Annotated in this window: 104 protein-coding genes and 1 tRNA gene (2 of these 105 only partly in view); 37 read left to right on the top strand and 68 right to left on the bottom strand. The window is 62.9% G+C overall.

What is annotated here, in order from left to right; genetic code table 11:
• Positions 1-1,287: the 3' portion of an ABC transporter ATP-binding protein gene (locus DWF74_RS23705; protein ID WP_115581829.1), read on the top strand. The gene continues 546 nt to the left of window position 1, outside the view; the window shows 1,287 of its 1,833 coding nt (coding positions 547-1,833); the start codon falls outside the window, past its left edge; the stop codon is at positions 1,285-1,287.
• Positions 1,288-1,633: 346 nt separating this feature from the next.
• Entirely contained in the window at positions 1,634-2,332 is a 699-nt protein-coding gene (gene aqpZ / locus DWF74_RS23700) for an aquaporin Z (RefSeq protein WP_115581828.1), read from the top strand.
• A 16-nt stretch (positions 2,333-2,348) separates the two neighbouring features.
• On the opposite strand, the gene DWF74_RS23695 is transcribed toward aqpZ, so the two are convergent.
• Together DWF74_RS23695 and DWF74_RS23690 are read right to left on the bottom strand one after the other, a co-directional pair.
• Entirely contained in the window at positions 2,349-3,473 is a 1,125-nt protein-coding gene (locus DWF74_RS23695; RefSeq protein WP_115581827.1) for a GNAT family N-acetyltransferase, read from the bottom strand.
• Positions 3,474-3,558: 85 nt separating this feature from the next.
• Positions 3,559-4,464: a LysR family transcriptional regulator gene (locus tag DWF74_RS23690; RefSeq protein ID WP_115581826.1), complete on the bottom strand. Its 906-nt coding sequence runs from the start codon at positions 4,462-4,464 to the stop codon at positions 3,559-3,561.
• A gap of 226 nt (positions 4,465-4,690) precedes the next feature.
• On the opposite strand from DWF74_RS23690, the gene DWF74_RS23685 reads away from it, so the two are divergent.
• Positions 4,691-6,058, top strand: a complete 1,368-nt coding sequence (locus DWF74_RS23685; protein WP_115581825.1) for an MFS transporter — start codon at positions 4,691-4,693, stop codon at positions 6,056-6,058.
• Positions 6,039-6,440 carry a hypothetical protein gene (locus DWF74_RS23680; RefSeq protein WP_115581824.1) on the top strand — a complete coding sequence of 134 codons (402 nt, stop codon included), beginning with the start codon at positions 6,039-6,041 and terminating at the stop codon, positions 6,438-6,440. The genes DWF74_RS23685 and DWF74_RS23680 overlap by 20 nt, the downstream gene beginning before the upstream one ends.
• 51 nt (positions 6,441-6,491) lie before the next feature.
• Here DWF74_RS23680 and argS read toward each other — a convergent pair whose 3' ends face one another.
• The 17 genes from argS to aceK all read right to left on the bottom strand — a co-directional run bounded on the left by argS (position 6,492) and on the right by aceK (position 29,830).
• Positions 6,492-8,204 carry an arginine--tRNA ligase gene (gene argS, locus DWF74_RS23675; RefSeq protein WP_115581823.1) on the bottom strand — a complete coding sequence of 571 codons (1,713 nt, stop codon included), beginning with the start codon at positions 8,202-8,204 and terminating at the stop codon, positions 6,492-6,494.
• Positions 8,205-8,258: 54 nt separating this feature from the next.
• On the bottom strand, positions 8,259-9,461 hold the full coding sequence (locus DWF74_RS23670) for an MDR family MFS transporter (protein WP_102861674.1): 1,203 nt from the start codon (positions 9,459-9,461) through the stop codon (positions 8,259-8,261).
• 51 nt (positions 9,462-9,512) lie between these two features.
• Positions 9,513-10,826, bottom strand: a complete 1,314-nt coding sequence (locus DWF74_RS23665; protein WP_115581822.1) for a hypothetical protein — start codon at positions 10,824-10,826, stop codon at positions 9,513-9,515.
• A 49-nt stretch (positions 10,827-10,875) separates the two neighbouring features.
• Positions 10,876-11,643: an SDR family NAD(P)-dependent oxidoreductase gene (locus tag DWF74_RS23660; RefSeq protein WP_115581821.1), complete on the bottom strand. Its 768-nt coding sequence runs from the start codon at positions 11,641-11,643 to the stop codon at positions 10,876-10,878.
• A 41-nt stretch (positions 11,644-11,684) separates the two neighbouring features.
• Positions 11,685-12,674 (bottom strand): ornithine cyclodeaminase family protein, encoded by a 990-nt coding sequence (locus DWF74_RS23655; RefSeq protein ID WP_102861671.1) that lies wholly within the window; start codon positions 12,672-12,674, stop codon positions 11,685-11,687.
• Positions 12,671-13,198, bottom strand: a complete 528-nt coding sequence (locus DWF74_RS23650) for a MaoC family dehydratase (protein WP_115581820.1) — start codon at positions 13,196-13,198, stop codon at positions 12,671-12,673. Before DWF74_RS23650 ends, DWF74_RS23655 begins: the two co-directional genes overlap by 4 nt.
• Positions 13,195-14,058: an HpcH/HpaI aldolase/citrate lyase family protein gene (locus DWF74_RS23645; protein WP_115581819.1), complete on the bottom strand. Its 864-nt coding sequence runs from the start codon at positions 14,056-14,058 to the stop codon at positions 13,195-13,197. The genes DWF74_RS23650 and DWF74_RS23645 overlap by 4 nt, the downstream gene beginning before the upstream one ends.
• A 28-nt stretch (positions 14,059-14,086) precedes the next feature.
• Complete coding sequence (locus tag DWF74_RS23640; RefSeq protein WP_102861668.1) at positions 14,087-15,310, bottom strand: aminotransferase class I/II-fold pyridoxal phosphate-dependent enzyme; 1,224 nt, start codon at positions 15,308-15,310, stop codon at positions 14,087-14,089.
• 34 nt (positions 15,311-15,344) lie between these two features.
• The gene (locus DWF74_RS23635; protein WP_115581818.1) at positions 15,345-17,501 is read right to left on the bottom strand and encodes a carbamoyltransferase C-terminal domain-containing protein; all 2,157 of its coding nucleotides are present in this window, start codon (positions 17,499-17,501) and stop codon (positions 15,345-15,347) included.
• 41 nt (positions 17,502-17,542) lie between these two features.
• Entirely contained in the window at positions 17,543-18,337 is a 795-nt protein-coding gene (locus DWF74_RS23630; protein WP_240321959.1) for an acetaldehyde dehydrogenase (acetylating), read from the bottom strand.
• A 99-nt stretch (positions 18,338-18,436) separates the two neighbouring features.
• Positions 18,437-19,438: a 4-hydroxy-2-oxovalerate aldolase gene (dmpG, locus tag DWF74_RS23625; protein ID WP_115581817.1), complete on the bottom strand. Its 1,002-nt coding sequence runs from the start codon at positions 19,436-19,438 to the stop codon at positions 18,437-18,439.
• Between the two features lie 659 nt (positions 19,439-20,097).
• A complete protein-coding gene (locus DWF74_RS23620) occupies positions 20,098-21,432 on the bottom strand; it encodes an OprO/OprP family phosphate-selective porin (protein WP_110595114.1) in 1,335 nt (444 codons plus the stop codon).
• A gap of 295 nt (positions 21,433-21,727) precedes the next feature.
• A complete protein-coding gene (locus tag DWF74_RS23615; protein WP_102861663.1) occupies positions 21,728-21,961 on the bottom strand; it encodes an anti-sigma factor family protein in 234 nt (77 codons plus the stop codon).
• A complete protein-coding gene (locus DWF74_RS23610; protein ID WP_102861662.1) occupies positions 21,955-22,569 on the bottom strand; it encodes an RNA polymerase sigma factor in 615 nt (204 codons plus the stop codon). Before DWF74_RS23610 ends, DWF74_RS23615 begins: the two co-directional genes overlap by 7 nt.
• A gap of 80 nt (positions 22,570-22,649) precedes the next feature.
• Positions 22,650-23,771, bottom strand: coding sequence for a beta-ketoacyl-ACP synthase III (locus DWF74_RS23605; protein ID WP_102861661.1), 1,122 nt, complete (start codon positions 23,769-23,771; stop codon positions 22,650-22,652).
• A 293-nt stretch (positions 23,772-24,064) separates the two neighbouring features.
• Complete coding sequence (gene hrpA / locus DWF74_RS23600) at positions 24,065-27,976, bottom strand: ATP-dependent RNA helicase HrpA (protein WP_115581816.1); 3,912 nt, start codon at positions 27,974-27,976, stop codon at positions 24,065-24,067.
• 132 nt (positions 27,977-28,108) lie between these two features.
• Complete coding sequence (gene aceK, locus DWF74_RS23595) at positions 28,109-29,830, bottom strand: bifunctional isocitrate dehydrogenase kinase/phosphatase (RefSeq protein ID WP_115581815.1); 1,722 nt, start codon at positions 29,828-29,830, stop codon at positions 28,109-28,111.
• 249 nt (positions 29,831-30,079) lie between these two features.
• Between aceK and DWF74_RS23590 the strand changes: the two genes are divergently transcribed.
• A complete protein-coding gene (locus DWF74_RS23590) occupies positions 30,080-30,973 on the top strand; it encodes a DMT family transporter (RefSeq protein ID WP_115581814.1) in 894 nt (297 codons plus the stop codon).
• A 71-nt stretch (positions 30,974-31,044) separates the two neighbouring features.
• Here DWF74_RS23590 and DWF74_RS23585 read toward each other — a convergent pair whose 3' ends face one another.
• The 4 genes from DWF74_RS23585 to cysK form a co-directional block, all read right to left on the bottom strand.
• Positions 31,045-31,422: a hypothetical protein gene (locus DWF74_RS23585; RefSeq protein WP_102861657.1), complete on the bottom strand. Its 378-nt coding sequence runs from the start codon at positions 31,420-31,422 to the stop codon at positions 31,045-31,047.
• Between the two features lie 342 nt (positions 31,423-31,764).
• On the bottom strand, positions 31,765-32,628 hold the full coding sequence (locus DWF74_RS23580) for a DMT family transporter (RefSeq protein ID WP_115581813.1): 864 nt from the start codon (positions 32,626-32,628) through the stop codon (positions 31,765-31,767).
• 352 nt (positions 32,629-32,980) lie between these two features.
• The gene (locus DWF74_RS23575; RefSeq protein WP_115581812.1) at positions 32,981-33,919 is read right to left on the bottom strand and encodes an aspartyl/asparaginyl beta-hydroxylase domain-containing protein; all 939 of its coding nucleotides are present in this window, start codon (positions 33,917-33,919) and stop codon (positions 32,981-32,983) included.
• Between the two features lie 368 nt (positions 33,920-34,287).
• Positions 34,288-35,262, bottom strand: coding sequence for a cysteine synthase A (gene cysK / locus DWF74_RS23570; RefSeq protein WP_102861654.1), 975 nt, complete (start codon positions 35,260-35,262; stop codon positions 34,288-34,290).
• Between the two features lie 127 nt (positions 35,263-35,389).
• Between cysK and DWF74_RS23565 the strand changes: the two genes are divergently transcribed.
• The 3 genes from DWF74_RS23565 to DWF74_RS23555 all read left to right on the top strand — a co-directional run bounded on the left by DWF74_RS23565 (position 35,390) and on the right by DWF74_RS23555 (position 38,798).
• Positions 35,390-36,466 (top strand): DUF748 domain-containing protein, encoded by a 1,077-nt coding sequence (locus tag DWF74_RS23565; RefSeq protein ID WP_102861653.1) that lies wholly within the window; start codon positions 35,390-35,392, stop codon positions 36,464-36,466.
• A 143-nt stretch (positions 36,467-36,609) separates the two neighbouring features.
• Entirely contained in the window at positions 36,610-37,455 is an 846-nt protein-coding gene (locus DWF74_RS23560; RefSeq protein WP_011059855.1) for an AAA family ATPase, read from the top strand.
• A gap of 164 nt (positions 37,456-37,619) precedes the next feature.
• A complete protein-coding gene (locus DWF74_RS23555) occupies positions 37,620-38,798 on the top strand; it encodes a vWA domain-containing protein (RefSeq protein WP_102861652.1) in 1,179 nt (392 codons plus the stop codon).
• Positions 38,799-38,929: 131 nt separating this feature from the next.
• Here DWF74_RS23555 and DWF74_RS23550 read toward each other — a convergent pair whose 3' ends face one another.
• From DWF74_RS23550 to DWF74_RS23535, 4 genes are all read right to left on the bottom strand, one after another.
• Positions 38,930-39,847, bottom strand: coding sequence for a biotin-dependent carboxyltransferase family protein (locus DWF74_RS23550; RefSeq protein WP_115581811.1), 918 nt, complete (start codon positions 39,845-39,847; stop codon positions 38,930-38,932).
• Positions 39,844-40,548 (bottom strand): 5-oxoprolinase subunit PxpB, encoded by a 705-nt coding sequence (pxpB, locus tag DWF74_RS23545; RefSeq protein WP_115581810.1) that lies wholly within the window; start codon positions 40,546-40,548, stop codon positions 39,844-39,846. The genes DWF74_RS23550 and pxpB overlap by 4 nt, the downstream gene beginning before the upstream one ends.
• Positions 40,545-41,297, bottom strand: a complete 753-nt coding sequence (locus tag DWF74_RS23540) for a 5-oxoprolinase subunit PxpA (protein WP_102861649.1) — start codon at positions 41,295-41,297, stop codon at positions 40,545-40,547. The genes pxpB and DWF74_RS23540 overlap by 4 nt, the downstream gene beginning before the upstream one ends.
• Before the next feature lie 72 nt (positions 41,298-41,369).
• On the bottom strand, positions 41,370-42,653 hold the full coding sequence (locus DWF74_RS23535; protein WP_102861648.1) for an MFS transporter: 1,284 nt from the start codon (positions 42,651-42,653) through the stop codon (positions 41,370-41,372).
• A gap of 138 nt (positions 42,654-42,791) precedes the next feature.
• Between DWF74_RS23535 and DWF74_RS23530 the strand changes: the two genes are divergently transcribed.
• The gene (locus DWF74_RS23530; protein WP_102861647.1) at positions 42,792-43,712 is read left to right on the top strand and encodes a LysR family transcriptional regulator; all 921 of its coding nucleotides are present in this window, start codon (positions 42,792-42,794) and stop codon (positions 43,710-43,712) included.
• Positions 43,713-43,845: 133 nt separating this feature from the next.
• Here the strand turns inward: DWF74_RS23530 and DWF74_RS23525 are convergent, their stop codons facing one another.
• From DWF74_RS23525 to DWF74_RS23515, 3 genes are read right to left on the bottom strand one after another with little or no spacing between them, the layout of a single operon-like run.
• Positions 43,846-44,388, bottom strand: coding sequence for a DUF2937 family protein (locus tag DWF74_RS23525; protein ID WP_102861646.1), 543 nt, complete (start codon positions 44,386-44,388; stop codon positions 43,846-43,848).
• A gap of 10 nt (positions 44,389-44,398) precedes the next feature.
• Entirely contained in the window at positions 44,399-45,175 is a 777-nt protein-coding gene (locus DWF74_RS23520) for a class II glutamine amidotransferase (RefSeq protein ID WP_110595098.1), read from the bottom strand.
• Between the two features lie 32 nt (positions 45,176-45,207).
• Positions 45,208-45,705 carry an MFS transporter gene (locus tag DWF74_RS23515; protein ID WP_102861644.1) on the bottom strand — a complete coding sequence of 166 codons (498 nt, stop codon included), beginning with the start codon at positions 45,703-45,705 and terminating at the stop codon, positions 45,208-45,210.
• Between the two features lie 100 nt (positions 45,706-45,805).
• Here DWF74_RS23515 and DWF74_RS23510 point away from each other — a divergent pair, with 100 nt between their 5' ends.
• On the top strand, positions 45,806-47,860 hold the full coding sequence (locus DWF74_RS23510; RefSeq protein ID WP_115581809.1) for a S9 family peptidase: 2,055 nt from the start codon (positions 45,806-45,808) through the stop codon (positions 47,858-47,860).
• 103 nt (positions 47,861-47,963) lie between these two features.
• On the top strand, positions 47,964-48,437 hold the full coding sequence (locus DWF74_RS23505; RefSeq protein WP_102861642.1) for a cyclic nucleotide-binding domain-containing protein: 474 nt from the start codon (positions 47,964-47,966) through the stop codon (positions 48,435-48,437).
• Here the strand turns inward: DWF74_RS23505 and DWF74_RS23500 are convergent.
• Positions 48,434-48,748 carry a hypothetical protein gene (locus DWF74_RS23500; protein ID WP_102861641.1) on the bottom strand — a complete coding sequence of 105 codons (315 nt, stop codon included), beginning with the start codon at positions 48,746-48,748 and terminating at the stop codon, positions 48,434-48,436. The genes DWF74_RS23505 and DWF74_RS23500 overlap by 4 nt on opposite strands.
• Before the next feature lie 75 nt (positions 48,749-48,823).
• Between DWF74_RS23500 and DWF74_RS23495 the strand changes: the two genes are divergently transcribed.
• The 4 genes from DWF74_RS23495 (at position 48,824) to DWF74_RS23480 (ending at position 50,967) form a co-directional block, all read left to right on the top strand.
• A complete protein-coding gene (locus DWF74_RS23495; RefSeq protein WP_102878749.1) occupies positions 48,824-49,510 on the top strand; it encodes a spermidine synthase in 687 nt (228 codons plus the stop codon).
• A gap of 49 nt (positions 49,511-49,559) precedes the next feature.
• Positions 49,560-49,937 carry a YajD family HNH nuclease gene (locus DWF74_RS23490; protein WP_102861639.1) on the top strand — a complete coding sequence of 126 codons (378 nt, stop codon included), beginning with the start codon at positions 49,560-49,562 and terminating at the stop codon, positions 49,935-49,937.
• A gap of 108 nt (positions 49,938-50,045) precedes the next feature.
• On the top strand, positions 50,046-50,513 hold the full coding sequence (locus tag DWF74_RS23485) for an RNA methyltransferase (RefSeq protein ID WP_102861638.1): 468 nt from the start codon (positions 50,046-50,048) through the stop codon (positions 50,511-50,513).
• A gap of 82 nt (positions 50,514-50,595) precedes the next feature.
• The gene (locus DWF74_RS23480) at positions 50,596-50,967 is read left to right on the top strand and encodes a YgaP family membrane protein (protein ID WP_115581808.1); all 372 of its coding nucleotides are present in this window, start codon (positions 50,596-50,598) and stop codon (positions 50,965-50,967) included.
• A 39-nt stretch (positions 50,968-51,006) separates the two neighbouring features.
• Here DWF74_RS23480 and DWF74_RS23475 read toward each other — a convergent pair whose 3' ends face one another.
• Both DWF74_RS23475 and DWF74_RS23470 read right to left on the bottom strand, forming a co-directional pair.
• Complete coding sequence (locus tag DWF74_RS23475) at positions 51,007-52,242, bottom strand: hypothetical protein (RefSeq protein ID WP_115581807.1); 1,236 nt, start codon at positions 52,240-52,242, stop codon at positions 51,007-51,009.
• A gap of 50 nt (positions 52,243-52,292) precedes the next feature.
• Entirely contained in the window at positions 52,293-52,742 is a 450-nt protein-coding gene (locus DWF74_RS23470) for a YcgN family cysteine cluster protein (protein ID WP_102861635.1), read from the bottom strand.
• A gap of 274 nt (positions 52,743-53,016) precedes the next feature.
• On the opposite strand from DWF74_RS23470, the gene DWF74_RS23465 reads away from it, so the two are divergent.
• A complete protein-coding gene (locus tag DWF74_RS23465; RefSeq protein ID WP_102861634.1) occupies positions 53,017-53,610 on the top strand; it encodes a nitroreductase family protein in 594 nt (197 codons plus the stop codon).
• A 112-nt stretch (positions 53,611-53,722) separates the two neighbouring features.
• Here DWF74_RS23465 and DWF74_RS23460 read toward each other — a convergent pair whose 3' ends face one another.
• From DWF74_RS23460 to DWF74_RS23445, 4 genes are all read right to left on the bottom strand, one after another.
• Positions 53,723-54,655: a D-2-hydroxyacid dehydrogenase gene (locus DWF74_RS23460; RefSeq protein ID WP_102861633.1), complete on the bottom strand. Its 933-nt coding sequence runs from the start codon at positions 54,653-54,655 to the stop codon at positions 53,723-53,725.
• Between the two features lie 119 nt (positions 54,656-54,774).
• Positions 54,775-55,068: a YcgL domain-containing protein gene (locus tag DWF74_RS23455; RefSeq protein ID WP_016964446.1), complete on the bottom strand. Its 294-nt coding sequence runs from the start codon at positions 55,066-55,068 to the stop codon at positions 54,775-54,777.
• Positions 55,065-56,198, bottom strand: a complete 1,134-nt coding sequence (gene rnd / locus DWF74_RS23450) for a ribonuclease D (protein WP_102861632.1) — start codon at positions 56,196-56,198, stop codon at positions 55,065-55,067. Before rnd ends, DWF74_RS23455 begins: the two co-directional genes overlap by 4 nt.
• 286 nt (positions 56,199-56,484) lie before the next feature.
• The gene (locus DWF74_RS23445) at positions 56,485-57,147 is read right to left on the bottom strand and encodes a class I SAM-dependent methyltransferase (protein ID WP_102861631.1); all 663 of its coding nucleotides are present in this window, start codon (positions 57,145-57,147) and stop codon (positions 56,485-56,487) included.
• 181 nt (positions 57,148-57,328) lie between these two features.
• Here DWF74_RS23445 and DWF74_RS23440 point away from each other — a divergent pair, with 181 nt between their 5' ends.
• Entirely contained in the window at positions 57,329-58,111 is a 783-nt protein-coding gene (locus DWF74_RS23440; RefSeq protein WP_102861630.1) for a transporter substrate-binding domain-containing protein, read from the top strand.
• Here DWF74_RS23440 and cynR read toward each other — a convergent pair.
• Positions 58,090-58,980: a transcriptional regulator CynR gene (cynR, locus tag DWF74_RS23435; protein ID WP_102861629.1), complete on the bottom strand. Its 891-nt coding sequence runs from the start codon at positions 58,978-58,980 to the stop codon at positions 58,090-58,092. The two genes, DWF74_RS23440 and cynR, sit on opposite strands and share 22 nt — an antisense overlap.
• A gap of 108 nt (positions 58,981-59,088) precedes the next feature.
• Here cynR and DWF74_RS23430 point away from each other — a divergent pair, with 108 nt between their 5' ends.
• From DWF74_RS23430 to DWF74_RS23410, 5 genes are all read left to right on the top strand, one after another.
• Positions 59,089-59,748 (top strand): carbonic anhydrase, encoded by a 660-nt coding sequence (locus DWF74_RS23430; protein ID WP_102861628.1) that lies wholly within the window; start codon positions 59,089-59,091, stop codon positions 59,746-59,748.
• Between the two features lie 35 nt (positions 59,749-59,783).
• Entirely contained in the window at positions 59,784-60,254 is a 471-nt protein-coding gene (cynS, locus tag DWF74_RS23425; protein WP_102861627.1) for a cyanase, read from the top strand.
• A gap of 236 nt (positions 60,255-60,490) precedes the next feature.
• Positions 60,491-61,675 carry a cyanate transporter gene (locus DWF74_RS23420; protein WP_115581806.1) on the top strand — a complete coding sequence of 395 codons (1,185 nt, stop codon included), beginning with the start codon at positions 60,491-60,493 and terminating at the stop codon, positions 61,673-61,675.
• A gap of 21 nt (positions 61,676-61,696) precedes the next feature.
• Positions 61,697-62,605, top strand: a complete 909-nt coding sequence (locus DWF74_RS23415; protein WP_102861625.1) for a DMT family transporter — start codon at positions 61,697-61,699, stop codon at positions 62,603-62,605.
• A 180-nt stretch (positions 62,606-62,785) separates the two neighbouring features.
• Complete coding sequence (locus tag DWF74_RS23410; protein WP_102861732.1) at positions 62,786-63,724, top strand: LysR family transcriptional regulator; 939 nt, start codon at positions 62,786-62,788, stop codon at positions 63,722-63,724.
• 12 nt (positions 63,725-63,736) lie between these two features.
• Here DWF74_RS23410 and DWF74_RS23405 read toward each other — a convergent pair whose 3' ends face one another.
• The 14 genes from DWF74_RS23405 to DWF74_RS23340 form a co-directional block, all read right to left on the bottom strand.
• Positions 63,737-64,102, bottom strand: a complete 366-nt coding sequence (locus tag DWF74_RS23405) for a 5-carboxymethyl-2-hydroxymuconate Delta-isomerase (RefSeq protein WP_102861624.1) — start codon at positions 64,100-64,102, stop codon at positions 63,737-63,739.
• Between the two features lie 82 nt (positions 64,103-64,184).
• Entirely contained in the window at positions 64,185-65,375 is a 1,191-nt protein-coding gene (locus tag DWF74_RS23400) for a low temperature requirement protein A (protein ID WP_115581805.1), read from the bottom strand.
• A gap of 238 nt (positions 65,376-65,613) precedes the next feature.
• The gene (locus tag DWF74_RS23395; protein ID WP_102861622.1) at positions 65,614-66,534 is read right to left on the bottom strand and encodes a LysR substrate-binding domain-containing protein; all 921 of its coding nucleotides are present in this window, start codon (positions 66,532-66,534) and stop codon (positions 65,614-65,616) included.
• A gap of 88 nt (positions 66,535-66,622) precedes the next feature.
• Entirely contained in the window at positions 66,623-67,729 is a 1,107-nt protein-coding gene (locus tag DWF74_RS23390) for a fimbrial protein (RefSeq protein WP_115581804.1), read from the bottom strand.
• A gap of 198 nt (positions 67,730-67,927) precedes the next feature.
• Positions 67,928-70,921 (bottom strand): GLUG motif-containing protein, encoded by a 2,994-nt coding sequence (locus DWF74_RS23385; RefSeq protein ID WP_115581803.1) that lies wholly within the window; start codon positions 70,919-70,921, stop codon positions 67,928-67,930.
• 76 nt (positions 70,922-70,997) lie between these two features.
• Positions 70,998-72,650, bottom strand: a complete 1,653-nt coding sequence (locus DWF74_RS23380; protein ID WP_115581802.1) for a ShlB/FhaC/HecB family hemolysin secretion/activation protein — start codon at positions 72,648-72,650, stop codon at positions 70,998-71,000.
• Between the two features lie 85 nt (positions 72,651-72,735).
• Complete coding sequence (locus tag DWF74_RS23375) at positions 72,736-73,485, bottom strand: fimbrial biogenesis chaperone (RefSeq protein ID WP_240321958.1); 750 nt, start codon at positions 73,483-73,485, stop codon at positions 72,736-72,738.
• Positions 73,482-76,106, bottom strand: coding sequence for a fimbria/pilus outer membrane usher protein (locus DWF74_RS23370; protein WP_346330273.1), 2,625 nt, complete (start codon positions 76,104-76,106; stop codon positions 73,482-73,484). The genes DWF74_RS23375 and DWF74_RS23370 overlap by 4 nt, the downstream gene beginning before the upstream one ends.
• Before the next feature lie 144 nt (positions 76,107-76,250).
• The gene (locus tag DWF74_RS23365; protein ID WP_102861618.1) at positions 76,251-77,006 is read right to left on the bottom strand and encodes a fimbrial biogenesis chaperone; all 756 of its coding nucleotides are present in this window, start codon (positions 77,004-77,006) and stop codon (positions 76,251-76,253) included.
• Between the two features lie 28 nt (positions 77,007-77,034).
• Entirely contained in the window at positions 77,035-77,616 is a 582-nt protein-coding gene (locus tag DWF74_RS23360) for a fimbrial protein (RefSeq protein WP_102861617.1), read from the bottom strand.
• A 543-nt stretch (positions 77,617-78,159) separates the two neighbouring features.
• A complete protein-coding gene (locus DWF74_RS23355) occupies positions 78,160-79,509 on the bottom strand; it encodes an MFS transporter (RefSeq protein WP_240321957.1) in 1,350 nt (449 codons plus the stop codon).
• A 79-nt stretch (positions 79,510-79,588) separates the two neighbouring features.
• The gene (locus DWF74_RS23350) at positions 79,589-80,521 is read right to left on the bottom strand and encodes a 3-keto-5-aminohexanoate cleavage protein (protein ID WP_115581801.1); all 933 of its coding nucleotides are present in this window, start codon (positions 80,519-80,521) and stop codon (positions 79,589-79,591) included.
• Positions 80,522-80,620: 99 nt separating this feature from the next.
• Positions 80,621-81,409 carry an SDR family oxidoreductase gene (locus DWF74_RS23345; protein ID WP_102861615.1) on the bottom strand — a complete coding sequence of 263 codons (789 nt, stop codon included), beginning with the start codon at positions 81,407-81,409 and terminating at the stop codon, positions 80,621-80,623.
• Entirely contained in the window at positions 81,406-82,122 is a 717-nt protein-coding gene (locus DWF74_RS23340) for a GntR family transcriptional regulator (RefSeq protein ID WP_102861729.1), read from the bottom strand. The genes DWF74_RS23345 and DWF74_RS23340 overlap by 4 nt, the downstream gene beginning before the upstream one ends.
• Before the next feature lie 323 nt (positions 82,123-82,445).
• Here DWF74_RS23340 and DWF74_RS23335 point away from each other — a divergent pair, with 323 nt between their 5' ends.
• From DWF74_RS23335 to DWF74_RS23315, 5 genes are all read left to right on the top strand, one after another.
• Positions 82,446-84,566, top strand: a complete 2,121-nt coding sequence (locus tag DWF74_RS23335; protein WP_115581800.1) for a 3-hydroxyacyl-CoA dehydrogenase NAD-binding domain-containing protein — start codon at positions 82,446-82,448, stop codon at positions 84,564-84,566.
• A gap of 16 nt (positions 84,567-84,582) precedes the next feature.
• Positions 84,583-85,767 carry an acetyl-CoA C-acyltransferase gene (locus DWF74_RS23330; protein ID WP_115581799.1) on the top strand — a complete coding sequence of 395 codons (1,185 nt, stop codon included), beginning with the start codon at positions 84,583-84,585 and terminating at the stop codon, positions 85,765-85,767.
• Positions 85,768-85,777: 10 nt separating this feature from the next.
• Entirely contained in the window at positions 85,778-86,965 is a 1,188-nt protein-coding gene (locus DWF74_RS23325) for an acyl-CoA dehydrogenase family protein (RefSeq protein ID WP_115581798.1), read from the top strand.
• A 10-nt stretch (positions 86,966-86,975) separates the two neighbouring features.
• Positions 86,976-88,118 carry an acyl-CoA dehydrogenase family protein gene (locus DWF74_RS23320; protein WP_115581797.1) on the top strand — a complete coding sequence of 381 codons (1,143 nt, stop codon included), beginning with the start codon at positions 86,976-86,978 and terminating at the stop codon, positions 88,116-88,118.
• A gap of 462 nt (positions 88,119-88,580) precedes the next feature.
• Complete coding sequence (locus DWF74_RS23315; RefSeq protein WP_102861610.1) at positions 88,581-89,369, top strand: IclR family transcriptional regulator; 789 nt, start codon at positions 88,581-88,583, stop codon at positions 89,367-89,369.
• A gap of 117 nt (positions 89,370-89,486) precedes the next feature.
• On the opposite strand, the gene DWF74_RS23310 is transcribed toward DWF74_RS23315, so the two are convergent.
• The 6 genes from DWF74_RS23310 to dapA all read right to left on the bottom strand — a co-directional run bounded on the left by DWF74_RS23310 (position 89,487) and on the right by dapA (position 93,546).
• Positions 89,487-89,669 carry a hypothetical protein gene (locus DWF74_RS23310; RefSeq protein WP_115581796.1) on the bottom strand — a complete coding sequence of 61 codons (183 nt, stop codon included), beginning with the start codon at positions 89,667-89,669 and terminating at the stop codon, positions 89,487-89,489.
• Positions 89,670-89,856: 187 nt separating this feature from the next.
• Positions 89,857-89,946: transfer RNA gene (locus DWF74_RS23305), tRNA-Ser, on the bottom strand.
• Between the two features lie 83 nt (positions 89,947-90,029).
• Positions 90,030-90,743 (bottom strand): phosphoribosylaminoimidazolesuccinocarboxamide synthase, encoded by a 714-nt coding sequence (gene purC / locus DWF74_RS23300; protein WP_011059799.1) that lies wholly within the window; start codon positions 90,741-90,743, stop codon positions 90,030-90,032.
• A 28-nt stretch (positions 90,744-90,771) separates the two neighbouring features.
• Positions 90,772-91,530: an MBL fold metallo-hydrolase gene (locus DWF74_RS23295; RefSeq protein WP_102861608.1), complete on the bottom strand. Its 759-nt coding sequence runs from the start codon at positions 91,528-91,530 to the stop codon at positions 90,772-90,774.
• A gap of 4 nt (positions 91,531-91,534) precedes the next feature.
• Entirely contained in the window at positions 91,535-92,650 is a 1,116-nt protein-coding gene (gene bamC / locus DWF74_RS23290) for an outer membrane protein assembly factor BamC (protein ID WP_115581795.1), read from the bottom strand.
• Positions 92,651-92,667: 17 nt separating this feature from the next.
• Positions 92,668-93,546: a 4-hydroxy-tetrahydrodipicolinate synthase gene (dapA, locus tag DWF74_RS23285; protein ID WP_102878721.1), complete on the bottom strand. Its 879-nt coding sequence runs from the start codon at positions 93,544-93,546 to the stop codon at positions 92,668-92,670.
• A gap of 326 nt (positions 93,547-93,872) precedes the next feature.
• Between dapA and DWF74_RS23280 the strand changes: the two genes are divergently transcribed.
• Positions 93,873-94,433: a glycine cleavage system protein R gene (locus DWF74_RS23280; RefSeq protein ID WP_102861605.1), complete on the top strand. Its 561-nt coding sequence runs from the start codon at positions 93,873-93,875 to the stop codon at positions 94,431-94,433.
• Between the two features lie 10 nt (positions 94,434-94,443).
• Positions 94,444-94,917, top strand: a complete 474-nt coding sequence (locus DWF74_RS23275) for a peroxiredoxin (protein ID WP_102861604.1) — start codon at positions 94,444-94,446, stop codon at positions 94,915-94,917.
• Between the two features lie 37 nt (positions 94,918-94,954).
• Here DWF74_RS23275 and DWF74_RS23270 read toward each other — a convergent pair whose 3' ends face one another.
• Positions 94,955-96,025, bottom strand: coding sequence for an AI-2E family transporter (locus DWF74_RS23270; RefSeq protein WP_102861603.1), 1,071 nt, complete (start codon positions 96,023-96,025; stop codon positions 94,955-94,957).
• Between the two features lie 33 nt (positions 96,026-96,058).
• Positions 96,059-96,298, bottom strand: a complete 240-nt coding sequence (locus tag DWF74_RS23265) for a sulfurtransferase TusA family protein (protein ID WP_011059792.1) — start codon at positions 96,296-96,298, stop codon at positions 96,059-96,061.
• A 233-nt stretch (positions 96,299-96,531) separates the two neighbouring features.
• Here DWF74_RS23265 and DWF74_RS23255 point away from each other — a divergent pair, with 233 nt between their 5' ends.
• Positions 96,532-97,965: a M48 family metalloprotease gene (locus tag DWF74_RS23255; protein ID WP_102861602.1), complete on the top strand. Its 1,434-nt coding sequence runs from the start codon at positions 96,532-96,534 to the stop codon at positions 97,963-97,965.
• A gap of 75 nt (positions 97,966-98,040) precedes the next feature.
• Here the strand turns inward: DWF74_RS23255 and DWF74_RS23250 are convergent, their stop codons facing one another.
• From DWF74_RS23250 to rpoE, 4 genes are all read right to left on the bottom strand, one after another.
• Positions 98,041-99,471: a DegQ family serine endoprotease gene (locus DWF74_RS23250; RefSeq protein ID WP_102861601.1), complete on the bottom strand. Its 1,431-nt coding sequence runs from the start codon at positions 99,469-99,471 to the stop codon at positions 98,041-98,043.
• Between the two features lie 223 nt (positions 99,472-99,694).
• On the bottom strand, positions 99,695-100,651 hold the full coding sequence (locus DWF74_RS23245) for a MucB/RseB C-terminal domain-containing protein (protein ID WP_102861600.1): 957 nt from the start codon (positions 100,649-100,651) through the stop codon (positions 99,695-99,697).
• Between the two features lie 8 nt (positions 100,652-100,659).
• The gene (locus DWF74_RS23240; protein WP_115581793.1) at positions 100,660-101,247 is read right to left on the bottom strand and encodes a sigma-E factor negative regulatory protein; all 588 of its coding nucleotides are present in this window, start codon (positions 101,245-101,247) and stop codon (positions 100,660-100,662) included.
• A gap of 31 nt (positions 101,248-101,278) precedes the next feature.
• Positions 101,279-101,860 carry an RNA polymerase sigma factor RpoE gene (gene rpoE / locus DWF74_RS23235; protein ID WP_007930230.1) on the bottom strand — a complete coding sequence of 194 codons (582 nt, stop codon included), beginning with the start codon at positions 101,858-101,860 and terminating at the stop codon, positions 101,279-101,281.
• Between the two features lie 558 nt (positions 101,861-102,418).
• Here rpoE and nadB point away from each other — a divergent pair.
• The gene (nadB, locus tag DWF74_RS23230; protein WP_102861598.1) at positions 102,419-104,041 is read left to right on the top strand and encodes an L-aspartate oxidase; all 1,623 of its coding nucleotides are present in this window, start codon (positions 102,419-102,421) and stop codon (positions 104,039-104,041) included.
• Here the strand turns inward: nadB and DWF74_RS23225 are convergent.
• Positions 104,004-104,456, bottom strand: a complete 453-nt coding sequence (locus DWF74_RS23225; protein WP_102861597.1) for a protein YgfX — start codon at positions 104,454-104,456, stop codon at positions 104,004-104,006. The two genes, nadB and DWF74_RS23225, sit on opposite strands and share 38 nt — an antisense overlap.
• The gene (locus DWF74_RS23220) at positions 104,440-104,694 is read right to left on the bottom strand and encodes a succinate dehydrogenase assembly factor 2 (protein ID WP_011059785.1); all 255 of its coding nucleotides are present in this window, start codon (positions 104,692-104,694) and stop codon (positions 104,440-104,442) included. Before DWF74_RS23220 ends, DWF74_RS23225 begins: the two co-directional genes overlap by 17 nt.
• Before the next feature lie 149 nt (positions 104,695-104,843).
• Between DWF74_RS23220 and DWF74_RS23215 the strand changes: the two genes are divergently transcribed.
• Positions 104,844-105,785, top strand: coding sequence for a YgfZ/GcvT domain-containing protein (locus tag DWF74_RS23215; RefSeq protein WP_102861596.1), 942 nt, complete (start codon positions 104,844-104,846; stop codon positions 105,783-105,785).
• Between the two features lie 38 nt (positions 105,786-105,823).
• Positions 105,824-106,645, top strand: a complete 822-nt coding sequence (locus tag DWF74_RS23210) for an HDOD domain-containing protein (RefSeq protein ID WP_115581792.1) — start codon at positions 105,824-105,826, stop codon at positions 106,643-106,645.
• Here DWF74_RS23210 and DWF74_RS23205 read toward each other — a convergent pair.
• Positions 106,631-108,034 carry a sensor histidine kinase gene (locus DWF74_RS23205; protein ID WP_115581791.1) on the bottom strand — a complete coding sequence of 468 codons (1,404 nt, stop codon included), beginning with the start codon at positions 108,032-108,034 and terminating at the stop codon, positions 106,631-106,633. The two genes, DWF74_RS23210 and DWF74_RS23205, sit on opposite strands and share 15 nt — an antisense overlap.
• On the bottom strand, positions 108,027-108,698 hold the full coding sequence (locus DWF74_RS23200; protein ID WP_102861593.1) for a response regulator: 672 nt from the start codon (positions 108,696-108,698) through the stop codon (positions 108,027-108,029). Before DWF74_RS23200 ends, DWF74_RS23205 begins: the two co-directional genes overlap by 8 nt.
• A gap of 235 nt (positions 108,699-108,933) precedes the next feature.
• On the opposite strand from DWF74_RS23200, the gene DWF74_RS23195 reads away from it, so the two are divergent.
• The 4 genes from DWF74_RS23195 to DWF74_RS23180 form a co-directional block, all read left to right on the top strand.
• The gene (locus DWF74_RS23195) at positions 108,934-110,226 is read left to right on the top strand and encodes an OprD family porin (RefSeq protein ID WP_115581790.1); all 1,293 of its coding nucleotides are present in this window, start codon (positions 108,934-108,936) and stop codon (positions 110,224-110,226) included.
• A gap of 108 nt (positions 110,227-110,334) precedes the next feature.
• The gene (locus DWF74_RS23190) at positions 110,335-111,321 is read left to right on the top strand and encodes a Bug family tripartite tricarboxylate transporter substrate binding protein (RefSeq protein WP_115581789.1); all 987 of its coding nucleotides are present in this window, start codon (positions 110,335-110,337) and stop codon (positions 111,319-111,321) included.
• 58 nt (positions 111,322-111,379) lie between these two features.
• A complete protein-coding gene (locus DWF74_RS23185) occupies positions 111,380-111,838 on the top strand; it encodes a tripartite tricarboxylate transporter TctB family protein (RefSeq protein ID WP_102861590.1) in 459 nt (152 codons plus the stop codon).
• A gap of 1 nt (position 111,839) precedes the next feature.
• On the top strand, positions 111,840-112,256 hold the 5' end (the start) of the coding sequence (locus DWF74_RS23180; protein WP_102861589.1) for a tripartite tricarboxylate transporter permease. It continues 1,098 nt past the right edge of the window; 417 of the gene's 1,515 nt are visible here — the first part of the coding sequence; the start codon lies at positions 111,840-111,842; its stop codon lies off the right edge, out of view.

The following is a 112,256-nucleotide window of genomic DNA, read 5'->3' as shown; positions in this document are numbered from 1 at the left end:
TGGCGCCTGATGATCCCCCTGCTGCTGTGGATCGCCGGTTTCATCGGTGCCATGCGCTACTTCGTGCCACGCATCCAGAAGCGCTCGGTGGACGCCTCCGACGCCCGCTCCAAACTCATGGGGCGGATCGTCGACGGCTACACCAACATCACCACCCTCAAGCTCTTTGCCCACACCCATTTCGAACAGAGCTACGCCCGCGAAGCCATCGCCGAGCAGACCGAGAAAAGCCAATTGGCCGGCCGCGTGGTCACCGCCATGGACGTGACCATCACCAGCCTCAACGGCCTGCTGATCGTCAGCACCACGGGCCTGGCCCTGTGGCTGTGGAGCCAGTCGCTGATCAGCGCCGGGGCCATCGCCCTGGCCACCGGTCTGGTGATCCGCATCGTCAACATGTCCGGCTGGATCATGTGGGTGATCAACGGCATCTTCGAGAACATCGGCATGGTCGAGGACGGCCTCAAGACCATCGCCCAGCCGCTGCAACTCACCGACCGCGAACAGGCGCCCAAGCTGGCCGTGGCCAAGGGCGGCGTGCGCTTCGAGCATGTGGAGTTCCATTACGGCAAGGCCAACAAGGTCATCAGCGACCTCAACCTGGACATCCGTCCCGGGGAGAAGATCGGCCTGATCGGCCCGTCCGGGGCCGGTAAATCGACCCTGGTCAACCTGCTGCTGCGCCTCTACGACCTGCAGGGCGGACAGATCCTCATCGACGGCCAGAACATCGCCGAGGTGACCCAGGAAAGCCTGCGCGAGCGCATCGGCATGATCACCCAGGACACCTCGCTGCTGCACCGCTCGATCCGTGACAACCTGCTTTACGGCCGCCCCGATGCCACCGATGAGGAGCTCTGGGAAGCGGTGCGCAAGGCCCGGGCCGACGAGTTCATCCCGCAACTGTCCGATGCCCAGGGCCGCACCGGCTTCGATGCCCATGTTGGCGAACGCGGGGTCAAGCTGTCCGGCGGCCAGCGCCAGCGCATCGCTATTGCCCGGGTGCTGCTCAAGGACGCGCCGATCCTGATCATGGACGAAGCCACCTCGGCCCTGGACTCGGAAGTGGAAGCGGCGATCCAGGAAAGCCTGGAGACCCTGATGCAGGGCAAGACCGTGATCGCCATCGCCCACCGCCTCTCCACCATCGCCCGCATGGACCGCCTGATCGTCCTGGAACAGGGGCGCATTGCCGAAGCCGGCACCCACGCCGAACTGCTGGCCCATGGTGGTTTGTACGCGCGCCTGTGGCAGCACCAGACTGGAGGATTCGTCGGCATCGACTGACCCGCGGCGGCGACTGATCTGTAGCCGCTGCCGCAGGCTGCGATCGGCACCGCAGGGGCCGCAGAACCTGCATCCGCGGTTTGCCTGGTCAATCGTGGTAATCGCCTTGCGAGTCCTGCGGACTCGGTCGCAGCCTGCGGCAGCGGCTACAGCAATCAGGTGCAGAAGGTTGTGCCTCGCGACGCCAGGGCCCTGTTTCCAGGGGCCCTGGCGTTTTTTTGCGGGCTGGAATTGCGCCAAAAGCCTGCTGTACTGAGCCTAGGTTCCGGGACAGAACCTGCAGTTAACCCGCGGGATGCATAACAGTTGTATCGCGTTGATAGGTTGACCTATCAAGGAATCACTCATGTCTTTGTTCAAACGTTCCATGACTGAATTGCTCGGGACCTTCTGGCTGGTTCTCGGCGGGTGCGGCAGCGCCGTGCTGGCGGCGGCGTTTCCCAATGTCGGCATCGGTCTGCTGGGCGTCGCCCTGGCCTTTGGCCTGACGGTGCTGACCATGGCCTTCGCCATCGGCCATATTTCCGGCTGCCACCTCAATCCCGCCGTGTCCGTGGGCCTGGTGGTGGGCGGACGCTTTCCGGCCAGGGAGCTGCCGGCCTATATCGTGGCGCAGGTCATCGGCGGGGCCATCGCCGCAGCGCTGCTGTATTTCATTGCCAGCGGCAAGCCCGGCTTCGAGCTGGCCGCGGGGCTGGCCTCCAACGGCTATGGCGAGCACTCCCCCGGCGGCTATTCAATGGCTGCGGGGTTTGTCTGTGAACTGGTGATGACCGGGATGTTCGTAGTGATCATTCTGGGCGCCACAGACAAACGCGCCCCGGCGGGGCTGGCGCCCATCGCCATCGGCCTGGCCCTGACCCTGATCCACCTGATCTCGATCCCGGTCACCAACACCTCGGTCAACCCGGCCCGCAGCACCGGCCCGGCGCTGATCGTCGGCGGCTGGGCCCTGCAGCAACTGTGGCTGTTCTGGCTGGCACCGATCCTCGGCGCAGTGATCGGCGCCGTGCTCTACCGCTGGCTGGGCAAGGAAGACGGCTGAGCAACGGCGGCGAGGATCACGCCTGCCGATAGGGCAAGGCGTCCCTCGCCTCCTCGGCATAAGCGCGAATCCCGACCCGCTCCCGATGCAGAAAATCCTGCACCGCGGCATTCAGCCCGGGGTGACGCAGGTAGTGCCAGGAGCGGGTGATCACCGGCTCGAAGCCCCGAATCAGTTTGTGCTCGCCCTGGGCCCCGGCGTCGAAGCGCTGCAGCCCCTGGGCGATGGCGTAGTCCATGCCCTGATAGAAACAGGTCTCGAAATGCAGGCGGTCAAACTCCGCCAGGCAGCCCCAATAGCGGCCGTAGAAACTGTCGCCCCCCACCAGGCTGAAGGCCATGGCCACCGGGCGCCCGCCCTGCTTGGCCAGGACCACGCGAATCGCCTCGGGCATGCGCTCGGCCAGCAGGCTGAAGAAGGTCCGGGTCAGGTAGGGCGACTGGCGCCGCACCGCATAGGTGTTGGCGTAGCAGGCATAGACGAAATCCCACAGTGCCTCGTCCAGTTCATGGCCTTCGAACCACTGGAAATCAAAGCCCTGCCCCGCCACCTGTTCGCGCTCCTTGCGCATCTGCTTGCGCTTGCGCGAGCTCAGGGCGTCGAGAAAATCCTGAAAGTCCCGGTAGCCGCGATTCTGCCAGTGGAACTGACAGCCCAGGCGCTGCAACCAGCCCGGTTGCTGTTCCAGGGCCTGATCGCTGAAGTCGTCGGTGAAGTTGATGTGAGCGCTGGAAAGCCCTTCGATCTCCAGGTAACCGGGCAGGCTTTTCAGCAGCTCGAAGGCGTCCGCCTGGGTCGCCGCCAACACCCGGGCGCCGCTCACCGGGCTGAACGGCACCGCGGTCAGCAGCTTGGGGTAGTAGTCGATCCCGGCCCGCGCGCAGGCATCGGCCCAGCCATGATCGAACACGTATTCACCGTAGGAGTGCCATTTGCGATAGCTGGGCAGGGCCGCCAGCAGCCGGCCGTCTTCTACATGCAGCAGGTGCTCGGCCTGCCAACCGGAGCGCGGGCCCAGGCTGCCGCTGTCTTCCAGGGCACTGAGAAAGGCGTGACGGACAAAGGGTTGCCCGTCCTTGAGCAGGCCATCCCATTGCACAGGATCGACGGCAGACAGACTGTTCAAGGATTGCAGCGGCATGGGGGTCCCCGGAATTCAGATCGAACGACCCGGCGAGTATCCTCCATCCCCGGACTCACCGAAACCGCCAGCACCCTGCCCCCCCTCAATGCCCCAGGTGTTCGGCGAGAAAATCGATGAACACCCGGGATTTGCGCGGCAAGTGGGCGCTGTTGGGAAACAGCACATGCACCGGCTGCGGCGCCAGGCTGTACGGCGGCAGCACCCGCACCAGGCGCCCGTTGGCCAGGTCGTCGAGCACCAGCCATTCGGGCAGCACCGCCAGCCCCAGGCCGGCCAGGGCCAGGGCGCGAATCGCCGTCGCCGAATTGGACTCATGCCCGGGGTTGACCCGCACCTCCACCTCGCCCCGACGCGGATGATTGAAAGTCCAGCAAGGCGGCCCCGCCAGATTGCTGTTGCCGATCCACGGCAAGCGGCAGAGATCCTCGGCCTGCGCCAGTTCCACGCCCTGGAGCAGATCCGGGCTGGCCACCAGGGCGATGCCGTAGTCCGCCAGCTTGCGCCCCTTGAACCCCGAGTCCGCCAGGTGGCCGAGGCGAATCACCAGATCGAGCTTTTCCGCCACCAGGTCATTCAACGACGAATTGAAGTGATAACTCAGGCGTACCTCGGGGTAGCGCGCGGTGAACAACGGCAGGATCGGCAGCACGAAGGTCTCTGCATACTCCGCCGTGGAGCTGATGCGCAACTTGCCGCTGACCCGGTTGCGTCCGTGCAGCACGTTGTCAAAGGCGGTATCGATATTGGCGACAATCCCCTTGAATTCGTCATACAGGTCCTGCCCGCTTTCCGTCAGGGCGATATGCCGCGTGGTGCGGATCAGCAAGGTACTGGCCAGGGCCTGCTCCAGCGCCTTGATATGCAGGCTGGCCATGGCCTTGCTGATGCCCAGGTACTGCGCGGCGCGGGTGTAGGAGCCAAAGTCCACCACCGCGAGAAAGGTCTGCACCCGGTGCAGTTGGCCGTGAAAGGTCTCGCTCACTGTCAAATCCTGTTAAACAATGCGTCAAGTATAGGTACCTCGACAGTCTCCGCCCAGCCTCCCTAAGCTCTGTACGAAAAGCCTTGATACTCGGTGATGCTGCGTTGAAAACGGTCTCGGAATGCTCATTTACAACCCGTAAACTCCGCTTCCTCGACCGTTTTCGCCTTGCCTGACCTTCGTCTCAACACTTTTCGTACAGAGCTTAAGCTGCGGGCAAAACGGAGGCGGCATGACCTACAGATACAAAGTGGCGGTGGTATTTCTTCTCGGGTTCTTTATCGACTGCGTGAACATCTTCATGTCGGCGGTGGCCCTGCCGAGCATCGCCGCGCACTGGCAGGTCTCCAGCGCCAGCGTGGCCTGGGTGGCCAACGCCTACATTCTCGGCCTGACCCTGGTGATTCCCATCAGCACCTGGCTGGCAGGACGCTTCGGCAGCCGGGAGATCCTCAGCGCCTCGATGCTGCTGTTCAGTGGCGCGGCCCTGCTCTGCGGGCTGGCCGACGACTTCAGGTGGCTGGTGTTCTGGCGACTGGTGCAGGGCATGGCCGGCGGCCTGCTGATTCCCCTGGGGCAAGCCCTGACCTTCAACCTGTTCCAGGGCCCGCAACGCGCGCGCATCTCGACCCTGATCATGGCCGTGGCACTGCTGGCCCCGGCACTCTCGCCGACCCTGGGTGGTGCAATCGTCGACCACAGTTCCTGGCGCTGGGTGTTCTTCGCCAGCCTGCCGCTGTCCTTGCTGGCGGCGCTGCTGTCCTGGCGCTGGGTCCGCAGCGAACGCACAGCGCATCCGGCCCGACCGGACCTGCGCGGCCTGCTGCTGGTGAGCGCCAGCCTGGGCAGCCTGCTGCTGGGCATGTCGCTGTACGGCAGCGGCTACCCGGCCCATCAGGCCCTGCTGTGCCTGGCCGCCGGCCTGCTGTTGGCCGCGCTGTACCGCAGGCACTGCCAGGCTTGCCCACAGCCCATCGTCGATCTGCACCTGCTGAAAAATCCCCGCCTCGGCCTGTCGGTGGGCATCTACCACGCGATTCCCGGGGTCTTCACCGGCGTCAACCTGCTGAGCCTGTTCTTTCTGCAGGACAGCCTGCACCTGAGCGCGCAACACAGCGGCATGTTCATGCTGCTGTATGCCGCCGGCGCCCTGCTGGCGATGCTGGCCTGCGGGCGTTACTACCACCGCATCGGCGCCCCGCGGCTGTTCGCCATCGCCCTGGTGCTGCACAGCGCCGGTATCGCCACCTTGTGTTGGGTCAACGCGACATCCGACCTGCCGCTGATCATGCTGGCCTACCTGCTGATGGGCCTTGGTGGCGGCGCCGGTGCCAACACCGCCCAGACCACCGCCCTGCTGGACTTCAGCGGCAGCGACACGCACAAGGCCAGCGTGATCTGGAACATCAACCGGCAGCTGGCCTTCAGCCTTGGCGCGGCCTTGTTGCTGATGCTCTACAACCTCCTGCTCAGGTACCTGGACGCTGTCGCGGCCTATCACCTGACCCTGCTGCTGGCCGCCCTGGCCGGCCTGCTTCCCTTGCCGGCCCTCGGCAGACTCACTCCACAAAAGGCCTCCCATGCCCAACTCGATCGTTAAACAGGCACAGCACAGCGTGCACTGGATTCATCAACTGATTCACCGCGTCTTCACCGATCAACGGGGGGATGGCGCGGCCTGCATCGAGCAACTGCTGCCGTTGTTCGCCGAGGATTTCCAGATGGTGACCACCAGCGGCGCCCTGGTTGGCCGGGCACAGGTGGAGCAGCTGTTTCGCGGTGCCCTGGGCACCCGCGCCGGGCTGGAGATCATCGTCAGCGATCTGCACTGCCTGTGGCAGGAAGGCCACAGCGCGGCGATCCGCTACAAGGAAACCCATTGCCTGAACCAGAGCCAGACCTCGCGCCTGTCACTGGCGATCATCCGGGTCCAGGACGATGCGGTGCAGTGGCTGTACCTGCACGAAACCGCCTGCCCCTGAGCCCTTTGCCCGAGGCGCGGCACGCGCCCCGCCTCGGCCATGCTCTGGGCATCACATGGTGTCGACCACCTCGATCCCCAGCAGCCCCAGGCCCTCCTTCAGGGTGCGGGCAGTCAGTTCACAGAGTTTCAGCCGCGAACCATCGACACGCTCGTCAGCAATCACCGGGCAAGACTCGTAGAAACGCGAAAATGCCGTGGCCAGCCCGTACAGATAGGCACACAGCACGTGGGGCAGGCTTTCGCGCAGCACTTGCAACATCACATCCTCGAAACGCAGCAGCTCGATGGCCAGGCTGTGTTCATGGGGCTCGATGATATGCAGGCCTTGCTCCTTGACGCTCCCGGCCCGGGTCAGCACGCGGTTGGCCCGGGTGTAGGCGTATTGCAGGTAAGGCGCGGTATTGCCCTCGAAGGACAGCATCGCGTCCCAGTCGAACACATAGTCGGTGTTGCGATGACGGGACAGGTCGGCGTACTTCAGCGCGCCGATGCCCACCACCCGGGCCACGTGTCGACGGGCCTCGGGGTCCAGCCCGTTGTTCTTCGCGGCGATCAGCACCTCGGCCCGCTCCACCGCCTCGGTCAGCAACGCATCGAGCTTGACCGACTCGCCGGACTTGGTCTTCAACGGCTTGCCATCGGCGCCCTTGATCGTGCCATGGCTGACATGCTCGAAATCCGCCTGGGGCGGCAGGAAGCCGGCCTTGCGCGCCACCAGGAACAACTGCTGGAAATGCAGGGACTGACGCACATCCACCACATACAGGCAGCGGTCGAGCTTGAGCTGGCGAATGCGAAAACGGATCGCCGCCAGGTCCGTGGTGGCATAGAGAAAGCCACCGCCCTGCTTCTGCACGATAAAGGCCGCCTCCTGGCCCTCCTTGTTGGCGTACTCCGCCAGCATCACCACCCTGGCCCCCTGGCTTTCGGTCAGCAGGCCCTTGTCCTGCAGGGCCTGGACCAGGGGCTGCAGGTCATCGTTGTAGAAACTCTCGCCACGGATGTCCGACTGTTTGAGCAACAGGCCCAGGCGCTGGAAGATATCCAGGGAGTGGGACAGCGACACCTCGACAAAGGTGTGCCACATGCGCAGCACCTCGGCGTCTCCCTGTTGCAGCCGGACCACATAATCCCGGGCACGGCGGGCAAAATCCTCCGATTCATCGAAGCGCCGCTTGGCCTGTTGGTAGAAGCGGTTCAGGTCCCGCAGTTCGTAGTCCTGCCGGCGGGTATCGGTGGCCTCTTTCATATAGGCCAGGAGCATGCCGAACTGAGTGCCCCAGTCGCCGACATGACTCTGCAGGATCACGTCCTGGCCCATGAACAGATTGATCCGCGCCAGGGCGTCGCCAATGATGCTGCCGCGCAGGTGCCCGACGTGCATTTCCTTGGCCAGGTTGACCGAAGCGTACTCCACCATCACCCGCTTGGCCGGCTGCGGCTCGACCCCCAGGTTGCGGGTCAGCAGCGCATGCTCCAGGCGTTCACGCAGGAAGTCCTTGCTGAGGGAAATATTGATAAAGCCCGGCCCGGCGATCTGCAGGTGCTCGGCGATGCCCCGCAGATCCACCCGCTCCACCAGTTGCAGGGCCAGCTCGCGCGGCGCCAGGCCCAGTTTCTTGGCCGCGGCCATCACTCCACTCATCTGGAAGTCGCCAAACTCGGGACGGCTGGCCAGTTGAATCACCGGCGGACTGTCAGTGGCGCCCAGGCCGTCGAGGGCGGCCGCGAAACGTTGGTCCAGAATGCGCATTACAGACATGTCGGATACACCTCATCCTTGAAGATTTCGAACCTCAGGCGGCAACCCTGCCCTTTACCTGACGGCGTAGTTTTGTACCACCATGACCAGCCCGCACAGCGCGGCCAGTCCTATGAACATCCATTGCCCCCCCACCAGGTCGAGCATGGCGCCGCCGTAGATCGGCGACAGCGCAATGCCCACTCGATAAAGGCTGGAGACCCCGAAATAGGTGCCGCGCAGACTCTCCTGAGCCAGCCGGTCAACCTCGATGCTGAAGATCGGGAACACGATCAACTCGCCCACGCTCAACAGCAGCGTGGCCAGCGCCAGCCCCCAGAACAGCGTCACCGGCGAGCCGGCGAACACCAGCTGCGAGGCTAGCATCAGGGCCATGCCCCAGAACAGCCGGCAGCGAGTGGAATAAACCTCCAGCAAGCGCAACAGAGGAAACTGAGTAAAGACCACAATCAGCGAGTTGAGGGTGATCAGGATCACCAGCAGGGTCACCGGGTCCTGCACTTCGCTACGCGCCAGGTACTGCGGCAGGGTCGAGTCGAACGAGGCATAGACAAAGGCCGCCACGGTGTTGCACAGCATCAGCAGGGTAAATCGCCGATGCTTGAGCACCGCACCGAAGGCCACCAGGAAGTTGGGGGTCGGAGCGCTGGCATGTCGCTGCACTCGGGCCTCCTTGTCCCGCAGCAGACGCCACAGCAGCAGGCCGAACACCGTGTACACCAGGGCGCAGGCGGCGAACACCAGGGAGCGCACGCTGGACAGCAGCAACATGCCGATCAACGGCCCGATGGAGCCGCCGACGTTCACCAGAAAATAGTTGGCATACAGTGCCAGCTCCCGGGACTGCAGGTCCTCCACGTAATCGCCGATCAGCACTTTGCAGGTCGACTCCAGCAGCGAGCAGCCGATGCTCACCCCCGCCACTGCCACGCCGAACCAGAACACCGAGCCGGCCTCGATGAACAGCAAGAACGACAGCGCGCTCAACAAGGCGCCCGCCAGAATCAGGCGCCGGCGTCCGAAGCGGTCCGAGAGCCAGCCGGTGTAGATACTGCTCAGTGCGCCGCCGACCATGGCCACCGCCAGCAGGGTGCCGATCAAGGTCGCTCCCAGGTGATAGTCCTGGTACAGGAAGATCGCCAGGAACGGCCAGATCATGAAGAACGCGCTACGGGTCAACAGGGTGCCGAACAGCACCACATGGATCTCCCTGGGCAGGGTGGCGTAGCGCGCCCAGCTGAAGGTTCTTTCAATCATGGGCCGGCCCACTTCTCCCGCCAGGGGGAGCCTGTCCTCCCCGGCCCTGGTTCATTGCGCTAGCGGGCACGGTTCAGGCTCCTGGGTCTTGAGTTGCGCCAGCAGCAGTCGGTGCTCCTGGTCGGTGATCGGCAGCGCCCAGCCCGGCATGCCGCCGGACAGCACATTGACCGCCCTGGAGCGACCGTTGCAGCGCAAATACAGGCCCGACATCTGCTGATTGATGTAGTACAGGCCAAACACCACGAACTGCTCCACCGGCTGGTTCCAGAAGGCCTGGGGCAAAGCATAGGAACTCTGGCGGATGGTGGCCTGGGCAATCCATTCACCGGGTCTTGGACCGACGCAGGCGCGGATCAGTTCGTCAGTGGCTTCCTCACCGAGGATCACCCCCTTGCCACCGGTGGAGTTGCAGGGTTTGAACACCAGTTCTTGGCGCCGCTGCAGCAAACCCTCAAGGTTTTGCGCACTGACCCGCACCGTCATGGGTATCCGGCGATCGATGGCGGCGCGCTGTTCAGCGTCCAGCACCGCCCGCAGCGCCGGCTCATGAAACAGCGAGAACCATGACTTGCAGCCGCTCACGTAGTTTTCAAAGGTGTTGAGCAGCAAGGCGCCCGAACCGCAGATACGCCGCACCAGATCGCCGCCATCGACGATCTCCTCCTCCAGGAACAGGCGATAGACCAGGGTTCGCGCGCCCTCTTCGGCGCTCAACCACTGCGCCTGGTACTGATGCTCCTTGATCAGCACCACTTCCAGATCCGCACAGGCCTGACGCACATGGCGCAACAACGGCTGGTAGGCCGAAGCGCCTGCCCAGTGGTCATAGGCTTGAAGATCCAGGAGCACCACCCGACTGCGCCGCTGCTCCTTGCACAGGCGCTGGATCAGCCGCGCCAGATCGACATAGGGCGATTGCCCGTGTTCGAAGCCACTGAGCTGCACCCCTCGCGACTCCAGAAAACGCGAGCAGAATTCGTGCAACTGCGGGCCTTCGATGGCCGGGCCGATATTCAGTTCGCACAGTTGGTACTGGCCATCCTCGCTCAGCAGAACGTCCGCACGGCCAATCAGCCGCCCGCCCTTTTCCAGCAGCGACCAATCCACCAGGTCGCGGACCTGAACCGGCACATTGAACAATTCGAGGATGTGCTCGCGGCTGTGCAGGGTCAGCAAATGGGCCAGCATCCGCGACTGCGCCGCCAGGATCAGGCGCAGGTCGGCGGCCACCGCCTGAAAGGCAGCGGCGGGAAACAGGGCCAGGGGAAAGGGGGTCGCCTTGTATCCCTGGGGCTTGATCAACTGCGGATTGCGCTGGCCAAACACATCGAACAACGGGCGATTGAGCTCTTCAAAATTCATGGATCGCGCTTCCTGATGCAAATGAGGGGCAAGCCCTCGGTGGGAATGATCAGAGGGTCGCTTCGCCGCCATCGATCACGATGTCGGCACCGGTCACCCAGGCGGCTTCGTCACTGGCCAGAAACACCGCCGCGCCGGCGTGATCCTGGGGCGTGCCGGCACGGCCCATGGGAATGTCCTTGCCCCGTTCGCGCCACAACTGCGGATCGTTGTGCCACTGGTTGCGGTTGCCCTGGGTGGCGGTCAGTCCGGGTGACAGGGTATTGACCCGGATGCCCTGGGCAGCGAACTCGTAGGCCAGGCTCTTGGACAGCATCGACAGCCCGGCCTTGGATGACTGGTAGTGGGCCATCTGGCTGATGGCCTTGAAGGCACTGATGGAAGACACGTTGATCACACTGCCGGCGATCCGCCGTTCGAGCATGTGGGCGATCACCGCCTGGGTCAGAAAGAACGGAAACCGCAGGTTGGCATTCATCACCTTGTGGTAGTCCTCGACGCTGGTTTCGAGAAACCCCGTGCGTGTGGTGATGCCGACATTGTTGACCAGCACATGCAGCTCATCGAACCCGGCAAGGACTCGACCGGCCAGTTGCGGCGCGGCACTGGCCTCCCCCGCATCCACCTGGAAGGCCTGGCACTTCACCCCCAATTCTTGCAGTTGACCCAGCACCTGGGCCGCGGCGGCCTCATCGCGCTGATAGGTAAACGCCACATTGGCCCCTTCTCGCGCCATGGCCAGGGCGATGGCCTGGCCAATGCCATGACTGGCGCCGGTGATCAGCGCGTTCTTGCCGGACAATCGTTGTTCTGCCATGTATTCATCCTTGTCATGCCTGGGCCCCAGGCACTGTGGTTTCAGAGGCTGACGCGTGTGCCCAGCCCCTTGGTCCGTGCCGAGCGCAGCAGGGCTGCCGCCACCGCCACATCCTGAATCGCCGTGCCCACTGACTTGAACAGGCTGCTGGCGGTGCCGCGCGGGACGACGGAGCCGCCCAGCAGGCTGGCGATTTCCTGCACATCCCCGGGCATCAGCACCCCCAGGCGCAGGCTTTGAATCAGCTCGCCGGCCTCACGCAGAGCGGCATCGCGCTCCTCGACGTACACCGCCGCCTGTCCCAGCAGCAGCGGATCGATCTCGCAGGCCATTTCATCGACCCCGCCGATGGCATTGATGTGGGTCCCGGGGCGCACATCCGCCGCCCGCACCAGCGGCTCGGCACTGGCAGTGGAAGTGGCCGTGCAGATCACGTCCGCCATGCACACCGCCCGGGCCACGCTGTCGGTCACCATGACCTGGGGGCACAACCCACGATCGCTGACCCAGGCCGCCAGGGCCCGGGCCTTGTCCAGGCTCCTGGAATGCAGCAACAGCTGTTCGATGGGGCGCACTGCACAGACCGCCTCGATCTGGCTGCGGGCCTGGACCCCGGCACCGATCACCGCCAGCACCCGGGATGCGGGCCGCGCCAGCAGATCGGTGGCCAGCCCGGCCATGGCCCCGGTGCGCAGGGCCGTCAGATGGGCGCCTTCCATCAGCGCCAGGATTTCCCCGGTCTGGCTGCTGAGCAGGATCACCAGGGCATGGATCAGCGGCCGACCGTGGCGGGGGTTGTCCGGGGTGATGGTCGAAACCTTGACCGCCACCGCCTGGGCCAAGGGCAGGGCCGCCGGCATTACCAGCACTTGGTTGCTCTCGGCACTGTCGCCCAGGGTCATGATGGTTCGCGGCGGCACTTGCACACCGTCCGCCATGGCCGGTGCCAGGGCCTGGCGCAGGGCCTCGATGGCCTCGCCCATGGACAGTGCCCGAGCCATGGCCTGGCGATCGAGGCTGAGAAAATTCATGGCACCTCCTGTTCGGCCACGGGCAGGGCCAGAGGCTCGCGCCGGGGCACCAGGAATGAACGCTGGTAACTGAGCACCACACTGCCATCGGCCTTGAAGCCTTCGGTCTCGATGGTGGCGATCCCCTGCCCCGGCCGTGAACGGCTGGGGCGGATGGCCAGGACCTTCGACTTGGCGTAGAGGGTGTCGCCGATGAACACCGGGGCCGACAGCCGCACCTGATCCCAGCCCAGGTTGGCCAGGGTGCGAAAGCTCATGGTCTGCACCGACATGCCATTGATGATGGCGAAGGTCACCACGCTGTTGACCAGGACCTTGCCGAACTCCGTGTCCTTGGCGTACTCCTGGTCGAAGTGCAGCGGGTGATGGTTCATCGACAGCAGGGTCAGCCAGGTGTTGTCGGTTTCCAGCACGGTGCGCCCGGGCCAGTGACGAATCACGTCGCCGGGCTTGAAGTCCTCGAAGAACATCCCCGGCGACTCCAGGTACTCACCGTTGTCCAGCCGTTGCAGGGTCGAGATCATGGATGTGGCTCCTGGGTAAAATTGTTCAGCAGCTTGCGGGCCTTCTTGATGAATGGAGGACCGATCATGTCGCCATCCAGGGTGAAGATTTCGCCCTGGCTGTGCTCCGCCCGACGCAGGATCTCCCGGGCCCGTTCCAGCTCGCCGGGGCTGGGGCTGAACACCTCCATGACCGTGGCCAGCTGGCGCGGGTGGACGATGGCCTTGCCATGGAATCCCAGGGCCTTGACCGCCCGGCTTTCCTGCAGCAACAGCTGCGGGTCGTCCAGGTGATAGCAGGCGGTGTCGATGGCGGCGATGTCGTAGCGCGCCGCTGCGTTGGCGATGCGCTGGCGGGCGTAGAGCATGTTTTCCCAACCGATTTCCACCCCCAGCTCGGCCGCAAAGTCCGCCGAGCCGAACACCAGCCCCGAGCACTGGCTGGCAATCGGGTCGATGGCGTCGATGGCCTCCAGGGTCTCCACGGTGACGTACAGCTCCACCGGGTGCGGCAGCTCGCTGAGCTGGGCACGCACGATCTCCAGTTCGCAGGCATCGCGGACCATGGTCAGCATCACGATGTCCGGCGCCAGGCCATGGCGGATGAAGGCCTCAAGGTCCAGCAGGCCTTGGGGCGAGCGCAGTTCGTTGATCCGCACCGCCACCCGGGACGCCGACGCCGGAGCCTTGAGCAATTGCAGACAATGCTCCCGGGCCAGGGCTTTCCTGGCTGGGGGCACCGAGTCTTCCAGATCGATCAGACAGACATCGGCCCCCGCCTCCCGAGCGCCTTGCAGCCGCTCGAGGTTGAAGGCCGGGGTGTAGAGGATCGAACGGGGCAACCGGGGAATGGGGGCAACTGAATAACCACGGGTTTGCATAACCGGACACTCGCAGCAATGGATGGGTTCAGGACTCGATGCAGCCACGCAGCAGTTCGCACATGGACAGCACCTGCTCCTCGCTGATGGTGGAGCGCAACATGACCCGCAGCCCGGCGTTGTCCTTGGCCACGATGGGGAAGAACACCGGCGACACATAGAAGCCGTTTTCGAACAGCAGCCGACCGCTGCGGATCACCTGGTCGTTGGGCAACTGCACCAGGCGGATCGGAAAGGCATTGCCGGCCTGCTCGGTGCGGATGAACTCGTCGAACAGCTGGATGTTGCGCGACAGGGCGTTCTGCCGCAGCGCCAGCTCCGGGCCGCGATGCAGCTCGGCAGACGCCAGGGAGGCGCCGATGGCCGCGGTGTTCATCGGCTGCGACCAGGCCATCGGCCCGCCGAAACGGGTCAGGATGTCCTCCACCTGCTTGCCCTTGGGGCCGAACATGATGGCTGCGCCACTGGTGCCGAACGCCTTGTTCAGGGTGGCGACGATGATGGTGTTTTCATTGACCTGATCGATGTGCGAGCGCACATAGCCCTCGCCGTGGCGACCGACGATGGACAGCGAGTGTGAATCGTCCAGATAGAGGAACAGGCCGTACTTTTCCTGCAGGGTCAGCAAGTCCCCGAGGGCCGCGTGGCCGCCCATGCTGTAGGTGCCGTCGGCGACATAGGCGACCTTGCGGTACTTGCGGCACAGGTCTTCCAGGGCGTTCATGTCGTTGTGGCCGATGGTGAACACCTCGGTCTCATCGCCGCACACCGGCTTGTACAGGCTCATGGAAAAGTGCGCGAACTTGTCGAAGGCCATCACCGGGCGCACGCCCTGGGTCAGGTGCCCGGACGCCAGCAGCGGGAGGATGCCCGCCGTGGCCGCGCCGGCGGAAATAGCGGTAATCACCTTGGCCTCGAACAGCTGCGAGAGCGACGCCTCCAGCTCCAGCAGCGCCGGAATCTGGATGCGAATCCGGGAAATGCAGTGATCCAGCACGCCGTAGCGATGCAAGGCGTCGATGGCGCCCTGGACAATGCTCGGATGGGAATCCAGGTCCAGGTAGGAACAGCAACTGACGTTGATGAAACGATGGCCATCAGCGGTTTCCAGGCTGCCGTCCCCCACCAGGTTGGCGACGATGCCCGCCAGGCCGTTGCGTTCGGATTCGTCCCAGAACTGGTTGCCGTAATCGAAGGCCTTGAGGTTGTTGCGGTACTTGTTGGTGGCCTGAGGCTGAGTGTTGTCGGTCATGATGCTCTCCGGAATTCGAGTGAATAGGTGCCTGTCAGGTAGGCATGACGTCGAGGGCCTGGGCTTCGAACACCGCTAGCCGCCGCTTGAAGTCGCTGTCGGTTTTCCACACCGCGAAGATGTCGCCACTGGCGCCGACCATGATCAGCGCGTCCATGCCCTTGGCCCGCTTGAGGGTCTGCAGGGCATGGGCCGGGGTCTGGGCGATCGGGCTGCCGACGTTCAGCGAAGTGTTCACCGAGGCCTCGACCCCGCAGTGTTTCCCCATCTGCTTGAGGTAGGCGTGGATCAGCGGGTTGAGGGACTGGCGCACGATCTGCAGGCGACTGGTGCCGTCCACATGGACCACCGCCGGAACCCGGCTGCGGGCCTCGGGGCGCGCCCGGGCGGTGAGCACCATGTAGTTGTAGGCCGAGTAGTCGTCGGTCTTGGCCCCTTCATCGAGCTCGAACAGCCGATGGGCTTCTTCCAGGGTGACCATGGGCGCCAGCGGCCGGATCTTCTCCCGGAACTTCACTTTCGAGTTGAGCAGTTCCAGGGTGTTGGGATTGCACGGGTTGGCCAGGATGCTGCGATTGCCCAAGGCCCGCGGACCGGTTTCCGCCGGCCCCTGGAACACCCCGATCACGGCGTTGTTGCACACCAGGCTGGCCATGAAGCGCGCCACATCGGTCAGGGAATCGGCCTGGTTCAGAGAGCCGATCTTGCGGGCTTCGACCCCCTGCTCCTCGATCACTGCGCGCTGGATCTGCGCCGTGGACGGTGCCAGGCCACACAGGTACGGGCTGGCGAAATCGTTGCGCGCGTCGGCGCCATTGCGCATGGCGAACTGTATCGCCGCGCCCAGGGCCACACCGCAGTCGCTGGGGATCGGCGGCACCCAGATCTTCAGGCACTGGTCCTGGCCCAGGTAGCGCTGGAAGTAGTCGCGATTGAAGTGCTGCACCAGATGCATGTTGGCAATGCAATTGAGCGCCGTGCCGCCGGTGAGCACCAGCTTGTGGGCACAGGTCTTGCGGATCAGGTGATCGACGATATGGAACAGCGCGTCCTCGAACACCAGTTGCAGGGCCTGGGCCTTGTCGACCCGATCCTGGGTGATGTCCGAATGCTCGATGTCGTCGACGCTGAGCACGCTGTCCGGGTTCCACATGTCCCCCGGAGCGATGGGCGCGCCGAGGATGTCGATCAGCGGCTGGCCATAGGGCTCGGTGTGGCTCTTGATGTGCCAGTTGACCATGGTCCGGTTGACGTGGATGTTGCCTTCCTCGGCGAAGTACAGGATCTGCCGCAGGCGCTTGTAATAGGGGTTGGTCAGGCGGCTGGCATTGCCCCAGGCTGCGGCGCCCATGTAGCGCCCTTCGGAGCTGAGGAAACTCCAGCCGCCCTGGGTCGAGCTGATGTAGCCGTACAGGTAGCCCAGGGAGTCGATGGTGCTCTGGTTTTGCCGGTGACAGATGACCTGGCCGTCGCGGACTTCGTACAACGAGATGGCACCGTTGTCGCCAGTGCCGTCGAGCACGGTGAGGATCACCGGCTCAGGCTCCCGGGCGAACGGCGACAGGGCATAGGCCAGGTAGGCATGGTTGTTGTGGTGATGCATGCCGATCAGCGGCTGGGTGGTTTCCAGGCCCAGGCTCTGGGAGATTCGCTTGGGCGCCCCCAGGCCCTTGACCAGGTGGCTGAGGTTGAAGTTCGGGTCGTGCCGCGGGTTGAGCAGGGTCAGGCTGCTGGGGGCGTGCTCGAAGATGATCTTCAGGTCAAAGCCCAGGGCGCGGATGTAGTCCCAACTGCCAAGAATGCAGAAGATGTCCTGCGCGCTGATATTGCGGCTGGCCATGATCAGGCGGATCTCTGCCAGGCTGTGCTGGGGAAACTTGTTGGAGTGTTTTTCTGCGCTGAAGCGCTCCTCCTCGTTGTTGGCAATGATGTGGATGCCATCCTTGGCGCTGACCTTGATCAGGGCCACGCCGGTGTTGTGCCCGAAGGGACCGACCCCTAGCAGGTACAGGCTCTCGCCCTGGGCCAGACGCCGGGCGAACTCCGCTCCGCGCTCCTGGGCGAAGGCGCTTTCACCGCTGTAGAAATGCTGCCGCCGGCCCAACTTCTCGTAGACAAAGTCGGTCACGCGCTTGACCCACTCGGGCAGGCGCTTGAGCTTCGGCCCGTAGGTTCCGTATACCCTGGTCATGTCGACACTCTCCTGAGATAAACCTCGAACCCGTCCTGGGTTCAGTTCCGGCAACGATCTTCGGCGGCCCGGACTGCCGCACTGGTGATGATGTCCAGGTTGCCCGCATAGGCCGGCAAGTAGTCCCCTGCCCCCCTGGCCCGGACCATGGTCACCACTTTGCCGTCGATCAGGCTGGGTTCCATGATCAGCGAGTAGCCGGGCATGTACTGGCGCACCTGATCGAGCATCACGCGGACACTGTGCCGCAGCTCGGCCATGTCCGGTTTGTCTATCAGGGCGAAGACCGTGGTCTGCATGTCCACCGGCGGATCGGCCGGATTGATGTTGAGGATCGACTTGACGCTCGGGGCGCCGGAGAAATGCTTGAGGGCCTTCTCCGTGGTGCACAGGTACTCGTTCACATTCAGCCGGGTTGCAGCGCCGGCACTGCGGGCGGAAATCGACGACACCGCCTCCACGTAGTTCAGGTGCTGACCGGTGCGCCGCAGCGCGTGCACGATCGGCAGGGAGGCCTGGCCACCGCAGGTGACCATGTTGAGGTTCTCTACATCCCGCAACGTGCTTGAATTGATCGTGGGCACACACCAGACGCCGGTATCGGCCGGAGTCAGGTTGATCAGCAACTTGCCCTGCCCCTCCAACACCTGGGCATGTTGCACATGGGCCTGGGCACTGCTGGCATCGAACACCACATCAACTTCATCCAGATGTTCAACTAACTTATCAATACCGCGATGATCACAACGCACTCCCAGTTTTGCGGCATAGTCCAGCCCCGCCGACTGTTGATTGCGCCCAATAAAATAATCACAGCGCAAATAAGAACTGCGCATGACCTTCAACAAAAGATCACAGCCAATATTACCGCTGCCTAATATCGCGACTCTAAGTACCATAAAGCGCTCTCCTTGCTTATGGGAAGTCAGTTGAATTCACAGCGCCTTGGCCAGATTCATCGCAACTTCAATAATCAGGTCTTCCTGACCTGCCACTACTTTTCTTTTGCCCAGCACGCGATATATATCCAGCGCCGCGACACCATGTTGGTGTGCGGCCTTCAACACCGGCTTTTCAAACCCCGAGAACACCCCGTACAAACCGCTGACAATGTTCATGGCACTGATATGGGGCTGCGCGCTCTTGATCCGGTCCGTGCTCTGCTCAGAGGCGACGATCATGGCAAAGGCCCGAGCCTCGTCCACCAGACCGAGCTTCATCAGCGCCGCGCACAACACTTCCAGGGGGGTATTGCCGGCGCCGGCGCCGAGGCCATTGATGGTGCCGTCGAGCAACCGGGCTCCGGCCCTGACCGCGCTCAGGCTGTTGGCCACCGCCAGCCCCAGGTTGTTATGCCCGTGAAAACCTATGGGCACCGGCAACTCCTGGGCCAGCAGCGAAACCTTTTCAAAGGCGTCCTGCTCCATGTAGGCCCCGGCGGAATCCATCAGCACAATGGCATCGGCGCCGTAGCTGACCTGCAGTCGGGCCTGCTCCAGCAGGGTCCGGGCACTGGCCATGTGGGTCATCATCAGCACGCCCTGGGCCTCGGCGCCCCGTGACTTGACGAAGTCGATGTAGCGCGCGGTGATATCGGCCTCGGTGCAATGGCAGGCGATGCGCAGCACATCCACACCCTGCTCGATGGCCATGTGCAGATGATCGATCCTGGCGAACCCGGGAATCGCATGAATCCCCAGGCGGGTCTGCTGCAAGGCTTCCCGAGCGGTGCTCAGCATCGCTTCATCACTGTGGGGAGCCAGCCCCAACTGCAGGGACGAAGCCCCCAGGCCGTTGCCATGACCGACCTCCACGCAGTAGAGCCCACAGGCATCCACGGCGCGGCAATAGGCACTGATGTCCTCCAGGCCAAGTCGGTGCCCGAGCGCATGATTACCGTCCCGAAGTGTCGGGTCGTAAAGTTCAACTTTCGTCATGTCAGCAATCCCTTGCGACCCCCGGTACAGGGGTACTTAATTACTCTGCCCCACCCTTCACTTCCTTGAAGGGCTTATCGGGCCGGGGCATGAGCAAACAACTCAGCGCCGGCCACCAGCGTATTAACAATCGGTTAAAGCTCTAACTTCCCTGACAACAATCAGCCTGACCAGCCCTACAAAACTCCGTGTAGAACTGTATCTTCCAGGTAACTTTACAAACGTTTACCTGCAATCTTCTTTGATACTTCCATAGCCATTCCGAGGCTGTCAACCGCACTAATTTCATTCTAAAAAACCGTAATATTTTTTAAGAAAAAAAATCAATCCAGAAAAAAAACCGTATCGACGCCCTCGCCTCATCCACCATTGCCCCGTATCGACTGGCCCATGAGCACTTTCGCCAACGGCTGTAGCGAGAGCGATTGATGGCGGATTTCAACAGCGAAAATAAACTCGACGGGAACCATCCAGAGGCTATTTATTTTTTAAATTTGACGCCTGCCAAGGGGCTAACTAGCGTCCTTCGATCGCTATGACCTTCACTCCAAAAACAGCGTATTGCCGTATTCGGGCAAAAAAAACCCCGCCGCAGCGGGGTCAAAACGAGAGGAGCTATAACGGATGAGAAAGAGCTCTACCTGGATGTTGCAACAGCCTTAGAACACGTACTGCACGCGAGCCACCAGGGCGTCGCCACTGTCATCGCCAACGCTGTTGCTGATCTTGTCGGTGCTGACCTTGATGTAGTTGGCGGACACCTTGATCGCCTCGTTGGCGTACCAGTTGACCCCGATGGTGTTCATGTTGGCCTTGGCATCGCCAACTTCACGGGTAGCGGTGGCGGCGACGATGTTCTTGTCATCAACCTTGATGTTGTCGTAGCGGTAGAACACTTCCCAGGCACCGTACTGCTTGTTTTCCGGCTTGATGGTGTCGAACTTGGCGCCATCGAGTTTGTAGACCCGGGATTCGCCGGTCAGGGTGTAGGCCAGTTGGCCGTAGAAACCGTTGGCCTTGACGTCCTTGTAAGCGTTGCTGTCGGCTTTGAGCTTGCGAGTCAGGTATTCCGCCTGGGCCGAGAACGGGCCACTGGCGAAGGCGAACTCGCCGCCGAACACTCGGTCATTGTCATAAGCGCCTGCTGTCGTCAGGTTCGAGGCGTTCAGGCCGACACCACCGCCGAAGGTAGCGCGGTTGCCGTTGGCGCCGGCATCGTTGCCGCCGTTGGTGGCGATGCCACGCACGCCCAGGCGAGGACGAATCCGCGAGTCGAAGGCGGTATCGCCCAGATCGCGGCTGGCGAAGTCCAGGCCGAAGTGCAGGACGTTGCCGGTTTCATGCAGCGGTGCAAACACGGCACGGGCGTTGAGCTGCTTGACGCTGTCGCCATCGCTGTCGTTGATGTCCTTGGCCGAGACGCTGCCGGACAGGTAAGCCATGTCGGCCACCACCGAGCTGACCTGCAGCCCCATGCCGTTCTCGTGGGAGTTGATCCAGTCGGCCAGCTCATAGGCGGCGTTACGCTCCATGGAGGTAACCCACTTGGAGCTGGTGGCCTTCTCCAGACCAAAGTCGGCGTCGAAACGACCGGCGCGAATGGTCACCGGCTTGAAGCCCACATAAGAGATGGACGCCTCGTCGAAGTAACCGTCATCGGCGGTGCCGGAGTTGTGGGAGAAGTCGTAGCTGATCTGGTATTTCCAATCCTTGTAGGCGGTGCCGCCCAATTCCAGATAGGCGCGGCGGAAGTAGGCGCCGTCGCCGGTATCACCATTCTTGGTGTAGAACCCGTCGAAACGGCCATAGTCGGCTTGCAGACGACCGCCCAGCTTGAAGCTGAACGCGGAGTCGGTGGTAGCAACCTCAAGGCCGCCCTTGGTTTTGACTACGATATCGGCGCCGTCGGTGGTGACGGTGCCAGCGAAAGCCTGGGCGGTTACTGCCAGGGCCAGGGCGCTGGCGGCAAAACCGGCGAAGTGCTTACGGATCATCGAAGAGTTCCCCTAATTGGTGGTCTGTAGCGTTGGAAAACACGCGGGGTTGGCCCGCTGGTGTTGGGTGGGAATCTTGGCGATGGGTTATTTCAGCCGGGTTGCTGATAGATAAAGATTTAATTACAGGGGAACTTTTTTACTTCGAAATGCAATAAGGCAAAAAGCCCGTGCTAGAGCGCTTTCGCCAGGGTTTGCGGGGGAATGGGGGGACATTACAGAGCTGTCACCTTCGATCGGATGACCGATTGATGACAGATGCGGATGCACGGCGGCATCCGCATGGGGGCAAAGGTCAGAGGTCGCGCTTGTGCTCGGCAGCCAGGCGTTCGGCCAGTTCGTCCAGACCTTCCAGAGGCGGTTCGGGAAGCACCCGCAACGTGGCCTGGAGCAGGCGCATCTGACGAATGAAACGCCGGCAATTGGGGCAGAACAGCAGATGATGGCGAACCATCAGGCGCTCGCGAAAACTCAGCTGGCCGTCCAGGTAGTCGCTGGAACGTGCCACTTGTTCCTTACAGGTCAGCATTGGCCGGTTTCCTCAAAATGCTCCACGGTGGCGAAGACTTTCAAACGCGCCCGGTGCAACAGCACCCGTACATTGGAGAGCGTGAGCCCCAAAAGATTACAGATTTCTTCCAGTTCCAAACCCTGACGTTCGCGCAACAGCAGGACGCTGCTTTGCAGTTCCGAGAGGCTGAGCAGGGTGTGCTCCAGACAGTCTCGCAGCTCGGACTCGGTCAGCAGGGCCTCCGGGGTGTCCTCGTGCCAGGCGAAGGGCGCCACCAGCCAGTGGCCATCGCTGGAAGAGAAACGCTCATCGCCCACGGTGCCGTGGGGGGCGGGCAAGTCATCCAGCAGGACTTCCCGGCGATTCTGTTTGTAACGGCCCTTGGCCGCGTTGGACGTGATGGTCAGCAGCCAGGTCTTGAGGCTGGAACGCCCCTGAAACCCTGACAGATTGCGCACCACCGACAACCAGGCGTCCTGTACCACTTCATCGGCATGGCGGTTGCCGACAATGGCGTAAGCCACCGCGCGCATAGCGCTCTGGTAGGTACTGACCAGTTCCTTGTATGCCTTTTGCTCACCCGCCAAAAGGCGCTCTAGCAGTTGCGTGTCATCAGCAGCAGCCATTCGTGCCTCGTTCAATCATGCAGGTTTGAGAGGGTGTGACGCGCCAACCCGGCCCTGCGCCACACCCACATCAGCCTAGATCAACGCTTGCGCAGCAGTACGCTGCCGATGGAGTAGCCGGCGCCGAAGGAACTGAGCACGGCCAGGGAGCCGCTGGCCAGGTCGTCCTGGTACTTGTGGAAGGCAATCACCGAGCCGGCCGAACTGGTGTTGGCGTAAGTGTCGAGAATCACCGGGGCCTCTTCCACCGTGGCTTCACGGCCCAGGAGTTTCTTGACGATCAGGTGGTTCATGCTCAGGTTGGCCTGGTGCAGCCAGAAGCGCTTCACGTCGCCGACATTGAGCTGGTTTTCTTCCAGGTGGGCCGCGATCAGTTCGGCCACCATCGGGCAAACGTCACGGAACACCTTGCGGCCTTCCTGGACGAACAGCTTGTCCCGGGCACCTATGCCCTCTTCCGCCGCGCGGTTGAGGAAACCGAAGTTGTTGCGGATGTTGTTGGAGAACTGGGTCAGCAACTTGGTGCTGACGATCTCGAACTGCTGGGCCGAGGTGGCGAGGTCGGCCCGCTCGATGATCACCGCGGTGGCGGCGTCGCCGAAGATGAAGTGGCTGTCGCGGTCACGGAAGTTCAGGTGTCCGGTGCAGACTTCCGGGTTGACCATCAGGATGGCCCGGGCCTGACCCAGTTGCACGCTGTTGCAGGCAGCCTGGATGCCGAAGGTCGCCGAAGAACAGGCCACGTTCATGTCAAAGCCGAAGCCCTGGATGCCCAGGGCGGCCTGGACTTCGATGGCGATGGCCGGATAGGCACGCTGCAGGTTGGAACAGGCAACGATCACCCCGTCGATGTCGGCGGCGGTCTTGCCGGCCCGTTGCAGGGCCTGTTCGGCGGCGGCGACCGCCATCTGGCAAAGCACCGACCATTCGTCGTTGGAACGTTCCGGCAGGCGCGGGGCCATGCGTTGCGGGTCGAGGATGCCGTCCTTATCCATGACGAAGCGACTTTTGATCCCCGAGGCCTTTTCAATGAAAGCGGCGTTGGATTCGGTCAGGGCCTGCACCTCGCCCCGCTCGATGGCCGCGGCGTTGTCGCTGTTGAACTGGTGGACGTAGGCATTGAAAGATTCCACCAGCTCTTCGTTGGAAATGCTGTTGGCCGGGGTAAACAGGCCGGTGCCGCTGATGACGACGTTATGCACGGTCGTTCCTCTAGTGTGATGAGGCAGAAGGTCTTGGCACCGCCGTGCCAAACCATAAACGGACTGCCCCGCTGGTGGGAGCCTTCCTGGCATCGCTTTATTCCGATCCGCCCGTTTGCCTGGGGTACAGAACAACAGGGCCGGTATTTATGACGGCGGAGTTTGCCATAAACACCGGCATTTCGCCGCAATTGCAGTGTGCCCGGTGGGCGCCGGCTTGCCGGCGAAGGGGCCTTGGCGCCTTGCGCTGCCCACGCAGACACCTTAGCTGGGGAGCCGGCGCCTGCAGGGGCTCAGGCTTCGACCTGGCTCCACTGCTTGTTCAGGCGCTTGTCGGAAATCGGCACCTTGGTCCCCAGTTGCTGGGCAAACAAGGACACCCGGTATTCCTCCAGCCACCAGCGATACAGCTCCAGTTGCGGGTCGCGCTTGCCTTCCTGGGCATGCTTCTGCGCCCGGGTCTGGTACTGGCTCCACAGGCCCGCCAGTTCGGTGCTCCAGACCCGATCCTTCTGCAGCTGGCTGCCGAGCTTCTCGAAACGCAGTTCCACCGCCTTGAGGTAGCGCGGCAGTTCCTTGAGCCACAGGGCCGGGGTTTCCCGGACAAAGCCCGGGTACACCAGATTCGCCAACTGCGACTTGATGTCGTTGAGGGCCACCGCCTGGGCCAGGTCGATCTTGCCCTTGAAGCGTTTTTGCAGGCCGTGCCAGAGCTTGAGAATCTCCAGGGTCAGGCGCGCCAGACGCTCGGCGTGCTCGGTCCAGGCGCCGCGCTTGCGCTCGGCCAGGGACGCCAGGCCCGCGCCATCGCGAGGCAGCGTGGCTTCGCCGTCGAGGATGCAGCTGTCGAGGCTGGCCAGGAGGATGTCCTCCACCAGGGCATCGACCCGGCCCAGTTCACGGTACAGCAGGCCCAGCTCAGTCAGCCCCGGCAGCTTGCCGCGCAGGAACTTGGCCGGTTCGGCCAATTGCTGCAACAGCAGGCGCTGCAGGGCCCGGCGATGCTGGAATTCGGCCTCGGCGGCGGTGGAGAAACGCCCTTCCTTGACCGTCCCCGCCTCTTCCACCAGGGCCGGGTAGACCGTCATCGACAGTCCGGCGATCTTCTGCTGGGTCTTTTCCGCGACCGCGGCAAACACACGGGCCTCCACCGGTTGCTGGCTCTTGGCGGTTTGCGGCACCGCCAGGGCGGCCTGACTGGCTTCGGCAAAACGCGCGGTCAGTTCGGCCAGGTCGCGACCTTCACCGAGGAACTTGCCCTGGGCGTCGACGATTTCCAGGTTCATCCGCAGGTGGCTCTCCACCTGCTGCGCGGCCTCGCTCCAGGCCTCGTCGCTGACCCGGGCACCGGTCATGCGCAACAGTTCGCGGCCCAGGGCCTGGGGCAACGAGCCTTCGGCGAAGACCATGCGCTGCAAGGCCGCCTTGACGAAGTCCGGCACTGGCACGAAGTTTTTGCGCAGGGCCTTGGGCAGGTTGCGCACCAGGGCGATGCACTTGGCCTCGATCAGCCCCGGCACCAACCACTCCAGGCGTTCGGCGGGCAGCGCCGGCAGCAGGGGCGCCGGCACCCGCAAGGTCACGCCGTCGCGGGGATGGTTGGGCTCGAAGTGATAACTCAGGGCCAGTTCCAGATCGCCAATATGCAGGGTGTCCGGGTACTGCTTGGCAGTGACCTCGCTGGCCTCGCGGGCCAGCACGTCTTCCTCGCGCATGATCAACAGCTGCGGGTTCTTCTGGCTGTGAACCCGGTACCAACTGTCGAAGGTCGCGGTCTGGTGGATCTCCGCCGGCAGGCGCTCGTCGTAGAAGGCGAACAGGGTTTCCTCGTCCGCCAGGATGTCCCGGCGCCGGGCCTTGGCTTCCAGGGCGTCGAGCTGTTCCAGCAATTGGGTATTGGCAGTCAGGCACTTGGCCTTGGACTGAATCTCACCGCGCACCAGGGCCTCGCGGATAAACAGCTCGCGAGACACCACCGGGTCCACCGGACCGTAATGCACCGGCCGACGGCCGACCACGATCAGCCCGAACAGGGTGATCTGCTCGTAGGCCACCACCTGGCCACGCTTCTTTTCCCAATGGGGTTCGAAGTGGTTCTTCTTCACCAGGTGGCCAGCCAGGGGCTCGATCCAGTCCGGCTCGATCTTGGCCACCATGCGCGCATAGAGCTTGGTGGTCTCCACCAGCTCGGCGGTCATCAGCCATTGCGGGCGTTTCTTGCCCAGGCCCGAGGACGGATGAATCCAGAAACGTCGCTGACGAGCTCCCAGATAATCGCCGTCTTCGGTCTTCTGGCCGATCTGGCTCAGCAGGCCCACCAGTACCGCCTTGTGCAGTTTCGGGTAGTCCGCCGGTTCCTTGTTCAGGCTCAGTTGCAGGTCGCGGCAGATCAGGCTCAGCTGCCGGTGCGAGTCGCGCCATTCCCGCAGGCGCAGGTAATTCAGGAAGTTCTTGCGGCACCAGTTGCGCAGCGGGCTGGCGGTCAGGGCCTGGCGCTGCTCTTCAAAGCCGCGCCACAGATTGACCAGCCCGGCGAAGTCCGAATCCACGTCCTTCCACTGTGCATGGGCCTGGTCGGCGGCCTGCTGGCGCTCCGGCGGACGTTCGCGAGGGTCCTGGATCGACATGGCACTGGCGACGATCAGCACTTCCTGCAGGCTGCCGAGTTTCGCCGCTTCCAGCAGCATGCGGCCCATGCGCGGGTCCACCGGCAGCCGCGCCAGTTGCCGGCCCAGAGGCGTCAACTGACTGTTGCGGTCCACCGCCGAGAGTTCTTGCAGCAAGTTGAAACCATCGCTGATGGCCTTGCCATCCGGCGGCTCGATAAACGGGAACGCGGTGATTTCCCCCAGGCGCAGATGGAGCATCTGCAGGATCACCGCCGCCAGGTTGGTACGCAGGATTTCCGGATCGGTGAACTCCGGCCGGCCGAGGAAATCCTCCTCGCTGTACAGGCGCACGCAGATCCCCGGCTCGACCCGGCCACAACGGCCTTTACGCTGGTTGGCGCTGGCCTGGGACACCGCCTCGATGGGCAGGCGCTGGACCTTGGCCCGGTAGCTGTAGCGGCTGATGCGTGCAGTGCCGCTGTCGATCACATAGCGAATGCCCGGCACGGTCAGCGAGGTTTCCGCGACGTTGGTCGCCAGCACCACCCGCCGGCCCGGGTGGGACTGGAAGATCCGCTGCTGTTCCGCCGGCGACAGGCGCGCGTACAGCGGCAGGATCTCGGTGTGCTTGAGCTGAGCCTTGCGCAGCATGTCCGCGGCGTCGCGAATTTCCCGCTCCCCCGGCAGGAACACCAGCACGTCTCCGGGGCTGCGCCGCTCGCTGCGCTCGTAGGCGGCGATTTCATCCAGGGTGGCGAGGATCGCCTGGTCCACCGTCAGGTCGTCCTCGACCCGGTTGCCCTCCTCGTCCTGCTCCAGGGTCAGGGGGCGATACCAGGTTTCCACCGGAAAGGTGCGGCCAGAGACTTCGACGATCGGCGCGTTATCGAAGTGCTTGGAGAAGCGCTCCAGGTCGATGGTGGCCGAGGTGATGATGACCTTCAGGTCCGGACGCCGTGGCAACAGGGTCTTGAGGTAACCGAGGAGGAAGTCGATGTTCAGACTGCGCTCGTGGGCCTCGTCGACGATGATCGTGTCGTAGCGCTCCAGGTAACGGTCGTTCTGGGTTTCCGCCAGCAGGATGCCGTCGGTCATCAACTTGATCAGGGTGCTGGAGTCGCTCTGATCCTCGAAACGCACCTGGTAACCCACCAGCGACCCGAGGGGCGTGGCCAGTTCTTCGGCCACTCGGCTGGCGACGCTGCGGGCAGCGATCCGCCGGGGCTGGGTATGGCCGATCAGACCGTGCTGGCCGCGACCGATTTCCAGGCAGATCTTCGGCAACTGGGTGGTTTTGCCCGAGCCGGTCTCACCGGCAATGATCAGCACCTGATGCTTGAGCAGCGCCTCCTTGATCTCGTCGCGCTTGGCGGCAATCGGCAGGCTGTCGTCATAGCGAATCGGCGGCACGCTGTCGCGCCGCGCCGTCACCAGGTTGCACGACGCCTGCATCCGCTCCAGCCACTGGGCGAGCTTGGCCTCGTCGGGCTTCTTGCGCAGTTCAAGCAACTGCCGGCGCAACCGGTGGCGGTCGGCGAGCATGGCTTGATCGAGGTTTTTCAACAGTTGGTCGATTGCAGGCGATTCGGAAGTCATCAGGTACGCAAAATGTCGTCTATGTAGGCAGGGCGCGATTGTCGCAGAAAAGCGCAGGCAATACGTAGGAGCCGGCGTGCCGGCGAAGGCGTCCTCACGAGCACCTTCACTGGCACGCCGGCTCCTGCACTTTTATTCGTCTTCCAGGCCTTTGCGCCGGTAAGGGAAGACATCGATGATCTTGCCGGCGCGGATGGCGTCCTGCAGGCCCTTCCAGTAGTCGGCGTTGTACAGCTCGCCGTGCAACTGGTCGAACAGCTTGCGCTGGCCGGCATCGGCGAACAGGAACGGTGGGAACTCCTCGGGGAACACGTCGTGGGGGCCGATGGAATACCAGGGCTCGGAAGCCATCTCGTCTTCCGGTGTACGGGGCGCCGGAATGTGACGGAAGTTGGCTTCGGTGAGGTAGCAGATCTCGTCGTAGTCGTAGAACACCACCCGGCCGTGACGGGTCACGCCGAAGTTTTTCAGCAGCATGTCACCAGGGAAGATATTGGCTGCCGCCAGTTGCTTGATCGCCAGGCCGTAGTCCTCCAGGGCCTCGCGGACCTGATCCGGGTTGGCGTGCTCCAGGTAGAGGTTGAGCGGGGTCATGCGGCGCTCGGTCCAGCAGTGGCGGATCAGCACGGTCTGGTCTTCCACGGCCACGGTGGACGGCGCCACTTCCAACAGTTCCTCAAGGCAGGCCGGGTCGAACTTGCTCAGGGGGAAGCGGAAATCGGCGAACTCCTGGGTATCAGCCATGCGCCCGACCCGGTCGACGCTTTTCACCAATCGGTACTTCTCGATCACCGTGGCCCGGTCGACGTTCTTCGACGGCGAGAAGCGGTCCTTGATGATCTTGAACACGGTATTGAAGCCCGGCAGGGTGAACACGCTCATGACCATGCCGCGCACACCGGGAGCCATGATGAAACGGTCGTCGGTGCTGGCCAGGTGGTTGATCAGGGCGCGGTAGAACTCCGACTTGCCGTGCTTGTAGAAGCCGATGGAGGTGTACAGCTCGGCGATGTGCTTGCCCGGCAGGATGCGCTTGAGAAAGCCGATGAATTCCGCCGGCACCGGCACATCCACCATGAAATACGAGCGGGTGAAGGAGAAGATGATCGAGACATCGGCTTCGTCGGTGATCAGCGCATCGATCTGGATGCCCCGGCCTTCACGATGCAGCAGCGGGATCACCAGGGGCCACTGTTCTTCGTGGGTGAAGATACGCCCCACCAGGTAAGCGCCCTTGTTGCGGTAGAGCACCGAGGAGAACAGCTCCAGGGTCAACTCAGGGTCCTTGCACACCCAGTCCGGCAGGTTCTCCCGCAGTTGCGCCTCCAGGCGCCGCAGGTCCCCCGGCAGGTCGGCATAGTCCTCGTTGAAGCGGTAGTCGGCGAACACCTGTTCGAGCATCGCCGGCAGGTTGCCCTTGGGGTGGTAGCTGCGGGTCTGCGCGGCCCGGGCCCGGCGCAGGCTGGGCCGGGTGGTGTGGATGAACATGCAGCCGTCACTGATCAGGTCATGGCTGAACAGCCCGCAGAAGATCGAGTTGTACCAGGTCTCGGACAGCTCATCGTCAAAACGCAGGTCGATCAGGCTGATGTAGGCGCTTTTCACCAGGGGCCACTGGCCGACATCCATCAACGCATCGTCGCTGAAGGACTGGTGCAACCGGGCCACGGTTTCCCCGACCTTTTCCTCATACAGGTTGATCCGCGCCGCCGAGGCCCTCTGCGCTTCCTGCCATTGCGCCTGCTCGAAGCGTTGCCGGGCGCCGTCGGTGATCTGGCGGAAATGCTCGCGGTAGTCGTCGAAGCCATCGAGGATCATTCGAGCGATATCGGCGGCGGGCCATGGCTGCGGCATAAGTAGACCTCTGCGGGAATTTACGATGCCAGAGCTTAGCCAGTGAAACGGCTTGAGGAGAAGCGTATTTTTGTGATCAAGCGTACGCCGGAAAATGACCCGGCAGTCGCCCTGCTCCCCAGGCTTGTGTGGCGAATCATGGGACACAACAAACCCAGTGCCGGGTTTCTTCGCCCTGTGCACCAATAAGGTTTGCCATGCCCGCCAGCGCTGGGCAAGATCCCCGCCCTCAAACCGAAGGATCCTTGCGTGAGACTTGTCGATCTCCTGCGTCTGTTGTCGCTGGCCGCCATCTGGGGCGCGAGCTTTTTGTTCATGCGCATCATCGCCCCGGTGCTGGGCAGCGTGCCCACGGCGTTTTTCCGGGTGTCGATTGCCGCGCTCGGGCTGCTGGTCATGCTGGCGCTGATGCGGGTCGACTGGAATTTTCGCGGCAAGCTCAAGACCGTGTTGCTGCTCGGTGTGATCAACTCAGGCATACCGGCAACGATGTATTCGGTGGCAGCCCAGGTGCTGCCTGCCGGCTACTCGGCGATCTTCAATGCCACCACGCCCTTGATGGGGGTGTTGATCGGCGGGCTGTTCTTTCATGAGCGGCTGAGCCTGAGCAAGATCGCCGGCGTCTGCCTGGGCCTGTTCGGCGTCGGCATCCTGACCCGCGCCGGCCCTGTGGCCTTCGACCATGAACTGCTGCTTGGCGCCCTGTCCTGCCTGATGGCCACCACCTGCTACGGCTTCGCCGGCTTCCTCGCGCGGCGCTGGCTGGATCAGGCCGGCGGCCTGGACAGTCGCCTCTCGGCGCTGGGCAGCATGCTCGGTGCCACCCTGCTGCTGTTGCCCCTGTTCGCCTACAACGCCATCAGCCAGCCGCCGGCCAGTTGGGGTGGCTGGAGCGTGTGGCTGTCGCTGCTGGGCTTGGGGCTGGGCTGCACGGCGTTTGCCTATGTGCTGTATTTCCGGCTGCTCAGCGCCATCGGTCCGGTGCGATCAATGACCGTGACCTTCATGATTCCGCCGTTCGGCGTGTTGTGGGGGGCCTTGCTGCTGGATGAGCCGCTGTCCATGGCGCATCTGTATGGCGGCGCGCTGATTGGCGCCGCCCTGTGGCTGGTGCTGCGGCCCGGGGCAAAATCGGCGGCCTGAAGCACTGCCTGGTTCTGATCAGCCTGCGACTCGGGAGGCCGCAGCTCCGAGTCGCAACGCTGGCGGTGGCCCTATGGAACGTTCAGGGTAATCAGGTAGGTGCCGGAGGTTACGGCCTTGCCGGCCTGATCAACAAAGGCATAGTGCTGGTTGTAGTAACGGCCCTGGGAACCACTGTCGGCCAAGAGCTTGACCTTGACGGCGGAATGATCCGAAGCGCTGACGCTGGCCACGGCTCCCACACGGGCTACGTCGATTGCGGTGCCGCGGGAGCCTTGAGGACACTGGCGTAGGCTAAGCCCTGTGCTGGCGGCGCTGGTGGTGCAATGGCTCTCAACGATACTGCCGGTAAAGCGGATGACCCCCTGTGCCACGGGAGCAGCGGCGAAACAACTGCTCGACAGTCCCAAAAGCAAACCGAAAGCGGTTGAAGCGAACGTTGCGTTCATACTGACTCTCCTTTGTTTAAGGACTATGTCGTCAGTCTAGGTACCGGCTTTAGCTTTTAAGGTTTGTCTGATGGACTAATTTGGAATGCCAACAAAAAAGTCTAAGCATCTGGTTATCAAAAGAACCTTGAGGGTTCGCTTCAGTCGCTCATTACGTGCACATACAAGGTTTGAAATCAGACCTTTATTGACCGGCAAAGAACTACACGACGATAGTGGCATCTAGCCACTATTCGTGCTTATAGTCGATCATTAATTGAATCAATGATGCGCAAAAGCGACCGAGCATTGCGCTCGGCCGCAGGTCTGGACAACCACCGCGAGGATCGTCGCCCGTAACTATCAGGCGCTCTTACGGAACACGAAGACCAGGCCGACAATGATCAGGCCCATGCCCATCAGGCTCAGCCAGGCCAGACGATTGCCGAAAAAGATAAAGTCCATCAATGCGGTCACCGCCGGCACCAGATAGAACAGGCTGGTGACATTCACCAGGTTGCCCTGAGCGATCAAGCGGTACAGCAGCAGTGTGGCCAGTACCGACACCACCAACCCCATCCACAGCAGCGCAATCACGAAGCTGGCGCTGTACTCGAAGTGAAACGGCTGGAACGGCACGAACAGCGCACACAGCAACAGGCCCGCCAGGTACTGCACCGGCAGGGTGCCCAAGGGGTTGTCGGTGATGCGCTTCTGCATGATCGAACCGGCCGTCATGCTGACCAGGGCCAGCAGGCCACAGAGCATGCCGGAGACGGATATCCCTGCCAGACCGATGCCCTGGTAGACCACCATGATCAGCCCGATGAGCCCCAGGCTGAGGCCGAACAGGCGGCTCCAGGAACGCTGGCGCTCCATCAGCACCACGGTGAGGATCGGCTGCACCCCCATGATGGTGGCCATGACGCCTGGGGTGACCTTCAGGTCCAGGGCCAGGATGTAGAAGATCTGGTAGGCCCCCAGCAGCACCAGGCCGGTGGCCATGGCAAAGCCCACGGCCCGGCGCCCCTGGGGCAACCTGAGCTTGAGCAGGGGCAGCAGCAGCACCAGGCCCATCAGCGCGATGATGAAACGCAGCAGCAGGAAGGCAAAGGGCGAAGCCTGGGTCAGGCCCCATTTGGAGAAGATCGCGCCACTGCTCCAGAGCAGGACGAACAGGCTCGTGGAAGCCGCCGCAAGTGCGGACTTTTTGGAAATGAGCAACATGAAAACCACCTGTAATCAGGCAAGAAGCCAATTCAGCCAAGGCTGAAGTTCAGTAGTGTTTGGTTCAGGCGGGCACAGGGAACAGCAGCGATTGCTGATCAGCCCGAAAAGCCAACGCCCGGCGGTGATACGACTGCGTACACCGGCGTGCTACTGACAGGTGGGGGGTACTGACCGATCTGCACAGGCTGCTGATTCCCGCACGGCACGACGCCAGCGTTGACCGCTGAAACCACTACCGCGTTGAGAGGGGAAAAGGCCATGAGCTGATCTTTCTTGAAGGGAAAAAACCATGAGTCGGTTGACTCATCGGGCGCCGAATGTAACCGGCGCCCGATATTCATTGCAAGACTTATCCGAACAACCACTTCCACAAGACCATCAGCACCACCACCGCCAGAACCGGGCGCAGGATGCGGTAGAGCTTGGGATTGCGGCGCTTCCACTGCTTGACCACACCGCTGAAGCTGTCGCTGAAACGTTTGCTCCAGGCATAGGCCTGGTTGATCCCGCCAACGCGCTCGTCATCGAGGTTCTGCGGCGCGGTCGCACGCCCCAACTGGGCGCTGACCCAGCGGTTGATGCGCGTCATCAGCGGGCTGCTCAGCGGACGCTCGATGTCGCAGAACAGGATCACCCGGGTGGTTTCGGTTTCGTTCTTCACCCAGTGCACATAGGTCTCGTCGAACATCACGTCTTCACCGTCGCGCCAGGCGTACTCCTGGCCATCGACGAAGATCCGGCAAGCGTCGGAGTTGGGAGTCGACAAACCCAGGTGATAACGCAGCGAGCCGGCAAAGGGATCGCGGTGCGGGTTCAGGTGGCTGCCACCGGGCAGCAGGGCGAACATCGCCCCCTTGACGTTGGGAATGGCGCTCACCAGCTCGACGGTCTTGGGGCACAGCGCGGCCGCCGACGGCAGGGGCTTGTCGTACCACTTGAGGTAGAAACGCTTCCAGCCCTTCTTGAAGAAGGAACCGAAGCCGGCATCGTTGTTCTTCTCCGCCGCGCGGATATATCCCTCGTCGAACAGATGCATGGCCTCTTCGCGGATCACTTCCCAGTTGTCCCGCAGCACGTCCAGCTCGGGGAACTTGCTACGGTCCAGGTAAGGTTTGGAGGGCACTCCGGAAAACAGATACATCAGCGCGTTGTAGGGGGCAAACAACGCCGAATGGTTGACGAACTGGCGCAGTACCGGCAGACGCGCTTTGCCGCGCAGATGCACGTAAAGGATGCTGCCGACGAACAGCGACAACACCGCGAACTTGGCGGCAAAGGAAAAGCTCATGCAACGACTCCTTGGAAATAGGCACCTGTGCAGGCTGTGTGAAAACGTTGCGAGTGAAGGCAAGACAAGGCAAAAACAGGCGAGGAAGCGGAGTTTAGGGGCCTAAATGAGCATTCCGAGCCTGTTTTTAACGCAGTATTGCCAAACGCAGTAGTTTTCACACAGCCTGTGTGGGGGAGTGTTCACCCAACCTGGCAGCCGGCAATGATAAACACTCCTGGACCCTGGAAAAACCCGCACGACTCAACATTCAGTGTTAACGGACGTGCAACAAAGGCGCTTAAGTAGCATAAGCGGCCAGGCTCTTGCCTGATGTAGGTCAGCATTCACCGGCGAGCCGGCGCCTGTCGGCGAATGCCCGGGGTGCGTTACTGCTGGTTTTCCTGCTCGGTGAACAGATCGCTGAATAGCATGCTCGACAGATAGCGCTCGCCGGAGTCCGGCAGGATCACCACGATGGTCTTGCCCTGCATTTCCGGGGTCTGGGCCAGGCGCACCGCCACCGCCATTGCCGCGCCGCAGGAAATCCCGCAGAGAATCCCCTCTTCCTGCATCAACCGCAGGGCCATGGCCTTGGATTCCTCGTCGGTCACCAGCTCGACCCGGTCGACCATTTCCAGATCCAGGTTCTTGGGCACGAAACCGGCGCCGATGCCCTGGATCTTGTGGGGGCTGGGCTTGATTTCTTCACCGGCCAGTTTCTGACTGATGACCGGCGACGTGGCAGGTTCCACCGCCACCGAGAGGATCGGCTTGCCCTGGGTCTTCTTGATATAGCGCGACACACCGCTGATGGTGCCACCCGTGCCGACCCCAGCCACCAGCACGTCCACGGCGCCGTCGGTGTCGTTCCAGATTTCCGGACCGGTGGTTTTCTCGTGGATCGCCGGGTTGGCCGGGTTATCGAACTGCTGCGGCATGAAGTACTTGGACGGATCGCTGGCGAGAATTTCCGCCGCCTTTTCAATCGCGCCCTTCATGCCCTTGGCCGGCTCGGTCAGCACCAGCTCCGCCCCCAGGGCCTTGAGCACCTTGCGCCGCTCGATGCTCATGGACGCGGGCATGGTCAGCATCAACTTGTAACCACGGGCAGCGGCGACGAACGCCAGGCCAATCCCGGTGTTGCCCGAAGTGGGCTCGACGATGGTCATGCCCGGCTTGAGCTTGCCGCGACTTTCCGCGTCCCAGATCATGTTGGCGCCGATCCGGCATTTCACCGAATAGCCCGGGTTACGCCCTTCGATCTTGGCCAGGATGGTCACGCCGCGAGGGGCGATACGGTTGATCTGCACCAAGGGCGTATTGCCGATGGAATGGGCATTGTCAGCAAAAATTCGGCTCATGGCTGGGTCCTTATGCAGCAGTGAAGAAGTCCTCAAGGGTATGCCTGGTGCCTTTGAGCGTCCAGTCGCGCCGAACGACTGCGACCCCAGGCAGTCAATGCCTCTATACGGCTGGAGACTGCTGATCATGAAACGTCGTTACCGTTGGCCCCTATGGACCCTGGCCGGCCTGCTGGTCCTGCTGCTGGCCCTGCACTTCACCCTGCCCTATCTGGTGCGCGACTACTTGAATGACAAACTGGCAGACATGGGCGACTACCGTGGCCAGATCAGCGATATCGACCTGGCCCTGTGGCGCGGCGCCTACCGCATCAACGGGCTGGAGATCGTCAAGGTCAGCGGCAAGGTGCCGGTGCCCTTCGTCAAGGCGCCGCAGATCGACCTGGCAGTGAGCTGGCATTCACTGTGGTACGACCATGCCGTGGTGGCCAAGGTGCAGTTCGTCCAGCCGGAGCTGAACTTCGTCGATGGCGGCGCCGACAAGCAAGCGTCGCAGACCGGCGAAGGCACCGACTGGCGGGCGCAACTGGGCAAGCTGTTGCCCATCACCCTCGACGAGCTGCGGATCAGCGACGGCAAGATCCACTTTCGCAACTTCAGCTCCACGCCCCCGGTGAACATCGGCGCCACCCAGGTCAATGCCAGCGTCTACAACCTGACCAACGTGGTGGATACCCAGGGCAAACGCGATGCACGCTTCGACGGCAAGGCCTTGCTGCAAGGCCAGGCCCCCATGGAAAGCACCGCCACCTTCGACCCCCTGAGCAATTTCGAGGACTTCGAATTCCGTCTGCGGGCCCGGGATATCGAACTCAAGCGTTTCAACGACTTCGCCTCGGCCTACGGCAAGTTCGACTTCAATGCCGGACACGGCGACGTGGTGATCGAAGCCCAGGCCGAGAAGGGCCAACTGCATGGCTATATCAAGCCGCTGCTGCGGGACGTGGAAGTCTTCAACTGGCAGCAGGACGTGGAGAACCGCAACAAAGGAATATTCCGCTCGGTATGGGAAGCCTTGGTGGGGGCCGGGGAAAACCTGCTGAAGAACCAGCACAAGAACCAGTTCGCCACCCGGGTCGAACTCAGCGGCAGTGTGCACCAGCAAGATATCAGCGCATTCCAGGCGTTTTTGCAGATTTTGCGCAATGGATTCATCCAGGCTTTCAATGCCCGTTACGAACAACCCAAGCCCTCGACTGACTGAGTCACCCCGTGACGCTCCATTCAGAGACTGAATGGGGCGTCCACGTTCACAGTCGACCGGGCACCGCGTTATAGTCGCGCCATCACTCTCCATTCAATCGATCTGCCCCGGGCAGCTCGCCGTTACCGTTCGAGGAATTGCAGATGAAGTTCGAAGGCACCAGCGCATACGTCGCCACCGATGACCTGAAGCTGGCAGTCAACGCCGCCATCACCCTGGAGCGTCCGCTGCTGGTCAAGGGCGAACCCGGCACCGGCAAGACCATGCTCGCCGAGCAACTGGCCGAATCCTTTGGCGCCAAGCTGATCACCTGGCACATCAAGTCCACCACCAAGGCCCACCAGGGTCTGTATGAGTACGACGCGGTCAGCCGCCTGCGCGACTCCCAGCTGGGTGTGGACAAGGTCCACGACATCCGCAACTACCTGAAGAAGGGCAAGCTCTGGGAAGCCTTCGAATCCGAGGAGCGGGTGATCCTCTTGATCGACGAGATCGACAAGGCCGACATCGAGTTCCCCAACGACCTGCTGCAAGAGCTCGACAAGATGGAGTTCTACGTCTATGAAATCGACGAGACCATCAAGGCCAAGCAGCGGCCGATCATCATCATTACCTCCAACAACGAGAAGGAACTGCCGGACGCCTTCCTGCGTCGCTGCTTCTTCCACTACATCGCCTTCCCCGACCGCACCACCCTGCAAAAGATCGTCGACGTGCACTACCCGGACATCAAGAAAGACCTGGTCAGCGAAGCCCTGGACGTATTCTTCGATGTGCGCAAGGTGCCGGGCCTGAAGAAGAAGCCCTCGACCTCGGAACTGGTGGACTGGCTCAAGCTGTTGATGGCCGACAACATCGGCGAGGCGGTGCTGCGCGAGCGCGATCCGACCAAGGCCATCCCGCCCCTGGCCGGCGCCCTGGTGAAGAACGAGCAGGACGTGCAGTTGCTGGAACGCCTGGCCTTCATGAGCCGTCGCGGTAGTCGTTAGGCTCTGCCCAGAAGCTGCCTGCGCGTCGATCATGCTGCGTTAGAAATCGGTTCGGAATGCTCATTTAGCTCGCTAAACTCCGCCTCCTCACCTGTTTCTGCCTTGTCTGATCGCCGCTTGGCGAGCTTCTGAACAGACCCCTAGATCATTAGAGAGCGATAGTCATGCTGCTCAACCTGTTCAATGAAATGCGCGCGGCCAAGGTACCGGTGTCGGTACGCGAGCTGCTGGACCTGATCAACGCGCTCAAGCAGCGCGTGACCTTCGCCGACATGGACGAGTTCTACTACCTCGCCCGGGCGATCCTGGTGAAGGACGAACGGCATTTCGACAAGTTCGACCGAGCCTTCGGCGCCTACTTCAACGGCCTGGAAAAGCTCGATGACCACCTGCAGGCGCTGATCCCCGAGGATTGGCTGCGCAAGGAATTCGAGCGTTCCCTGAGCGATGAGGAACGGGCGCAGATCCAGTCCCTGGGCGGCCTGGACAAACTCATCGAAGAGTTCAAGAAGCGCCTGGAAGAACAGAAGGAACGCCACGCCGGCGGCAACAAGTGGATCGGCACCGGCGGCACCAGCCCCTTCGGCTCCGGCGGTTTCAACCCGGAAGGCATCCGCGTCGGCGACGCCGGCAAGCGCCAGGGCAAGGCGGTGAAAGTCTGGGACCAGCGCGAATACAAGAACCTCGACGACTCGGTGGAACTGGGCACCCGCAACATCAAGGTGGCCCTGCGCCGGCTGCGCAAGTTCGCGCGCCAGGGTGCGGCGGAGGAGCTGGACATCGACGGCACCATCGACCACACCGCCCGTGATGCCGGACTGCTGAACATCCAGATGCGCCCGGAGCGACGCAACAGCATCAAGCTGCTGTTGCTGTTCGATATCGGCGGCTCCATGGATGCCCACGTGAAGATCTGCGAGGAACTGTTCTCGGCCTGCAAGACCGAGTTCAAGCACCTGGAGTACTACTACTTCCACAACTTCATCTATGAATCGGTGTGGAAGAACAACCTGCGCCGCGGCTCGGAACGCACCTCGACCCAGGACCTGCTGCACAAGTACGGCGCCGACTACAAAGTGATCTTCGTCGGTGACGCCGCCATGGCGCCCTATGAAATCACCCAGGCCGGCGGCAGCGTCGAGCACTGGAACGAGGAAGCCGGCTATGTGTGGATGCAGCGCTTCATGGAAAAGTACAAGAAGCTCATCTGGATCAATCCCTACCCGAAAGACACCTGGGGCTACACCGCTTCGACCAACATCGTTCGCGAGTTGATCGAAGACCAGATGTACCCGCTGACCTTGCGTGGTCTGGAAGAAGGCATGCGTTTCCTGTCCAAGTAAGCGGCGCGGGACCGTCAAGCAAGGCCTTGCGGGCCTTTTCGCAGCCTCGCCATGGCTCGACAGCGGCTACAGAGCCCCCTGTAGCCGCTGCCGCAGGCTGCGAACGGTGGCGAAGCGGCCGCCTTCAGCCATTACCCAAACCTGCGCAAGAATGCCACCTGCTGCCGATGCGCCGTTTCCTGCACCACCGGCGTCAATCGCACCTCGCTGCCCGGCAAACACTGCGCCAACCGCGCCAGCGACAAGGGGGTCAACGCCCCCAATCGCGGATAGCCGCCAATGGTCTGCCGATCATTGAGCAGGATGATCGGCTGGCCGTCCGGCGGCACCTGGATCGCCCCTAGGGGAATGCCCTCGGAAATCATCGGCCGGCCCTGATACTGCAAGGTCGGCCCCAGCAAGCGCGCGCCCATGCGATCGGCACGGCTGTCCAGGGTCCAGGTGCTGTTGAAGGCGTCGAACAGGCTCAAACCGCTGAACTGGCCGATCTGCGCGCCCAGAATCACCTCCAGGGGGGCTGCGCATTGCCAATCCGGCAACTGCGCGGCCGACAGGCTCCTGAGCGCACCGCCAGTCCCCGAGTAACTCAAGGCCCCGCCCTCGCTCAGGGCCCGGCCATAACCATCCGGACCGCCCAAGGCTTCGCGCAACACACTGGCGCAACTGCCCAGCACCTTGGGCGCGTCAAATCCGCCAGGGGCTGCCAGGTAGGCCCGGGCGCCGAAGAAAGGTTGAGTAAAACGCAGGCGCTGGCCCTTTTGCAGGATGAAACTGCGTCCCGGGCTCAAAGGCCGCTCATCGACATATGCCCCCAGATCGGCCCCGGCCAGGGCCAGCAGGCAATAATCCTCGGCCAACAGGGTGAAACCGCCCAGAGTGATTTCCAGCACCGGCGCATCCAGGGCATTGCCCAGTAGCCAGTTGGCCCAGGACATCGACACCCAATCCAGCGCCCCACCCTGGGTCACGCCCAAATGGCGCACACCAAAACGCCCGGCATCCTGCAGCAGGCACAGCGGGGTGCTGGCCTCGATCATCAAGCGGCTCATGCCGGCACCTCCAGCGGCGTGTCATCGCCCCCCAGGCGCAGGAACTCCGCCCGCTCCACGGCAGCAAAGCGCACGCGGTCCCCCGGCTGCATCAGGCTGTAGCCTTCGCGCTCGCGATCGAACAGGCGGCTCGGGGTACGGCCGATCAGGTTCCAGCCTCCCGGCGATACCACCGGGTAAGCGGCGGTCTGGCGTTCGGCGATCCCCACACTGCCTGCCGCCACCCGCTTGCGCGGGGTGTTCAGCCGCGGCGCCGCCAGCGCCTCTTCCACCAATCCCATGAAGGCAAATCCGGGCGCGAACCCCAGGGCGAACACTTGATATTCACGCTGGCTGTGACGCTCGATCACCTCAGGCACCGACAGCCCGCTGCGCCGGGACAACAGCGCCAGTTCCGGCCCGACACTGAGGTCGTACCACACCGGCAGCACATGCTCGCGCCCGGCCTGAGTGGTACTGGGCGCCAGATCGGTCAAGGCGACCGCGATCCGCTGCCGAGCCTCGGACGGACTCAGGGCCAGCAGGTCGTAATGCACCATCAACGTGGTATAGGACGGCACCAGGTCGATCAGAGACTCGCCAAAAGCCCGCCGCAGCCCTTGGGCGGCGGCCAGCATCCAGGGCATGTTGTCCTCGGCGATCACTTCGAACAGGCGCACCATCAGGCAGTCGATGGCGACGACTTCAACCTGTGGCTTCATAGGCCGGACTGCTGGTTCAAGGCCGCGCGAATGCGCTGCACGGCCGCCACCGAACTGGCGTTGTCGCCATGCACGCACAGAGTGTTGGCGTGCAACTGCAAGGCGCTGCCGTCGCTGGCGGTCAAAGGCTCGCCACGGGCAATGGTCAGGGCCTGTTCGATGATGGTCGCCGAATCATGGTGCACTGCCCCTGGCAGCTGTCGCGAAACAAGGTGCCCGGCATTGTCGTAGGCACGGTCGGCAAAGGCCTCGAACCACAGGGTCACGCCATATTCGTCGCCCAGGGCCTGTGCGGCGCTGTTATCGCGGGTGGCCATGAGCATCAGCGGCAACTGTGGATCGTACGCTGCCACCGCCGCGATCACCGCGCGCAATTGCGCAGGCTTGGCCATCATGTCGTTGTACATCGCGCCGTGGGGTTTGACGTACTCGACCCGCCCGCCCTGGGCTCGGCAGATGCCATCCAGTGCACCGATCTGATAATGCAGCAGATCCTGGATCTCCTCGGGCGAATAGCTCATGGAGCGGCGGCCGAAACCGGCCAGATCCTGATAGGCCGGGTGCGCACCGATGCGCACGCCGTTGGCCAGGGCCAGGGCCACGGTCTTGCGCATGATGCCCGGGTCGCCGGCATGGAAGCCGCAGGCAATGTTGGCGCAGTCGATAAAGGGCATCACCTCGGCATCCAGGCCCAGGGTCCAGTTGCCAAAGCTCTCGCCGATGTCGCAATTCAATAACAGGCGGCTCATGGTCAGTGCTCCTGTGGTTCTTGTTGTGGGTCAGCTGCAGGGCTGTCGCGCAATGCCCGCGCAGATTATCAGTTAGCGCGCCTCAAGTTCCTTGCCGCGGGTTTCCGGCAGGCTCAGGGCCGCGAGCACCACCACGCCGTAGGACACCGCGGCAAAGCTGCCGATGGCCACGCTCAGGGGTACATGCTGGCTCAGCAGGCCGATCAGCAGCGGGAACAGCGCCGCCAGCGCCCGGCCGCTGTTGTAGCAGAACCCCTGGCCGGAACCGCGGATACGGGTGGGGAACAGCTCAGTGAGGAACGCCCCCATGCCGCTGAAAATGCCTGAAGCGAAGAAGCCCAGGGGAAAGCCCAGCCAGAGCATCACGGCATTGCTCACCGGCATTTGCGTATAGAGCAGGACAATGGTGAAAGAGCCGGCGGCGAACAGCACGAAGTTCTTCTTGCGGCCGAGAATATCCGTCAGGTAGGCGCTGATCACATAGCCCACGTAGGAGCCGGCGATCACCATGGCCAGGTAGCCGCCGGTACTGAGCACGCTCAAGCCGCGCTCGGTCTTCAGATAGGTCGGCAGCCAGAAGGTGATGGCGTAGTAACCACCCTGGGCCCCTGCCGCCAGCAAGGAGGCGCGCAGGGTGGTGCTGAGAATCCCCGGGGCGAAGATCTCGTAGAACCGCGCCGGGTTGCTTGGCGCTTCACGCGCCTTGGTTGCCCGGTAGACCTCGGGGTCCTTGACCAGGCGACGAACGAAGATCACGAAAATCGCCGGCAGGATGCCCAGCAGAAACAGCCCGCGCCAGGCGTCCTCCGGCGGCAGCAAGGAGAACAGCAGCGCATACAGCAGCGCCGTCAGCCCCCAGCCCAGGGCCCAGCCGGACTGCACCATGCCCACCGCCTTGCCGCGATTCTTGGCGCGGATCACCTCACCGATCAGCACCGCCCCGGCGGTCCACTCGCCGCCGAATCCAAACCCCATCAAGGTGCGGGCGATCAGCAACTGTTCGTAGTTCTGCGCAAGACCGCAGAGAAAGGTGAAGACGGCAAACCACAGCACCGTGAGTTGCAGGGTGCGTACCCGGCCGATGCGGTCGGAAAGAATCCCGGCGATCCAGCCTCCCAGGGCGGAGGCCAGCAAGGTACTGGTATGGATCAGGCCGGCTTCGGCGGAAGTGATGCCCCACAGCGCGATCAAGGTCGGGATCACGAAGCTGAGCATCTGGGTGTCCATGCCATCCAGGCCGTAACCTATCTTGCAGCTCCAGAATGTCCGGCGTTCCTGCTGGTTGATGTCCCGGTACCAGTCAAACGGGCCGGCGCGGCGCGGAGCCTTGGCGGCCAATGTTTCGGGCGCACTCATGGCGATCTCCAGGGTAGTGTTGTTGGTATTGTTCTGGGCCCCGACGACGCATATCGTGGGTCGGGCCATTCTTCGGTTCAGGCACAACCTGCGTCCAACTAATAAAAACCGCCCCAAGGCATAAGAAAAGTTGATCCCATGAATCTCAAGTTTCTCGAAACCTTCGTCTGGGTGGCGCGGCTCAAGAGCTTCAGCCTGACCGCGGAAAAACTCTTCACCACCCAGGCGGCCATCTCCAGCCGTATCGCGGTGCTGGAAGGCGAACTGGGGGTGAAGCTGTTCCTGCGGGACTCGCGGGGCGTCAGCCTGACCCCGCAAGGGCTCAAGGTGCTGGAGCACGCCGAGCAGATGCTCGACACCCTGCAGGTGCTGAAACAGTCCATCGAGGCGCCGTCGAGCAAGGTCGGGCGGATTCGCATCGGGGTCATGGATACGGTGATCCACACCTGGCTCAGCCCCCTGGTGGCGGAAATGATGGATCACTACCCGCAAGTGGAAATCGAACTGGTGGCCGACACCTCGCTGAATCTCTGCGACCAGCTGCAAAAAGGCTTTCTCGACCTGGTGCTGCAGACCGACTTGCTGCGCCAGGAAAGCATCCGCAGCCGGGAGCTGGCCAGCCACCCGGTGGGCTGGATTGCCGCCAGCAACTCGATCTACAACCGCGACTACGCCAATCTCGCCGAGCTGGCCCGGGAGCGGATCATCACCTATTCGAAGAACTCCCTGCCCCACCAGCAGGTACTGAGCCTGATGCAGGCCAACGGGGTGCCGGCGCCACGGCTCAATTGCGTCAACTCGGTGTCGGCCATCACCCGCCTGCTCAGGGACGGCTTCGGGATTGGCGCCCTGCCGCCGGTGCTGGTCCGCGAAGAGCTGGCCCGTGGCGAACTGACCTTGCTGGCCATCGACCAGCGCCCGCCCAACCTGCAGGTGGTGGTGTCGTGGCGCGTGGGCGTGGAGCTGGTGGAGGATATCGTGGAGCTGTGCCAGCGCGTGGTGCAGCGCTATGGGCAGAAGGTCGGCGAGGATCAGCTGGTACTGATCGCCCCCCAGTAAACATCGCCATCACCCCCCCTCGTAGGAGCTGGCTTGCCAGCGAGAAGGCGATCTGTAGCCAGACGCAGGCTTACAGGCCCCTTCGCTGGCAAGCGGGCTCCTACAGATGTGGAGTGAAGGCACCTACTGGCAGTCAGAGGCCCTTGAGGTCACGTTCTTCGATGGGACGGCTCTGGCGCAAACGCCGCCCGCCCAGGACCACCCAGTCGATCAGGCGGTACAGGCACTCCAGTCCAAAGGACAGCAGCATGGCGCCGCTCATGCCCCAGATCATCGCTTCCGGGGTCAGCAGGATCTGGTAGCTGTAGCCGTCCCAGGTTTCCTTGCGGATATCCGGGTCGGCTGCCAGGGCCACTTGCAACAGGCGGATGTACCACGGGCCCTGCATCGCCTGGTATTGCTTGTCCAGGGCCAGCTGACGATGGAGCAAACCGCTCAAGCTTTCGGCATCGCTGCGAAACACCGGGTCTTCGCTGGCCCGGTAATGGGCCACCAGCGCATTCAGATCGCCCTTGAAGAACTGCTGCGCGGTGCCCTGGAAGCCCCGCAGGCTGTTCTGCGACTCAATCAAGTGGGCTTCCACGCGCTTGGCGTAGTCGCTGATGAAACCCGGCACTTGCACACCGATCAACAGGCCGGCGGCGAACAACACCAGCCGCAGATAACTGAGCAACATAGAGATGTCCTTATTCGGTCTGGCCGTGGCTGACGCATTCACCGCGCCGCCACAGGCTCCATTGGCCCGGCTGATAGCGGGTCCAGGTTTCGTTTTCGGTCAGAGGTTCGGTGGCGATCACCGTCACAACGTCGTTGGGGGTGGTTTCCGCCTGGAAGTCGACAATCACATCGACATCCTTGAGCCGGGCCGGGCCGAACGGCGCGCGCCGGGTGATCTGCGCCAGCTTGGTGGAGCAGAAGCAGAACAGCCAGTCACCGTCGCTGAGCAAGCCGTTGAACACGCCCTTGCTGCGGTATTCGCTACAGGCCTGGATCAGGGTCGGCAGCAGTTGCTCGACCTCCACCGGTTCGGGAAAGGCTTCGCGCACCCGGTTGAGCAAGTCACAGAAGGCCGCCTCGCTGTCGGTATCGCCCACCGGACGATAGAAGCTGGTCTGGGGCTGGAAGTCCGCCAACTGGCCGTTATGGGCGAAGCACCAGTTGCGGCCCCAGAGTTCACGGACAAAGGGATGGGTGTTGGCCAGGCAGACCTTGCCGACGTTGGCCTGGCGGATGTGGCCGATGACCACTTCGCTCTTGATCGGGTAGCGCTGCACCAGGTTGGCCACTTCCGACTCGCTGCTGGCCGCCGGATCCTGGAACAGCCGCAGGCCGCGGCCCTCGTAGAAGGCGATGCCCCAACCGTCGCGATGGGGGCCGGTGCGGCCGCCGCGCTGCATCAGCCCGGTAAAGCTGAAGACGATATCGGTCGGTACATTGGCGCTCATGCCCAATAACTCACACATGCTCGGACTCTCGCTGCAATGCCGGGGCCAGGTTACAGACGCGGCTCGACCCGCGTGTTCAGGGGGGTGCCCGCAGCTGGCGGACGACCATAACGGTCATTGCCGGCGCCACCAAAGGGCTGGTCATCCTCGACTTCGGCAGCCTTGGCCGCGGCTTGCGCCGCTTCATTGCGCTGGCGGCGTTCATTGGCGGCACGCTCGATGGGCCAGCGGATCAGCACGAACAGCAGGTACACGCCAAAGGCGATCATGCCGTACATGAACAGATCGGACACCGCGCGCCAGGCGTTGTTGCCGACCTTGAAGGCCATATCCAGGGCAGTGATAGCCACCGCCGGGGCAAATTTTTCCTTGACCGGGTCGATGATGGTGGGACTGAACAGCAGCACCGCCACCAGTACTCGCAGCGGCTCGCGCAGCCAGCGCCACATCCAGCGGGTCAGGCGCATCCACACCAGCAGGCAGCCCAAGGCGGCAAAGGCGTAAAGGCCCCAGGCGATCAGATAGTCGTTCTCGGTCATGGTGTCCATGGCAAGGCAGGCAAAGAGGCGCTTATGATAACGACTTTTCCCGTGTCAGGCTGCACCGCCGTCTGCCAAGCCCTCATTTGTCTTCGTTCGAGAGCCACCCATGCCCCTACCCGCCAACGACAGCAGCGCCCCGATTGCCCACAAGGCCGAAGGCGCTGACCCGTATGCCTGGCTGCAGGAACGCGACACCGACGCGGTGCTCGACTACCTGAACGCTGAAAACAGCTACCAGGAAGCCCGGCTGGCCCACCAGGCGCCCCTGCGCGAGACACTGTTCCAGGAGATCAAGGGCCGGATCCTCGAGACCGACCTGTCCCTGCCCTCGCCCTGGGGCCCGTACCTGTATTACACCCGCACCACCGCCGGTGACGAATACGCCCGGCACTACCGCTGCCCGCGCCCGGCGGACGACAGCCTGACGGTGGACGAAAGCCGCGAACAGCTGCTGCTGGACCCCAATGCCCTGGCCAACGGAGGCTTCTTCTCCCTCGGTGCCTTCAGCATCAGCCCCGACCACCAGCGCCTGGCCTACAGCCTCGACACCACCGGCGAGGAAATCTACACCCTGTTCATCAAGGAGCTGTCCAACGGCAAGGTCAGCGAGCTGTCCTTCGACAACTGCGACGGCAGCATGACCTGGGCCAACGACAGCCTGACCCTGTTCTTCGGCGAGCTGGACGACACTCACCGCCCGCACAAACTGTTCCGCTACCGCCTGGACGGCACAGCCGCCGAGGAAGTGTTCCACGAGCCGGACGGACGCTTCTTCCTGCACTGCTACCGCTCAAGCTCCGAGCGCCAATTGCTGCTGTCCCTGGGCAGCAAGACCACCGGCGAAACCTGGGCCCTGGATGCCGCGCAGCCGCAGTTGCCGTTCACCTGCCTGGCGCCACGGGTCGAAGGCCATGAATACGATGTCGATCACGGTCAACTCGACGGCCAGTGGACCTGGTTCATCCGCAGCAACCGTGAGGGCATCAACTTCGCCCTCTACCAGGCTGCGGACGAAGGCGTTATCCCCGAGGAAAGCGACTGGCAACTGCTGGTCCCGCACAACCCCGAGGTGATGCTCGACGGCGTGACCCTCAATGCCGGCGCCATGACCCTGAGCCTGCGCGAAGGCGGCCTGCCAATCATCGAAGTGCATCCCCAGGACCTGCCCGTGTATCGCGTGCAACTGCCGGACGCGGCCTACAGCCTGCACGTGCACAACAGCCTGGAGTTTTCCAGCGATCGCATCCGCCTGCGCTACGAGGCGCTGAATCGCCCGGCCCAGGTACGCCAGCTGCAACTGGCCGACGGTCAACAGCAGGTGCTCAAGGAAACCCCGGTGCTGGGCCCCTTCGACGCCGATGCCTACGTCAGCCAGCGCCTCTGGGCCACCGCGGCCGACGGTACCCAGGTGCCCATCAGCCTGGTGGTCAAGCGCGAGTGCCTGGGCCAACCGACACCGCTGTACCTGTATGGCTACGGCGCCTATGGCGAGAGCCTCGATCCCTGGTTCTCCCATGCCCGCCTGAGCCTGCTCGATCGCGGCGTGGCCTTTGCCATCGCCCATGTGCGCGGCGGTGGCGAGCTGGGGGAAGCCTGGTATCGCGCCGGCAAGCAGGAACACAAACAGAACACCTTCAGCGACTTCATCGCCTGCGCCGAGCACCTGATCGCCCAGGGCCTGACCAGCGCCCAGCAACTGGCCATCAGCGGTGGCAGTGCCGGCGGCCTGTTGATCGGCGCCGTGCTCAACCAGCGACCCGAACTGTTCCGGGCGGCCATCGCCGAAGTACCCTTCGTCGACGTGCTCAACACCATGCTCGACCCGGAACTGCCACTGACCGTCACCGAGTATGACGAATGGGGCAATCCCGAGGAGCCTGAGGTCTATGAGCGGATCAAGGCCTACGCCCCCTACGAGAATGTCCGGGCCCAGGCCTACCCGGCGACCCTGGTGATCGCCGGCTACAACGACAGTCGCGTGCAGTACTGGGAAGCCGCCAAATGGGTGGCCAAACTGCGCGCAACCAAGACCGACGACAACCTGCTGCTGCTCAAGACCGAACTGGGCGCCGGTCATGGCGGCATGAGCGGCCGTTACCAGGGATTACGTGACGTAGCCCTCGAATATGCCTTTATCCTGAACATTCTGGGCCTGGACTGAGGAACTCTCGGCGGCGCTCCTGTCTTAACCCTGGACCGCCGCCGGCAACCGCCGGACCGGGCCTGCGCCCGTGCAACAGACACAAGAAAAAGACCCTGATCCCATGTCTGAACCCACCTTACTGAACAACGAGATCCGCGACTGGCTGATGGACTGCGGCCTGTTCGACCAACTGCAGCCCGCCGACTTCAACGCGGCGGCCGGCTATTTCAGCATCAGCAGCATCGCCGAAGGCGAAGCGATCTTTCGTGAAGGCGATGCCGGCAGTTTCATGTGCATCATCCACAGCGGCCAGGTGGCCGTGCAAAAGAGCACCCTGGACGGCCAGCCGCTGACCATCGCCACCCTGCGCAGCGGCCGGGCCTTTGGCGAAATGGCGGTGCTCGATGGCGAGCGACGCTCGGCCACCTGCGTGGCGGCCAGTGATTGCCAGTTGCTCAACCTGGGCAAGGACTCCCTGGAGAAGATGCTCAACGATGCGCCGAAGATCGCCGCCAAGATCATCCGCGCCCTGGCTATTTCCCTGTCCAAGCGCCTGCGCATGGCCGACGGCCAGTTGCTCGCACAGCAGATCTAGGCTCCTTGCACCTTGGCCTTGTTGTCGTTCTGCTCCAGCCCCGGCAGGGTCTGATCCTTGGGCGGCTTGGGCATGTCGATGGGCGGCAGCAAGGGCGCACTGCCACTGCTGCCGGTTTTCGGCGTGCTGGGTGGGGTCACTTGCGGATAAGGCGTGGGGGTGGCCGTGCCCGGGGTGCCGAGGGTCGGCGTCGGGGTCACCACCGGGGCGCTTTGCGGCTCGTCGGCCAGGGCCGGGCCAGCACTGAGCGCCAGGGCGGCGGTCAGGGCGAGCGCCGCTTGGGCAATCACCGTTAGAATAGTGCGCTTCATCAATGGCTCCATTGCTATTGTCTGGCGTCAGGCTACTCCCAACCGGGAGCTTTTGCCTTCCTCAATGAGATCTCCATGAAACGTTTCGTACTGCTGGACACCACTGCGATTCCCGACAACGGCGGTGCCTTGTGCCTGTTCGAATACGGTGAGGATTTCGTCATCAAGATCCAGGGCGGCGACGGCGGCCAACTGATGAACACCCGCATGCACGGCTCCGAGGACGCCCTGGCGCAGATTCCCTGCAGCAAGGTCGCCGGGCGCCCGAACTCGCGGGTGCTGATCGGCGGCCTGGGCATGGGCTTCACCCTGGCCGCGGCCCTCAAGCACCTGGGCCAGAGCGCCGAGGTGGTGGTCGCCGAACTGGTGCCCGGGGTAGTGGAGTGGAACCGCGGCCCGCTCGGGGAAAAGTCCGGCCGGCCGCTGCTGGACCCGCGCACGGTGATCCGCCTGGAAGACGTGGCCAAGGTCCTGCAGGCCGAGCCCCAGGGCTTCGACGCGATCATGCTCGACGTCGACAACGGCCCCGAAGGCCTGACCCAGAAAGCCAACAGTTGGCTCTACTCCAGCGCCGGCCTGGCCGCCTGTGCCCGCGCTCTGCGGCCCAAGGGCATTCTTGCGGTGTGGTCGGCCAGCGCCGACCAGAAGTTCTCCGAGCGCCTGCGCAAGGCCGGCTTCAAGGCCGAGGAAGTGCAGGTGTACGCTCACGGCAATCGCGGCACCCGGCATACCATCTGGATTGCCGAGAAGCTCAAGGCCTGAGCTAAACTTTGTCCATTACCGTCATTAGTCCTTCTACAAAGGTGAACCCATGAGTTCGTCCACTCCCCCGTCCAACACCGCCAAGCTGGACCGTATCCTTGCCGACGCCCAGCGCGACCGGGAAATGGGCTACCGCGACAAGGCGCTGAAGATGTACCCCCACGTCTGCGGCCGCTGCGCCCGGGAGTTTTCCGGCAAGCGCCTGAGCGAGCTGACCGTGCACCACCGCGATCACAACCACGACAACAACCCCCAGGACGGTTCCAACTGGGAACTCTTGTGCCTGTACTGCCATGACAACGAGCACTCGCGCTACACCGACCAGCAGTACTTCGGCGAAGGCTCCCTGAGCACCCCGAAAATTGCCAAGGCGACCCACAACCCGTTTGCCGCCCTGGCCGGGTTGATGAAGAAAGACGACGAGTAAGCTTTTCGCGGGCCAGCCGCCCGGCTTGCCCGCGAACCGCCGAGCACCCCGCCACACCCCGCACAATCCCCGTATAATCGCGCTCTTTTCCCCCAAGGCTCCTCGCTCGTGGCAAACAAAAGGTACAGCTGCATCGGTTTGTATAACCCCAAGTCACCGGAGAATGTCGGTTCGGTGATGCGCGCCGCCGGCTGCTATGGCGTCGCCTCGGTGTTCTACACCGGCAAGCGCTATGAACGTGCCCGCGACTTCGTCACCGACACCAAGAAGGTCCACCAGGACATTCCCCTGATCGGCATCGACGACCTGAAGAAAATCCTCCCCCTGGGCTGCATCCCGGTGGCCGTGGAACTGGTGGAAGGCGCCCGTGCGCTGCCGGAATACACCCACCCGGACCGTGCGCTGTACATCTTCGGTCCGGAAGACGGCTCCCTCGACAAGGAGATCCGCGACTGGTGCGAAGACGTGGTCTACATCCCCACCACCGGCTGCATGAACCTGGCGGCCACGGTCAACGTGGTGCTCTACGATCGCCTGGCCAAAGGCAACAACACCCGCTCCGGTCCGAAGTACTGAAAACCCGTCGATCAATCCCCGGGAACCAGCGACGCCCTGGTGCAGTCAGCTTTGTATCCCACACCGCCCTTGGAGACAGAGCATGAGCGAGCGCAAACAGCTGCAAACGATCGAAGCCACACCCTTGCCGAGCCAACCGACCCAGAACGTCCAGGGCTGGGAGCGCATCGGCTCCCTGGCCGGTGGCGTGGTGATGATGGGCAAGGGCCTGCGCCGCGGCGGCGTGTTCGGCCTGATTCAAGTGGCCATCGGTGGCGTGGCCCTGGCCCGGGGGATTACCGGACATAGCTCGGCGAAAAGCCTGCTGCACAAGAGCCGCCAGGACATGCACAACGTGCGCAGCAAGATCGAGCGCGCCGGGGAAGAACTGCGCACTCTGAAGGCCAATGCCGAAGCGGCCAGCCGCCATGCCAAGGCGGCCAGCAATGATGAAGTGAAGACGCCCAAGGCTTGAGGCGAAGGCGTTCCTGCGGATCCCCTGCGCGGGCAAGGGTCAATGCAGCAGGCTGGTGTCCAGGACCTTGGACGATTCGCCCAGCACGTTTTCACTGAGCTGGATGAACTCGGCGGTGCTGACGCTTTCCAGGCGCATCGCCGCTTGCAGCACATCGTCCAGGGAACGCTTGTTGCGGGTCTTGAGGCGGATTTCCCGATCCAGCTCCTGCAACAGCAGCACGGCCTTGGCCACGGTGGCACTGTCTACCTCCTCGCCCCGCAGGCTGTCGACCTTGTGACTGTCCCGGACCAGGCGCTTGTGCAGCACCTGATAGCGCTCGTCACTGATGCCACCGGCCCGGCGCAACAGTTCGATGCCGTAGTACTGCGCCAGCCCCTCGCTGATCCAGTCGCTGCCCTGGCTGTCGTTGATCCGCGACAGTGACTGCACCAGTTCCCGCAACAACGGGCTGCTGCCGCTCTCGCTGACCAGGGGCAGGCGGCTATGGAGGAACAGCGAGTCACGCCCCGCCAGACTGCCGCGCCACATCGGATCGGCCGCACCAACGATCAACAGCTTGCCGGGCTGACGCGGGAACACCGCCTGTACTTGCGGCCAGACAAAGGTCAACAGGGTCAGCACGTCCATGCGGCGCATGCCCTGGCCCAGGGGCGACACCACGCTGACTTCGGTTGCTCCCAGACGCGTACGGCGGCTGCCCAGGTTGCCGGCCAGCATCCAGCCCGCGGGACGGTCGAACAGTCGCGAGGGATTGTCGATGCGGAAGCGATTCTTGCCGATACGCGGCCAGGCGGTTTCGATGCTTTTCCAACCGGCCGGCAAATCGAAGTCCAGGCGCGCCACCAGTTCGACGCCATCTTGTTGATCAAGCCTGGCCGGGGGCACCAGGGTCTCGCCGCGCAACAGCGCCCAGTTGGCGCTGCTGCGGCTGTCGTAGATGCCCTTCTTGATGCTGTGACTCAGGCGCACCCTGTAGCTGAGGCTGGCCTTGCCGCTGGCCGGACGCCAGACACCGCGCTGGCCACCGGCATCCGCCGCCCCGGCCTGCCATTGGCCGTCGGCCTTGAAGTCGCTGTAGTCGCCGTCACGCCCCAGGTCGAAGTCCAGGCTGCGCAAGGCCGAGCCCTCGGCCAGGGTCAGGCGCACCTCGGCCTGATCGCTCTGGGGCAGGAAACGCACGTGATAATCCAGATCGACTTTCTTCGCCGCAAAGGCCGATACGCTCAATGCAAGCATTGCAGCGGCCAGCGCCAGTTTCGCCCCCACCCTCATACACACTCCTTTCCTGGGTAACCTGGTTCTGCAGCCAACGCGGCGAATCCTCAGCCGGCGCGGAAAATCAGATGATCCTCCCAGTCCTCTTCCGCCACGCTGCCTTCGGCCAGCATGCGCCCGGACTGGGAAATACGTTCGTGGTGCACCGCATCGCGATCGCCGCACACCAGGTGGTGCCAGAGCGGCAGGTCCTTGCCTTCGCTCACCAGGCGGTAGCCGCAGGTGGGTGGCAGCCACTTGAATTCGTCGGCCTTGCCCGGGGTCAGTTGGATGCAGTCGGGCACCGACGCCCGGCGATTGGGGTAGTCGCTGCACTGGCAGGTTTTCAGGTCCAGCAGTTTGCAGGCGATGCGCGTGTAATAGACGCTGTTGTCGTCCTCGTCCTCAAGCTTTTGCAGGCAGCACAGACCGCAGCCATCGCACAACGACTCCCATTCGTCCTGGTCGAGCTGTTCGAGGGTTTTGCGTATCCAGAAAGGTTCGACTTTGGCGGCCATGGCTCAAGCATCAGTATCCGAGGGTGAAAAGGCCGCCAGTCTAGTGCCGAAGGCCCGGCGGGCCAAGCGCTTACGACTGTCGGTAGGCCGGGGCTTGTCAGCAGCAGGCCCGCACAGTAGCTTTGCGCCTCGGACCACCCCGCGCCCGAGTGCCATTAACGCTCGACCGCGTTGCACCCGGCAAACCGCACGGGGTCAGGAATACCCCTTCGCTCAGCTGATCTGCGCTTGCCGGTTTATTCCACCCTTCTCACTTGCTGCCAGGAGTTTTTCCATGAGCGCCAATCCTCGCGTTGCCGATTACGCCATCCACCCGCAGTTCACTCAGCGCTGGTCGCCACGGGCCTTCACTGGCGAAACCATCCCTGAAGAAACCCTGCTGAGCTTCTTCGAAGCCGCGCGCTGGGCGCCTTCGGCCTACAACTCGCAACCCTGGCGCTTTCTCTATGCCCGACGCGATACGCCGAACTGGGAGCGTTTCCTCGGCCTGCTCAACGAATTCAACCGTGGCTGGGCGCAACATGCCTCGGCCCTGGTGATCGTGATTTCCAAGACCACCTTCACCGCCCCCGGCGCCACGGAAGAAAGCCCGGCCCTGTGGCACACCTTCGACACCGGCTCGGCCTGGGGCCACCTGGCACTGCAGGCCAGCCTCAGCGGCTGGCACACCCACGGCATGGCCGGCTTCGACCAGGAACTGACCCGCAAGGAGCTGAAGATTCCCGAAGGCTATGCACTGCACGCAGCGATAGCGGTGGGCAAGCTGGGAGACAAGTCGACCCTGGCCGACTACCTGCAGGCCCGTGAAGAGCCGAGCCCGCGCCGTCCATTGAGCGAGACCGTGGCCGAAGGCGATTTCAGCCTCTAAGCCGCGATCGCCTCTGTAGGAGCGAGCTGGCTCGCGAAGCCCTGAAGGCCGCCGCGCTTGCCTGGCAAGCGCGGCTTTGGCGAGCCAGCTCGCTCCTGCGATCAGGCACGTTTCAGTAGCCGCGAGCGAAATCCACTTCGCCGCGCAAGGCCTGCTTGGCCTGGTAGGCCCGCAGGTTGTCGACGAACAACTGCACCATCAGTTCCGGCGAGGTCGGCGCCGAGCTGTGGCCCGTCAGCAGCAAGCCCCAGGCCGTCCAGAACGGATGCCGTTGCGGCAAGGGTTCCTGGCGGCAGACATCAATCACCGCCCCCGCCAGATGCCCATCCTTGAGGGCCTGCACCAAGTCGCCATCGACCACGGAAACACCCCGGCCCACATTGATGAACAGCCCCGTGGACTTGAATTGCTTGAACAGCGCCGCGTCATACAGGTCGTGGGTACTTGGGGTGTTGGGCAGCAGATTGACCACATAATCCACCTCCCCCACCAAGCGTCCCAGGTCTTCCAGGCCAGCCACTTCGATAAAGGGGGCCTGCTCCCGCGCCTGGCTGGCGATGCCGTACAGCTTCACGCCAAAGGGCAGCAGAAATTGCGCCACGCTCTGGCCGATGTCGCCGGTGCCGACGATCAGCACCTTGCGCCCCACCAGGCTCTGGCCCAGGCGGTTGTCCCACTTGCGCTCCACCTGGCTGACCAGCCGCGCCAGCACTTCGCGCTCATGGCCGAGGATGTAGGTGAGCACGTACTCGGCCATCACCTGGCCGAAGATGCCCACCGCCCGGGTCAGGCGGTAATGCCGGGGCAGACCGTCGGCCAGCAACGGGGTGATACCGGCCCAGGTGGATTGCAGCCACTGGGGCTGATGGCCCTGACGCAGCAGGGTCGCCAGCAGGTCCGGCTGGCCCAGCCAGACCGGGCAATCGGCCGCCAGCCGCGACAGTTCGGCGGAATCGCCGCTGGTCAGCACTTCCAGCTCCGGAGCCGCCTGACGCAACAGGCGGGCATAAACAGCGTGATCGTGTTCGGCAATCAGAACGCGCATGGTTCAAACCTTAAAAAACGGTGCAGGCCGCCGCCGACGGAGCATTGCTCCATCGATCAAGGCGGTGGCCAGGTCAGTCAATTGCATTTCACAGCGGCTCGGGACCGAGCCTCTAGAGGTCAGACCGGATCATTGCGGCGCAGCAACTCTTCGGGCAAGTGCTCGATGTACTCGTCTTCCGCCGGCGGCATCTGCAAGTGATAGCCCTGCTTTTCGAGGTTCTCCAGCACCTGGTGGATGTCCTCCCGGGACAGCTTGCGCTCCGGGGTCAGTACCAGGTCGAAGGCATGTTGCGGCTTGCCGAAAGCCAGCAGCAGGTTTTCCGGCACGCGTTCCAGGGCCTCGCTTTTCAGGACGTAGAGGTACATCTCGTTCTTGCGCGGGCTTTTATAGATGGAGCAGATACGTTTCAAGGCTGTTCTCCGGCGGTGGCCAGGCTGTCCAGCAGCGCCTGGCCCATCAATTCGCGGCGCCAGCCACGCAGCGAATCAGGCAATTGGTAAGGCCCGTTGGGGTAGCCGCTCTTGAGCAGGCTCTCCAGGGTTTTCTTGCGCAGCATGACTTCCGGGGCGATGCCCAGACGCTCGGCCTCGGCCTGCCCCACTGCCTTGAGGCGCTTGAGCAGGGCCGCGGCTTCGATCGGCAACGGCTCGGGTACGGCCGGCGGCCATTGATCCGGGCCAAGGGCCGCGGTGCGCTTGATCAGGTCGAGGAGAAACTCGCCGTCCTGACGCACGGTACGCGGGTGCATGTCTTCGATCTTGGCCAGCGCCGCCAGCGTATCGGGCTGAGTCTTGGCCAGGGGCCAGAGGGCGTGTTCACGCACGATGCGGTTGCGCGGCAAGTCCCGGGCACGGGCTTCACGCTCGCGCCAGGCACAGAGCTCACGCAGCACCGCCAACTGGGCACGGGAGAGTTTCCAGGCCAGCTTGGCCTCGCGATAAACCTCGTTGGGGTCCACTTCGCGGCGCAGGTTGGCCACCAGCTCGGCGCCGTCTTCCAGCACCCAGCGGTACTTGTCCTCGGACAGCTTCGGCCGCAGCTCGGTGAACACCTGGGCCAGATGCACGGCATCTTCGGCGGCGTAACTGACCTGGGTTTCCGAGAGCGGACGCTGCAGCCAGTCGGAGCGGGTCTCGCCCTTGGGCAGTTCGATGCCCAGGACTTCCTGCACCAGGCGTGAATAGCCCATGGAAAAGCCCAGGTTCAGGTAGGCAGCCGCCAGTTGCGTGTCGAACAAAGGCGCCGGCAGACTGCCGGTCAGGCGCAGCAGGACTTCGAGGTCCTCACTGCAGGCATGCACCACCTTGACCACCGCCGGGTTCTCCAGCAGGGCCGCCAGGGGCTTCCAGTTGTCGATGGTCAAAGGATCAATCAGGTAAGCGCGCTGCCCATCGCCGATCTGCAACAGGGCGGCGATGGGATAGAAAGTGTCGACCCGCATGAATTCGGTATCGAGGGCGACGAATGGCAACTGCTGCCACTCGGCGCAAAACTGACCGAGGCTATCGTTGTCGCGAATCCAGTGTATATCGATGGCCACACGGCTCTCCCTTGAAGAATGGCGCGCAGTATATATCGCCTCCGGCGATTTCTGAGCATTCACCCGACAAGAGCAAGTGCGAAACCTTATGCCGGACGGCAAGAATAGTCCGAGAGTCGCAATCGGGTTCTGTACGAAAGCTCGCCGAGTGAAGATCAGGCCAGGCAAAAATAGGCGAGCAAGCGGCGTGTAGGGGCCTACATGAGCATTGCGAGCCTGTTTCTACGTAGCACCGAAGGCGCGCAGTGGCGGCATGGTCGAAACGCAGGCAGTGTTCGTGCAGAACCTAGCTGGGTTTTCTAAGGACATAGACCCGTGCCACCCCGCAGCCGGGCAGAAAATCCTGCTGGCTCACGACCTCGAAACCGGCCTGCTTGAACTCGCCTTCCAACTGTCCCCTGCCGATCGCCAGTGACGCCGCGGACTCTCCCCACGCAGTGGCCAGGTGCTTGAACAACGGCTCGACCCGGGTCGCGAGGATCACCGAATCACGGCTGACCCGATGAAACTCCCGCAGCAACGCCAGGCGATCCTCGCTGCGGGTCACATGGGCAAACAGTTGCATGCAGATGATGCTGTCCACCGCATTGGCCGACAGACCGATGTCGAACGCCGAGCTGTGCAAGGTCTTGACCCGTTGCAGCAGGCTGGCCGGGTGATGGGTCTGGGCATGATTGAGCATGTCCTGAGACGGGTCCGACGCCAGGATCACCCGGTTGCCATGTTCGGCCAGCACCGGCCAGTAGCGCCCGGCACCACAGGCCACATCCAGGATCAGTCCCGGCTCGCCGGCCACTTTCAGGGCATGGCGTACCAGGCGCACCGTGCGCCACAGCGCCAGGCGCGCGGCAAGCCCGGCAGGCCGGGGCTCGCCGCAGACCCGGGCGTGCTCCTGATCATAGCGCCGGGCGAACTCCAGCTCGATGGATGGTGGGGGATGGGACGACATGACTGGCGAACTCTTGTAGGTATCCAGAAGCCACAGGTTAACCAGTCGTTCGTGAAAAAAAGGTCGAAAGCCCTCGAGCGGTTTTGTCCAGGCGGGGCACCAGGCCACCCTTGCCCGACCCAGGGCCGATGCCAATAATGCTTCGGCACCGCGTCCCGCCCTTCACTTCAAGGAACGACCCATGCTGCCCCGCCTCTTGCTCTGCACTCTGCTCGGCCTCAGTGCCCCCGCCCTCAGCTTCGCCCAGGACCCGACCTCCCATCTGGACCGGGTGCTCGAACGTGGCCACCTCACGGTCTGCACCACCGGCGACTACAAGCCCTACAGCTACCTGCGCGACGATGGCCACTACGAAGGCATCGACATCGACATGGCCGAATCCCTGGCGAAAAGCCTCGGGGTCCGGGTGAAGTGGATCAATACCACCTGGAAGACCCTGATGGCGGACTTCCAGAGCCAGCAATGCGATATCGCCGTCGGGGGTATTTCCGTTTCTCTGGAGCGGCAGAAAAAAGCCTTCTTCAGCCAGCCCCTGGGGATTGACGGCAAGATTCCCCTGGTTCGCTGCCAGGACCTCAAGCGCTATGCAACCCTGGAGCAGATCAACCAGCCCTCGGTGCGCCTGATCGAACCACCGGGTGGCACCAACGAAGTCTTCGCCCGGGCCCATGTGCCCAAGGCCGAGCTGATCCTGTTCGCCGACAACGTGAAAATCTTCGATCAGTTGCTGACCAAGCAGGCCGACGTGATGATCACCGACGCCTCGGAGGCGCGCTTCCAGCAGAAGCACAAGCCGGGGCTGTGCGCGGTCAACCCCGAGCGCTACCTGCAATACAGCGAGAAGGCCTTTCTCCTGCCTCGGGATGACATGGCCTGGAAAAGCTATGTCGACCAGTGGCTGCACCTGAGCAAGGCCACCGGCGCCTATGAGCAGGTGGTGAATCAGTGGCTGGCGGCGCCGTAGTCCTGGTCCAGCAGCATCTGCCGAAAGGCCTGGCAAGCGGCGCTGCGATAGGCGCCCCGACGTTCCAGCAGCACCACGCTGCGGGGCGCCGGGGGTGATTGCAAGGCCAATGCCCGCAAGCCCGGCTGCTCGCGGGCGATGGCACTCGGAAGCAGGGTCGCCAACGGCCCGCGCCGCACGATCTCGACAATCCCACTCACCGAATTGGCCTCGATGGAGATACGCGGCGCAATGCCCTGTTGCCGGCAATACAGGTCGATATGCTGGCGCGTGGCAAAGTCGGCGCTGAGCAGCACCAGGGAATGACGAGCCAGGGCCGAGGCACTCAAGGGTTGCTGGCCCTGCTGCGGATAGTGCAGGCCGACCATCAGGCTCAGGGTTTCGGTGAACAGCGGCTGGCTGTGGATGTCCGCCAGGTGCTCGCCGGCAAAGGCGATCCCCAGGTCCAGGCGATCCTCGGCCAGGGCTGCTTCCAGGCGATCCTGGGTCATTTCCTCAAGGCTCAGGTCGATCCCCGGGTACTGCTGGTTGAAGCGGCTGAGCAAGGGGCCGGTGAGGTAGGCAGTGAACGTCGGGGTCAGCGCCAGGCGCAATGAACCGCGACTCAGGTCCTGCACATCATGGATCGCCCGCTTGGCCGCCTGCAGGTCCTGCAGGGCGCGGCGCGCATAGACGACATAGGCCTGACCGGCATCGGTGAGACGCACGCTGCGTCCGGAGCGGTCGAACAACGGCGTGCCCAGGGACTCCTCCAACTGTTTGATCTGTTGCGACAAGGTCGGCTGGGAAACATGCAGCGCCTCGGCGGCACGGGTGAAATTGCAATGCTCGGCCACGGCCAGCAGGTAACGGATATGACGCAAGAGCATGACGGCTCCAACTATAGGCAAGACTTATGGAAAGCATAATAAACCGGTCTTGGACGCTATAGCCGAACACTTCCATCCTTGCCCCATCAGCGACGCAAGGAGACTCCCATGCAGAACATCATCGACGGCTTCCTCAAGTTCCAGCGCGAGGCCTTTGTGCAACGCAGCGAGCTGTTCAGGCAGTTGGCCAACAAGCAGAGCCCCGGCACCCTGTTCGTCACCTGCTCCGACAGTCGGGTCGTTCCCGAGCTGCTGACCCAGCAGGAGCCCGGCGACCTGTTCGTGATTCGCAACGCCGGCAACATCGTCCCCAGCTACGGCCCGGAACCCGGCGGTGTGTCGGCCACCGTGGAATACGCGGTAGCAGTGCTGGGGGTGAGTGACATCGTCATCTGCGGCCATTCCGACTGCGGCGCAATGACCGCCATTTCCACCTGCAAATGCCTCGATCACCTGCCCGCCGTGGCCAACTGGCTGCGCCACGCCGAGTCGGCCAAGGTGATCAACGCCGCCCGCCAGCATGCCTCCCCCGCCGAGCACCTGGACGCCCTGGTGCGTGACAACGTGATCGCCCAGTTGGCGAACCTCAAGACTCATCCTTCGGTGGCCCTGGCCCTGGAACAGGGCCGGCTGAACCTGCATGGCTGGGTGTATGACATCGAGCGCGGCGCCATCGCCGCCCTCGACGGCACCAGCCAGCGCTTTGTCTCCCTGACCGAACACCCGCAGACCTGCGCCCTGGCCAGCCAAGCTTCAACCGCTGCCTGAACAACCCCTTTCATCCCCCCAAGAGGAACAGACCCATGCTGCAATCTCAATTCGCCCAAGCTCCACGCCTGGCCCTGGCCGACACCATCATCGACGCCAAGGCGCGCAAGAACCTGTCGTGGCAGGACCTTGCCGACGGTACCGGGCTGAGCCTGGCCTTCGTCACCGCCGCTCTGCTGGGCCAGCATGCCCTGCCCGCTGCTGCTGCCGATCAGGTATGCGAAAAACTCGGCCTGGACCAGGACGCCAGCCGCCTGCTGCAGAGCATTCCCCTGCGGGGTAGCATCGCCGGCGGCATCCCCACCGACCCGACCGTCTACCGTTTCTATGAAATGCTCCAGGTCTACGGCTCGACCCTCAAGGCCCTGGTGCACGAGCAGTTCGGCGACGGCATCATCAGCGCCATCAACTTCAAGCTGGACATCAAGAAAGTCGAGGACCCGGAAGGTGGTTCCCGTGCGGTAATCACCCTGGACGGCAAGTACCTGCCAACCAAACCGTTCTGATCCACCCTGCCTAGTCGCCGCCGCTGCAGGCGGCGCCGGGTCGCAACGAGGCACCGGGCCTTACCGATAAACCGCGGCGCCCGGTTTGCCCCGTCCTGTGCACCGAATCGCAGCCTATGGCAGCGGTTACAGGTCCGCAGTGATATTTAGTTTTTAAATAACACTGCGGACTTTCTGATTTGCCCCTACTGTCCCCCTCGCCGCCTAATCAGCCCCTGTTCCTTGAAGGTCTGGTTATGGAAAACGTTCGTGCAAGTTCCCGTCCCGCGCTCTGGCTGATGGTCAGCGTGGTCCTGGTGGCCCTCAACCTGCGGCCGTCGATGGCCGCCGTAGGCCCTCTGCTGTCGGGCATCCGTGGCGATGTCCCCCTGAGTTTCAGCCTGGCGTCGCTGCTGACCATGTTGCCGGTCATGGCCATGGGCCTGGCGATGTTCTTCGGCATGGCCATCAGTCAGCGCCTGGGCGAACACCGCACGGTGGTCCTGTCCTTGCTGATCATCGGGCTGGCCACGGTCTCGCGGTTGTTCATGGACTCGGCGGCGGAGCTGATTCTCAGCGCCGTGCTGGCCGGTGTCGGCATCGCCCTGATCCAGGCGCTGATGCCGGCCCTGATCAAGTCGCGTTTTGCCGATAACGTCTCGCTGTTCATGGGCCTGTATGTCACCTCGATCATGGGCGGCGCGGCCATCGCGGCGTCCTTCGCCCCACTGGTGATGAACCACAGCGGCAGCTGGCGCCTGGCCCTGGCGATCTGGGCCGGCCTGGCCCTGCTGGCCCTGGTGTTCTGGTCCGCCCAGCGCCGTTCACTGCCTAGCCTGCCGGCCGCCGGCGGCAGGCGTGAGTCCTTCAGCGGCAATCGCCGGGCCTGGCTGCTGGCGGTGTTCTTCGGTCTTGGCACCGCGTCCTACACCTGCGTGCTGGCGTGGCTGGCGCCCTACTACGTGGAGAACGGCTGGAGCGAACAGAACGCCGGCCTGCTGCTGGGCTTTCTCACCGCCATGGAAGTGATTTCCGGGCTGGTCACCCCGGCCATCGCCAACCGCAGCCAGGATCGGCGCCGAGTGCTGGTGGCCCTGCTGGTGCTGATCATCGCCGGCTTTTGCGGCCTGATCCTCAGCCCGCAACACCTGAGCCTGCTCTGGCCGTGCCTGCTGGGCCTGGGCATTGGCGGACTGTTTCCCATGAGCCTGATCGTGTCCCTGGACCACTTGCCCGACCCGAGCCGGGCCGGCGGCCTGACCGCGTTCGTGCAGGGTATCGGTTACCTGATCGCCGGCCTGTCACCGCTGCTGGCGGGGATGATCCGCGACCAGTTGGGCAGTTTCGAATGGGCCTGGTGGTCACTGACGGCAGTGATGGGGGTGATGATCCTCATGGTGCTGCGCTTCGACCCTCGGCATTACGCCCGGCACATCCGCTGAGCATCGGCCCGGGAGGCCTGCATGAACCCTGTGAGTTTCACCCAAGCCAACCTCGGCATGCTGCTCTGGGCAGCGCTGATCGCCGCCTCGTTCTTCGCGGCCGCCCAGGTCAGCCAGGCCATCGATCCGGTGCTGCTGACCGCCCTGCGCCTGTTGTTCTCGGCACTGATGTTCGTGCCCCTGCTGTGGTTTAAGGGCGCTGCGGCGCCGACCCGGGCCGGATTGGGCGCCCACGCGGTACTGGGCCTGCTGCTGGCGCTGTACTTTGGCTCGCTGTTCGAAGCCCTGCGCTACACCTCGGCGGTCAACACCGGGACTCTGTTCACCCTGGTGCCACTGCTGACCCTGGCGTTCGAAGGCTGGCTGCTGCCCGGCGGCAGCCAGCAACGCCGCCTGCTGCCGATGCTGGTGGCCGGCGCCGGGGCCTTGCTGTTGGTGCTCAAGGGGGGCGCGCCGGGGCAGTTGCCCTCCCTGTATGCCATGGCGGTCTATGCCCTGGGCTGCCTGGCCATGGCGGCCTATTCGCCCCTCAGTCAGCGCTTCAAGGCCCGCAGCCTGCAAGGCCGCAGCCCGGCCGCCATGACGTTCTGGAACATGCTCTTCGGTGCGCTGTTCCTGTTTGCCGCCAGCCTGGTCAGCGGCGGCTGGCGCAGCGCCGCCCTGCTCGGCAGCCACGACCTGCTGTGGCTGCTGTACCTGGCCCTGTTCGCCACCCTGGCGACCTTCTGGTTGTTGCACCGGGCCATTGGCGTCATCGCCCCGTCCACGGTGATTTCCTACATCTACCTGAGCACCCTGTTCCTCACCCTGTTCCACTGGTTGTGGCTGGGCCAGCGTCCGCTCCTGGGAGAAGGGCTCGGTGCTCTGCTGGTGGCCCTGGGCATGTTCGGTCTGGTGCGCGGCAGCCGTCACGGGGCGGCCATGGCCTGAAATGACCCTGAGACAGGGGACATTATTCTGCGAGAAACTGCGCAGGTCGTGTTATCGGAATTTAATGTCCGGATGCTGTCCGCGAATCCCCACACCGGGCATTTGATTAGGACGATCGTTCCGCTAGCATCGACCCGGTTTGTGCGCCACCGGCGCCAGGTGCTCAGCGGGATGGAACAGATGCTCATCAGCAACGTGCTCAGAAAACTCGACATGCAGGACCTGATGGTCTTTATCGCGGTGTACGAGCAAAGCAGTGTCACCGGGGTATCGGAAACCCTGTGCGTCAGTCAGTCGACTGTCAGCTACTGCCTGAAGAAACTGCGCAACGGCTTCGAGGACGAGCTGTTCATCAATACCCGCACCGGCATGCGCCCGACCTACAAGGCCACCAGCATGTACAGCCACGTGCTGAAGATCCTGGAAAGCATCAACCTGTGCCACAGCGGCGTACCGGCCTTCGATCCGACCCGCCAGGCCGTGACCTTCAACCTCTGCGCCCCGGAATACTTCGAGCTGCTGATCCTGCCGCGCCTGCTCAAGGGGTTCGACTACGCCGACCTGCCGGTGACGGTCAATGTGCAGAAGCTTGAGAGCGACATTCCTGCCGAGGAGCTGCGTGACGGCAGCATTGACCTGGTGATCTGCTTTGGTCCGAACTTCCATCGCAGCCATGCCGACTTCAAGTCGCAGATGCTGCTGGAGGACGACCTGGTGTGCGTCTTCGACAAGCGCGCCACGCCGCCCAGGGAGCCGCGTTTCAGCCTGCAATCGTTCATCGAACGGCGCCACGTTTTTCCTACGCCCTGGACGTCGGACAGCAACATGGTGGATGGCTGGCTGGCCCGCCAGGCGCACAAGCGGCAGATCGTCGCCCGCTCCAACAGCTACAGCGCAGCGCTGAAAATGATCACCGGCACCGACTTCATCCTGACCCTGCCACGACGCATCCAGGCCTTGCTGGCCAACGAAGCGGTGTTCAACCATTGCGAGGCCCCCAGCGGCCTGCCGGGGTTCACCCTGGACATGCAATGGAACCAGAACACCGATCAGGACAGCGCGCAGACCTGGTTCCGCGAACAAGTGGTCAAGGTCTGCGCCGAACCGGGCCTGCTTTAGGCCCAGCCCCCATCAGAGACCGACAGCCGCCTTGCTGTAGGACGCGCGGTCAATGTCGATGATCTCCACGCACAACTGCACCGCCAGCTCAGCCGGCCAGGGCGCCAGGTCCTGCAGCAGGGCCAGCAGGCTCTCGGACAATTGCTTCTTGATCTCCGGCGAGCGGCCGCTGAGCAGGGCCAACTTGACGTGGACAAAGGCCCGCTCCCCCAGACCGGTACCAACCCGGAACGACTCGACCTTCACTGCCCGGCTCTTGATATCGAACTCATCGGCAAACTGCCCGGAGGCCACCAGCCCGTGATTGAGCCGCAGCAGCGCCTTGTCGACGTCCAGCTGGGGCAGGTTGGCGGTGTATTCCATATGCAGGTGCGGCATGGCAGAACTCCTGGTCTGTCAGGGGGAAAAGGCGCTCCATACTACACAAGCCCCGCCCCCGCGCCTGCATTATCCGCCGGCCTCATTGCCCCGCTGTCGCTGTCCGCTCGCGCAGGGCCAGGGTTTCCCAGGCGGCCACGAGCACCATCACCAAGGTGGTCAGGCTGCCCAGGGCCAGAGCGGAAAACAGCTGATTCCAGGCGGCCGGCAACAACAGCAACAGCACCGCGAGCCCGGCCAGGTGCGACAGCGGCGGTAACGGCCGATCGTTCATCACCCACTTGAACAGGGCGCAGCCCAAGAGGAACAGCCAGGGACCACCGACTATCACCAGCACCCCGGCCTGGCTGGCGTGTTCCGGATGCATCAGCACCAGCTCATCGGCCACGGCACTGACAATGATCCCGGCCACGATCAGCAGATGCAGATAGGTGTAGGCGATGCGCGCCTGACGCCCCGGGTCGTCGGAATGAGCGATACGGTGGTGGGCACGCTCGGCGCCACTGTCGAAATACACCCACCACATGGCGATACTGCCCAGCACCGCCACCACGAACCCCAGCAGACCCTGGGCGCTGGTGGTCAGCTCGGCGAAGGTGGCACCGGTCACCAGCAGCGATTCTCCCAGGGCGATGATCACGAACAGGCCGCAGCGTTCGGCCATGTGATTGCCTTCCACATCCCAGTCGGCCAGGGTCGAACGCCCCAGCCCCGGCACCCAGAAATACAGCGACGGCGACAGCACTTCGATAGCCAGGGCCAGCCCCCACAAGGCCAGCCGCTGCGGGCCCTCCAGCAGGCCGCCGGTGATCCAGAACCCCCCCGAGAACGTCAGCCACAACAGGATGCGCTGGAAGTTGCGGGTCATGTTCACCGGCTCGCCGCGCACTGCCCAAAGGGCATAGGCGGTGCGGCCCACCTGCATGAACACATAGGCACCGGCGAACAGCAGGCCGCGCTCACCGAAGGCCTGGGGAATCGACGACGACAGCAGCAACCCCGCCACCATCAGCACGAACAACCCGAGGCGAATCGGCAGGGTTTCCGGGTCCAGCCAGTTGGTGATCCACGACGTGAAGATCCACACCCACCACACCGCCACCATCAGCAACGCCACCTGCAGCGCCCCGCCCAGCGACAGATGGGCCAGCAGGGAATGGGACAACTGGGTCACAGCGAACACGAACACCAGGTCGAAGAACAGCTCGACCATGCCAACCTTGCCGCTGTCGTGGCTGCCACGCCCACGCAACAGGGAACGGGAACGACTCATGGGCACACTCCACCGATCAATGTTTCACCCGAAGACCTACACAGCAAAGCAGCCGCCCGCGCCAATGCCAAGCGGGCGGCCTCCGTTCACTGCGCCGCTGTAGCCGCTGCCGCAGGCTGCGACCCAGTCCGCGGGACGGGCAAGGCCGCCCCCCCGATCCGCCAGGCAGACCGCATGGGCCGGTTTCGGCCCCGCTGCGCGGTCCATCGCAGCCTGCGGCAGCGGCTACAAAACACGATTAGCTCGCGAGGGGCGCCCGCTCGCTCATGAAGGCTTCCAGCCGTGAACGCAGCCAGCGCTCGGCGGGGTCGGTGTCGACATGGCTGAGCCAGACCATGGACAGGTCCAGGGTTGGGGTCTTGAACGGAAACGGCTCGCAGTACAGTTGCCCCGAGGCGGCCATGGCGGCGGCGGCATAGTCCGGCAGGCTGGCAATCAGCTTGGTCCCGGCCAGCAGGGCCGGCAGCGAGCTGTACTGGGGCACCGACAGCACGACCTGGCGGGTACGGCCGATCTCCGCCAGCCACTCATCGGCGAAGCCTGCGACATTGGCGGTGTGTGACACCAGCACATGCGGCCGCGCGCAGTACTCATCGAGGGTCAGCGGCGTGTCGCTGGCGTCGGCCCGCAGCAAGCAGGGCTGAATGTGCCGCAACAGCTTGCGCTTGGCATTGGCCGGCAGGCCCCGGGTCTGGCTGATGCCCACGGTGATATCGCCGGACGCCAGCAGGTCGGGAATCCGCCAGTAGTCCACGTGCTGCACCACGACCACCACCTGCGGTGCTTCCTGGCGCAGGGCTCGCAGCAAGGGCGGCAGCAAGCCGAACTCGACGTCGTCGGACAGGCCGATACGGAAGGTCATGGTGCTGCTGGCAGGATCGAAATCGTGGGTCAGGCTCAGGGCCGAGGACAGCGCGTCAAGGGCCGGCGACAGGTGCTGGATAAGCTGCTCGGCCCGCGCCGTGGGTTCCATGCGATGGCCGACGCGGATGAACAGCGGATCGTTGAACATCGCCCGCAAACGGTTGAGGGCGGAACTGATGGTGGGCTGGCCGAGAAACAGCTTCTCCGCTACCCGGGTGACATTGCGTTCCAGCATCAACGCCTCGAACACCACCATCAGGTTGATGTCGGCCTTGCGCAGTTCATTGCGATTCATCGGTGTGCCCCCGTCCCCAGACGGCGGTCAGTGTAGAAAGGCCGGGGGGCTGGCGTCCAGGTAAACACCCGTGGCCAGCGCCGGTGCTTCAGTCGAAGGTGAAGTTGAACTGGGCGCTGCTGTTGGCTGCCCCCTCGGTGATGGGACCGGTGCGAATGTACTGGGCGCGAAAGCTGAAGCTGGCGCTATCGCTGCCCAACAGGCGCTCCATGGCATATGGGGTGCCATTGCAATGAATACGCGGAATCTGCTCGTTGAACATGACGATACCAACGCCCTTGGCGACGGACCGCCCCTGGTCCTGAGCCGATTGAGTCAGCCCCAGGATCCCTGTCGGGTCGCAGCGCGAGGCGGGTTCGGCGCTGAACGAGACCTTCGGCAGGCTGTTGAACGAGCAGTCGTTGACCTCAAGCCTGGCCACGGCCGAGGGCGGCGAGGTCGAGCCCAGCGTGGGAAAGTCATGGGCCGAGGGACTGCCCAGGCGCAGCGTAACGTTGCGGGTGACCACCTGGCACTTGGCGGTGAACTTGACGCCTTCGGAACCAAGCAGGTCGTGCTCGTTGAGCAGCAGTTGTTTCGAACACCGCTCTCTATTGTCGTGTTGCGGCAGCTCCTGCAAATGTTGCCCGACCGTCACCACCCCCTGGTCCAGATCCAGCGCGTATAGCGCCACCTGGGCACCGCTCAAGCTGTTGACCACCAGCGCCCCCTTGGGCAACTCGTCAGCGGGTCGGGTCAGGATCAGCGAATACACGTAGGCCGTGACTACCTTTTTCAACGCGTCGTTTGCGTGCTCCACGCCGTACTTTTCCAGTACCCGGGGATAGAAATTGCCCGTGAGGACATGAGGGCCCGCGCCGGTAGGATAGGCCGTCACCTGGAAGCTGATGCCATCGATATTGGTCGGAATGATGCCGTCGGGAAATCTCACCCCGGGCAAATGCGCGGCGGACACCAACTCATGCTGCTCCTGGGTAGCAGATTCCTCGGTGGTGTATTCGATCACCGGGTTCACGTGACGCTGCTGCAATACCGAACCCACCGGCGTGCTCCGGGTCAATGGCGTGATTTCCAACCAGTCCTGGGCAGTGCTGCCATAACTACTGAACACGCACCCCTTGGCCTTGCCCTCGATAGCCGCGTACACCGGTGCGCCCCCTTGCACGCACAACAGCATCAAGATGATCGCGCGCATCAATAGACCGGGCCGTCGTCCATCGCTGAGGAGCCTGAGCCATGGATCTCTCATCGGTCATTGCCTCCTTTTCCAAGCCGGCCCCGGGTTCACGCTGCGGCGCCCCGGGAGCCGGTCAATCGATAGTGAACAGGTTGCAAGTGCCCGGCGTGCCAGGGACAGTCCCTGGCAGCCGGGCCGAGGTCTTGCCGACGCGCCTTAGTCCATCAGGCCACTGGACACCCGGGCCGACGAGTAGGAGCCGTGGTTGATGCCGATCTGGTCACCATACGTCTGGAAGTAGGCCCAGACGGTATCGACCTTGCCGGTGGATTTCGAGCCTTGGATCTGCCCCTCGTTCACGCCCACCAGCCCACCCAGGGTGGTACGCCAGCCGCCACTGACGCGGCCACGGGACTCGGAGTTGACGATCCGCGACTGGTTATCGCCGACCAGGCCCCCGACCTTGCTGTGCCAGGTTCCATGGACATTGCCAGTCGCCACGGCACGCTCGATGACGTGGTTGGAGTAGTTGGAGTTGAAGCCCACCAGTCCGCCCACCGAGCTGTAGGTATCGCCAAATACCTTGCCATGGGCCTCGACCGAGACCAGGTCGCCATCGTTGTAGCCCACCAGCCCGCCAATATTACTGCTGGCATAGCCCTCCACCGCGCCCAGCGCCTTGGCATCGTAGATCAGGCCACCAATGTTGCTACCGACCAGACCGCCGACGTTGGCCTTCGCCCCTCCCTTGACCTGTCCCTTGGCCTCGATGTAGCCGCTGATGGTGCTGTCGTCACTTTTTCCAACCAGCCCGCCCAGATTCATGCCGGCCAGGTCAATGACATTCCCGGTGGCCTGGACGTTGCTGACCACGCTCTGGTTCTGCTGCGAGCCGATCAGCCCCCCAGCGGCCTCGCTGCCCACCCCGTAGACGTTACCGCTGGCACTGGACCCGCGGATGATGCCTGAGCGGTTGAACCCGACCAGGCCGCCAATATGACTACCCAGCGCGCCGTACACGGTCATCGAGGAACGGGAGCCGGTAATGGTGCCGTCCTGGTTATTACCCACCAGCCCGCCCAGGTTCAGTCCCTTGTAGAGCGGATTGTAAGTACCGATGGTGCCCTTGCTCGACGAGTCGGCAATCACGGCGCCCTTGTTGACCCCAACCAGTCCTCCGGCGCCGCCCATGGCCTGTTTGAACATCTTGGTGGTGATATCGACATGACTGGAACTGCCGCTGATGAGACCGGCCCTGACACTGCCGAAGCGGTTTTCCCCGGCCACGCCGCCGATGGCCGTGGTATGGGCGCCGCCGTACAGCGAACCCGCTATCGAAGAGTCCTTGATCGACCCACCGTAGTTGACCCCCACCAGGCCGCCGACCTTGTTGCGCTGGTCGCTATTGGCGGAGACCTGCATATCGCTGGCACTGACCCGTTCGATGCTGCCGCTGTTGCGCCCCACCAGACCGCCAATTTCACTGAAGCCGTTGCGGCTGTTTTGTCCGTTGACGGTGATCGAGGCCAGCTTCAGATCGCTGATGCTGCCGGAGGACTGGCCGAACAATCCGGCATACAGGCCCGAGCTGTTGATGGTGAAGCCACTGATGGTATTGCCCAGACCGTTCAAGGAACCGGTGAACACCTGGTCGCCGCCAATCGAGTTGATGCTCCCCGAGCCCTTGATCTGATTGCCCAGCACATAGTGGTCATCGAGCTTGTTGCCGATGGCCTGCAACTGCTGGCTGTTCTGGATCACTTTGTGCTGCTTGCCATTGGCGTCAAACCCGGCGTCGCCTCCGGACAAGGTCACCAGTCCCTTGTCGCCCACGATCAGTTGCTCGCCATGATTGACCCCCAGACTGTTGCTGGTGCCGGTGAGGCTCACGTGACTGTCGAGCCGGACCGACTTGGCGGCGTTCAGTTCCAGACGCGAGTTGGCGCCCGTGGCGTTGATCCGTTGATTGACCTTGACGTCCTTGGCGGCGCTCAGGGTCAGTTGGTTGCCGCTTTTCCACTCGACCGCAGCGTCCACCGCCACATCGCCATTGCGGCTGCGCAGATCAACGTTGGTGTTGTTCAGGTTCTGGGAGAGCGTGCTTTCGACCAGGGTCGGGTTGCCGGACACGCCCGTGGAGCCCACCTTGACCTCATTGGACTCGATGACCCAGGTGCCGGTGCGACCGCTCCTGGAGCGGGTATCGACCTCGGCATTGAGCTCGACCCGAGTGACCGCGCCCGAGGTTTGAACCGTACCGCCGTTGCCGTCGGTGGTTAAGGCGCTGGCCGTCAATTTGCCCCCCACATTGACCACGCCACGCTCGCCGCCATCCAGAACGATGCGTCCATCCTTGTTGGACAGGGTATTGGCCTCGATCACGCCCTGGTTGTTGACCACCGCCTGAGTCAGCGCATTGGAGTTCTTGGCCAGCATCAGCACCTGGCCGCCATCGGCCTTGAGCAACGACGTGTTCTGCGCCAACGCATCCGCGGCGGCACCGTTGATCTGCAAGCTGATCAGATTGTCGTTACCCAGGCTCAGTGTGAAGTCGTTGCCGGCCCCCAGGGCCACAGCGCCCTGATTGGCGACGATTTCGCCGTTGTTGCGCACCCGCGCGCCCAGCAGCGCCACGTAGCCGCCATCGGCAGCAGTGATCTTGCCGTCGTTGATCACTTCGACCGCCGACTTTCCGGTGAACTGGTAGCGACCGTTATTGAAGTCATCGTCACTGATGCCACGGGTCGAGGCCACCAGGCCGCCGACGTTGACCTGGGCGCCCTGGCCGATCAACACCCCGTTGGGGTTGATCAGAAACACCTGGCCGTTGGCGTTCAGCGCGCCCTGAATGTTGCTGGCCTTGAAGCCGGTCACCCGGTTCAGGGCGATGGACTCGCGTCCCGGCTGGTTGAAGGTCACCGATTGATTGGCGGCGATGTTGAACTCGTTCCAATTGGTGATCAGCTTGTCGGTCTTTTGATTGATCACCAGGTTGTTGCCATTGACGTCGTAATTGGCACTGCCGGAAACCAGCGTGCCACCTTCGGGCAGCGCCATTGCCGGCGTCAGTCCTCCCAGGGCCAGCAAGCCGGCTGCCATCACCAGCAACCCCTTGCGCCCACCACTGCGACGCCGGCGCCGCGCGCCCTCGCAGGTTACGCTCCAGCGACCTTGGGCCTGGTTCCATACCAACGCATAAATCTTGTTCACAATGACTCCTTATTGACGTTTAAACGCCCTGCTGTTTTTCGCAGAACGGCACTACTTCCAAAGCACACGCAGGCCTTCAGAAAAACTGTGTCGCGTTCACCCAGATCCGCGGGGTGCGCTCGGGACCGTCCCCGGCCTTCTGGTTATCCAGGGGCCAGGCACTGCTCAGGTTGAGTTGCCGCCGCTCGCCGCTCCAGCGCGCCCCCAGGCCCGCCGATTGCAGGCGCTGGGTGTTGATCTCGTTCGTCCAGGGCAGGCGGTTGACCTGCACGTAGCCCTTGTCGGCAAACAGGCTCAATTGCCAGCCGGGTGCCAGGGCGTAGCCCAGCTCCAGGCCGGCCTGCCAGCCCTGGTCGCCAATGCCGGCGCTCAGGGGATAGGCGCGCACCCCATAGGGGCCGCCCAGCCCCATCTTTTCCGAGCTGTCGAGGTTGGCCGAGGTCCACTGGGCATTGACCTGGGCATAGAGCTGGAAGCGGTCGCCCAGTCGCTGCAGGCGCGCAACCTGCAGGTTGGTCTTGGCGAAGCCGCCGCCGGTGGCGGCGGTATAGCGATCCAGGCGCTGCTCAAAGGCGTCATCGAAGGTCAGGCGACCCGAGCCGTAGGACAGGCTGAACTGGTTGTAGCCACCGCCGAGAAACCGGTCCTGGCGGTTGCCGCCCAGGCTCAGGGTCCACAACTCGATGTGCTTGCGCTTGCTCAGCTCGAACAGGTCGATGTCATCGCGCAGCTGCTTGTTCTCGTACTGCAGTTGCGCACTCAGGTCGAAGGTCCGTCCCCGCAGAATCGGCTGGGCGAGGAAGACACTCTGGACACTGGCCTGGCCGTTCATCTCCAGCTTCTTCACGCGTTTTCTGTTGAGCTCGTAGCTCATGTGCGAATAGGCCGCACCGACCCGGGTCGACCAGGGCCCCACGGGCAGTTGATAGGCGCCGCGCCAGTAGCGCTGGTCCCGATCGCTGCCCAGCAGGCGCAAGTTGATCTGGTCCCCCAGGCCCAGGGGGTTGTTGAGGTTGAAGCTGCCCCCCAGGCGGAACTCGCCGGTGTGGTAGCCGCCGAAGTTGTCGGCCTCCAGGCTGCCACTGGCCCAGGGACCGGGCTGTGCCTCCACCAGCAGATCGCTGGTGCCGGGGGCCTGTCCCGCACGCAACGTGCCCTTGACCCGGACCCCGGGCAGATCGTTAAGCAGCAGCAGGCTGCGCTCAAGGTCCGCGCTGTTGACCGCCGCGCCATCGTCCAGTGCGGCCAGCGGCCCACGCAGTACGCCATCCCGGGCACGGGACTGATTGCTCAGCTCGACCCGGCCATAGCGACCTTCCATGACCTCGATGCGCACCACGCCGCCATCGACTTCCTGGGCCGGCAAGAAGGCCCGGGCCAGCAGATAGCCCTGTTGCTGGTAATGGGCGGTGATGCGCTGCGCTGCGTCACGCAAACCGCCCAGGTCCAGTTCTTGACCGCGCAAATCGTCCAGCAGCGGCTGCAGGTCCTGATCGCTGAACACCTGATTGCCCTCGATGACGAAGGCCTTGACCTGCAAGCGCACACCCGAAGTGTCCGGGGCCGGCGTCGAACGCTCGGCCTTGGGCACATCCAGTTGCACCTCATCGGAGGGCCGCGGCAGCGCTGGCTGGGTGGCTTCGATATCCCGTATGGCCTGCCCGGCGCTGGGCACCTGGACCCGCATCTGGGCCTGCGCCAGCACGGGCAGCAACAGCGCCAGCAACATCCCCGGTCGCAGCGCCGACGGCACTCGCAACCGCTCCGCATCTCGCTCTTTGCATCCACCGGCCGGCAGCCCGGCTGCCGTACCACTACAGGTGTATTTGCACACTTCCACTCAGCGTCTCCCCGCTGTCTAAAACCACTTGGTATCGAATTTCCGCCGCGCCGCCGCTCAACACCGGCGCGGCGGACAACGGCAGGCGCGCCGAGCCGAACGGCTCGACGGTGATGCCCTGCACAGTCATGGGTTGACGCGGGTCGCCCACATCCACCCGAGCCAGGGACACGTAGTACGGCGTCGGATTGCTCACGCTGAGCGCCGCAGCCCCTGCCGCCTGCTCTGCCTTCTGCAGGCTCCAACGCAGCTGGCGCGCCGCCTCGTCGGCGCGACCCGGCAGGCCCTTGGGGCGATACAGCAGCTTCATGCGCAGGCGGTAACTCAGGCTCAGCTGGTTGCTGCTCAAAGGCCGCAGGGACGGCACTTCCAGAAAGTTGAGCCAGAACACCGACTCGCGATCGACAGGCAGCGGTTCACCGCTGTAACGCAGCGACAGGACGGAGCTCTGCTGCGGATCAAGCCGCGAAAGCGGGGGCGAAAGCACGAATGGCACCGCCAGCCGGCTCGGATCGACCGAGGCATCGCCCTTGTCCAGCCAGGTCTGCAGCAGCAGCGGCGCCGTCCCGAGATTGCCGACCCGGATGCTCAAGGCCGCCAGCCCCTGGGGATAGATAAAGCGCGTGCCGACAATCGACAGATCGGCGCGCACGCCCTGGCTGAACAGCAGCACCGCCGCCAACAGGCACACGCAACGCACCACACAAGCAAGACTGCTACTCAAGATGCAGGCTCCGTGGTGATGGCGCTCTGCTGCGCCCAGCGGTGACACGGCAAGTCGAGCAGAAGCGAATCGTTGCCCGGCTGCGCCGCGGGCGCCGGCAATACATAGTCGATCAGGCACTGCTCGCCAGGTCCTTCGCCCCACTGCACACGGATGCGGCCCCGGTCCTTCTCACTGCGCAGCACCAGGCGACTGCCCTGCCCCACCGCCCCCAGCTCCTCGCCGCTGTCGGCGTCCAGGGCACTGGCGGCAAAGGGCAGCGGCGCACCATCGGCCTGCCGGCTGTCGATCAGAAACGCCCGGGCCTTGCGAGTCGGGTAGGACAGCCTGACCACGGCCCCCGCCCGGGGCGCGACATTGCGCGAACTGACCTGCAGCTCGACATCCTCATCCATGCCGCTGGGGTCCAGGTCCACGGTATTGAGCTGATAGGGCGCCAGGCTCGGCAGCACCGCATAACCTTGTCCGTCCACCTGCGTACCGGCGTAGCCGACACTGGCGCCCCTGGCATGGGGGGCATGCACCAGGGCTGCGGTTTCACTCAGGGTCTGGGACAGGGTCAGGCCCCCGGAATGCAGGAGCATGCCGCCGGAGGCACCCAGCGACTGGGCCCGATAGTCACGCCCCTGGGACAGGCTCGAACTCAGGGTCACCTGCGGCAGGTAGTAGCTCAGGTTGGCGTTGGTCGAGGTTTCCCGCGGCTGGGCATCATGGGACACCGAGACGCCATAGGACGCCGTGTCGTGCTCGCCCAGTGAACCGGAAATGCCGCTGGAGTAACGGGCACCGGAATTCCGGTCGTGACTGGCAAAGGCATTGGCCAGGGTGGAACGCCCGGCGACGCCCCCCAGGGGCAGCGACAGACTGAGGCTCCACAAGGTGTTCTCACTGCGGGTGCGACGCCCCGAGAACTGGCTCGAACCCTGGGTACGCTGGACGCTCAGGGCATAGCTGAGGCCGCGCCACTGATGGTTGTAGCCCATGGCGTAGTTGCGGGCCTGACCGCGGCTGTTCCAGTAGTTGAGGGAGGAGCCGTTGAGGTAAAAGTCACCGCCGAGGCCATCCACCCGCTGGTTGATCGTCACATCCAGCCGATCGCGGACCCGGGCGAAGTCTTCGAAGCGCGCGCCTCGGTTGACGAAGTCCTCAAGGTCGATGGCGTCCCGCAGGCTCAGGTAGCCCCGGGTGGAATAGCGATAGGCCAGCAACGAGAACTGGGTGCCGCTGTCATGCAGGTTCTTGCTGTAGGAAAGACGCAGGCTGGTGCCCTGCAGGTTGCCATTGCGCGGCACCTGACTGCGGGACTGGGTCAGGTCGAGACCGAAACCTCCGAGCTCGGTGTTCAGCGCCGCGCCGATCAGGCCGGCCATGTAGCTGCCGGTGAGCGAGGCACCGGCATAACCGGTGACCTGGTTGTCCAGCCCGCGTTGCAGGGTGCCCTGGGCCACATACTGGTGCAGGCCACGCCCTCCGGCCCTGATCACTTGACCGCCGGTCAGGCTGTAGCGGGTGACGCCGGGACGCAGGTGGCGGGCCATGGTGGCAAAGGGCACGGTAAAACGCTGGGTACGGCCATCGGCCTCGGTGACCGTCACCTCCAGGTCACCGCCAAAGCTGGCGGCCTGCAGGTCGGCAATCTCGAAGGGGCCTGGGGCAACGGTGGTTTCATACACCAGGTAACCACGCTGCTGCACCGTGACCTTGGCATTGGTATTGGCCGTGCCGCGCACCACCGGGGCGAAATAGCGCTGAGTGGTGGGCAGCATGCGTTCATCGCTGAACAACTTGACCCCGCGAAACGACACCGAATCGAACAGCTCGGAATCGGTCACGCTCTCCCCCACCAGTAATTGCGAACGCCAGTCGGTCAGGTCGGTCTGGCCGTAGATATAGCCCCGCTGATAATCGCTGCCGCTGTCGGGCGACCAGGACAAGGTGCCGCTGTGACGCAGGCGCAGGTTTCCCAGGTTCAGGCCCATGCTCAATCCGGCATAACCGTTGGTACTGCGCTGGCCACGGCTCTGAGTGCTGAACAGGTTGGTGCTGTAGTTCAGCCGGGCAGCGTTGATGCCCGAGTCCCAACTGGCCGGATCGACATAGCTGGAGGCGACTTCAGGCAGCACGAACAGCTGTGGAACCGAGAGTTCAAGCTGCTGTTCGGCCATGTTGACCCTGGTGGTGACGTGGGGGATGTAACTGGCAAGGTCCCCGCAGAACAGGCCATCGCCTTGCAGCGGATGGCTGGCAGGCGCCAACGCGGCGTCGGCTTTGTGCAGGTCGATGCCCAATTGCGTGAGCAACTCGCGGTCGTAGCAGGGCTGGCTGCCCTGGGGGTCAGCGCTTTCGCGCAATTCGATCTCGATCAGCCCGCGCCAGGCGCCACTGACCCGCACATCCAGCAGGTACTTGCCGGGCGCCACGTAACCCGCGCGCTCGAAGCGCTGCGTGTCGATGAGGGTTCCCGGCCCCTTGAACAGCATCTGGGTATCGAAGAACACCGGACTGTTCTGCGACGTGTCGCCGGACACCTCCGATAGCACGGCTTGATCAGCGGTCGTCGGCTGGGCAGCCACAGGAGCCGCCAGCCCCAGCAGCCCGGCCAGCACCGACAGTGCTCGCAAGAGCCGGGCCGGAGCATCGCCAGGACAGACTCGCGCAAGCACAGGAAAACCCAGCCAAAAGGGCTGCACACTGAACATAATCGATACCAATGCACTCAGCGTTCAATAACCAGGGCCAAGAGCGGAGTTGAATTAACAGGGCAACTAGAGAAGGTTCTTTTCAAGCGGCACCCGGCCACCGAAGTCATTGACCACTTCAAAGCGCACAGCCGCATTGCGTGGCGCTCTTTCAGCGCTTGCCGGCCAGGCGAAGGACTCCCGACCAAAAGGCGCGACCATCCCGGTCCCCAGGTCGACGGTGCGTCCTTGCACTTGCACCTCGACCTTGCTGAAAGACAGGTAGTAAGGCGTTGGATTGGATACCTGGATGACCGGACCTGCGGCCTGGTCTTTGGCCACTCCCGCGGGCTCAAACTTCCAACTGAGTTTTTCCACCGCCGAGTTGACATCGACCTTCAAGTCCGCAGGACGAAAGAACAACTTGATCCGATGACGGAAGGTAAAGGCCAATCGGTTTTCATCCTGTTTCTGTTGGGGCGGAACTTCCAGAATGTTCAGCCAGTACAGTGACTCACGATCAGCGGGCAACGGTTCTTTCGAATAACCAATACGCAGTACCGCCGCGGCATTGGGCTCCAGGCGACTGAGTGCCGGTGTAAGTTGAAAGGGCACTTTCATTTCTTCCGGCGCCTTACTGGCATCACCATCATCAATCCAGGCCTGAACCAATATCGGCATGCTGCCTGGGTTATTCATTCTCAGTGTCACATCACGCGCACTCGCCGGATAAACCACACGAGTGCCATGAATAACTATTTCCGCATTGACTACCGAAGAGAACAAACTCAGGAAGAGGGCGCCGATAACGAACGTTTTAAACACATGCGCTTTCGGCGCCATGAGCAACTCCTTATGTAACTGACAGCTGTCAGTTGTACGTCACATCGAAGTTGATATTGGAGTCGGCACGACCTTCAACGATTGTGTCGCTGACCGCCACATAAGAGGCCTTGAACTTCAGCACGGCCTTGTTACCGATAACTTCGGCAACCTGCTGATTGTTGTTTTCCGACAGGTCGATTTTCCCCGGCGTGGCGCCGTTGTTGTGAATCTGGATCTGCACGCCCGAGGCCGAACCGGAACCGCTGTCGATCAGACGCAGGTTGCCGGTGGCGTTATCAATGAAACCATCCTTGTGGAAGCTGACGGCGGCTTTGGAGCCGTCGGTGCAGCCGCCGCCACTGAGGTTGATGTTGAATTCCTTGAACTCGGAAGCCGTGCCGATGCCACCGGCGAAAACCGAAGGCAGGACGTTGCCGAACTTGACCGTGCCGGTGTTCGCTCCGGATTCGTTGGCATCGACCTGAACCTTGCAACTGACACTGGAGATCAGGCCTTCGAACTTCACGTTGCCGGAGTTGACACCGGTTTCTGCGTAGCTCAATGCCGGAGTCAGTGCCGCAAGCAGCAACCCGGAGGTCGCCATGGATGCAAAAGATTTAAGTTTCATCTGATTCCCTATTATTAAAAACCGTCTAAGAGCACAGTATTCAAAACAACTTCGCCCTCCCGAGACGTACAGCCTTGCTGAACTTCGAGCCAACGAGACATGAGTTGAACACCACAACAACCTCGATCAACCGCTCTCGCCCATAATAAAATGCATACTGACAACAAGCTTCTGCATTCCATCCGGAGCGGACATTACGATACCGACTGCCCTCTTCTTTTAGAATAACGACCAATCTTCATGTAACAAGGAGCACTCTCTAAATGAACAAGATTTTTCTCGGAAACTTGTACTACTTAAAAACACTAAACACACTAAAAACAGCCAATAAATAAGACACTTCTTATATAGAGCCCCATAGACTGCAAACACGCGATATACGACAGAGATTCAGCGCTGTAACCAACTGATCAAGTGACGGTCGGCCGCTTCCGGACCTAAGTGCTGGGCAAGCCCCGAACGTCCGCCCAACGAAAAACGCCCGGTGCATAGCACCGGGCGTTTGGCCAGAGTTCTCGACAACGCAGCCTGTGCTGCAAGCGCTCACAACGCGTTTGAGCGCCCCGAAACAGGGTGCGCAACTGCGGTCATGGGGCGCACCGGACGCGGGTCTTCCTGGCCCTGACGCAAGCGCAAGGCCGCCAGCGCCGCCACCAACAGCACCAGGGCAATGGCCTTGAGGCCATTCATGGCATCGCCGGTGCTCATTTCGATCGCCCCCATCACCGAGGGGCCGACAAAACCGCCCAACAGTCCGCAGGAGTTCACAAAGCCCAGGCCTCCCGCCAGGGCCGCACCTTTGAGCCGTGACGCCGGGTACAGGAAGATGATCGACTGCACCACAAAGAACATCAGCGCCGCCACACAGAACCCCAGCAGGCTGAACACCGGCCCCGAAAAGGCCGCAATCAGCAGCCCGGCCGCCATCGTCAGCAAGCCGCAGACCAGCAGTCGCCGTGCCCGCTGCGCGCTGGTGGCCAGCCGTGGCAGGCTGATCGCCCCCAGCGCCGCGACGATCCACGGCAAGGAGGTCAGCAGGCCGACGCTCATCAGGCTCAGACTGCCGTACTTGCCGATGATGCTGGGGAGGAAAAAGATCACGGTGTAGATGGTGATCTGGTGGCAGAAGTAGACAAAGATCGCCAGCAGGATCTGCGGCGTAAAGCACTGCCGGAACGAATGCCCGCCCTGCCCTGCCCCCTCATCGGCTTCGTCGGCCAGGCGCTGCTCGATGCCCCGGGCCTCCTCGGCGCTCAACCAGGGCGCGCGGCTTGGACGGTCCGGCAGGCGCCGCCAGACCACCCAGGCGAAGAACACCGCCGGCAGCCCTTCGAGCAGGAACATCCACTGCCAGCCATGCCAGCCCAGCAAGCCGTCCATCTTCATCAGCGCGGCGCCCAGCGGACCGCCGATGATATTGGCCAGGCACACCCCCAGCAGGAAATAGCCGGTAGCCCGGGCCCGTTGCCGGCGGTCGAACCAGTAGGTCAGGTACAGCATGACCCCGGGAAACAGGCCGGCTTCGGCGATGCCCAGCAGCAGGCGCAGTACATAGAAGGAGGTCTCGCCCTGGACGAAGGCCATGGCGGCGGAGATCAGCCCCCACGTGACCATGATCCGGGCAATCCAGAAGCGTGCGCCGACCTTGTGCATGATCAGGTTGCTGGGCACCTCGGACAGCGCATAGGTGAGGAAGAACAACCCGGCACCCAGGCCATAGGCGGCAGCGGAAATACCCAGGTCCACATCCAGTTGGTGCTTGGCCAGGGCGATGTTGGTGCGGTCGAGAAAGCTCAGGACATAGGCCGCGATCAACAGCGGCATGAGTTTGAGAAACATCAGGCGGGTCAGCTGTTGCGGGTCCCGGGGCGCTGCTGTGGTTGCAGTGTTCATGGGGCATATCCCTTTGTAGTTGTTATGCGGGATCGTCAGCGGGCCTGGAGCCAGGGCCGCTGACACGGACCTTCAAGGGTCAGAACGCGACGTGCTCACGCCCCTTGAGCCCGAGCAGGGCCCGGGCTTCATCCGGGGTCGCCACACGACCGCCCAGGGCTTCGATGACCGTGCGAATGCGCCGCACCTGATCGGCGTTGCTGGCCGCCAGTTTGCCGGGGCCATCCCACAGCGAGTCCTCCAGGCCGACCCGGGCATGGCTGCCCATGGCCAGGCCCATGGTGGCCAGGGGAATCTGATTGCGCCCGGCGCCGAGGATCGACCAGTGATAGGCATCGCCAAACAGCCGGTCGGCAGTACGGCGCATGTGCGCCAGATCCTCGGGATGACCACCGATGCCGCCCCGCAGGCCGAACACCGACTGGATGAACAGCGGCGCCTTGAGCAGGCCGCGCTCAAGGAAATGCGCCGCGGTATACAGGTGGCCGATGTCGTAGCACTCAATCTCGAAGCGGGTGCGATTCTCGGCACAGGCGCTGAGGATATGGGCGATATCGCGGAAGGTATTGCGGAAGATCCGGTCGTCGCTCTCCTCCAGGTACGGCCGCTCCCAGTCGTGCTTGAACTCGGTGAAGCGGTTGAGCATTTCGTACAGACCGAAGTTCATCGAGCCCATGTTCAGCGAGGCCAGCTCCGGCTTGAACTCCAGCACCGGCTGCAGGCGCTCCTCGACGCCCATGGTGGGGGCGCCACCGGTGGTGAGGTTGATCACCACGTCGCAGGACTCCTTGATCTGCGGCAGGAAGCGCCGGAACAGCTCGGGGTCCTGGCTCGGCCGCCCGTCCTCCGGGTCTCGGGCATGCAGGTGCACGATGGCCGCACCGGCTTGGGCCGCAGCGATGGCCTCGGCGGCGATTTCTGCGGCGGTGATCGGCAGGTGCGGCGACATGGACGGGGTATGAATCGCCCCGGTGACAGCGCAAGTGATGATGACAGGCGTTTTTCCAGACATGACGGTACTCCGACTTTTATTCTTGATGAAAAAAATCCCTGGGTGTCGCTGATGGAATTCACCGCTGACGACCTTCAGCGGTGCGGATCGCGGGCGCGGCTAGAGGTACTCGACGTTACCGTCGACGCTGATCGCCTGGCCGGTGATATTGCGAGCCGCCGGCGAGCAGAGAAACAGCGCCATGGCGGCCACGTCCTCGGCGCTGACCATGCGCTTGAGGGAGATCTTGTTCAGGTACTCCTGGCGCATTTCGGCCACAGGCACCCCGGTCTGTTCGGCCCGGGCCTGAATCACCGCGTCCATGCGCGGGCCCTGGACTATCCCCGGCAACAGCGCATTGACCCGGATATCGCTGGCCCCAAGCTCGGCCGCCAGAGACTTCATCAACCCGACAATGGCCCACTTGGTGGCCGCATACGGCGTACGCCAGGCATATCCCAGGCGCCCGGCCACCGAGGCGATGTGCAGCAGATGGGCGTTGTCCGAAACCTTGAGCAACGGCACTGCGTGGTGGGCAAAACGGTACTGCGCGGTCAGGTTGATATCGATGGTGCGCTGCCAGTCGGCGTCGCTGACGGCATCGATGCCGGCCGTGGGCCCGGCAATACCAGCGTTGTTGACCAGCACATCAAGCCCGCCGAAGCGCTCCACCTGAAGCTCGAACAGCGCTTGGATCTGTGCCGGATCAGCGACATCGGTGCGGGTCGCCAGCGCCTCGGGGTAGCGATCCCGGAACGCCGCCAGGGCCGCCTCACTGACATCGCAGACGTGCACCTGGGCGCCAGCTTCGAGATAGGCCCTGGCCAGCACTTCACCGATGCCCGCCGCGCCGCCGGAAATCATCACCCGCAAGCCTGGGTAAGGCTGTAAACGCTGCAAGATGCTCATGCCCGACCTCCTTTGAGCGCCGCCGCACCAGGCTTCTTGGCCAACAGCCGGCCCAGGGAGTCTGCCGCTTGCATGATGTCGTCGGTGACGGCCGCTCGCACTCCCGGACCATCGCCGGTGGCCAGGGCTTCGACGATGCGATTGTGGGCTTCCATGGAACGTTGCAGGTGGGCCTGGTCCGGCGCCACCAGGGCAAAACACGGCCCCATGTGCAGCCAGAAGTTCTCCACCGCGGCCATGGTCAGCTCGGCTCGGGCCACGGCATAGATACGTCGGTGAAAGGCGAAGTTGGTCCATAGGTAACGGGACACATCCACCTCATCGGCAGCCTTCTGCATCTGCCGGCACAGATCGGTGATCTCCTGCAGATCGCCCTCTTGCAGATGCTGCAGGGCCTTTTCCGCCAGCAGCCCTTCCAGGGCCACCCGTGCATCACGGATCTCCCGCAGACGCTCCAGCGTCATCATTCGCACTCGCAGGCGGGAAGTTTCCGTGACCTCAAAGGCATTTTCCGCGCTCAGGCGCTGCAGCGCTTCGCGCACCGGCATGGGGCTGGAACCCAGGGCTTCGGCCAGGCCACGAATGGTCAACTTCTGGCCGGGCTGAAAACGCCCACTCATCAAGGCTTCGCGAATCTGCCGGTACACCTGCTCCTGCAAGGTATCGCGAGAAACCTGACGCAACGTGGGAAGGGGGATTGGGCCTTGGGATATAGGACCTTCAGACATGGCATCTACCTGTGTTGTGGTTCTTGTGCTCGACAATATGTGATCACAAATCAAATATGTCAAATATCAGGATTTGATCCACAGCCCGTCATGAAGGGCAAATTCATCACTAAAATATTTCATGAATTCCGCACTGCGGAACAATATTCCGTATTGACCACACTATTCATTGATGACAGGATTATTTTCGCCAAGTGATTCAAATAGCGGAATAAAGCTATCCGTGACTGGGATGTTCTGCTGGTCACCCTCAACGCCATACCGCGCCCACCGACCTCTCGCTGCCCTTCACCCCGGAGACTGCTGCAATGAGTTGCGAAACAGCCCTGCCCATCGTCGAAAGCGCATTACACGGAAACATCCTGGTGCTGACCCTCAACAACCCGCCGGTCAACGCCCTGGGGGTGGAGATCCGCCGCGGACTGCTGGCGGCCATCGACAGCGCCAACGACAACCCGGCGGTCGAAGCCATACTGCTGGTCGGTGCAGGACGACACTTCTGTGGCGGCGCCGACATTCGCGAATTCGGCAAGACGCCCCAGGCGCCGGCGCTGCCGGAGGTGGTCAAGCGGATCGAGGACAGCAGCAAACCGGTGCTGGCGGCAATCCAGGGAGTGGCCCTGGGAGGAGGCCTGGAAGTCGCCCTCGCCGCCCATTACCGCCTGGCCACCGGCAGCGCCCGGCTCGGCCTGCCAGAGGTGTTGCTGGGCTTGCTTCCCGGGGCCGGCGGCACCCAGCGGCTGCCACGCCTGATCGGTGTCAAAGCGGCTCTGGAACTGATGCTCAGCGGGCGCCATCTGAGCGCCAAGGAGGCCCTGGATCTGGGTTTGGTGGACCGTCTGGGGGACAGCGATGACGCCCTGGCCGAAGGCCTGGCCTACATGCGCCAGTTGCTGGCACAGGGCGCCACTGTCCGACGCACCCGGGATGCTCAGGCCCTGAGCGAGCCAGCCGCCCAGCGCCAAGCGATAGATGCCGCCCGCCAGCAGGCCACGCAGAAATCCCGAGGCCTGCTGTCGCCGCTGCACATCATCCAGGCCGTGGAGGCGGCCCTCGATCAATCCTTCGAAGACGGCCTGCGCGAAGAACGCCGACTGTTTCTGGAGTGCCTCGACAGCCCGCAGCGTGCCGGGCTGGTGCATGCTTTTTTTGCGGAACGGGAAGTGCTCAAGGCCCCCGAGACCCGCGCGGCAGCCCCCCGGGCCATTGCCCGAGTGGGGGTGGTGGGCGGTGGCACCATGGGCGCCGGCATCGCCGTGACGGTCCTCGACGCGGGGCTGGAAGTGACCATGATCGAACGCGACCAGGACGCCCTGAATCGCGGCCGCAGCAATGTCGAGAAGGTCTACGACACCCTGATCGACAAAGGTCGCCTGACCCAGGCCGACAAAGCCGCGACCCTGGCCCGTTTCCGCGCCAGCACCGACTACCGGGATCTGGCCCAGGCCGATCTGGTGATCGAAGCCGTGTTCGAGGACATGGCGGCCAAGCTTGCGGTATTCGCCGAACTGGATCGCGTGTGCAAGGCCGGCGCCGTACTCGCCAGCAACACCTCCTACCTGGACATCAACGCCATCGCCCAGAGCGTCTCGCGACCTGCCGACGTGATCGGCCTGCACTTCTTCTCCCCGGCCAACATCATGAAGTTGCTGGAGATCGTGGTGCCAGCCAAGGTCGCGACGGAGGTCGTCGCCACGGCCTTCGAGCTGGCGAAACAGTTGCGCAAGGTGCCGGTACGCGCCGGCGTCTGTGATGGATTTATCGGCAATCGCATCCTCGCGGTCTATCGCCAGGCCGCTGACTACATGATGGAAGACGGCGCCTCGCCCTATCAGATCGACCAGGTCCTGCGCGATTTCGGCTTCCCCATGGGCCCCTTCCAGGTGGCGGACCTGGCCGGTGGTGACATCGGCTGGGCGACCCGCCAGCGCAAGGCCGCCAGCCGTGATCCCCGGGCCCGCTATGTACAGATCGCCGACCGCCTCTGCGAGCGCGGCTGGTTCGGGCAGAAAACCGGTCGCGGCTACTACCTCTATGCCCAGGGCCCGCGCAGCGCCAGCCAGGACCCGGAAGTCCTGGCGATCATCGACGCCGAGCGGGCCCGGGTCGGCATCACGCCCCGGGCCTTCAGCAACGCGGAAATCCTGCGGCGCTACATGGCGGCCATGATCAACGAGGGCGCCAACGTGGTGCATGAAGGCATCGCCCTGCGCCCCCTGGACGTGGACATCACCCTTATCCACGGCTACGGCTTTCCGCGCTATCGCGGGGGCCCGCTCAAGTACGCCGACCAGTACGGCCTGCCCCAGGTCCTGGCGGATATCCGCGAGTTTGCCGAAGAAGATCCGCTGTTCTGGACAGCCTCACCCTTGCTGGTGCAGCTGGTAGAGCGCGGCGAGAACTTTGACAGCCTCAATCACAGCCACTGACCAAGGAGCACGTCCCATGCGCGAAGCCGTCATTGTCTCCACTGCCCGCACGCCCCTGACCAAGGCCCATCGAGGTGAATTCAACATCACCCCCGGCCCCACCCTCGCCGCCTTCGCAGTACGCGCCGCGGTCGAGCGGGCCGCCATCGATCCAGGGCTGATCGAAGATGCCATCCTCGGCTGCGGCTACGGCGAAGGCACCACCGGGCGCAACGTCGCGCGCCTGGCAGTGGTCCGTGCCGGCTTGCCCATCAGCATCGCCGGCACCACGGTCAACCGCTTTTGCGCCTCCGGGCTTCAGGCCATTGCCATGGCAGCCGGACGCATCGTGGTGGACGGTGTCCCAGCGATCATCGCCGGCGGTGTGGAGAGCATTTCCCAGATCCGTGGCCGTGGCGCCAGCGACGACCCGGACCTCGACCCCTGGCTCCTGCAGCACAAGCCGGAACTGTTCCTGCCGATGATCGAAACCGCCGACATCGTCGCCGCGCGCTATGGCATCAGTCGCGAGGCCCAGGACCGCTTCTCGGTGGAGAGCCAGCGCAAGACCGAAGCGGCACAACTGGCCGGCCGCTACCGCGAGGAAATCATCCCCTGCACCACCACCATGGCGCTGACCGATAAACAGAGCGGTGTGGTCAGCCAGCTGCAGGTCACGGTGGAGGCCGACACCTGCAACCGTCGCGGCACCACTTACGAGGCCCTGGCCAAACTGCAGCCGGTGCAAGGCCCTGAGCGTTTCATCAGCGCCGGCAACGCCTCGCAACTGTCCGACGGCGCCTCGGCCTGCGTATTGATGGAGGCCCGGGAAGCGTCCCGCGCCAACCTGACCCCGTTGGGGGTGTTTCGTGGCATGGCAGTGGCTGGCTGCGAGCCCGACGAAATGGGCATCGGCCCGGTGTTCGCGGTGCCCAAGCTGTTGGCCCGGCATGGCCTCAAGGTCGAGGACATCGGCCTCTGGGAACTCAACGAAGCCTTCGCCTCCCAGGCGCTCTACTGTCAGCAGCGGCTGGGCATTGCCGACGAATGCCTGAACGTCAACGGCGGAGCCATCGCCCTGGGTCACCCGTTCGGCATGACCGGCGCGCGCCTGGCCGGCCATGTGCTGCTTGAGGGTCGCCGGCGGGGCGTGAAGTACGCCGTGGTCAGCATGTGCATCGCCGGCGGCATGGGCGCCGCTGCGCTGTTCGAAATCTATTGAGGACCTCGCCATGGACCTGAGTTTCACTCCAGAGGAAGAAGCCTTCCGCGACCAGGTGCGACGCTTTCTCGCCGAACACCTGCCCACTGGCCTGAGTGACAAGGTGGCCGCAGGCGAGCGCCTGTCCAAGGCCGACATGGAGCAATGGCATGCGCTGCTCAATGCCCGGGGCTGGCTGGCCAACCACTGGCCCCAAGCCTTTGGCGGACCGGGCTGGAGCCCCGTGGAAAAGTTCATCTTCGAACTGGAGTGCGGGCTGGCCAATGCGCCGCGCATCGTGCCCTTTGGCGTCAATATGCTGGGGCCAGTGCTGATCAAGTACGGCACCCCACAGCAGCAGGACTATTGGCTACCACGGATTCTCGACGGCCGCCACTGGTGGTGCCAGGGCTATTCGGAACCCGGTGCCGGCTCGGACCTGGCCGCAGTGAAAACCAGCGCCGTGCGCGACGGCGATCACTATGTGGTCAACGGCCAGAAGACCTGGACCACCCTGGGTCAGCACGCCAACATGATTTTCTGCCTGGTACGCACCGACCGTGAAGCCAAGCCCCAGGAAGGCATCAGCTTCCTGCTGATCGACATGGCCAGCCCCGGGGTCGAGGTACGCCCGATCATCACCCTGGAGGGCGATCACGAAATCAACGAAGTCTTCTTCACCGACGTGCGGGTGCCGGTGGCCAATCGGGTAGGCGAGGAACACAAGGGCTGGACCTGCGCCAAATACCTCTTGACCTACGAGCGCACCAATATCGCTGGGGTCGGCTTGTCCATGGCGGCGCTGCAACGGGTCAAGCAGTTGGCCGCGCAGCGCACCCGCAACGGCCAGCCACTGCTGCATGACCCGCAGTTCGCCGCCCGCCTGGCCCGGGTCGAGATCGACCTGGCCAATATGCAGACCACCAACCTGCGGGTGATCGCCGCCGTGGCCGGGGGTGGGGCTCCCGGTGCGGAAAGTTCGATGCTGAAGATCTGCGGCACGCAAATCCGTCAGGAACTGACCGCACTGCTGCGCCGGGCCATGGGCCCCGAAGCCCGGCTCATGCTGGATGACGCCAACCCCGAAGCGCTGGACGCGGGCCCCGGGTTCGCGGCCAACGCCACGGCGCAGTACTTCAACAATCGCAAGCTGTCGATTTTTGGCGGCTCCAATGAAATCCAGAAAAACATCATCTCGAAAATGATTCTCGGGCTCTGAGGGCGTGCACATGAACTTCGAACACAGCGCAGAACGGCGCATGCTCGCAGACAGCTTGAATCGTTTCATCACCCAGCAATACAACCTGGAAAAGCGCCAGCAGAGCCTGCAGTCCGAGCTGGGTTTCAACCCCGATATCTGGCGCCAGCTGGCGGACCTGGGAGTCATCGGTGCCCTGTTCAGTGAGGCCGACGGCGGCTTCGGTGGCGGCGGCTTCGACCTGGCCCTGGTCTTCGAGGCAATAGGCCGCGGACTGCTGGTGGAACCTCTGCTGGGCAGTGCGGTACTGGCCGGCGAGGCCATCGCCAGCGCCGGCAACGAAGAACAGAAAATGCACCTGGGGCCAATCATCGACGGCAGCCTGATCGCCGCCCTGGCCCATGAAGAACCCGGCAACCACTATGCAACCCACCGGGTCGCCTGCCGCGCCGAGGCGGACCCTGCCGGCTGGCGTCTGGACGGTATCAAGAGCATGGTCCTCAACGGCCGCCAGGCCGGGTTGCTGGTGGTCGCGGCACGCACGGCCGGAGCCCAGGACGATAGCCAGGGCATCTCGCTGTTCCTGGTACCGGCGGACACCCCGGGCCTGGAGATCCAGGCCTGCCCGACCCTCGATAACGGCCCCGTCGCGCAAGTGCGCCTGCACCAGGCAAAAGTGCCGGCACAGGCCTTGCTGGGCCCCTTGCATCAGGGCCACGCGATCCTCGAACGGGCCATCGGCCGCGGCCTGTTGGCGCTCTGCGCGGAAGCCCTTGGCGCCATGGAAGTGGCCAAGCTGGCGACCCTGGACTACCTGCGCACCCGGCAACAATTTGGCCGTCCTATCGGTAGCTTCCAGGCGCTGCAACATCGCATGGCAGTGTTGTTGCTGGAGATCGAGCAGGCGCGTTCTGCGGTGATCAACGCCGCTGCCGCCCTCGACGCCGACCGCCTGACCCGCGAACGCAGCCTGTCGGCGGCCAAGGTCAGCATCGGTCGCATCGGCGCCCTGGTGGCGGAGGAATGCATCCAGTTGCATGGCGGTATCGGCATGACCTGGGAACTGCCACTGGCCCATTACGCCAAGCGGCTGGTGATGATCGACCACCAGTTGGGGGACGAGGATCATCACCTGCAGCGCTACATCGCCCTCGGCCAAGCACCGACCCCATGAGTCTCTCGGGCAGACAACCACAGGCCCAGGCCCAACACGCCGCCCCCCGAGCGATGGCGACGAGCCCTGACTCTATCGTTGAACACCAACGACATGGCGAGCACGCCACCGGGGACCGAGGTCCGCACCGTGAGCTGCACCCGGGGTGGTGGCACGAAGCTCTTTATCGCCAGTGACGACCTGCTGGATGCCGAGGATTGACGACTGGTCAGCGCCAAGGGCGTATTCAGGCGTGGCCACCTGCGTCACGACAGCCACTGAGGCGGTACGGCGCAGACGGCAGATCGACCGGACCGTGATCGCCTGACGAGATAGGTGCCTGCCTGGTGCAACAGCGTTCCGAGAGGCAATCGTCGATTTCAATTCAAGCGGTTCCGGGATAACATTTTTCTCTTGTTTCCAAGAACCCGCTGTGTGGTCAACTGGCATTGCGCCCGGCACCAGCCCCTACCGGAAGACCCCATGCACGACCCGAACGACGCCCCGGAACCAGCGCCCAAAGACCGCAAGTTCGTCGAAGCCCTGGCCCGTGGCCTGGAAGTCCTGCGGGCCTTTACCCACGGTCACGCGGTACGCGGCAACCAGGACATCGCCCGCATCACCGGCCTGCCCAAACCCACGGTGTCGCGCCTGACCTACACTCTGACGCAGTTGGGCTACCTCAAGTACAACCAGGACCTGGAGAAGTACCAGCTGGATTCGGCGGTACTGGCCCTGGGTTACGCCTACTCCGCCAGCCTGCGAGTTCGCCAGTTGGGCAAACCCTTCATGGACGAGTTCTCCCGGCGCACCAACACCACAGTCAGCCTGACCTGCCGCGATCGCCTGTCGATGATTCACGTGGACAGCAGCCGCCCGCCGGAGGTCGCCAGTCTGCGCATGGAACCCGGACTGCGCCTGCCCCTGGCCACCAGCGCAGCGGGGCGGGCCTACCTGGCGGCCACGCCGAAAATCGAGCGTGACCATCTGCTGCGGGAAGTGGCGAAAAAAGTCGGAGATGAATGGCCGGCCCTGGAAAAGTCCCTGGAGGACTCCTTCCGTGAATACGAAGCCTTTGGCTTCTGCCTGTCACTGGGAGAATGGGACCGCAACGTCAATGGCGCCGGCGTGCCGCTGCGCCTGGCCGACGGCAGCATCATGGCCCTGACCTGCGGCGCCCCGAGCTTTCAGCTGTCCAGCGAAAAACTCGAAAGCTCCCTGGCCCACCAGTTGGTGATGCTGGCCCGGGACCTGGAAAGCCTCGGCGTCTGAAGCACACGCCAGGGCAGATTTTCAGCTTCTGCAACGAGCCGGGGTACATCGGGTACTCCATGAATGACCATGAAGCACCCGAGACCGGCCCCGTTATCAGCGGGGCCGTTCCATCCGTTACTCGTCACCCCACTTATCGTGACCAGCAATCACCTGGCTATTGCAGAAGGCTGCAGATTGACGAATGTCACCCAAGCCCAGGCCCGCCAGCCGAGCATCCCGGTTGCCGGTGAGTTCGCCGCTGGCGAATGTTGGGTTATCGAAGGCGACTGGCGCCGCGGTGCCAACCAATGCCTCCATACGTTCGCGAGCCTGATGCTGTGGAGTTAGGTTCCTGCCGAGTGGCTGGCGCGCCAGCTGGACCATGCGGACTAGAGCGCCCCTGCATGCAGCATCTTTTGCCCTAAAAATGCCCTGACAACTGCCACAGAAACGAAAAAGCCCCCGTAATCTTCAATGATTACGGGGGCTTAGTCTTGTTCAATAATGGCGGAGAGATAGGGATTCGAACCCTAGGTACCGGTGAAGGTACAACGGATTTCGAATCCGTCCCATTCGGCCACTCTGGCATCTCTCCAACGGCGCGCATCATAACAGCACCTTTGCCGGATGCGAAGCCCCCGAGCAAATTTTTTCCGTGCTATCAGATGCTTGCGTCGATTACAGCGGCACGCCCAGGCGCTGGGCGACTTCTTCGTAGGCTTCGATGACATCACCGAGGCCCTGGCGGAAGCGGTCCTTGTCCATCTTCTTCTTGGTGTCCTTGTCCCACAGACGGCAGCCGTCCGGGCTGAACTCGTCGCCCAGGACGATGGAGCCGTCGCTGAACACGCCGAACTCCAGCTTGAAGTCCACCAGCAGCAGGCCAGCGTCATCAAACAGCTTGCTCAGGACTTCGTTGACCTTGAGCGACAGCTCTTTCATGCGCGCCAGTTGCTCGGCGGTACCCCAACCGAACGCCACAACGTGAGATTCGTTGATGAACGGGTCGCCCTTGGCGTCGTCCTTCAGGAACAGCTCGAACGTGTAAGGATTGAGCTTCATGCCCTCTTCCACACCCAGGCGCTTGACCAGGCTGCCGGCCGCGTAGTTACGCACCACGCACTCCACCGGGATCATGTCGAGCTTCTTCACCAGGCACTCGTTGTCGCCCAGCAACTTGTCGAACTGGGTCGGCACGCCGGCAGCTTCGAGTTTCTGCATGATGAAGGCGTTGAACTTGTTGTTCACCATACCCTTGCGGTCCAACTGCTCGATGCGCTTGCCGTCGAACGCCGAGGTGTCGTTGCGAAACAGCAGGATCAAGCGGTCAGCGTCGTCGGTCTTGTAGACCGATTTGGCTTTGCCGCGGTAGAGTTCTTCACGTTTTTCCATGATGGGCTCCGCTTGCTAAGTAGGTGGGCTAGGCGATGTGGCGCCAGTCGAGCCCTGAATCTTGATCGGCCAATTGCAGCCAGTCCGGATCGCACCCGAGGGTGTCGACAAAACATTGCCGGGCCAGCTGCGGCAGGTTGTTCTTGCTGCTCAGATGAGCAAGGACCAGATGCTGCAGGTCCTGCCATCCCAATTCGGCCACCAGGCTTGCGGCCTGATGGTTGTTCAAATGCCCTTGGTCACCGCCGACCCGCTGCTTGAGAAAGTACGGGTAATAACCGCGCGCCAACAGGTCCCGGCAATGGTTGGCCTCGATCATCAAGGCATCCAGGCCACGGTAGCCTTCCAGTACGCCGGTACAGTAGGAACCCAGGTCGGTCAGCAGGCCAAAACGCCGCTGACCGTCGCTGAAGACAAACTGTGTAGGTTCCTGGGCGTCGTGGGCGACGGCAATCACGTCAATGCACAAGGTACCAATCTGCAGTTGCTCGCCACCGCGGACAAAACCTGCAGCCTCCACCGGTTTGCGCATCCCGCGCAAAGTGCCCTGGCTGAGGTAGACCGGTAAATTGTAGCGCCGAGACAGCAAACCCACGCCATGCACGTGGTCGGCATGTTCGTGGGTCACCAGGATGGCGCTCAACTGCGAAGGATGAACTCCCAGGCGCAGCAGGCGCCGCTCGGTTTCCCGCAAGGAGAAACCACAATCCACCAGGATGTAAGTGTCAGCACTGGCGATCAGCGTGCCATTCCCTTGGCTACCACTGCCGAGAACGGCGAAACGCATCTGATCAGCCCAGGTTGTCCTGAATCGCGCCCAACACCTTGCGCGCCACATCGGCCGGCGCCACGGTGTTGATGTTCTTCTCGACAGTCACCTGGACGTTGTCACCCACCTTGCTCAGGCGCACCTGGTAGCGCTCGGCGCGGGCTTCGATCTCTTCCTTGGCCGGCTTGCTGCCGAACAACTTGCCGAAGAAGCCCGGCTCATCGTTCTTCTTCTCGGCTTTTTCCGCCAGGTTGATGTAGTACAGGCCCAGGCTGCGGTTGATGTCCTCAACCCGCCATTCGCCCTGTTCCAGGGCACGGCCCACGCTGGACCAGGCGCGATCGAGGTCGGCGCCCAGGTTCAGCACCGGGTTGCCGCTGCCGTCTTCGCTGAGGCTGACCCGGCTCGGGGTATCGAAATCGCGAGCAGCCAGCAGGGACACCGAACCGCCCTTCTCGGAGGTACGGCTCATGCTGGCCAGCATGTCATCCACCAGCGCGGCGTCCAGGCCGGTGTTGACCGAACGGTTGGTGAACTCCACCTCGGCGGTGCTGCCGGCGGGACGCTCGGCACTGACCACGTAGACTTCACTGGTATTGCGCTGCACACCCGGTTCGATGCGCACCCGCACGCGAGTTTCGCTGTCGGCGGCGACGCCGGCGCTGCTCAGGCGCTTGGCCACGGCAGCGGAAAGCTCGTCGGAACGCTGCCAGCGGGTGCTGAACTCGCCAGTTTGCGGGCGTTGCTGATCCAGGCGAAAACCGTTGTCCTGGAAGAACTGCACTGCCACTGGCCAGACTTCGGCCGGCGGATGCTGAGCCATGACCCAACGGGAGTCGCCGCTTTTCTGCAGGGTGTAGTCGCTGGCATCGGCAATGGCCGACAGCGGCTGCGGACGAGGCACCTGGTACTCGCCCTTGACGTTGTCGTCGGCCACGTTGCGCGGGATTGGCAGCAGCGGATCCAGACGCTTGGCGGTCTGGACATCCGGCGGCAGTTGCATTGGTGCTGTTTGTTGCGCTTGCAGGTAATCACTACCCCGGTCACGGAAGTAGCCTTCCGGGCCCCAGATCCAACCGCAGCCACTGGTGCTGGAGATAATCAAGGCAAGTGCGGAAAGTCCGGCCATTCGCTTCATGCGTTGTACTTCCTCAATTAAACCAAGACGCCGGACTGGCGCATGGCCTGCCGCAGCGGTTCGTGACAGGCGGCACTGAGCCAGGTGAGCGGCAGACGGATACCGTCCGGCATCAAGCCCATTTCGTGCAGGGCCCATTTCACGGGAATAGGGTTGGATTCGATGAACAGTGTCTTGTTCAGCGGCATCAGGGTTTCGTGGATCTCGCGGGCCTTGGCGGCGTCGCCGGCCATGGCCGCGGCGCACATCTGGCTCATGGCCCGAGGCGCGACGTTGGCGGTCACCGAGATATTGCCCTTGCCGCCCAGCAGGATCAGTTCAACGGCAGTGGCGTCATCGCCGGAGTACACCAGGAAATCGTCGGGCACGCCGGCCAGGATGGCCTTGGCACGCTGCAGGTCGCCGGTGGCTTCCTTGATGCCGATGATGTTTTTCACGGAGGACAGACGGATCACGGTCTCGGCCTGCATGTCGCATGCGGTACGGCCTGGAACGTTGTAGAGGATCTGCGGGATGTCCACGGCCTCGGCAATGGCGCGGAAATGCTGGTACAGGCCTTCCTGGGTCGGCTTGTTGTAGTACGGAGTCACCAGCAGGCAGGCATCGGCGCCGGCGATCTTCGCGTTGGTGGTCAGTTCGATCGCTTCACGCGTCGAGTTGGCGCCGGTACCGGCAATCACCGGGATACGCCCTGCAACCTGGGCCACCACCCGACGAATCACTTCGATGTGCTCGTTGACATCCAGTGTGGCCGATTCACCTGTGGTGCCGACCGCCACGATGGCGTTGGTGCCCTCTTGCAGGTGGAAGTCCACCAGTTTGCTCAGGCTGTCCCAGTCGAGATTTCCCTGTGCATCCATGGGTGTGACCAGTGCCACCATACTGCCCGCAATCATGCAACCGCTCCTGCCGGAAAAAGAGAGCGGTAATGGTACTGGCGCCAAGTTCCTTGCACAAGCGAAGTCCCTTGCCGTGAGCATTCCCCTGAGCGATGGTTTTCGCTACCCTTCAGGCTTTGATCGCTACTGATAAGCATGTAAACCGGGTTATCGCCTGCCTGTTGGATCTGCAAAGCCCCATTCCCGCGTTGCCAGACTGTGTTCCGAGCGTTTCGGGGCCCGTCGCCGGCTTGTGGTTCAAGGCCCTGAAGTTCAGCTTGCAACGCTTGCCTGCTACTGGCTTGTCAAAAAGTACCGACCGCTCATCGCTTTAGGAATGCTGCATGTCCACCCCCACAGTTCGCGAACAATTCCTTGTCATCAGTGCCCTCGGCGCCAACCCCATGGAGCTGACCAACGTCCTGTGCCGCGCCAGCCATGAAAACCGTTGTGCCGTGGTGACTTCGCGTCTGACCCGACACGGCGAGTGCAGCGCCCTGGTGCTGGAGATTTCCGGCAGTTGGGACGCCCTGGCGCGCCTGGAAAGCAGCCTGCCATCCCTGGCCAAGAAGCACGCTTTCACGGTCAACGTGGTGCGCAGCGCCGCTCTGGAAAGCCGTCCCCAGGCCTTGCCTTATGTCGCCTACGTCAGCGCGGCCTACCGCTCTGACATCGTCAATGAGCTGTGCCAGTTCTTCATCGACCATCATGTCGAACTGGAAAACCTCACCTGCGATACCTACCAGGCTCCGCAGACCGGGGGCACCATGCTCAACGCCACCTTCACCGTGACCCTGCCCGCCGGCACCCAGATCAGCTGGTTGCGCGACCAGTTCCTGGATTTTGCCGATGCCATGAACCTCGATGCGCTGATCGAACCCTGGCGCCCACAGAACCCCATGTAAGGAAGCTCCCATGGCTGTTGCTATCGACCAACCCGTCGCTGATTTCCAGGCCCCTGCCACCAGCGGCCAGACCGTCAGCCTGTCCGGCCTCAAGGGCAAGCAAGTGGTGATCTACTTCTACCCCAAGGACAGCACCCCTGGCTGCACCACCGAGGGCCAGGGCTTTCGTGATCAATACGCCGCCTTCCAGGCCGCCAACACCGAGGTCTTCGGCATCTCCCGCGACAGCCTGAAGTCCCACGAGAACTTCAAGTGCAAGCAGGAGTTCCCCTTCGAGCTGATCAGCGACAAGGACGAAGCCGTCTGCCAGCTGTTCGACGTGATCAAGTTGAAGAAGCTCTATGGCAAGGAATACCTGGGCGTGGACCGCAGCACTTTCCTGATCGACAAGGACGGCGTCCTGCGCCAGGAATGGCGCGGGGTCAAGGTTCCGGGCCATGTCGACGCCGTACTGGCAGCAGCCCAGGCTCTGAACAAGGCCTGAAACCAACGGGGCGGCGGAATCAGCCGCCCCGCGTTATCTAGAGTAAAGGCGCCACCACCGGGTCCTTCCTCGGCCAGGCATCCAGCACAGCCTTGAACAGCGTGGCCAGGGGAATCGCAAAGAAAATCCCCCAGAAGCCCCACAACCCGCCAAACAGCAGCACCGCACAGATGATTGCTACCGGGTGCAGGTTCACCGCACCGGAGAACAGCAGCGGCACCAGCACGTTGCCATCCAGGGCCTGGATGATCCCGTAGACCGCCATCAGGTAGATGAACTGGTCGCTCCAGCCCCACTGGAACAGGGCGATCAGCGCCACCGGCACGGTGACCACAACCGCGCCGACATAGGGCACCACCACCGAAATCCCCACCAGCAGGGCCAGCAGGGCCGCGTAGTTCAGGCCCAGGGCGACGAAGGCGATATAAGTCACACCACCGCAAATAACGATCTCGATGACCTTGCCGCGGATGTAGTTGGCGATCTGCCGGTTCATTTCGTGGGCAACCCGAGTGATCAAGGTCCGCTCCTGAGGCAGGTAGCCGATAACCCAACGGCTGATCATCGCCCGGTCCTTGAGGAAGAAGAACACCAGGATCGGCACCAGCACCAGGTAGATCATGATGTTCACCAGCAAGGGTAGGCTGGACAGGGAGAACGTCAGCGCCCATTGACCGAACTTGCCGATCTCGCCCCGAGCCACTTCGATGGCCTGCAGCACCTGCTCGTCCGACACCAGGTGCGGATAGCGCTCGGGCAACAGCAGCAACAGTGACTGCCACTTGGCGAGCATCCCCGGCAACTCGTTGAACAGGGTGACGAACTGGTGCCAGAGCAAAGGCACCACCACCAGGATGAACACCAGCAGCAGGCCCATGAACAGAGCGAACACCAACCCCACCGCCGCCCCACCGGGCAGGCGCAGGCGCTCCAGGCTCACCACCAGCCCCTGCATCAGGTAGGCCAGGACCATGCCCGCCAGTACTGGCGCCAGCATCCCACCCAAGGTCAGCACAGCGGTAAAGGCCAGGAACAGCAGCACAGCGAGCACCACCGCTTCTTCATCCGAGAAGTAGCGCTGTATCCAGTCACGTAGCACTTTGAACATCAATGATCCTTAGATGAAAGCGGTGAGCGGCCGTCAGGCCTTTTTCAGCCAGTAACGATAGACCCCGGCCTCGTCCTCTTCGCGCAACAGGGTATGACCGGCCAGGCGAGCGAAGGTGCGGAAGTCACGCTGGGACCCGGCATCGGTGGCAATGACCTTGAGCACCGCGCCACTGGCCAGGCGATTGAGTTCCATCTTGGCCTTGAGCAGTGGCAGTGGGCAGTTCAGTCCACTGGCATCGAGCTCGGCGTCATGGGCGACAACATCGGTCATTGGCTTACTCCGATCATCAATTCAAGGCGCCTAGAATACCCTGCAAGGCAAAGCCGTCGGCAATAAAGAAGCCTGAAACCAGAGCGCTGTAGCGCCGTGATAGAGGCTCGATGAGGTAGACGTCGGAATTTACCCGAAAGCACTTTTTTATCCGCAGAGTTTTCACTGGCTTTATCTGGTCCCCGGACCAGCGGGCAGCTACAGTAGAGCCTTTGTCGAATAAGGCTTTGTGCATGAATTTATTGCGCCCTACCCTGCTGACGCTCGCTTGCCTGCTCGCCTCACCGGGCTTCGCCGACGACCTGCCGTCACTTGGTGACGCCAGTTCATCCATTGTCTCTCCACAACAGGAACACCAGCTGGGCCGTGCCTGGCTGGCGTTGCTACGCAGCCAGGTCTCGCAACTCAACGACCCGCAACTCAAGGACTATGTCGAAACCAGCGTCTACAAACTGGTGGAGACCAGCCAGGTCAACGACCGCCGCCTGGAGTTCATCCTGATCAACAGCCCGCAGCTCAACGCCTTCGCCGCCCCCGGCGGGATTGTCGGGGTCAACGGTGGCCTGTTTCTCAATGCCCAGACCGAGGGAGAGTACGCCTCGGTGATGGCTCACGAACTGGCGCACCTTTCCCAACGCCACTTTGCCCGCGGGGTTGAAGCCCAGCAGCGCATGCAGGTGCCAATGATGGCCGCCTTGCTGGCCGGGATCGTGATCGCTGCCGCCGGCGCCGGGGATGCGGGGATCGCCACCATCGCCGGCACCCAGGCCGCGGCCATCCAGGAACAGCGGCGCTTTTCCCGGCAAAACGAACAGGAAGCCGACCGCATCGGCATTCTCAATCTGGAGAAAGCCGGCTACGACCCACGCTCGATGCCCACCATGTTCGAACGTTTGATGCGCCAATACCGCTTCGATGCCAAGCCTCCGGAATTCCTCCTGACGCACCCGGTCACCGAATCGCGAATCGCCGACACCCGCAACCGCGCAGAACAGGCCAAACTCGGAGGCACCGAGGACAGCCTGCGCTATCAACTGATCCGTGCGCGGGTGCAGTTGAATTACGAAGAATCTCCAGGCCTGGCCGCCAAGCGCTTTCGCGCCCAGCTCGATGAAAACCCGAAGAACGACATTGCCCGTTACGGTCTGGCCATCGCCCAGATCAAGGGCAGCCAGTGGAACGAGGCTCGGGAAAACCTCAAGCCGCTGCTGGCCAAATCCCCCAATGATGTCACCTACAACCTGGCTCAGATCGAATTGGACATGGCCAACAACCGCCTGCCGGATGCGCAAGCTCGTGTGGAGCGGATGCTCAACCTGTACCCGGGCAACTACCCGCTGAATCAGATCCGAGTGGACCTGCTGCTCAAGCAGAACCGCCCCGCGGATGCGGAAAAGGCCCTGGAAGGCTTGCTGAAAAGCCGTCCGGACGATCCGGATGTCTGGTATCTGGTGGCGGAAACCCGCGGCCTGTCGGGCAATATCATTGGCCTGCACCAGGCCCGGGCCGAGTACTTCGCCCTGGTCGGCGACTACCGCCAAGCCATTCAGCAACTGGACTTCGCCAAACGGCGGGCCGGCAGCAACTTCCCACTGTCGTCGAGAATCGACGCTCGTCAGCGGGAGATGATGGACCAGGAGCAGATGGTCAAAGACATGATGCGCTGATGTTTCCAGGCGCCATAAAAAAGCCCGCCTCTTACGAGGCGGGCTTTTTACTGCGCGAGCACGGCGTCAGACGTATTACTCGGCCAGTTTGAAGGTAATGAAACTGGCTCGCCCCTGACGCAGTACACGCATGGACACCGAACGGTTCTTCGGCAGCGCCTTGGCGATTTCGGTGAACTCCTTGGCGGTGGTAATCGCCTGGTTGTTCAGGTGGGTGATCACGTCGCCCGGCTGCAGGCCGATCAACGCCGCTGGGCCATCCTGGACTTCCTTGATGACTACGCCACCCTTGAGGTCAAAAGCCTTTCTCTGCTCATCATTGAGCTCTACAACGGCTACGCCGAGACGGTTACTGCTGCGCTCGACGCCGGACTTGGGCAGCATGCTCAGATCCTTGTCTTCTTCAGGAATGGCGCCCACGGTGAGCTCGACATTCTTGCGCTTGCCTTCACGAATCACTTCCAGGTTGGCCTTGGCTCCGGCCTTCAGTGCCCCGACCAGATGCGGCAGGTCCGCCGACATGACAATAGGTTGACCATTGAGGCTGAGAATCACGTCCCCCACTTGCAGGCCGCCCTTGGCCGCTGGGCCTCCGTCCTGAACCTGCGCGACCAGTGCACCGGCAGGTTTTTCCAGACCAAAGGATTCTGCCAGGTCTTTATTGACCTCCTGAATCACTACGCCCAGCCAGCCACGACTGACCTTGCCACCGGTTTTCAGCTGATTGGAAACGTCCATGGCCACGTCGATAGGGATCGCGAAGGACACCCCCATGAAGCCACCGGAACGGGTGTAGATCTGCGAGTTGATGCCCACCACTTCACCCGCCAGGTTGAACAGCGGGCCACCGGAGTTACCCGGGTTGATCGGCACGTCGGTCTGAATGAAGGGAACGTAGTTTTCATTTGGAAGACTGCGACCAATGGCACTGACGATGCCCTGGGTCACGGTGTGGTCGAAACCAAATGGCGAACCGATGGCCACGACCCATTGCCCGGCTTTCAGGTCCTGGGATTTACCCAGCTTCAGCACAGGCAGGTCCTTGCCATCGATCTTCAACAGTGCCACGTCGGAACGCGGATCGGTGCCTATCAGCTTGGCTTTCAATTCACTGCGGTCGGCCAGACGCACGAGAATCTCGTCCGCATCGGCGATCACGTGATTGTTGGTGAGGATGTAGCCATCCGGGGAAATGATGAAACCCGAGCCCAGGGACTGGGCTTCACGCTGGCGGTCCCCTCGCGGAGAGCGCTGCTGGGGCATGCCACGCTCGAAGAACTCCCGCAACATTGGCGGCAGGCCTTCCAGTTCGGGCATCTGTGCCGAGTTGGAAAAACGCCGATCAGGCAGCTTCTGCGTTGTACTGATATTCACCACAGCAGGCGAAGCCTGCTCGACCAGTTGGGTGAAATCAGGCAACTCGGCTGCCTGGGCAGACACGGCCTGCCCCAGCACCAGCACGGTGGCAAGAATGGTGAAGTAAGACTTCAAGCGTGGTATCGACATACGGCTCCCGTTACGACGAGCGTGGTTAAGCGATATGGAGCAAGTCGCACCGAAAATGCAGGGGCGGTACTTTTGCTCCAGGAACGACAAATAAGGTCAGAACCGAGGGGTTCTGACCTATAAAAAAACTTTGGGGATTTTGCAAATGAAATTGCTCACCAAACATTTCATCTTCTCAATTGTGGAGTAGGCATTACCGACCTCTTACACAACCAACAAAGGATCATTGCTTGGCGGTGGCATCGGAACGCATCGACAGCGCAATACGTTCAGCAGTGCCAATGGGGATTTCCCCGACCACGGTGACCATCATTTCGCCTTCAGGCGTGGTCAAGCGACGCGATACGGCAACAGTCGGACCGAGCTGGGTGCGGGTATCGGTAACCGTCGCCCCGTTGAGTGGTTCGAGGAACACCGAGAACCGCGCCAAACCGTCGTCATACAGCAAGCTGTTGACCAGGGTCTTGGTTTGCGGATCCTTGCGGGCGGAGCTACTGGTCAGCTCGAAACCCGGAGGTAGCCAGTCGGAATGCCAGGTTTGCGCAGTCTTGATGGCCGAAGCCTTGTCGCTATCCAGGCTCACGGGTTTGCAGTCAGCCCCAGCTTGCAACTCGGCATCTTCAGGAACATCTGCAGTATCCAGACGAGTGAACTGGAAGCGCTCCAATAGTTGTCCCTTGTCGTTCAACAACAGGGATTTGAGCGGCAGGCCGGTTTCCCGATCCAGATGCAACTCAAAGCCATAACGATGTTGATCTCTGGGCGTAACCGAAACGATGACTGCCTGACGCCCAGCCACGCGTGACTTGCCGATAACGGCAAGGTCATACCAATTCTTGAGCTTTTGCGGATCCAGCGCACGGGTCGCAGAGTCCGGAGCATCGCCCAACCCTGCCATCAACGTACCGCTGACGCACTGGGTGCGACCATCGACACGCACCACCTCTTGAGCAGATCCATCGAGCTGAACCAAACGCTCACGGACCTCTCCACCCTGGACGCGATGCCAGATGTTATGGGTAGAAAAACTACCGTTACGCTCGTAAACGAAAGTGCCCTGAAAGCTTTGCTGCTGTTCCGCTTGCCCAAGACGCTGCAACCAGCCCTGGGCTTCATCGGCATGGGCTGGAACCACAAACCAGCCACTAAGCAGAAGCGAGAGTAGAGGTATGGCGCGCATGATCCTCCTTAGCGGTTTTCCAGGCTTGCCGCACGGGCATAAGGCAGTGCGCTTTCAGTGCCTTTGAGTGCAGCTTGTTGAGCATGCTGACGCAGGTAGCTTGGCAGACGCTGATCGTGCCAGCCTGGCTGCCCTTGCAATACGCCATTAGCCATGGGGCCAGTGGCTTCCGAGCTTTCATTGTAGCCGGCCAGTACAGCAGGGCCCTTAATTTGTGGAGTCGTCAGGGTAGGTTGAGCGGCTTGCTGAGCCAGTTCAACGCCTGCGATCTCATCTTGGTTGTACAGGCGCACACCGGCCAGTACCGCCACAGTCACCGATGCAGCTACCGCCAGACGGCCCAGACTGCGCCAAGGTCCACGGGACGCTTTGGCTGGTACGGCCTCATCAGCCAGAGCTGCCGAAACAGCAGCGGCGATGTCCAGACGTGGAAGCAGCAACTCCTTGTGCATAGCTGCCCGGGCGATTTGATAACGAGCCCAAGTCTCACGGGTTTCTACTTCGTCGACTGCATTCAACACCCGACGCAATTCCAGTTCGTCCGCTTCGTTATCCATCACCGCGGACAGCGATTCCTGCAGGGCTTCACGACTCATGGCGGTTCCTCTCTTGGCTGTCGCCGCTGTCTCAGGTTTCCTGCAACAACGGCTGCAGGGCTTTATCGATGGCTTCCCGAGCGCGGAAAATCCGGGAGCGCACGGTACCCACCGGACACTGCATGACGCTGGCAATGTCCTCGTAACTCAGACCATCGAATTCACGTAAAGTTAAGGCTGTACGCAAATCTTCAGGTAGTTGCTGAATGGTTCGATGGACGGTGCCTTCGATCTCATCCCGCAGCAATGCACGTTCCGGCGATTCGAGATCCTTCAGGCCATGATCGCCATCATAGAACTCCGCATCCTCAGAACTGACATCGCTATCCGGCGGCCGGCGGCCGCGTGAAACCAGATAGTTTTTCGCCGTGTTGATGGCGATACGGTACAGCCACGTATAGAACGCGCTGTCCCCCCGAAAATTACCTAGTGCACGGTAAGCCTTGATAAAGGCTTCTTGTGCGACATCCTGGGCTTCATGGGTGTCGTGCACGAAACGCACGATCAACCCGAGAATTTTGTGCTGGTATTTCAGCACGAGCAGATCGAACGCTCGCTTGTCGCCACGCTGAACGCGCTCGACCAGCTGCTGATCCTCTTCCTGGGTTAGCATGAACACTCCTCGATAAGCTCGGAGGAGGCTTGCATCACTAATCGATCAGGCTTGCAAACATAGACTCGGGCTTTTCGCAAAAGTTCTCCCCCTCCAAGCAAGTTTCCTGCGGGCTCTGATCCGGCACGCACGAAAAACGCAGCGCGGGCAAGGCCGGCTGCGCGAATAATCCTGTCGTCGATTTCTGTCACCAAGGGACAGATTGCAAACCCTGGCCAGAACCGACGCTGTCCCTTCTTTCAGGCAACCTTCTATTGAGTTTGGGGCCTTGGCAAAAGTTCCCAATCTTTATAGCTGCGCCGAACGAAGATTGTGTAACGGTGAAGAGAAAAACAGCCCTACTTCTTCGATCAACCCGCGCGGAAGCTTGAACGCCGCGAGTAGAGGCTGGTCGAGAGCAACGCTTTTGCTCAGCGAAGTCGCACAACGCCATGAAGGCGCGACTATTGTGCCGATCCCCCCCTCTATATACTAGTGGGCTGTGTGGCTGCTTTGACTCGCCGATTCAGGCGTCTGGCGCCAACCCCATATTGGGTCGCTTTGAGCGGAATCCTTCAAATGAGCCAACAGTTTCAACACGATGTTCTGGTGATTGGCAGCGGCGCCGCCGGCTTGAGTCTGGCCCTGACACTGCCCCGCCACTTGCGTATCGCCGTCCTGAGCAAAGGCGATCTGGCCAACGGTTCGACCTACTGGGCCCAAGGCGGCGTCGCTGCCGTTCTGGACGATACCGATACCGTCGAATCCCATGTCGATGACACCCTCAACGCCGGTGGCGGCCTGTGCCACGAAGATGCCGTGCGATTTACCGTGGAACACAGCCGCGAGGCCATCCAGTGGTTGATCGACCAGGGGGTTCCCTTTACCCGCGATGAAGACGCCAGCAGCGATGACAATGGCTTCGAGTTCCACCTGACCCGTGAAGGCGGTCACAGCCACCGACGGATCATCCATGCCGCAGACGCCACTGGCGCAGCCATTTTCAAGACACTGCTGGCCCAGGCCCGACAGCACCCCAATATCGAACTGCTGGAGCAGCGGGTTGCCGTTGACCTGATCACCGAAAAACGCCTGGGCCTGGAAGGTGATCGCTGCCTGGGCGCCTACGTACTCAACCGCGGCACGGGTGAAGTGGACACCTTCGGCGCCCGCTTCGTGATCCTCGCCTCCGGCGGTGCAGCCAAGGTCTACCTCTATACCAGCAACCCCGACAGTGCCTGTGGCGATGGCATCGCCATGGCGTGGCGCTCGGGTTGCCGGGTGGCCAACCTGGAGTTCAACCAGTTCCACCCCACCTGCCTGTATCACCCACTGGCCAAGAGTTTCCTGATCACCGAGGCCCTGCGCGGTGAAGGTGCCCACCTCAAGCTGCCCAACGGCGAACGCTTCATGCAGCGCTTCGACCCTCGGGCCGAACTGGCTCCCCGGGACATCGTCGCCCGGGCCATTGACCATGAAATGAAGCGCCTGGGGATCGACTGCGTCTACCTGGATATCAGCCACAAACCGGAAGCCTTCATCAAGACCCACTTCCCCACCGTGTATGAGCGCTGCCTGGAATTTTCCATCGATATCACCCGGCAGCCGATCCCAGTGGTGCCGGCCGCCCACTACACCTGCGGCGGCGTAATGGTCGATCAACAGGGGCGCACCGATGTGCCAGGCCTGTATGCCATTGGCGAAACCAGTTTCACTGGCCTCCACGGAGCCAACCGCATGGCCAGCAACTCGTTGCTGGAGTGTTTCGTCTACGCCCGCTCGGCAGCGGCCGACATTCTCCAGCAACTGCCTCAGATCTCGATTCCCATCGCCCTGCCGGCCTGGGATGCCAGCCAGGTCACCGACTCTGACGAAGACGTGATCATTGCGCACAACTGGGACGAACTGCGGCGATTCATGTGGGACTACGTCGGTATCGTGCGGACCAACAAACGCCTGCAACGGGCTCAACACCGGGTTCGCCTGCTACTGGACGAAATCGACGAGTTCTACAGCAACTACAAGGTCAGCCGTGACTTGATCGAGTTGCGCAACCTGGCCCAGGTGGCCGAACTGATGATTCTCTCGGCCATGGAGCGCAAGGAAAGCCGCGGCCTGCACTACACCCTCGACTATCCGCAGCTGCTGCCTGAAGCTCGCGACACTATTCTGCTGCCGCCCACCTACGCCGGCCGAACTTGAGCCGCACCCGCAGACGCCGATGCTCATCGGCGGTCTGCGCGTCCCTCGGCACACAAAGGGAGCGCACCCAGCGCTCGCCCTGCAGACGGAAGCGCAATACCACGATCAGCGGCAATGCCAGGCTGTCAGGCCGCAACTGCACCACCTGCCAACCCGTGGCCGGACTCCACAGCTGCCAGCCCTCTGATGAATGCCGCAAGCGGCTGAATGCTCGGGAATGGGTCAACAAAATCTGTCGAGGCAGCACCCAGCCGCCGTGCAACTGGCACAGCAGGATGCCCAGCACCTTGGCCAAAGACGGGATATTCAGTAGGAAAATGGCAACCAGAGCGAATGCCTGGGCCAGCAGGTAAGCCGCCAGCAGTTGCCGTGAAGCACGCCAGCGGCACTCGAACAGCCTACTTGGGCTGGACACGGTCCAGAATCATGCGAACCATGCGCTGCAGCTCAGGATCCTCGGACTCGCTGCGTTCCATGAACCAGCCGAACATGTCCTGATCCTCACACTCCAGCAACTTGCGGTAGCACTCGCGATCGGTCTCATTGAGATGCGGGTACACCTCCCTGACGAACGGCACCAGCAATACGTCCAGCTCAAGCATGCCGCGACGGCTGTGCCAGTAGAGGCGATTCAGTTCAACATCTTCAACCATGGAGCGCTCCTCAAATAGAGCGCAAGTATACAGCCCGGGGAACACGAGAACAGTCGGCTTTGGTCGGTCACCACCTGTCCTTTGTGAACTATCCATTTCAGGGGCGCCCCCTTATGATGTGCCCCAGACTTTTTACCCTGCGATGAACCATGGCTGACTCCGCTTTTTTCTGCCCCCTGTCCCACGAAGGCGTCCTCGCCGTCCGCGGCCCTGATGCCAGCAAATTCCTTCAGGGTCAGTTGACCTGCAACCTCAATTACCTCAGCGACAGCCAGTCCAGCCTGGGCGCCCGTTGCAACCAGAAAGGCCGCATGCAGTCCAGTTTCCGTATCCTCCTGGAAGGTGACGGCTGCCTGCTGGCCATGGCCAGCGAACTGCTTGAGCCGCAACTGGCGGACCTGAAGAAATACGCAGTCTTCTCCAAGGCCAAGCTCACCGATGAAAGCGCCAACTGGGCGCGCTTCGGCCTCAGCCATGCCGACTCCAGCCTGAGCGGCCTGGGCCTTGAACTGCCCCAGGAAGACGGCGCCGTAGTCCGCGCCGACGGTCTGATTGCGGTGCGCGCCTCAAGCCACCGCGTCGAACTCTGGGTCCCGGCAGAACGCGCCGAGAGCCTGGGTCAGCAACTGGCTGCGCAACTGCCCCAGGGCGAGCTCAATCAGTGGCTGCTGGGCCAGATCCGCGCAGGCCTCGGCCAGGTCATGGCGCAGACCCGTGAACTGTTCATTCCGCAGATGCTCAACCTCCAGGCCGTGGGCGGCGTCAGCTTCAAGAAAGGCTGCTACACCGGTCAGGAAATCGTCGCCCGCATGCAATACCTGGGCAAGCTCAAGCGTCGCCTCTACCGACTTGCATTGCCCAGCGGCGAACTCCCCATTCCAGGCACCCCGCTGTTCTCCCCGACCCACAACAGCTCCATCGGTGAAGTGGTCCTGGCCGCCCAGGCACAAGACCAGGTGGAACTGCTGGCCGTGTTGCAGGCCGAAGCGGCAGAAGATGGCAACCTGCACCTGGGCGCACTCGAAGGGCCCGGTCTGCAATTGCTGGACCTGCCGTACCAGCTGGACCGCGATCGCGAAATCCAGCGCTGACCGACTCCCCCTTTCCTGCAACACCCTAGAGAACTGAAATGACTGAGCTGGCGCAAAAGGTCCAACAGGATTTGGTGGAGGCCATCGACAACGATGACCTGGTTCTGCCAACCCTACCGGAGGTAGCCCTGCAGATTCGCCGGGCCGCCGAAGACCCGGAAATCAGCGTCAGCACCCTGAGCAAAGTGATAGGCCGGGACACCGCGTTGTCGGCGCGACTGATCAAGGTGGTCAACAGCCCACTGTTGCGGGCGGCCCAGGAAGTCACCGACCTGCATACCGCCATCACCCGCCTGGGAGTCAACTACAGCAGCAACCTGGCCATCGGCCTGGTGATGGAGCAGATCTTCAATGCCCGCTCCGAGGTGGTTGCACAGAAAATGCACGATGTGTGGCGCCGCAGCCTGGAAGTGGCCGGAGTCAGCTATGCCCTGTGCCGCCGCTACACCCAGCTCAAGCCCGACCAGGCAGCGCTCGGCGGACTGGTACACCAGATCGGCGTGTTGCCGATCCTGACCTACGCCGAAGACCACTACGAACTGCTTTCCGACCCGGTCAGCCTCAATCACGTGATCGAACGCATTCACCCGTTGCTGGGGGACAAGCTGCTACGGGTCTGGGAGTTCCCCGAGCAACTGGTGGAGATCCCCGGGCACTACCTGGAATTCAACCGCCAGACCAGCGGGATCGACTACGTCGACCTGGTCCAGGTGGCGACCCTGTACTGCCACAAAGACACAGATCACTCACTCTCGCGCATTGACGCCTTCAGCGTGCCGGCGTTCAAGAAGCTGGGAATCGACCCGGAAAACCAGGCCATGTGCAGCGAGCTGCAAGAATCCCGCTCAATGCTCTACTGATCCTGACCCCGCGATAAAACTCACCCGCACTTTGAGCCCCGAAGGCTGGCCATCGTGCAGGCTGATCTGTGCCAGATGGGCGCGACAGATTTCCCCGACGATCGCCAGCCCCAACCCCGAACCGGCCACCTGCTGATTACGCCGGTAAAAACGTTCGAAGACCCGGTCGCGATCCTCCAGGGGAATACCCGGCCCGTCGTCCTCCACCTCCAGCACCCCCGGCGCCGATACCCGCAGCACCACATTGCCGCCCGACGGCGTGTGGGCCAGGGCGTTGTCCACCAGGTTGCTCAGCAGTTCATTGAGCAGGGTTGGCTCGCCCTTGAGCCACACCGGCTCGTCGGCTTCCAGGGCCAGGGCCACCCCCCTGGCATGGGCCAGAGGCGCCATGGCCATGCCCAGTTCCCGGGCCAACTGGCTGAGATCGAGCAACTGTGCGCCGCCCTCGGCGATCGCCCGGGCGCCATTTTCCACCCGGGCCAGGGACAGCAACTGATTGGCCAGGTGGGTCAAGCGATCGGTGCCCTGGGCCGCGCTTTCCAAGGTCGTACGCCAAGTGTCCGGCTCGCTGGAACGCAGCCCCAGCTCCAGACGGGCCTTGAGTGCCGCCAGCGGTGTTCGCAACTCATGGGCGGCCTCGGCAATAAACTGTGCCTGGCGCTCGAACTGCCCCCGCAGGCGTTCGGTGAAATGGTTCAAGGCCCGCACCAGGGGCCACAACTCACGCTGTACCGAAACCAGCGGCAGCGGCCGCAAGTCATCGGGCTGGCGCTCCTCCACCGCACCGCGCAAACGTTCCAACGGACGCAAGGCGGCACTCACCGCAAACCACACCAGCAGCAACGCCCCCATGGCCAGCATTCCCAGGCGCAGCAAGGTGTCGGCCATCAAGCTACGGGCCATTGCGACCCGCGCCTCGTCGGTCTCCGCCACGCGAATTTCCGCCATGCCGTTCATGTTCGGCTCGCTGACCGCCTTGAGCAGGCTCACCACCCGCACGTTCTGGCCCTGATAGGTGGCATCGTAGAAGCGCGCCAGGGCCGGATAGTCATCGGTACGCGGAGTACCCGGCGGCGGACCAGGCAGGTTTTCGTAACCGGAGATCAGTTGCTGGTGAATATCGTTGACCTGGTAATAGATGCGCCCGGCACTGTCGTAGGCAAAGGTGTCCAGGGCCACATAGGGCACATTGGCGCTAAGGCTGCCGTCACGCTGGGACAACCCGGCGGCAATGGTCCGCGCCGAGGCCAGCAGGGTGCGGTCATAGGCGGTGTCGGCGGCCTCACGGCCGTTCCAGTAGGCACTCAAGCCGCTGGCCAGCATCAGCACCACCAGCAGCAGCGCCAGGTTCCACAGCAACCGCCAGCGCAGGCTGCTGGGCCTATGCATCGCGGCTTTCCAACAGATAACCCAAGCCACGGAACGTCACGATGGCCACTGCATGGCCATCGAGCTTCTTGCGCAGACGGTGGACATAAATCTCGATGGCATCCGGGCTGGCCTCCTCATCCAGGCCGAACACCTGGGAGGCCAGTTGCTCCTTGCTCATCACCCGGCCGGGACGGGCAATCAATGCCTCGAGCACGGCCTGCTCGCGGGACGTCAGGGTCAGCAGTTCTTCGCCCAGGGTGAAGCGTCGGGTATCCAGGTCATAGGCCAGCACTCCACAACGCTGCTGGCGCTCGCCCCCCAGCACGCTACGGCGCAACAGCGCCTTGACCCGGGCTTCGAGCTCGGTCAGTTCGAACGGCTTGGCCAGGTAATCGTCGGCCCCCAGGTTCAGACCGTGGACCCGATCCTTGACGTCGCTGCGGGCAGTGAGCATCAGCACCGGCAGGTTCTTGCCCCGGGCCCGCAGGCGCGCCAGCACCTCGAAACCGTCCAGGCGCGGCAGGCCGACATCGAGGATCGCCATGGCGTATTCCTCACTGCCCAGAGCCAGGTCGGCGGCCACGCCATCGTGCAGCACATCCACGGTCAGGCCGGTGCTCTTGAGCGCCTGGGCGACACTTTCGGCCAGTTGCAGATGGTCTTCGACGAGCAGGACTCGCATGTTTTCTTACCTCGTTCCGGGGGGATCGACGCCGCTCTTTGGCGCGGAGTGTACCGCTGCATTCGCCGCTGTGAAGCCCGAAAACCGTGAAAGTACGTTGAAAGGTTAGCGAAAGGTTGGCCCTTTAGAGTCCGGCTACGGACAGTCTCGACTGCCCTGGCCCTGATGGCCGCTGATACGCAAAACGCCTCGAAGCGTTTTCGTCAAAATAAGAACAATAACGGAGTACCCCTGGATGCCGTCCACGCGCCCTCACGCCGTCACACCTGTATTTTTTTCCCGTCTGACCCCGACCGCCCTGGCCAGCGCCGCGGCCCTCGCCGGTGTCGCGCCCTTAAGCCAGGCCGCCTTCTTCGAAGACAGCAGCGCCACCTTCGAAACCCGCAATATGTATTTCAATCGCGACTTTCGCGACGGCACCAGCGCCCAGCAATCCAAGCGCGATGAATGGGCCCAGGGTTTCATGCTCAACCTGCAGTCGGGCTACACCGAAGGCACCGTGGGTTTCGGCCTGGACGCCCTGGGCATGCTCGGGGTCAAGCTCGATTCCAGCCCCGACCGCACCGGCACCGACCTGCTGCCGACCCACGATGACGGACGCGCCGCCGACCAGTACTCCAAGCTCGGCCTGACCGGCAAAGTGAAGATCTCCGCCACCGAACTGAAAATCGGCAGCCTGATCCCCGAGCTACCGATCCTCAAGCCCAACGACGGGCGCATCCTGCCGCAGACCTTCGAAGGCGGCCTGCTGACCTCCAAGGAAATCAAGAACCTGACCTTCACCGGCGGGCGCCTGGACAAGGCCAAGGACCGCGACGACAGCAACTACGAGGACATCCGCCTCAACAACAAGAACAGCCGCTTCGCCGGCACCGTGGCCGGCAAGCACTTCAATTTCGGCGGCCTGGACTACAAGTTCACCGACAAGATCACCGGCAGCTACCACTTCGCCCAACTGGACGATGTCTATAACCAGCACTTCCTCGGCCTGGTAGCGTCCCAGCCCATGGGACCGGGCACCTTCGGCACCGACCTGCGCCTGGCCATCAGCGACGACCAGGGCCAGGCCCGGGGCGGCAAGATCGACAACAAATCCCTCAACGGCCTGGTGAGCTATGCCCTGAACGGACATAAACTCAGCGCCGGCTACCAGCACATGTCCGGCGACAGCGCCTTCCCCTATGTCGATGGCAGCGACCCGTACCTGGTGAACTTCGTGCAGATCAACGACTTCGCCGGCGCCGAGGAACGCTCCTGGCAGGCCCGCTATGACTACGACTTCGCCAAGCTGGGGATTCCCGGCCTGAGCTTCATGACCCGCTACCTCAGCGGCGACACCATCGCCCTGAAAAACGGCGACACCGGCAAAGAGTGGGAACGCAACACCGAGGTCAAATACGTGGTGCAAAGCGGCACCTTCAAGGACGTCGCCGTGCGCCTGCGCAACGCCACCTACCGTTCCAACTATTCGGCACGCGATGCCGATGAAGTGCGCCTGCTGGTGAGCTACAGCGTGGCCCTGTGGTAAGCCACCCGTATCACGCTGCGTCGCAGGAGCTAGCTTGCCAGCTCCTGCGGAAAAAGGGTCGGGGATGACCCGGACATACCGATAACAACAACTCCTGTGGAGACGTTCATGGACCTTTCACTGCACAAACTAGCCCTCGCCGCCGGCTGCATGCTGTTCGCCGGCCAACTGCTGGCCGCGACCGCCGAGCCCAAACGCCCGGAATGCATCGCCCCGGCCTCCCCCGGCGGCGGTTTCGACCTGACCTGCAAGCTGGCGCAAAGCGCTCTGGTCAACGAAAAACTCCTCACCAAGCCGATGCGCGTCACCTACATGCCTGGCGGTGTCGGTGCCGTGGCCTACAACGCCGTGGTGGCCCAGCGTCCCGCCGACGCCGGAACCCTGGTGGCCTGGTCCAGCGGTTCGCTGCTGAACCTGGCCCAGGGCAAGTTCGGCCGTTTCGATGAAAGCGCGGTGCGCTGGCTGGCAGCGGTCGGCACCAGCTACGGCGCTATCGCGGTGAAAAGCGACTCGCCCTACAAGACCCTCGACGATCTGGTCCAAGCCCTGAAGAAAGATCCAAGCAAAGTGGTGATAGGTTCCGGCGGCACCGTAGGCAGCCAGGACTGGATGCAGACCGCACTGATCGCCAAGGCCGCCGGGATCAACCCCCGGGACCTGCGCTACGTCGCCCTGGAAGGCGGCGGTGAAATCGCCACCGCCCTGCTGGGCGGACACATCCAGGTGGGCAGCACCGACATCTCCGACTCCATGCCCCATATCCAGGCCGGCGACATGCGCCTGCTGGCGGTGTTCTCCGAACAGCGTCTGGACGAGCCGGAAATGAAAGACATCCCCACCGCCAAGGAGCAGGGCTACGACATCGTCTGGCCGGTGGTACGCGGTTTCTACCTCGGGCCGAAAGTCACCGACGAGGAATACGCCTGGTGGAAAAATGCCTTCGACCAGCTCCTGGCCTCCGAAGAGTTCGCCAAGCTGCGTGACCAGCGCGAGCTGTTCCCCTTCGCCCTGACCGGCCCCGAGTTGGACACCTATGTGAAGAAACAGGTGGCCGACTACAAGACTCTGGCCAAAGAGTTCGGCCTGATCCAGTGACCGTCCCTTGCTAAAGGCGCGGCCCTCGCGCATCGAGGGCCGCGCCCAGGAGTTAGCCATGCTCGTTCAACGTCTCTTCGCTGCGGTGTTGCTGCTGGCCTGTGCCGGCCTGGCACTGATGGCCTGGCCGTATCAGGCGGCCTTTTCCTATGAACCCGTGGGCCCGCGGGCCTTCCCTTTGCTGATGCTCGGCCTGATGGGGCTGGCCCTGCTGTACATGCTGTTTCGCCCGACACCCATCAAGCACAGCGAAGATGAACCGCCCCTGGACCGGGAAACCCTGACCAAGATCACGATCTGCGTGACCTTGCTGCTGGTGTTCGCCGGAACCTTCGAACCCCTGGGTTTCATCGTCGCCAGTGTCCTCATCGGCGTACCCATGGCACGGCTCTACGGCGGCCGCTGGCTGCCTAGCCTGGTGATCATCAGCCTGCTCAGTGTCGGCCTCTACTGGTTGTTCGACCGGGTCATGGACGTACCACTGCCCCTCGGCCTGCTCGACGTTCTGGAGAATTGATATGGATACCCTCAGTTATCTGGGCCAGGGCTTCGGCGTTGCACTGACCCCTTACAACCTGGTCACCGCCCTGTCCGGCACCCTGATCGGCACCGTGGTCGGCCTGCTCCCGGGCCTGGGCCCGATCAATGGCGTGGCCCTGTTGATCCCCATTGCCTTCGCCCTGGGCCTGCCGCCGGAGTCGGCGCTGATCCTGTTGGCGGCGGTGTACCTGGGTTGCGAATACGGCGGCCGCATCAGTTCGATCCTGCTGAACATTCCGGGCGAAGCCTCCACCGTGATGACCACCCTGGACGGTTACCCCATGGCCCGCAAAGGCCTGGCGGGCGTGGCCCTGTCACTCTCGGCCTGGAGCTCGTTCATCGGCGCCTTCATCGCCACCTGCGGCATGGTGCTGTTCGCCCCGCTGCTGGCCAAG

Source organism: Pseudomonas protegens (assembly GCF_003363755.1).
Classification (GTDB): Bacteria; Pseudomonadota; Gammaproteobacteria; order Pseudomonadales; family Pseudomonadaceae; genus Aquipseudomonas; species Aquipseudomonas danubii.
Note: the sequence above shows the minus strand (reverse complement) of the source record. Positions and strands in the feature narration are given on the sequence as shown.

What these genes read in the sequence shown, in the direction of transcription:
- DWF74_RS23245 (WP_102861600.1), bottom strand. Translation starts at nt 100,651, where the DNA reads ATGCGCGCCATACCTCTACTCTCGCTTCTGCTTAGTGGCTGGTTTGTG.
- DWF74_RS23345 (WP_102861615.1), bottom strand. Translation starts at nt 81,409, where the DNA reads ATGAGCATCTTGCAGCGTTTACAGCCTTACCCAGGCTTGCGGGTGATG.
- rpoE (WP_007930230.1), bottom strand. Translation starts at nt 101,860, where the DNA reads ATGCTAACCCAGGAAGAGGATCAGCAGCTGGTCGAGCGCGTTCAGCGT.
- DWF74_RS23580 (WP_115581813.1), bottom strand. Translation starts at nt 32,628, where the DNA reads ATGTTGCTCATTTCCAAAAAGTCCGCACTTGCGGCGGCTTCCACGAGC.
- DWF74_RS23615 (WP_102861663.1), bottom strand. Translation starts at nt 21,961, where the DNA reads ATGCTGACCTGTAAGGAACAAGTGGCACGTTCCAGCGACTACCTGGAC.
- DWF74_RS23410 (WP_102861732.1), top strand. Translation starts at nt 62,786, where the DNA reads ATGCTCATCAGCAACGTGCTCAGAAAACTCGACATGCAGGACCTGATG.
- DWF74_RS23195 (WP_115581790.1), top strand. Translation starts at nt 108,934, where the DNA reads ATGCCGTCCACGCGCCCTCACGCCGTCACACCTGTATTTTTTTCCCGT.
- DWF74_RS23440 (WP_102861630.1), top strand. Translation starts at nt 57,329, where the DNA reads ATGCTGCCCCGCCTCTTGCTCTGCACTCTGCTCGGCCTCAGTGCCCCC.
- dapA (WP_102878721.1), bottom strand. Translation starts at nt 93,546, where the DNA reads ATGATTGCGGGCAGTATGGTGGCACTGGTCACACCCATGGATGCACAG.
- DWF74_RS23515 (WP_102861644.1), bottom strand. Translation starts at nt 45,705, where the DNA reads ATGGACACCATGACCGAGAACGACTATCTGATCGCCTGGGGCCTTTAC.
- DWF74_RS23610 (WP_102861662.1), bottom strand. Translation starts at nt 22,569, where the DNA reads ATGGCTGCTGCTGATGACACGCAACTGCTAGAGCGCCTTTTGGCGGGT.
- DWF74_RS23210 (WP_115581792.1), top strand. Translation starts at nt 105,824, where the DNA reads ATGACTGAGCTGGCGCAAAAGGTCCAACAGGATTTGGTGGAGGCCATC.
- DWF74_RS23415 (WP_102861625.1), top strand. Translation starts at nt 61,697, where the DNA reads ATGAACCCTGTGAGTTTCACCCAAGCCAACCTCGGCATGCTGCTCTGG.
- DWF74_RS23695 (WP_115581827.1), bottom strand. Translation starts at nt 3,473, where the DNA reads ATGCCGCTGCAATCCTTGAACAGTCTGTCTGCCGTCGATCCTGTGCAA.
- DWF74_RS23475 (WP_115581807.1), bottom strand. Translation starts at nt 52,242, where the DNA reads ATGAGGGTGGGGGCGAAACTGGCGCTGGCCGCTGCAATGCTTGCATTG.
- DWF74_RS23560 (WP_011059855.1), top strand. Translation starts at nt 36,610, where the DNA reads ATGAAGTTCGAAGGCACCAGCGCATACGTCGCCACCGATGACCTGAAG.
- DWF74_RS23325 (WP_115581798.1), top strand. Translation starts at nt 85,778, where the DNA reads ATGGACCTGAGTTTCACTCCAGAGGAAGAAGCCTTCCGCGACCAGGTG.
- DWF74_RS23520 (WP_110595098.1), bottom strand. Translation starts at nt 45,175, where the DNA reads ATGTGTGAGTTATTGGGCATGAGCGCCAATGTACCGACCGATATCGTC.
- DWF74_RS23360 (WP_102861617.1), bottom strand. Translation starts at nt 77,616, where the DNA reads ATGAAACTTAAATCTTTTGCATCCATGGCGACCTCCGGGTTGCTGCTT.
- DWF74_RS23190 (WP_115581789.1), top strand. Translation starts at nt 110,335, where the DNA reads ATGGACCTTTCACTGCACAAACTAGCCCTCGCCGCCGGCTGCATGCTG.
- pxpB (WP_115581810.1), bottom strand. Translation starts at nt 40,548, where the DNA reads ATGAAGCCACAGGTTGAAGTCGTCGCCATCGACTGCCTGATGGTGCGC.
- DWF74_RS23530 (WP_102861647.1), top strand. Translation starts at nt 42,792, where the DNA reads ATGAATCTCAAGTTTCTCGAAACCTTCGTCTGGGTGGCGCGGCTCAAG.
- DWF74_RS23630 (WP_240321959.1), bottom strand. Translation starts at nt 18,337, where the DNA reads ATGCGCAGTTCTTATTTGCGCTGTGATTATTTTATTGGGCGCAATCAA.
- DWF74_RS23445 (WP_102861631.1), bottom strand. Translation starts at nt 57,147, where the DNA reads ATGTCGTCCCATCCCCCACCATCCATCGAGCTGGAGTTCGCCCGGCGC.
- DWF74_RS23310 (WP_115581796.1), bottom strand. Translation starts at nt 89,669, where the DNA reads ATGGAGGCATTGGTTGGCACCGCGGCGCCAGTCGCCTTCGATAACCCA.
- DWF74_RS23380 (WP_115581802.1), bottom strand. Translation starts at nt 72,650, where the DNA reads ATGTTGCTGGCGCTGTTGCTGCCCGTGCTGGCGCAGGCCCAGATGCGG.
- DWF74_RS23460 (WP_102861633.1), bottom strand. Translation starts at nt 54,655, where the DNA reads ATGCGCGTTCTGATTGCCGAACACGATCACGCTGTTTATGCCCGCCTG.
- DWF74_RS23295 (WP_102861608.1), bottom strand. Translation starts at nt 91,530, where the DNA reads ATGCGTTTCGCCGTTCTCGGCAGTGGTAGCCAAGGGAATGGCACGCTG.
- DWF74_RS23350 (WP_115581801.1), bottom strand. Translation starts at nt 80,521, where the DNA reads ATGTCTGGAAAAACGCCTGTCATCATCACTTGCGCTGTCACCGGGGCG.
- DWF74_RS23525 (WP_102861646.1), bottom strand. Translation starts at nt 44,388, where the DNA reads ATGTTGCTCAGTTATCTGCGGCTGGTGTTGTTCGCCGCCGGCCTGTTG.
- DWF74_RS23585 (WP_102861657.1), bottom strand. Translation starts at nt 31,422, where the DNA reads ATGAACGCAACGTTCGCTTCAACCGCTTTCGGTTTGCTTTTGGGACTG.
- DWF74_RS23650 (WP_115581820.1), bottom strand. Translation starts at nt 13,198, where the DNA reads ATGATCTCGACCCTGCAACGGCTGGACAACGGTGAGTACCTGGAGTCG.
- purC (WP_011059799.1), bottom strand. Translation starts at nt 90,743, where the DNA reads ATGGAAAAACGTGAAGAACTCTACCGCGGCAAAGCCAAATCGGTCTAC.
- DWF74_RS23500 (WP_102861641.1), bottom strand. Translation starts at nt 48,748, where the DNA reads ATGAAGCGCACTATTCTAACGGTGATTGCCCAAGCGGCGCTCGCCCTG.
- nadB (WP_102861598.1), top strand. Translation starts at nt 102,419, where the DNA reads ATGAGCCAACAGTTTCAACACGATGTTCTGGTGATTGGCAGCGGCGCC.
- aceK (WP_115581815.1), bottom strand. Translation starts at nt 29,830, where the DNA reads ATGCCGCAGCCATGGCCCGCCGCCGATATCGCTCGAATGATCCTCGAT.
- DWF74_RS23470 (WP_102861635.1), bottom strand. Translation starts at nt 52,742, where the DNA reads ATGGCCGCCAAAGTCGAACCTTTCTGGATACGCAAAACCCTCGAACAG.
- DWF74_RS23555 (WP_102861652.1), top strand. Translation starts at nt 37,620, where the DNA reads ATGCTGCTCAACCTGTTCAATGAAATGCGCGCGGCCAAGGTACCGGTG.
- DWF74_RS23495 (WP_102878749.1), top strand. Translation starts at nt 48,824, where the DNA reads ATGAAACGTTTCGTACTGCTGGACACCACTGCGATTCCCGACAACGGC.
- DWF74_RS23220 (WP_011059785.1), bottom strand. Translation starts at nt 104,694, where the DNA reads ATGGTTGAAGATGTTGAACTGAATCGCCTCTACTGGCACAGCCGTCGC.
- DWF74_RS23330 (WP_115581799.1), top strand. Translation starts at nt 84,583, where the DNA reads ATGCGCGAAGCCGTCATTGTCTCCACTGCCCGCACGCCCCTGACCAAG.
- DWF74_RS23665 (WP_115581822.1), bottom strand. Translation starts at nt 10,826, where the DNA reads ATGAATTTTGAAGAGCTCAATCGCCCGTTGTTCGATGTGTTTGGCCAG.
- DWF74_RS23680 (WP_115581824.1), top strand. Translation starts at nt 6,039, where the DNA reads ATGCCCAACTCGATCGTTAAACAGGCACAGCACAGCGTGCACTGGATT.
- DWF74_RS23390 (WP_115581804.1), bottom strand. Translation starts at nt 67,729, where the DNA reads ATGCGCGCGATCATCTTGATGCTGTTGTGCGTGCAAGGGGGCGCACCG.
- DWF74_RS23430 (WP_102861628.1), top strand. Translation starts at nt 59,089, where the DNA reads ATGCAGAACATCATCGACGGCTTCCTCAAGTTCCAGCGCGAGGCCTTT.
- DWF74_RS23505 (WP_102861642.1), top strand. Translation starts at nt 47,964, where the DNA reads ATGTCTGAACCCACCTTACTGAACAACGAGATCCGCGACTGGCTGATG.
- DWF74_RS23365 (WP_102861618.1), bottom strand. Translation starts at nt 77,006, where the DNA reads ATGGCGCCGAAAGCGCATGTGTTTAAAACGTTCGTTATCGGCGCCCTC.
- DWF74_RS23355 (WP_240321957.1), bottom strand. Translation starts at nt 79,509, where the DNA reads ATGAACACTGCAACCACAGCAGCGCCCCGGGACCCGCAACAGCTGACC.
- DWF74_RS23565 (WP_102861653.1), top strand. Translation starts at nt 35,390, where the DNA reads ATGAAACGTCGTTACCGTTGGCCCCTATGGACCCTGGCCGGCCTGCTG.
- DWF74_RS23250 (WP_102861601.1), bottom strand. Translation starts at nt 99,471, where the DNA reads ATGTCGATACCACGCTTGAAGTCTTACTTCACCATTCTTGCCACCGTG.
- hrpA (WP_115581816.1), bottom strand. Translation starts at nt 27,976, where the DNA reads ATGACTTCCGAATCGCCTGCAATCGACCAACTGTTGAAAAACCTCGAT.
- DWF74_RS23270 (WP_102861603.1), bottom strand. Translation starts at nt 96,025, where the DNA reads ATGTTCAAAGTGCTACGTGACTGGATACAGCGCTACTTCTCGGATGAA.
- DWF74_RS23540 (WP_102861649.1), bottom strand. Translation starts at nt 41,297, where the DNA reads ATGAGCCGCCTGTTATTGAATTGCGACATCGGCGAGAGCTTTGGCAAC.
- DWF74_RS23510 (WP_115581809.1), top strand. Translation starts at nt 45,806, where the DNA reads ATGCCCCTACCCGCCAACGACAGCAGCGCCCCGATTGCCCACAAGGCC.
- cynS (WP_102861627.1), top strand. Translation starts at nt 59,784, where the DNA reads ATGCTGCAATCTCAATTCGCCCAAGCTCCACGCCTGGCCCTGGCCGAC.
- DWF74_RS23660 (WP_115581821.1), bottom strand. Translation starts at nt 11,643, where the DNA reads ATGGCAGAACAACGATTGTCCGGCAAGAACGCGCTGATCACCGGCGCC.
- DWF74_RS23205 (WP_115581791.1), bottom strand. Translation starts at nt 108,034, where the DNA reads ATGCATAGGCCCAGCAGCCTGCGCTGGCGGTTGCTGTGGAACCTGGCG.
- DWF74_RS23480 (WP_115581808.1), top strand. Translation starts at nt 50,596, where the DNA reads ATGAGCGAGCGCAAACAGCTGCAAACGATCGAAGCCACACCCTTGCCG.
- DWF74_RS23685 (WP_115581825.1), top strand. Translation starts at nt 4,691, where the DNA reads ATGACCTACAGATACAAAGTGGCGGTGGTATTTCTTCTCGGGTTCTTT.
- DWF74_RS23535 (WP_102861648.1), bottom strand. Translation starts at nt 42,653, where the DNA reads ATGAGTGCGCCCGAAACATTGGCCGCCAAGGCTCCGCGCCGCGCCGGC.
- DWF74_RS23400 (WP_115581805.1), bottom strand. Translation starts at nt 65,375, where the DNA reads ATGAGTCGTTCCCGTTCCCTGTTGCGTGGGCGTGGCAGCCACGACAGC.
- DWF74_RS23635 (WP_115581818.1), bottom strand. Translation starts at nt 17,501, where the DNA reads ATGACCAGGGTATACGGAACCTACGGGCCGAAGCTCAAGCGCCTGCCC.
- DWF74_RS23405 (WP_102861624.1), bottom strand. Translation starts at nt 64,102, where the DNA reads ATGCCGCACCTGCATATGGAATACACCGCCAACCTGCCCCAGCTGGAC.
- DWF74_RS23645 (WP_115581819.1), bottom strand. Translation starts at nt 14,058, where the DNA reads ATGCAAACCCGTGGTTATTCAGTTGCCCCCATTCCCCGGTTGCCCCGT.
- dmpG (WP_115581817.1), bottom strand. Translation starts at nt 19,438, where the DNA reads ATGACGAAAGTTGAACTTTACGACCCGACACTTCGGGACGGTAATCAT.
- DWF74_RS23420 (WP_115581806.1), top strand. Translation starts at nt 60,491, where the DNA reads ATGGAAAACGTTCGTGCAAGTTCCCGTCCCGCGCTCTGGCTGATGGTC.
- DWF74_RS23185 (WP_102861590.1), top strand. Translation starts at nt 111,380, where the DNA reads ATGCTCGTTCAACGTCTCTTCGCTGCGGTGTTGCTGCTGGCCTGTGCC.
- DWF74_RS23640 (WP_102861668.1), bottom strand. Translation starts at nt 15,310, where the DNA reads ATGACCGACAACACTCAGCCTCAGGCCACCAACAAGTACCGCAACAAC.
- DWF74_RS23240 (WP_115581793.1), bottom strand. Translation starts at nt 101,247, where the DNA reads ATGAGTCGTGAAGCCCTGCAGGAATCGCTGTCCGCGGTGATGGATAAC.
- aqpZ (WP_115581828.1), top strand. Translation starts at nt 1,634, where the DNA reads ATGTCTTTGTTCAAACGTTCCATGACTGAATTGCTCGGGACCTTCTGG.
- DWF74_RS23395 (WP_102861622.1), bottom strand. Translation starts at nt 66,534, where the DNA reads ATGAATCGCAATGAACTGCGCAAGGCCGACATCAACCTGATGGTGGTG.
- DWF74_RS23575 (WP_115581812.1), bottom strand. Translation starts at nt 33,919, where the DNA reads ATGAGCTTTTCCTTTGCCGCCAAGTTCGCGGTGTTGTCGCTGTTCGTC.
- DWF74_RS23200 (WP_102861593.1), bottom strand. Translation starts at nt 108,698, where the DNA reads ATGCGAGTCCTGCTCGTCGAAGACCATCTGCAACTGGCCGAAAGTGTC.
- DWF74_RS23620 (WP_110595114.1), bottom strand. Translation starts at nt 21,432, where the DNA reads ATGATCCGTAAGCACTTCGCCGGTTTTGCCGCCAGCGCCCTGGCCCTG.
- DWF74_RS23550 (WP_115581811.1), bottom strand. Translation starts at nt 39,847, where the DNA reads ATGAGCCGCTTGATGATCGAGGCCAGCACCCCGCTGTGCCTGCTGCAG.
- DWF74_RS23280 (WP_102861605.1), top strand. Translation starts at nt 93,873, where the DNA reads ATGTCCACCCCCACAGTTCGCGAACAATTCCTTGTCATCAGTGCCCTC.
- DWF74_RS23655 (WP_102861671.1), bottom strand. Translation starts at nt 12,674, where the DNA reads ATGAATTTTCTCAGCCTCGATCGCCAGGCCATGGCTCGGGCACTGTCC.
- DWF74_RS23255 (WP_102861602.1), top strand. Translation starts at nt 96,532, where the DNA reads ATGAATTTATTGCGCCCTACCCTGCTGACGCTCGCTTGCCTGCTCGCC.
- DWF74_RS23215 (WP_102861596.1), top strand. Translation starts at nt 104,844, where the DNA reads ATGGCTGACTCCGCTTTTTTCTGCCCCCTGTCCCACGAAGGCGTCCTC.
- DWF74_RS23265 (WP_011059792.1), bottom strand. Translation starts at nt 96,298, where the DNA reads ATGACCGATGTTGTCGCCCATGACGCCGAGCTCGATGCCAGTGGACTG.
- DWF74_RS23465 (WP_102861634.1), top strand. Translation starts at nt 53,017, where the DNA reads ATGAGCGCCAATCCTCGCGTTGCCGATTACGCCATCCACCCGCAGTTC.
- cysK (WP_102861654.1), bottom strand. Translation starts at nt 35,262, where the DNA reads ATGAGCCGAATTTTTGCTGACAATGCCCATTCCATCGGCAATACGCCC.
- DWF74_RS23320 (WP_115581797.1), top strand. Translation starts at nt 86,976, where the DNA reads ATGAACTTCGAACACAGCGCAGAACGGCGCATGCTCGCAGACAGCTTG.
- DWF74_RS23670 (WP_102861674.1), bottom strand. Translation starts at nt 9,461, where the DNA reads ATGATTGAAAGAACCTTCAGCTGGGCGCGCTACGCCACCCTGCCCAGG.
- DWF74_RS23490 (WP_102861639.1), top strand. Translation starts at nt 49,560, where the DNA reads ATGAGTTCGTCCACTCCCCCGTCCAACACCGCCAAGCTGGACCGTATC.
- argS (WP_115581823.1), bottom strand. Translation starts at nt 8,204, where the DNA reads ATGTCTGTAATGCGCATTCTGGACCAACGTTTCGCGGCCGCCCTCGAC.
- DWF74_RS23315 (WP_102861610.1), top strand. Translation starts at nt 88,581, where the DNA reads ATGCACGACCCGAACGACGCCCCGGAACCAGCGCCCAAAGACCGCAAG.
- cynR (WP_102861629.1), bottom strand. Translation starts at nt 58,980, where the DNA reads ATGCTCTTGCGTCATATCCGTTACCTGCTGGCCGTGGCCGAGCATTGC.
- DWF74_RS23335 (WP_115581800.1), top strand. Translation starts at nt 82,446, where the DNA reads ATGAGTTGCGAAACAGCCCTGCCCATCGTCGAAAGCGCATTACACGGA.
- DWF74_RS23275 (WP_102861604.1), top strand. Translation starts at nt 94,444, where the DNA reads ATGGCTGTTGCTATCGACCAACCCGTCGCTGATTTCCAGGCCCCTGCC.
- bamC (WP_115581795.1), bottom strand. Translation starts at nt 92,650, where the DNA reads ATGAAGCGAATGGCCGGACTTTCCGCACTTGCCTTGATTATCTCCAGC.